Source organism: Streptomyces sp. A18, assembly GCF_059026065.1.
The window spans coordinates 57,020-169,937 of the sequence record NZ_JBWLKL010000012.1 but is presented as its reverse complement, the minus strand read 5'-3'; the positions used below and the strand labels follow the sequence as shown (position 1 = coordinate 169,937).

The 112,918-nt window shown below is 70.0% G+C and carries 103 protein-coding genes and 2 pseudogenes (2 of these 105 cut by a window edge); 57 read left to right on the top strand and 48 right to left on the bottom strand.

From position 1 onward, the window contains the following. Both AC5P1C_RS21155 and AC5P1C_RS21150 read right to left on the bottom strand, forming a co-directional pair. Window positions 1-32: the start of a recombinase zinc beta ribbon domain-containing protein gene (locus tag AC5P1C_RS21155; protein ID WP_493867437.1), read on the bottom strand. 898 nt of this gene lie to the left of the window's left edge; the window shows 32 of its 930 coding nt (coding positions 1-32); the start codon lies at window positions 30-32; its stop codon lies beyond the left edge, outside the window. Between the two features lie 307 nt (window positions 33-339). Further along, window positions 340-534, bottom strand: a complete 195-nt coding sequence (locus AC5P1C_RS21150; protein ID WP_493867436.1) for a DNA-binding protein — start codon at window positions 532-534, stop codon at window positions 340-342. Window positions 535-711: 177 nt separating this feature from the next. Here AC5P1C_RS21150 and AC5P1C_RS21145 point away from each other — a divergent pair, with 177 nt between their 5' ends. From AC5P1C_RS21145 to AC5P1C_RS21105, 9 genes are all read left to right on the top strand, one after another. Continuing rightward, on the top strand, window positions 712-2,403 hold the full coding sequence (locus AC5P1C_RS21145) for a site-specific integrase (protein WP_493867435.1): 1,692 nt from the start codon (window positions 712-714) through the stop codon (window positions 2,401-2,403). 212 nt (window positions 2,404-2,615) lie between these two features. Beyond that, on the top strand, window positions 2,616-3,365 hold the full coding sequence (locus AC5P1C_RS21140; RefSeq protein WP_493867488.1) for a GntR family transcriptional regulator: 750 nt from the start codon (window positions 2,616-2,618) through the stop codon (window positions 3,363-3,365). A gap of 165 nt (window positions 3,366-3,530) precedes the next feature. Continuing rightward, the gene (locus tag AC5P1C_RS21135) at window positions 3,531-4,523 is read left to right on the top strand and encodes a sugar ABC transporter substrate-binding protein (RefSeq protein ID WP_493867434.1); all 993 of its coding nucleotides are present in this window, start codon (window positions 3,531-3,533) and stop codon (window positions 4,521-4,523) included. A gap of 95 nt (window positions 4,524-4,618) precedes the next feature. Continuing rightward, a complete protein-coding gene (locus AC5P1C_RS21130) occupies window positions 4,619-5,632 on the top strand; it encodes a sugar ABC transporter substrate-binding protein (protein ID WP_493867433.1) in 1,014 nt (337 codons plus the stop codon). Next, a complete protein-coding gene (locus AC5P1C_RS21125) occupies window positions 5,629-6,690 on the top strand; it encodes an ABC transporter permease (protein ID WP_493867432.1) in 1,062 nt (353 codons plus the stop codon). The genes AC5P1C_RS21130 and AC5P1C_RS21125 overlap by 4 nt, the downstream gene beginning before the upstream one ends. Beyond that, window positions 6,687-7,496, top strand: a complete 810-nt coding sequence (locus AC5P1C_RS21120) for an ATP-binding cassette domain-containing protein (protein WP_493867431.1) — start codon at window positions 6,687-6,689, stop codon at window positions 7,494-7,496. The genes AC5P1C_RS21125 and AC5P1C_RS21120 overlap by 4 nt, the downstream gene beginning before the upstream one ends. Window positions 7,497-7,690: 194 nt before the next feature. Further along, window positions 7,691-8,848: an ROK family glucokinase gene (locus tag AC5P1C_RS21115; RefSeq protein WP_493867430.1), complete on the top strand. Its 1,158-nt coding sequence runs from the start codon at window positions 7,691-7,693 to the stop codon at window positions 8,846-8,848. A gap of 4 nt (window positions 8,849-8,852) precedes the next feature. After that, on the top strand, window positions 8,853-9,446 hold the full coding sequence (locus tag AC5P1C_RS21110) for a sugar kinase (RefSeq protein ID WP_493867429.1): 594 nt from the start codon (window positions 8,853-8,855) through the stop codon (window positions 9,444-9,446). 53 nt (window positions 9,447-9,499) lie between these two features. Continuing rightward, window positions 9,500-10,792, top strand: coding sequence for a sulfite oxidase (locus AC5P1C_RS21105; protein ID WP_493867428.1), 1,293 nt, complete (start codon window positions 9,500-9,502; stop codon window positions 10,790-10,792). A gap of 598 nt (window positions 10,793-11,390) precedes the next feature. On the opposite strand, the gene AC5P1C_RS21100 is transcribed toward AC5P1C_RS21105, so the two are convergent. The 6 genes from AC5P1C_RS21100 to AC5P1C_RS21075 all read right to left on the bottom strand — a co-directional run bounded on the left by AC5P1C_RS21100 (window position 11,391) and on the right by AC5P1C_RS21075 (window position 19,821). After that, entirely contained in the window at window positions 11,391-13,424 is a 2,034-nt protein-coding gene (locus AC5P1C_RS21100) for a TerD family protein (protein WP_493867427.1), read from the bottom strand. Between the two features lie 164 nt (window positions 13,425-13,588). Beyond that, window positions 13,589-14,638 (bottom strand): beta family protein, encoded by a 1,050-nt coding sequence (locus tag AC5P1C_RS21095; RefSeq protein WP_493867426.1) that lies wholly within the window; start codon window positions 14,636-14,638, stop codon window positions 13,589-13,591. A gap of 236 nt (window positions 14,639-14,874) precedes the next feature. Further along, on the bottom strand, window positions 14,875-15,810 hold the full coding sequence (locus tag AC5P1C_RS21090) for an ornithine cyclodeaminase family protein (RefSeq protein ID WP_493867425.1): 936 nt from the start codon (window positions 15,808-15,810) through the stop codon (window positions 14,875-14,877). Between the two features lie 70 nt (window positions 15,811-15,880). Then, complete coding sequence (locus AC5P1C_RS21085; protein WP_493867424.1) at window positions 15,881-17,458, bottom strand: PucR family transcriptional regulator; 1,578 nt, start codon at window positions 17,456-17,458, stop codon at window positions 15,881-15,883. A gap of 112 nt (window positions 17,459-17,570) precedes the next feature. Then, a complete protein-coding gene (locus AC5P1C_RS21080; RefSeq protein ID WP_493867423.1) occupies window positions 17,571-18,443 on the bottom strand; it encodes a GNAT family N-acetyltransferase in 873 nt (290 codons plus the stop codon). 37 nt (window positions 18,444-18,480) lie between these two features. Then, window positions 18,481-19,821 (bottom strand): serine hydrolase domain-containing protein, encoded by a 1,341-nt coding sequence (locus tag AC5P1C_RS21075; RefSeq protein ID WP_493867422.1) that lies wholly within the window; start codon window positions 19,819-19,821, stop codon window positions 18,481-18,483. A 418-nt stretch (window positions 19,822-20,239) separates the two neighbouring features. Here AC5P1C_RS21075 and AC5P1C_RS21070 point away from each other — a divergent pair, with 418 nt between their 5' ends. The 5 genes from AC5P1C_RS21070 to AC5P1C_RS21050 are packed head-to-tail and all read left to right on the top strand — an operon-like array spanning window position 20,240 to window position 25,391. Next, window positions 20,240-21,808, top strand: coding sequence for an ABC transporter substrate-binding protein (locus AC5P1C_RS21070; RefSeq protein ID WP_493867421.1), 1,569 nt, complete (start codon window positions 20,240-20,242; stop codon window positions 21,806-21,808). A 1-nt stretch (window position 21,809) separates the two neighbouring features. After that, window positions 21,810-22,874 carry an ABC transporter permease gene (locus AC5P1C_RS21065; protein WP_493867420.1) on the top strand — a complete coding sequence of 355 codons (1,065 nt, stop codon included), beginning with the start codon at window positions 21,810-21,812 and terminating at the stop codon, window positions 22,872-22,874. Further along, entirely contained in the window at window positions 22,871-23,734 is an 864-nt protein-coding gene (locus AC5P1C_RS21060) for an ABC transporter permease (RefSeq protein WP_493867419.1), read from the top strand. Before AC5P1C_RS21065 ends, AC5P1C_RS21060 begins: the two co-directional genes overlap by 4 nt. Continuing rightward, window positions 23,731-24,489, top strand: a complete 759-nt coding sequence (locus tag AC5P1C_RS21055; protein ID WP_493867418.1) for an ABC transporter ATP-binding protein — start codon at window positions 23,731-23,733, stop codon at window positions 24,487-24,489. The genes AC5P1C_RS21060 and AC5P1C_RS21055 overlap by 4 nt, the downstream gene beginning before the upstream one ends. Beyond that, window positions 24,486-25,391, top strand: a complete 906-nt coding sequence (locus tag AC5P1C_RS21050) for an ABC transporter ATP-binding protein (RefSeq protein WP_493867417.1) — start codon at window positions 24,486-24,488, stop codon at window positions 25,389-25,391. Before AC5P1C_RS21055 ends, AC5P1C_RS21050 begins: the two co-directional genes overlap by 4 nt. 242 nt (window positions 25,392-25,633) lie before the next feature. Here AC5P1C_RS21050 and AC5P1C_RS21045 read toward each other — a convergent pair whose 3' ends face one another. The 5 genes and pseudogenes from AC5P1C_RS21045 to aztA form a co-directional block, all read right to left on the bottom strand. Next, window positions 25,634-25,879 (bottom strand): hypothetical protein, encoded by a 246-nt coding sequence (locus AC5P1C_RS21045; RefSeq protein WP_493867491.1) that lies wholly within the window; start codon window positions 25,877-25,879, stop codon window positions 25,634-25,636. A gap of 65 nt (window positions 25,880-25,944) precedes the next feature. Next, window positions 25,945-26,094, bottom strand: a pseudogene (locus tag AC5P1C_RS21040) (hypothetical protein); the annotation flags it as partial. Next, window positions 26,057-27,232: a GTP-binding protein gene (locus tag AC5P1C_RS21035; RefSeq protein WP_493867416.1), complete on the bottom strand. Its 1,176-nt coding sequence runs from the start codon at window positions 27,230-27,232 to the stop codon at window positions 26,057-26,059. The gene AC5P1C_RS21035 and the pseudogene AC5P1C_RS21040, both read right to left, overlap by 38 nt. A 4-nt stretch (window positions 27,233-27,236) precedes the next feature. Next, the gene (gene rpmF / locus AC5P1C_RS21030; protein WP_493867415.1) at window positions 27,237-27,407 is read right to left on the bottom strand and encodes a 50S ribosomal protein L32; all 171 of its coding nucleotides are present in this window, start codon (window positions 27,405-27,407) and stop codon (window positions 27,237-27,239) included. 226 nt (window positions 27,408-27,633) lie between these two features. Beyond that, on the bottom strand, window positions 27,634-28,377 hold the full coding sequence (gene aztA, locus AC5P1C_RS21025; RefSeq protein WP_493867414.1) for a zinc ABC transporter ATP-binding protein AztA: 744 nt from the start codon (window positions 28,375-28,377) through the stop codon (window positions 27,634-27,636). 15 nt (window positions 28,378-28,392) lie between these two features. Between aztA and aztB the strand changes: the two genes are divergently transcribed. From aztB to AC5P1C_RS20990, 7 genes are all read left to right on the top strand, one after another. Beyond that, window positions 28,393-29,247 carry a zinc ABC transporter permease AztB gene (aztB, locus tag AC5P1C_RS21020; RefSeq protein WP_493867413.1) on the top strand — a complete coding sequence of 285 codons (855 nt, stop codon included), beginning with the start codon at window positions 28,393-28,395 and terminating at the stop codon, window positions 29,245-29,247. Between the two features lie 21 nt (window positions 29,248-29,268). Then, window positions 29,269-30,504 (top strand): hypothetical protein, encoded by a 1,236-nt coding sequence (locus AC5P1C_RS21015; RefSeq protein WP_493867412.1) that lies wholly within the window; start codon window positions 29,269-29,271, stop codon window positions 30,502-30,504. Next, window positions 30,501-31,490, top strand: coding sequence for a zinc ABC transporter substrate-binding protein AztC (aztC, locus tag AC5P1C_RS21010; protein WP_493867411.1), 990 nt, complete (start codon window positions 30,501-30,503; stop codon window positions 31,488-31,490). Before AC5P1C_RS21015 ends, aztC begins: the two co-directional genes overlap by 4 nt. Window positions 31,491-31,576: 86 nt before the next feature. Further along, window positions 31,577-32,776: a zinc metallochaperone AztD gene (aztD, locus tag AC5P1C_RS21005; RefSeq protein ID WP_493867410.1), complete on the top strand. Its 1,200-nt coding sequence runs from the start codon at window positions 31,577-31,579 to the stop codon at window positions 32,774-32,776. A 594-nt stretch (window positions 32,777-33,370) separates the two neighbouring features. After that, window positions 33,371-34,669 (top strand): bifunctional 3-oxoadipate enol-lactonase/4-carboxymuconolactone decarboxylase PcaDC, encoded by a 1,299-nt coding sequence (gene pcaDC / locus AC5P1C_RS21000; RefSeq protein ID WP_493867409.1) that lies wholly within the window; start codon window positions 33,371-33,373, stop codon window positions 34,667-34,669. A 33-nt stretch (window positions 34,670-34,702) separates the two neighbouring features. Next, a complete protein-coding gene (locus AC5P1C_RS20995) occupies window positions 34,703-35,335 on the top strand; it encodes an MBL fold metallo-hydrolase (protein WP_493867487.1) in 633 nt (210 codons plus the stop codon). Between the two features lie 67 nt (window positions 35,336-35,402). Then, complete coding sequence (locus AC5P1C_RS20990) at window positions 35,403-36,182, top strand: exodeoxyribonuclease III (protein ID WP_493867408.1); 780 nt, start codon at window positions 35,403-35,405, stop codon at window positions 36,180-36,182. A 57-nt stretch (window positions 36,183-36,239) separates the two neighbouring features. Here the strand turns inward: AC5P1C_RS20990 and AC5P1C_RS20985 are convergent, their stop codons facing one another. Beyond that, a complete protein-coding gene (locus tag AC5P1C_RS20985) occupies window positions 36,240-38,033 on the bottom strand; it encodes an SGNH/GDSL hydrolase family protein (protein WP_493867407.1) in 1,794 nt (597 codons plus the stop codon). A 215-nt stretch (window positions 38,034-38,248) separates the two neighbouring features. Here AC5P1C_RS20985 and AC5P1C_RS20980 point away from each other — a divergent pair, with 215 nt between their 5' ends. From AC5P1C_RS20980 to AC5P1C_RS20960, 5 genes are all read left to right on the top strand, one after another. Further along, entirely contained in the window at window positions 38,249-38,689 is a 441-nt protein-coding gene (locus AC5P1C_RS20980) for a DUF6278 family protein (RefSeq protein WP_493867406.1), read from the top strand. 121 nt (window positions 38,690-38,810) lie between these two features. Next, window positions 38,811-39,554: an amino acid ABC transporter ATP-binding protein gene (locus tag AC5P1C_RS20975; protein ID WP_493867405.1), complete on the top strand. Its 744-nt coding sequence runs from the start codon at window positions 38,811-38,813 to the stop codon at window positions 39,552-39,554. Between the two features lie 13 nt (window positions 39,555-39,567). Beyond that, on the top strand, window positions 39,568-40,476 hold the full coding sequence (locus AC5P1C_RS20970; RefSeq protein WP_493867404.1) for a glutamate ABC transporter substrate-binding protein: 909 nt from the start codon (window positions 39,568-39,570) through the stop codon (window positions 40,474-40,476). A gap of 9 nt (window positions 40,477-40,485) precedes the next feature. Beyond that, entirely contained in the window at window positions 40,486-41,130 is a 645-nt protein-coding gene (locus AC5P1C_RS20965; RefSeq protein WP_493867403.1) for an amino acid ABC transporter permease, read from the top strand. Next, on the top strand, window positions 41,127-41,996 hold the full coding sequence (locus tag AC5P1C_RS20960) for an amino acid ABC transporter permease (RefSeq protein WP_493867402.1): 870 nt from the start codon (window positions 41,127-41,129) through the stop codon (window positions 41,994-41,996). The genes AC5P1C_RS20965 and AC5P1C_RS20960 overlap by 4 nt, the downstream gene beginning before the upstream one ends. 37 nt (window positions 41,997-42,033) lie before the next feature. Here AC5P1C_RS20960 and AC5P1C_RS20955 read toward each other — a convergent pair whose 3' ends face one another. From AC5P1C_RS20955 to AC5P1C_RS20945, 3 genes are all read right to left on the bottom strand, one after another. Further along, window positions 42,034-43,635, bottom strand: a complete 1,602-nt coding sequence (locus tag AC5P1C_RS20955) for a CocE/NonD family hydrolase (RefSeq protein ID WP_493867401.1) — start codon at window positions 43,633-43,635, stop codon at window positions 42,034-42,036. A 124-nt stretch (window positions 43,636-43,759) separates the two neighbouring features. Beyond that, window positions 43,760-44,959 carry a L,D-transpeptidase gene (locus AC5P1C_RS20950; RefSeq protein WP_493867400.1) on the bottom strand — a complete coding sequence of 400 codons (1,200 nt, stop codon included), beginning with the start codon at window positions 44,957-44,959 and terminating at the stop codon, window positions 43,760-43,762. A gap of 150 nt (window positions 44,960-45,109) precedes the next feature. Next, entirely contained in the window at window positions 45,110-45,868 is a 759-nt protein-coding gene (locus AC5P1C_RS20945; protein ID WP_493867399.1) for a hypothetical protein, read from the bottom strand. A gap of 104 nt (window positions 45,869-45,972) precedes the next feature. On the opposite strand from AC5P1C_RS20945, the gene ggt reads away from it, so the two are divergent. Further along, on the top strand, window positions 45,973-47,784 hold the full coding sequence (gene ggt / locus AC5P1C_RS20940; protein WP_493867398.1) for a gamma-glutamyltransferase: 1,812 nt from the start codon (window positions 45,973-45,975) through the stop codon (window positions 47,782-47,784). A gap of 132 nt (window positions 47,785-47,916) precedes the next feature. Here the strand turns inward: ggt and map are convergent, their stop codons facing one another. Continuing rightward, window positions 47,917-48,684 carry a type I methionyl aminopeptidase gene (map, locus tag AC5P1C_RS20935; protein WP_493867397.1) on the bottom strand — a complete coding sequence of 256 codons (768 nt, stop codon included), beginning with the start codon at window positions 48,682-48,684 and terminating at the stop codon, window positions 47,917-47,919. Between the two features lie 60 nt (window positions 48,685-48,744). On the opposite strand from map, the gene AC5P1C_RS20930 reads away from it, so the two are divergent. Continuing rightward, window positions 48,745-49,005: a helix-turn-helix domain-containing protein gene (locus tag AC5P1C_RS20930; protein ID WP_493867396.1), complete on the top strand. Its 261-nt coding sequence runs from the start codon at window positions 48,745-48,747 to the stop codon at window positions 49,003-49,005. 22 nt (window positions 49,006-49,027) lie between these two features. On the opposite strand, the gene AC5P1C_RS20925 is transcribed toward AC5P1C_RS20930, so the two are convergent. Together AC5P1C_RS20925 and AC5P1C_RS20920 are read right to left on the bottom strand one after the other, a co-directional pair. Next, window positions 49,028-49,879: an NmrA family NAD(P)-binding protein gene (locus AC5P1C_RS20925; protein ID WP_493867395.1), complete on the bottom strand. Its 852-nt coding sequence runs from the start codon at window positions 49,877-49,879 to the stop codon at window positions 49,028-49,030. After that, window positions 49,876-50,376, bottom strand: coding sequence for a nuclear transport factor 2 family protein (locus tag AC5P1C_RS20920; RefSeq protein WP_493867394.1), 501 nt, complete (start codon window positions 50,374-50,376; stop codon window positions 49,876-49,878). Before AC5P1C_RS20920 ends, AC5P1C_RS20925 begins: the two co-directional genes overlap by 4 nt. A gap of 139 nt (window positions 50,377-50,515) precedes the next feature. Between AC5P1C_RS20920 and AC5P1C_RS20915 the strand changes: the two genes are divergently transcribed. The 6 genes from AC5P1C_RS20915 (at window position 50,516) to AC5P1C_RS20890 (ending at window position 57,638) form a co-directional block, all read left to right on the top strand. Further along, complete coding sequence (locus AC5P1C_RS20915) at window positions 50,516-51,109, top strand: TetR/AcrR family transcriptional regulator (protein ID WP_493867486.1); 594 nt, start codon at window positions 50,516-50,518, stop codon at window positions 51,107-51,109. Window positions 51,110-51,215: 106 nt separating this feature from the next. Then, complete coding sequence (locus AC5P1C_RS20910) at window positions 51,216-52,838, top strand: hypothetical protein (protein WP_493867393.1); 1,623 nt, start codon at window positions 51,216-51,218, stop codon at window positions 52,836-52,838. 171 nt (window positions 52,839-53,009) lie between these two features. Next, window positions 53,010-53,852, top strand: coding sequence for a nitrilase-related carbon-nitrogen hydrolase (locus tag AC5P1C_RS20905; RefSeq protein WP_493867392.1), 843 nt, complete (start codon window positions 53,010-53,012; stop codon window positions 53,850-53,852). Then, the gene (locus tag AC5P1C_RS20900; protein WP_493867391.1) at window positions 53,849-55,132 is read left to right on the top strand and encodes an aspartate aminotransferase family protein; all 1,284 of its coding nucleotides are present in this window, start codon (window positions 53,849-53,851) and stop codon (window positions 55,130-55,132) included. The genes AC5P1C_RS20905 and AC5P1C_RS20900 overlap by 4 nt, the downstream gene beginning before the upstream one ends. Window positions 55,133-55,202: 70 nt before the next feature. Then, complete coding sequence (hydA, locus tag AC5P1C_RS20895) at window positions 55,203-56,606, top strand: dihydropyrimidinase (RefSeq protein ID WP_493867390.1); 1,404 nt, start codon at window positions 55,203-55,205, stop codon at window positions 56,604-56,606. 15 nt (window positions 56,607-56,621) lie between these two features. Then, window positions 56,622-57,638 (top strand): TIGR03842 family LLM class F420-dependent oxidoreductase, encoded by a 1,017-nt coding sequence (locus AC5P1C_RS20890; protein ID WP_493867389.1) that lies wholly within the window; start codon window positions 56,622-56,624, stop codon window positions 57,636-57,638. Here AC5P1C_RS20890 and AC5P1C_RS20885 read toward each other — a convergent pair. The 3 genes from AC5P1C_RS20885 to AC5P1C_RS20875 all read right to left on the bottom strand — a co-directional run bounded on the left by AC5P1C_RS20885 (window position 57,619) and on the right by AC5P1C_RS20875 (window position 59,630). After that, entirely contained in the window at window positions 57,619-58,464 is an 846-nt protein-coding gene (locus tag AC5P1C_RS20885; RefSeq protein WP_493867388.1) for an endonuclease/exonuclease/phosphatase family protein, read from the bottom strand. The two genes, AC5P1C_RS20890 and AC5P1C_RS20885, sit on opposite strands and share 20 nt — an antisense overlap. A gap of 62 nt (window positions 58,465-58,526) precedes the next feature. Further along, entirely contained in the window at window positions 58,527-59,072 is a 546-nt protein-coding gene (locus AC5P1C_RS20880; protein ID WP_493867387.1) for a YceI family protein, read from the bottom strand. An 84-nt stretch (window positions 59,073-59,156) separates the two neighbouring features. Further along, entirely contained in the window at window positions 59,157-59,630 is a 474-nt protein-coding gene (locus tag AC5P1C_RS20875; protein ID WP_493867386.1) for a carboxymuconolactone decarboxylase family protein, read from the bottom strand. Between the two features lie 214 nt (window positions 59,631-59,844). Here AC5P1C_RS20875 and sigJ point away from each other — a divergent pair, with 214 nt between their 5' ends. Continuing rightward, window positions 59,845-60,807 carry an RNA polymerase sigma factor SigJ gene (sigJ, locus tag AC5P1C_RS20870; protein ID WP_493867385.1) on the top strand — a complete coding sequence of 321 codons (963 nt, stop codon included), beginning with the start codon at window positions 59,845-59,847 and terminating at the stop codon, window positions 60,805-60,807. 159 nt (window positions 60,808-60,966) lie between these two features. On the opposite strand, the gene AC5P1C_RS20865 is transcribed toward sigJ, so the two are convergent. From AC5P1C_RS20865 to AC5P1C_RS20855, 3 genes and pseudogenes are all read right to left on the bottom strand, one after another. Next, on the bottom strand, window positions 60,967-62,397 hold the full coding sequence (locus tag AC5P1C_RS20865; RefSeq protein WP_493867384.1) for a flotillin family protein: 1,431 nt from the start codon (window positions 62,395-62,397) through the stop codon (window positions 60,967-60,969). Window positions 62,398-62,502: 105 nt separating this feature from the next. Beyond that, entirely contained in the window at window positions 62,503-63,018 is a 516-nt protein-coding gene (locus tag AC5P1C_RS20860) for an NfeD C-terminal domain-containing protein (protein ID WP_493867383.1), read from the bottom strand. Window positions 63,019-63,142: 124 nt separating this feature from the next. After that, a pseudogene (locus AC5P1C_RS20855) lies at window positions 63,143-65,058 on the bottom strand (NAD-binding protein). A gap of 454 nt (window positions 65,059-65,512) precedes the next feature. On the opposite strand from AC5P1C_RS20855, the gene AC5P1C_RS20850 reads away from it, so the two are divergent. Further along, window positions 65,513-67,066, top strand: a complete 1,554-nt coding sequence (locus AC5P1C_RS20850; RefSeq protein ID WP_493867382.1) for an NCS1 family nucleobase:cation symporter-1 — start codon at window positions 65,513-65,515, stop codon at window positions 67,064-67,066. 81 nt (window positions 67,067-67,147) lie between these two features. Here AC5P1C_RS20850 and AC5P1C_RS20845 read toward each other — a convergent pair whose 3' ends face one another. Then, window positions 67,148-67,945, bottom strand: coding sequence for a class I SAM-dependent methyltransferase (locus AC5P1C_RS20845; RefSeq protein ID WP_493867381.1), 798 nt, complete (start codon window positions 67,943-67,945; stop codon window positions 67,148-67,150). Next, window positions 67,942-68,979 (bottom strand): carboxymuconolactone decarboxylase family protein, encoded by a 1,038-nt coding sequence (locus AC5P1C_RS20840; RefSeq protein WP_493867380.1) that lies wholly within the window; start codon window positions 68,977-68,979, stop codon window positions 67,942-67,944. Before AC5P1C_RS20840 ends, AC5P1C_RS20845 begins: the two co-directional genes overlap by 4 nt. A gap of 260 nt (window positions 68,980-69,239) precedes the next feature. Between AC5P1C_RS20840 and AC5P1C_RS20835 the strand changes: the two genes are divergently transcribed. The 3 genes from AC5P1C_RS20835 (at window position 69,240) to AC5P1C_RS20825 (ending at window position 71,946) form a co-directional block, all read left to right on the top strand. Further along, complete coding sequence (locus tag AC5P1C_RS20835; protein ID WP_493867485.1) at window positions 69,240-70,481, top strand: sensor histidine kinase; 1,242 nt, start codon at window positions 69,240-69,242, stop codon at window positions 70,479-70,481. After that, window positions 70,478-71,146, top strand: a complete 669-nt coding sequence (locus AC5P1C_RS20830) for a response regulator (RefSeq protein WP_493867379.1) — start codon at window positions 70,478-70,480, stop codon at window positions 71,144-71,146. Before AC5P1C_RS20835 ends, AC5P1C_RS20830 begins: the two co-directional genes overlap by 4 nt. Window positions 71,147-71,220: 74 nt before the next feature. Then, window positions 71,221-71,946, top strand: coding sequence for a DUF4232 domain-containing protein (locus AC5P1C_RS20825; protein WP_493867378.1), 726 nt, complete (start codon window positions 71,221-71,223; stop codon window positions 71,944-71,946). Here AC5P1C_RS20825 and lplAB read toward each other — a convergent pair. Continuing rightward, window positions 71,912-72,967 (bottom strand): lipoate-protein ligase LplAB, encoded by a 1,056-nt coding sequence (gene lplAB / locus AC5P1C_RS20820; RefSeq protein ID WP_493867377.1) that lies wholly within the window; start codon window positions 72,965-72,967, stop codon window positions 71,912-71,914. The genes AC5P1C_RS20825 and lplAB overlap by 35 nt on opposite strands. A gap of 107 nt (window positions 72,968-73,074) precedes the next feature. On the opposite strand from lplAB, the gene AC5P1C_RS20815 reads away from it, so the two are divergent. Further along, window positions 73,075-74,538, top strand: a complete 1,464-nt coding sequence (locus AC5P1C_RS20815; RefSeq protein WP_493867376.1) for a basic amino acid/polyamine antiporter — start codon at window positions 73,075-73,077, stop codon at window positions 74,536-74,538. A 39-nt stretch (window positions 74,539-74,577) separates the two neighbouring features. Further along, entirely contained in the window at window positions 74,578-75,840 is a 1,263-nt protein-coding gene (locus tag AC5P1C_RS20810) for an arginine deiminase (RefSeq protein ID WP_493867375.1), read from the top strand. A 24-nt stretch (window positions 75,841-75,864) separates the two neighbouring features. Here AC5P1C_RS20810 and AC5P1C_RS20805 read toward each other — a convergent pair whose 3' ends face one another. Continuing rightward, complete coding sequence (locus AC5P1C_RS20805) at window positions 75,865-76,521, bottom strand: hypothetical protein (protein ID WP_493867374.1); 657 nt, start codon at window positions 76,519-76,521, stop codon at window positions 75,865-75,867. 89 nt (window positions 76,522-76,610) lie between these two features. Continuing rightward, the gene (locus AC5P1C_RS20800; RefSeq protein ID WP_493867373.1) at window positions 76,611-77,705 is read right to left on the bottom strand and encodes a baeRF3 domain-containing protein; all 1,095 of its coding nucleotides are present in this window, start codon (window positions 77,703-77,705) and stop codon (window positions 76,611-76,613) included. A gap of 253 nt (window positions 77,706-77,958) precedes the next feature. On the opposite strand from AC5P1C_RS20800, the gene AC5P1C_RS20795 reads away from it, so the two are divergent. From AC5P1C_RS20795 to AC5P1C_RS20780, 4 genes are all read left to right on the top strand, one after another. Continuing rightward, complete coding sequence (locus AC5P1C_RS20795; protein WP_493867372.1) at window positions 77,959-78,789, top strand: inositol monophosphatase family protein; 831 nt, start codon at window positions 77,959-77,961, stop codon at window positions 78,787-78,789. 288 nt (window positions 78,790-79,077) lie between these two features. Further along, on the top strand, window positions 79,078-80,487 hold the full coding sequence (locus AC5P1C_RS20790; RefSeq protein WP_493867371.1) for a phytoene desaturase family protein: 1,410 nt from the start codon (window positions 79,078-79,080) through the stop codon (window positions 80,485-80,487). Window positions 80,488-80,741: 254 nt separating this feature from the next. Further along, the gene (locus AC5P1C_RS20785) at window positions 80,742-82,229 is read left to right on the top strand and encodes an AlkA N-terminal domain-containing protein (RefSeq protein WP_493867484.1); all 1,488 of its coding nucleotides are present in this window, start codon (window positions 80,742-80,744) and stop codon (window positions 82,227-82,229) included. Window positions 82,230-82,319: 90 nt separating this feature from the next. After that, window positions 82,320-82,820, top strand: a complete 501-nt coding sequence (locus AC5P1C_RS20780; protein WP_493867370.1) for a methylated-DNA--[protein]-cysteine S-methyltransferase — start codon at window positions 82,320-82,322, stop codon at window positions 82,818-82,820. Window positions 82,821-82,846: 26 nt separating this feature from the next. Here AC5P1C_RS20780 and AC5P1C_RS20775 read toward each other — a convergent pair whose 3' ends face one another. Both AC5P1C_RS20775 and AC5P1C_RS20770 read right to left on the bottom strand, forming a co-directional pair. Continuing rightward, window positions 82,847-83,338: an NUDIX domain-containing protein gene (locus tag AC5P1C_RS20775; RefSeq protein ID WP_493867369.1), complete on the bottom strand. Its 492-nt coding sequence runs from the start codon at window positions 83,336-83,338 to the stop codon at window positions 82,847-82,849. A gap of 82 nt (window positions 83,339-83,420) precedes the next feature. Then, on the bottom strand, window positions 83,421-84,485 hold the full coding sequence (locus AC5P1C_RS20770) for an ADP-ribosylglycohydrolase family protein (RefSeq protein WP_493867368.1): 1,065 nt from the start codon (window positions 84,483-84,485) through the stop codon (window positions 83,421-83,423). A gap of 112 nt (window positions 84,486-84,597) precedes the next feature. Between AC5P1C_RS20770 and AC5P1C_RS20765 the strand changes: the two genes are divergently transcribed. Both AC5P1C_RS20765 and AC5P1C_RS20760 read left to right on the top strand, forming a co-directional pair. Beyond that, window positions 84,598-84,831 (top strand): hypothetical protein, encoded by a 234-nt coding sequence (locus tag AC5P1C_RS20765; protein WP_493867367.1) that lies wholly within the window; start codon window positions 84,598-84,600, stop codon window positions 84,829-84,831. Window positions 84,832-85,019: 188 nt separating this feature from the next. Continuing rightward, window positions 85,020-86,171: a glycerate kinase gene (locus AC5P1C_RS20760; protein WP_493867366.1), complete on the top strand. Its 1,152-nt coding sequence runs from the start codon at window positions 85,020-85,022 to the stop codon at window positions 86,169-86,171. Between the two features lie 275 nt (window positions 86,172-86,446). Here the strand turns inward: AC5P1C_RS20760 and AC5P1C_RS20755 are convergent, their stop codons facing one another. Next, a complete protein-coding gene (locus AC5P1C_RS20755; RefSeq protein WP_493867365.1) occupies window positions 86,447-87,646 on the bottom strand; it encodes a PucR family transcriptional regulator in 1,200 nt (399 codons plus the stop codon). Between the two features lie 286 nt (window positions 87,647-87,932). Between AC5P1C_RS20755 and AC5P1C_RS20750 the strand changes: the two genes are divergently transcribed. From AC5P1C_RS20750 to AC5P1C_RS20730, 5 genes are read left to right on the top strand one after another with little or no spacing between them, the layout of a single operon-like run. Further along, a complete protein-coding gene (locus AC5P1C_RS20750; RefSeq protein ID WP_493867364.1) occupies window positions 87,933-88,745 on the top strand; it encodes an ABC transporter ATP-binding protein in 813 nt (270 codons plus the stop codon). Further along, on the top strand, window positions 88,742-89,587 hold the full coding sequence (locus tag AC5P1C_RS20745) for an ABC transporter ATP-binding protein (protein WP_493867363.1): 846 nt from the start codon (window positions 88,742-88,744) through the stop codon (window positions 89,585-89,587). The genes AC5P1C_RS20750 and AC5P1C_RS20745 overlap by 4 nt, the downstream gene beginning before the upstream one ends. Then, window positions 89,584-90,474 carry a branched-chain amino acid ABC transporter permease gene (locus AC5P1C_RS20740; protein WP_493867362.1) on the top strand — a complete coding sequence of 297 codons (891 nt, stop codon included), beginning with the start codon at window positions 89,584-89,586 and terminating at the stop codon, window positions 90,472-90,474. Before AC5P1C_RS20745 ends, AC5P1C_RS20740 begins: the two co-directional genes overlap by 4 nt. 4 nt (window positions 90,475-90,478) lie before the next feature. Further along, window positions 90,479-91,594, top strand: coding sequence for a branched-chain amino acid ABC transporter permease (locus AC5P1C_RS20735; RefSeq protein ID WP_493867483.1), 1,116 nt, complete (start codon window positions 90,479-90,481; stop codon window positions 91,592-91,594). After that, the gene (locus tag AC5P1C_RS20730) at window positions 91,591-92,856 is read left to right on the top strand and encodes an ABC transporter substrate-binding protein (protein ID WP_493867361.1); all 1,266 of its coding nucleotides are present in this window, start codon (window positions 91,591-91,593) and stop codon (window positions 92,854-92,856) included. Before AC5P1C_RS20735 ends, AC5P1C_RS20730 begins: the two co-directional genes overlap by 4 nt. Before the next feature lie 34 nt (window positions 92,857-92,890). Here the strand turns inward: AC5P1C_RS20730 and AC5P1C_RS20725 are convergent, their stop codons facing one another. Continuing rightward, window positions 92,891-93,562: a PaaX family transcriptional regulator C-terminal domain-containing protein gene (locus AC5P1C_RS20725; protein ID WP_493867360.1), complete on the bottom strand. Its 672-nt coding sequence runs from the start codon at window positions 93,560-93,562 to the stop codon at window positions 92,891-92,893. After that, window positions 93,559-93,747: a hypothetical protein gene (locus AC5P1C_RS20720; protein ID WP_493867359.1), complete on the bottom strand. Its 189-nt coding sequence runs from the start codon at window positions 93,745-93,747 to the stop codon at window positions 93,559-93,561. The genes AC5P1C_RS20725 and AC5P1C_RS20720 overlap by 4 nt, the downstream gene beginning before the upstream one ends. A 55-nt stretch (window positions 93,748-93,802) precedes the next feature. Between AC5P1C_RS20720 and AC5P1C_RS20715 the strand changes: the two genes are divergently transcribed. Beyond that, window positions 93,803-94,546 carry an LLM class flavin-dependent oxidoreductase gene (locus AC5P1C_RS20715; protein ID WP_493867358.1) on the top strand — a complete coding sequence of 248 codons (744 nt, stop codon included), beginning with the start codon at window positions 93,803-93,805 and terminating at the stop codon, window positions 94,544-94,546. Further along, the gene (locus AC5P1C_RS20710) at window positions 94,543-95,559 is read left to right on the top strand and encodes a zinc-binding dehydrogenase (RefSeq protein WP_493867357.1); all 1,017 of its coding nucleotides are present in this window, start codon (window positions 94,543-94,545) and stop codon (window positions 95,557-95,559) included. The genes AC5P1C_RS20715 and AC5P1C_RS20710 overlap by 4 nt, the downstream gene beginning before the upstream one ends. 87 nt (window positions 95,560-95,646) lie before the next feature. Here AC5P1C_RS20710 and pssA read toward each other — a convergent pair whose 3' ends face one another. The 9 genes from pssA to AC5P1C_RS20665 form a co-directional block, all read right to left on the bottom strand. After that, a complete protein-coding gene (gene pssA, locus AC5P1C_RS20705) occupies window positions 95,647-96,501 on the bottom strand; it encodes a CDP-diacylglycerol--serine O-phosphatidyltransferase (protein WP_344528700.1) in 855 nt (284 codons plus the stop codon). After that, window positions 96,488-97,153 (bottom strand): phosphatidylserine decarboxylase, encoded by a 666-nt coding sequence (locus AC5P1C_RS20700; protein ID WP_493867356.1) that lies wholly within the window; start codon window positions 97,151-97,153, stop codon window positions 96,488-96,490. Before AC5P1C_RS20700 ends, pssA begins: the two co-directional genes overlap by 14 nt. Before the next feature lie 170 nt (window positions 97,154-97,323). After that, entirely contained in the window at window positions 97,324-98,529 is a 1,206-nt protein-coding gene (locus AC5P1C_RS20695) for an acyl-CoA dehydrogenase family protein (protein WP_493867355.1), read from the bottom strand. A 3-nt stretch (window positions 98,530-98,532) separates the two neighbouring features. Continuing rightward, window positions 98,533-99,045, bottom strand: a complete 513-nt coding sequence (locus AC5P1C_RS20690; RefSeq protein ID WP_493867354.1) for a MaoC family dehydratase — start codon at window positions 99,043-99,045, stop codon at window positions 98,533-98,535. A gap of 1 nt (window position 99,046) precedes the next feature. Further along, on the bottom strand, window positions 99,047-100,012 hold the full coding sequence (locus AC5P1C_RS20685; RefSeq protein ID WP_160508253.1) for an HpcH/HpaI aldolase/citrate lyase family protein: 966 nt from the start codon (window positions 100,010-100,012) through the stop codon (window positions 99,047-99,049). Continuing rightward, window positions 100,009-102,036 carry a protein meaA gene (locus AC5P1C_RS20680; protein ID WP_493867353.1) on the bottom strand — a complete coding sequence of 676 codons (2,028 nt, stop codon included), beginning with the start codon at window positions 102,034-102,036 and terminating at the stop codon, window positions 100,009-100,011. The genes AC5P1C_RS20685 and AC5P1C_RS20680 overlap by 4 nt, the downstream gene beginning before the upstream one ends. 17 nt (window positions 102,037-102,053) lie before the next feature. Next, the gene (ccrA, locus tag AC5P1C_RS20675) at window positions 102,054-103,391 is read right to left on the bottom strand and encodes a crotonyl-CoA carboxylase/reductase (protein ID WP_493867352.1); all 1,338 of its coding nucleotides are present in this window, start codon (window positions 103,389-103,391) and stop codon (window positions 102,054-102,056) included. A gap of 430 nt (window positions 103,392-103,821) precedes the next feature. Then, window positions 103,822-104,625, bottom strand: coding sequence for a TetR family transcriptional regulator (locus AC5P1C_RS20670; protein WP_237330317.1), 804 nt, complete (start codon window positions 104,623-104,625; stop codon window positions 103,822-103,824). Between the two features lie 124 nt (window positions 104,626-104,749). Beyond that, the gene (locus AC5P1C_RS20665; RefSeq protein ID WP_493867351.1) at window positions 104,750-106,531 is read right to left on the bottom strand and encodes a 3-hydroxyacyl-CoA dehydrogenase family protein; all 1,782 of its coding nucleotides are present in this window, start codon (window positions 106,529-106,531) and stop codon (window positions 104,750-104,752) included. Between the two features lie 344 nt (window positions 106,532-106,875). Between AC5P1C_RS20665 and AC5P1C_RS20660 the strand changes: the two genes are divergently transcribed. Then, complete coding sequence (locus tag AC5P1C_RS20660; RefSeq protein ID WP_493867350.1) at window positions 106,876-107,445, top strand: adenylosuccinate lyase; 570 nt, start codon at window positions 106,876-106,878, stop codon at window positions 107,443-107,445. A gap of 19 nt (window positions 107,446-107,464) precedes the next feature. On the opposite strand, the gene AC5P1C_RS20655 is transcribed toward AC5P1C_RS20660, so the two are convergent. From AC5P1C_RS20655 to AC5P1C_RS20645, 3 genes are all read right to left on the bottom strand, one after another. Further along, entirely contained in the window at window positions 107,465-107,857 is a 393-nt protein-coding gene (locus AC5P1C_RS20655) for a RidA family protein (protein WP_493867349.1), read from the bottom strand. A gap of 85 nt (window positions 107,858-107,942) precedes the next feature. Beyond that, window positions 107,943-109,511 (bottom strand): alpha/beta hydrolase, encoded by a 1,569-nt coding sequence (locus tag AC5P1C_RS20650; protein WP_493867348.1) that lies wholly within the window; start codon window positions 109,509-109,511, stop codon window positions 107,943-107,945. A gap of 132 nt (window positions 109,512-109,643) precedes the next feature. Beyond that, the gene (locus AC5P1C_RS20645) at window positions 109,644-110,687 is read right to left on the bottom strand and encodes an Rv2578c family radical SAM protein (RefSeq protein WP_493867347.1); all 1,044 of its coding nucleotides are present in this window, start codon (window positions 110,685-110,687) and stop codon (window positions 109,644-109,646) included. Between the two features lie 200 nt (window positions 110,688-110,887). Here AC5P1C_RS20645 and AC5P1C_RS20640 point away from each other — a divergent pair, with 200 nt between their 5' ends. Both AC5P1C_RS20640 and AC5P1C_RS20635 read left to right on the top strand, forming a co-directional pair. After that, window positions 110,888-111,331: an SRPBCC family protein gene (locus AC5P1C_RS20640; RefSeq protein WP_493867346.1), complete on the top strand. Its 444-nt coding sequence runs from the start codon at window positions 110,888-110,890 to the stop codon at window positions 111,329-111,331. A 217-nt stretch (window positions 111,332-111,548) separates the two neighbouring features. Further along, window positions 111,549-112,918 carry the 5' portion of an MFS transporter gene (locus AC5P1C_RS20635; protein WP_493867345.1) on the top strand. Its footprint extends 1,045 nt past the window's final position, so only the first 1,370 of its 2,415 coding nucleotides appear in the window; the start codon lies at window positions 111,549-111,551; its stop codon lies off the right edge, out of view.

The window sequence follows — 112,918 nt, the reverse complement described above, 5'->3', positions numbered from 1 at the left end:
CCTCGGCTCTGGTAGCCGGACAGCCGTGCCATGAGTCTCCGTCCCATCGGGAGTCTGATCGCCTGCCCATTAGCGATCGCTTAGCTCCGTAATAGGTCACGATATCTGGCATGCAGGCCCGGACGGCTGCGAGACTCTGCACCTGCACACGCGAAGACATGTTTGCCCACGTCAGAAGGCCGACACAGAATTGGAGTGTGGTGCACGTCACTGCAACCCTTGGGGTGTAAACAACGTCCACCAATAATGCCCGCCGACCGCTCCTGGCGGGCACAAAAGGGCCCGGCCGGGCACCCCTGAGGGGCGCCAAGCCGAGCCCATAGGGTGCACCGCATCACCTCACGCAGACACCCCCAACGCCTCCCACAAGCTCAACGTCGCAACCTTCTGCGTCTCGCCCACCGGGATCGTCTTCGCCGGGAATCGCTCCGCCTTGATCAACGCGTACGCCTTGTCGGTCCCGATCCCGAACGCCCGGGCAGCGGTTGCCACGCTCACCGCAGCCGGCAACGACCGCAGCTCCTCAACCGACATGCCGCCCCCTGTACGGGCAGGCGCAGCAGGAGCAGTCACAGATGAGGTCATAGGTGGTCACATCCCTCTTCCCCGCGCCACCTGACCGGAAGCATACGACGGCCAAGGACGCGTCTTCTTCACTACAGCAAGATCAGGACACGTACGGATGATCCAACCCAAACCAGGGGGTCCCACGTGTTCGACGGCAGCATCTACCGCCGATGCAAGTGCACCGAGCCGAAACTCGACGAGCAAGGCCAGGCGATCCTCGCCGCGAACGGCACACCCAAAGTCCGAGAACTCGGCTCAGCGTGCCCGCAATTGAAAAAGAAGCGGGACCACGGCTCCTGGTACTACTACCTCAACCTCCCCGACGGCCCAGGCGGAGAACGCCGCCGACCCCGCAAGGGTGGCTTCCCCACCTCCAAGAAAGCCCAGGAAGCAGCGCAGAAGCTCTGGGACGAAGCCACCGACGGCATCGACATCGACTCCAAGGAGACCGTCGCCGCCTACCTCAACCGCTGGCTCGACAAGCGCGTTGACCTCAAGCGCGGCACCCGCGAGGACTACCGCATCACCATCGACCACGCCTTCATACCCGCACTCGGCCACCTCACCATGCGCGAACTACGCGAGCGCCACATCCAGGAAATGTTCAAGGAAATCTGGGCGACCAACACGGTCAAGAAGGCAAACCGGATCGCAGCCCAGCAGGCCAAAGCCGAATGCGACGACGCCTACCGAGCATGGAAGCAGACCCCCGCGCCCCGCCCCCGACACCTCCGTCAGCGGTGGGACGCAGCCAGAACCGCCCTCAAAGAAGCCCGCACCAAACCCCGCCAGCACACCGGCCCGGCCACACAGCGAAAGTACAAGAACACCCTCGCCTCAGCCCTCGGCGACGCCGTCACCGAAAAACTGATCACCGAGAACTGGGCGAAGAACGTCACCCTCCCCAAGTACCAACGCCCCGAAGCCCTCGTCTGGACCGACGAGCGCGTGGCTCGCTGGAAGCTCACCGGCAAGAAGCCCAGCCCCGTCATGGTGTGGACCCCCGACCAGACCGGCGAGTTCCTCGACGCGGCAGTTGCCCACCCCATGTACATCATGTGGCACCTCATGGTCTTCCGCGCCCCTCGCCGAGGCGAAGCATCAGGCCTGCCCTGGGCCGAAGTCGACATGACCCACGGCATCGCCAGGATCGTCGAGCAACTGTCCACCAACACCGCCTACGAGGTATGGGAGGACACCCCCAAGAGCCGGGCAGGCAAACGCACTCTCACCCTCGACCACGCCACCTTCGCCCTCCTCAAAGCCTGGCGCGACGTACAGAAAGCCCAACAAGCCGAGTGGGAACAAAAACACCGAGACAACCCCGACAAGTACGGCCCCTACAGCAACTCCGGCAAGGTCTTCACCCAAGCCGACGGAAGCCCCTGGCACCCCAACAACGTCTCCCAAGCCTTCGAGCGATTCATCAAACGTCTCGGCCTGCCACCTATCCGACTCCACGACCTACGACACTGCGCCGCATCCCTCAGCCTCGCCGCAGGCCTGTCCATGAAGGCCATCCAAGCCCTACTCGGCCACAGCAGCTACCAGCTCACCGCCGACACCTACACCTCACTGATGCCGCAGTTCGAACAGGCGGCAGCCAACGCACCCGTCGACCTCGTGCCGCGCCGCAACGCATTGGAGCAGCCCACCCCAGGGGAGCCCTTCGCGGCGGCCATAGAGCTGGATGAGGAACCTGCTGCTACCGCAGAGGCAAAGATGGAGGAGACGGCCCCTGAAGCCAGGGAACCTGGTCAGCGCGGTGAAGACAGCCCTCATCTTCGCCTTGTCTTGCCTGCTGTGGCCCCGGCTGACGCACTGGGCGCCGCCTGACGCGCTGTCCCCCGCTTGTCCCCCGAGCCACCACATAGCTCCCTCGGAGATCATTCCGAGGGAGCTATTCGATGCTCCGTTGCTGGTCAGGGAGGTTAGCGCGGACCGTACGTCGGTCCAGAGCTTGTCCGGACAACAGAACTTCAGAACTTCCCGTCATCATTCCCTGCGACTACGCTCGCCACGTGCCCAAATCAGCTGCCACATCAGCCGTGGACCCGACCGTCTCCCTCCAGCTCGGCGTCGACCGCAGCAGCCCGGTCCCGCTGTACTTCCAGCTGTCCCAGCAGTTGGAGGCGGCGATCGAGCGCGGCGCCCTGACCCCGGGCACCCTGCTCGGCAACGAGATCGAGCTGGCGGGCCGCCTCGGCCTGTCCCGGCCGACCGTCCGCCAGGCCATCCAGTCGCTCGTCGACAAGGGGTTGCTCGTACGGCGCAGGGGCGTCGGAACGCAGGTCGTGCACAGTCAGGTCAAGCGCCCCCTGGAGCTCAGCAGCCTCTACGACGACCTGGAGGCGGCGGGCCAGCGCCCCGAGACCCGCGTCCTGCACAACACCGTCGAGCCCGCGTCCGCCGAGGTGGCAGCCAGTCTCGGCGTCGCGGAGGGCGACGAGGTGCACCTGGTCGAGCGGCTCCGCCTGGCCCACGGCGAGCCCATGGCCTACCTGCGCAACCACATGCCGTCCGGTCTGCTCGCCCTCGACACCGCACGCCTGGAGGCCACCGGCCTCTACCGCCTGATGCGCGGCGCGGGTATCACCCTGCACAGCGCGCGCCAGTCCGTGGGCGCCCGCGCCGCCACCGCCGAGGAGGCCGAGCGGCTCGGCGAGATGGCGGGGGCCCCGCTGCTCACGATGCAGCGCACGACCTTCGACGACACGGGCCGCGCGGTCGAGTTCGGCTCGCACATCTACCGCGCCTCGCGCTACTCCTTCGAGTTCCAGCTCCTCGTACGACCGTAGAGCGCGCCGCTCGTACGGCCGTAGGTCCCAAGTCGCTCACAGTCGTCAGAATGTTCTGACAAAGCCATTGACGCTGCCGCGCGCACGCCGCTAGAACTCCCCCAGCCGCACTCGGGCGGCCGGGAGAAGAGGTGGTCCCCCATGCGTACCCCCAGGCGTAGCCGCATGCGTAAAGCCCGCACGGCAGCTGCTCTCACAGCGGTGATCGCGCTCGCGGCCGGGTGCAGCAGCTCCGGCGGCAAGGACGACGAGGACAAGTCGGGCGACGGCGGGGGAGGCGGCAAAGGCGTGACCACGCCCCGCCTCAAGATCGCGATGGTCACGCACTCCGGCGAGGGCGACACCTTCTGGGACATCGTCCAGAGCGGCGCCAAGCAGGCGGCCCGCAAGGACAACGTCGAGTTCCTCTACTCCAACGACAAGGAGGCGAAGGGACAGGCCGAGCTCGTCCAGTCGGCGATCGACAAGAAGGTCGACGGCATCGTCGTGACCCTGGCCAAGCCCGAGGCGATGAAGGCGGTGCTCGGCAAGGCGGAGGCCGCGGGGATACCGGTCGTCACGATCAACTCCGGCGGCGAGTTCTCCGCCGACTTCGGCGCGCTGAGCCACATAGGGCAGGACGAGTCCGTGGCGGGCGAGGCCGTCGGCGACGAGCTGACCAAGGGCGGCAAGAAGAAGGTGCTCTGCGTCATCCACGAACAGGGCAACGTCTCGCTGGAACAGCGCTGCGCGGGCGTCAAGAAGACCTTCAAGGGCTCGGTCGAGAACCTCAACGTCGAAGGCACCAACGCGCCCAACGCCCAGTCCTCCATCAGCGCGAAGCTCCAGGCCACCAAGGACATCGACGCCGTTGTCACCCTCGGCGCGCCCATCGCCGCCCTCTCCGTGAAGGCCAAGGAGGACTCCGGCAGCAAGGCCCAGGTCGCGACCTTCGACCTGAACGCCGAGGTCGTCAAGCGCCTCAAGGCCAAGGAGGTCGGCTTCGCCGTCGACCAGCAGCCCTACCTCCAGGGGTATCTCGCCATCGACGAGCTGTGGCTCTACAAGACCAACGCGAACGTCCTGGGCGGCGGCAAGCCCGTCCTCACCGGACCCGCCATCGTCACCGAGAAGGATGTGCCGAAGCTGGAGAAGTACACCGCCCGCGGTACCCGATGAACACACGCGTGATCCGCGTGGTCGATACTTGGGCGGCTGGGGCCGGGGATCCGGACCGGCCACACCGAGGAGCAGAGCTAGAAGGGCACGGCGTCGTGGCAAGGGTTCAGACAGGGGTACGTGCGGTGGGCGCCGTGCTGGTCGCGGTGCTCGGGGTATCCCTCGTGGGGTGCAGCAGCACCGGCGGCAAGCGCGCCGAGGACGCACGCAAGGCGGCGTCGGCACAGGGCAAGGCCGCGGTGAACACGCCGAAGTGGACGTTCGGGATGGTCACCCACTCGGGCGACGGCGACACGTTCTGGGACATCGTCCAGAACGGCGCCAAGCAGGCCGCGGTCAAGGACAACATCAACTTCCTCTACGCCCACAACGCCGAGGCCCAGCAGCAGGCCCAGCTCGTGGACTCGTACATCGACAAGAAGGTCGACGGCATCATCGTCACCCTCGCCAAGCCCGCCGCGATGAAGGGCGCCCTGGCCCGCGCCAAGAAGGCCGGCATTCCGGTGATCACGGTGAACTCCGGCTCCGCGGAATCCAAGGAGTTCGGCGCGCTCACCCACATCGGGCAGGACGAGACGATCGCGGGCGAGGCCGTCGGCGAGGAGCTCAACAAGCGCGGTAAGAAGAAGGCGCTCTGCATCCTGCACGAGCAGGGCAACGTCGGCCATGAGCAGCGCTGCGAGGGTGCCAAGAAGACCTTCGACGGCACGATGCAGAACCTGTACGTGACCGGCACGAACATGCCCGACGTGCAGTCCTCCATCGAGGCCAGGCTCCAGTCCGACAAGTCCATCGACTCGGTCGTCACGCTCGGCGCGCCCTTCGCGGACACCGCGGTGAAGGCCGCCGACAGCGCGGGCAGCAAGGCGGAGGTCGACACCTTCGACCTGAACGAGAAGGTCGCGGCGGGCCTGAAGGACGGCACGCTCGGCTTCGCCGTCGACCAGCAGCCCTACCTCCAGGGCTACGAGGCCGTGGACCTGCTCTGGCTCTACAAGTACAACGCCGACGTGCTCGGCGGCGGCAAGCCGGTCCTCACCGGACCGCAGATCGTCACCAAGGACCAGGCCGCCGAGCTGGAGGAATACGCGAAGCGAGGGACGCGATGACAGCGACCGCACCCGCACCGGCGCCGTCGCCGGACACCAGGACCGACGAGCGCCTCCTGAAGGCCTCGCCGCTGAAGAAGCTGATGGGCCGCCCCGAGCTGGGCTCCGTCGTCGGCGCCGTGGCCGTCTTCGTCTTCTTCGCGGTCGCCGCCGACAGCTTCCTGCAGACCAACAGCCTCGCCACGGTGCTCTACGCGGCATCGACGCTCGGCATCATGGCGGTGCCGGTGGCCCTGCTGATGATCGGCGGCGAGTTCGACCTGTCCGCGGGCGTCATGGTGACGACCTCCGCGCTGATCTCGTCGATGTTCAGCTACCAGATGACGGCCAACGTCTGGGTCGGCGTCCTCGTCTCGCTCGTCGCCACCCTCGGGGTCGGCGTCTTCAACGGCGTGATGCTGACGCGCACCGACCCGCCGAGCTTCATCATCACGCTCGGTACGTTCCTGATGCTGACCGGCATGAACCTCGGCTTCACCAAGCTGATCAGCGGCACGGTCTCCACGAAGTCGATCGCCGACATGGAGGGCTTCGCCTCCGCCAAGGACGTCTTCGCCTCGACGATCACCATCGGCGGCGTCGACTTCAAGATCACGATCCTCTGGTGGCTCGGCCTGATCGCGGTCGCCACCTGGATCCTGCTCCGCACCCGCGTCGGCAACTGGATCTTCGCGGTCGGCGGTGGCGAGGACGCGGCACGCGCGGTCGGTGTCCCGGTCGCGATGACCAAGATCGGCCTCTACATGGGCGTCGCCTTCGGCGCCTGGGTCTCGGGCCAGCACCTGCTCTTCTCGTACGACGTCGTCCAGTCGGGCGAGGGCGTCGGCAACGAACTGATCTACATCATCGCGGCCGTCATCGGTGGCTGTCTGATCACCGGCGGATACGGCTCGGCGGTCGGCGCGGCCGTGGGCGCCCTCATCTTCGGCATGGTCAGCAAGGGCATCGTGTTCGCCGAGTGGAACCCGGACTGGTTCAAGTTCTTCCTCGGAGTGATGCTGCTCCTGGCGACCCTGCTCAACCACTGGGTCCGCAAGCGCGCGGAGGCGACGAAATGACGGAAGTGACCGACGCGGCGCCCGTGGCGGAGCGCACCCCCCTCGTCGAGCTCGACGACGTCAGCAAGTACTACGGCAACATCCGCGCCCTCGAAGGCGTCTCCCTGGAGGTCCACGCGGGCGAGATCTCCTGCGTCCTCGGCGACAACGGCGCGGGCAAGTCGACCCTCATCAAGATCATCGCGGGCCTGCACCGGCACGACGCGGGAGAGTTCCGCATCGACGGCGAGGACGCGAGGCTCGGCTCGCCGCGCGAGGCCCTGGACCGCGGTATCGCCACCGTCTACCAGGACCTCGCCGTGGTCCCGCTGATGCCGGTCTGGCGGAACTTCTTCCTCGGCTCCGAGCCGACGAAGGGCGTGGGCCCCTTCAAGCGCCTGGACGTCGACCACATGCGCGAGACGACCCGCGCCGAGCTGCTGCGCATGGGCATCGACCTGCGCGACGTCGACCAGCCCATCGGCACCCTCTCGGGCGGCGAGCGCCAGTGCGTGGCGATCGCGCGCGCGGTGTACTTCGGCGCGAAGGTCCTCGTCCTCGACGAGCCGACGGCGGCGCTCGGCGTCAAGCAGTCGGGCGTCGTCCTGAAGTACGTGGCCGCCGCGCGGGACGCGGGCCTCGGAGTGGTCTTGATCACCCACAACCCGCACCACGCGTACCTGGTCGGCAACCGCTTCGTCCTCCTCAAGCGCGGCACGATGTTCGGCAGCTACGCGCGGGACGAGGTCACCCTGGACGAACTCACCCGCCAGATGGCAGGCGGCTCCGAACTGGACGACCTCCGTCACGAACTGGAGAAGGGCTGAGCAGCGCCCCGTCAGGGGCGCGGGGAACCGCGCGAGCAACCACGAAGAAGCCGCAGTCGCGTCTGCCGGGCCGCCCGGCAGACGCGACTGCGGCATCTCTCGGGCCGAGCGCGCGGTTCCCCGCGCCCCTGACGGGGCCGAGCCCCGTATCCCCGTTGTGCGCGCCCACGCGAGTGTGAGGCAGAATCGCCGCAATGAGCACCTACCGCGACCTCGCGCACCGCGGCTCCGCCCGAGCCACCGTTCTGCGGACCGTGGGCACGCGGGAGCGCCGATCCCATCTCACGGCGCCCCGCGTCCCCACCGTCGGCATCGACATCGGGGGCACGAAGGTGATGGCGGGCGTCGTCGACGCCGACGGCAACATCCTGGAGACGCTCCGCACGGAGACCCCGGACAAGTCCAAGAGCCCCAAGGTCGTCGAGGACACCATCGTCGAGCTGGTCCTCGACCTCTCCGACCGGCACGACGTACACGCGGTGGGCATCGGCGCGGCGGGCTGGGTCGACGCGGACCGCAACCGCGTCCTGTTCGCCCCGCACCTCTCGTGGCGCAACGAACCCCTCCGCGACCGCATCTCAGGGCGCCTCGCGGTCCCCGTGCTCGTCGACAACGACGCGAACACCGCCGCGTGGGCCGAGTGGCGCTTCGGCGCGGCCCGCGGCGAGGACCACCTGGTCATGATCACGCTCGGTACCGGCATCGGCGGCGCGATCCTGGAGGACGGCCAGGTCAAGCGCGGCAAGTTCGGGGTGGCCGGCGAATTCGGGCACATGCAGGTCGTCCCCGGCGGCCACCGCTGCCCCTGCGGCAACCGCGGCTGCTGGGAGCAGTACAGCTCCGGCAACGCGCTGGTCAGGGAGGCCCGCGAGCTCGCCGCGGCCGACTCCCCGGTCGCGTACGGGATCATCGAGCGGGTCAAGGGCAACATCCCCGACATCACGGGCCCCCTGATCACGGAATTGGCCCGCGACGGCGACGCGATGTGCGTCGAGCTGCTCCAGGACATCGGCCAGTGGCTGGGCGTCGGCATCGCGAACCTCGCGGCCGCCCTCGACCCGTCCTGCTTCGTGATCGGCGGCGGCGTCTCGGCCGCCGACGACCTCCTGATCGGCCCGGCCCGCGACGCGTTCCGCCGCCAGCTGACCGGCCGCGGCTACCGCCCCGAGGCCCGCATCGCCCGCGCCCAGCTGGGTCCCGAGGCGGGCATGGTGGGCGCCGCCGACCTGGCGCGCCTGGTGGCCCGCCGCTTCCGCCGGGCGAACCGCCGCCGGGTGGAGCGCTACGAACGCTATGAGCGCTACGCGGAAGCGCGCCGCACCACCGACCGCACCTCTCAGGGAACCCAGTAATCAGATGACCGTGCCCCGCCAACCCTCGTCCCCGGACTCCCCGGATCCCGCCGACGGGGCCGGCCGTCCCCGCGAGGGCCGCCGCCACATGATCCGCCGCCGCTGGCTCACGGCCACGACGATCGTGATCCTGATCGGCGTACCGGCCGGCTATCTGGTGATCTCCGCGAACCAGAGCCGCAACAGCGGCCGCGACAAGGAGGCCAAGTACTCCGCGACCGGCCTCACCGCGGGCTGGCCCTCCAAGGTGCAGCGCCGCCTCTACGACGTGCCGATCCCCCCGTACTCCAGGGAGGTCGCGTACTACGAGACGAACAACTGGCGCACCAGCCGCCTGTACGCCCAGTTCCTGACGAGCAACAAGGGCCTCGACAAGTTCCTCAAGCGGATCGGCTCCAGCACGAAGGCGCTGGAGAAGAACGACATGACGATCAGTAAGCGCGACCGCAAGGTCGTCGGCTGGGAGTTCACGGACCCGGGCCCCTGGCTCGGCCTCACCCACGTGAAGAAGGACCCGGCTCCGACCCTGGACGTGGTCGTGAACCGCGCCAATCCAGAGCACCCCATGGTCTATGTAGTGTCTACGACAACCCCGTAACTGGCGTGTTTCATCGGTGAGTTGCCCCAGGGGCGGCTCGTACGATGGCGCGCATGATCTCCAAAGAGACGTCCGAAGCGTCCGAAGGGTCATCCGAAGCGGAGTACGACAGACGCCGACGTGCCCAGTGGCTTGCGGGGGAGGCGCGGGCGGACGGGGCGGCCCGCAGGGACATGCTGCGACTGCTCGCGGCGGCGGGCGGGGCCGGCGCGGTAGCGGCGCTTGGCGCCCCGATGGCGGCGGCGGCCCCGGCGCCGAGCGGGCCCGGCATCGTGAAGCTGCTCCCCGCGGACCGCTTCACGCTCCGCGGCACGAACGCGGAGACGAAGTTCGAAGCCCTCGCCGGGACGGGCCACTTGACCCCCGCATCGCACTTCTTCGTACGCAACCACACGGCGACGCCACGCCTGGACGCGAAGACATGGAGCCTGCGGATCTGGGGCGACGGCCTGAAGGGCGGTGGGGCAAGGGAGTTCACGCTCGCCGACCTCAAACGCCTCCCGTCGACGTCGCGCACCGCCTTCGTCGAATGCGCGGGCAACGGCAGAAGCTTCTTCACCACCCAGCAGCGCGAACCGGCCTCCGGCACGGCCTGGACCCTGGGAGCGATCGGCAACGCCCGCTGGCGCGGCGTGCGCCTCTCCGAAGTCCTGCGCAGGGCAGGCCTATCGCGCCACGCGGTGGACGTGATGCCGAGCGGCCTGGACGCGGAGTACGTCACGGACGACGGCACGAACCTGGGCAGGGTCCGCCGCCCGCTCCCGCTCTCCAAGGCCCTTGACGACGTGCTCCTCGCCTACGAGATGAACGGCGCCCCGCTGCCCGCGGACCACGGCTACCCGGTGAGGGTCCTGGTCCCGGCGTGGGTGGGCATCGCGTCGATCAAATGGGTGGGCGACATCGAGGTCTCGTCACACCCCCTCTTCTCGCCCTGGAACACGCAGTTCTACCGCCTGTTCGGCGACGCGTACCCCCCGGAGGGCAGCGCACCCCTGACCCGCCAAACCCTGAAGTCCGCCTTCGAACTCCCGTGGAACGCAAGCATCGAGGCGGCCACGACCCATCACCTCACCGGCCGCTCATGGTCGGCGACGGGCGCCATCAGCCGAGTGGACATCAGCACGGACGCGGGCACGACCTGGCACCGCGCCCACCTCAAGGACACGCCGCACCGCGCCACTTGGACCCGCTGGACCACGCCATGGCACCCCAACACCCCTGGCCCGACGACACTCCTGGCCCGCGCCACGGACACCACGGGCCGCACCCAGCCGGAGGTGACGGCGCACAACGCGCAGGGGTATTTGTTTGATGCGGTGGTGCGGCATGCGGTGCGGGTGGTGTGAAACAGTTCGAACGACCCGAGGGAGAGATCCTGGTGCGCGTCCTGATATCCGTCCTACGGAAGCGCAGAGACGCGTCGGCACTGGGCTGACACCCTCGCACAGCACGTGGACTTCACAGAGGGGCGTTACGCGGAGGTGCTCACCACGCAACAGGCGGACCTGCTCTCGGATTTGCACCCGGAAGGCACGGCGGGACGTCCTGACTCTCTTCGAACAGTCCCGCCAGAACACCCGCAAGGCAGCGCTTGAGGAGCAGCGCACACGACGGACCTCGTACAAACGAAGCAAGCGCCTCATGGTCGTCAACCGCCACGAGTCCGTCTTCGTCAGCGAGTTCAGGCAGCAACTCCTGGCCGAGGGGCGCACAGCGGATCGCTTTTACTGCCCCGGCGGTATCAGCGATCTCTGCCCTCTTCCCGGATCGCCCGACCACGGAGGACATCGCCCTGCTGCACTGCTATGGAGTCGATTGCGTCCACCGCGTTGCTCAGGGGATCTTCGAGAAGGTCCCGGCACCGCGAGGGTGCCGGGACCGGATGCGTCAGATGTGGTCGGGGTGAGGCCAGTGACTACCAGCCGACACGAATGAGCTGAGCCGCTAGGCGGGGTCGCCCTGCTTCGTGCGCCCGGCCTGGCGCTGCCCCAGAGGGATGACCACGGTCGAGTGGAAGCGGTCGACGGCCGAGTCCACACTACGAATGAAGCCGGATTCAGCGTTCCCCCGTGTGTTTCCCACGCTCTTGGAGAGCGAGAGCCGGAATCCGCTGATGCGCTGGGATCCCGTCGGCAGCAGATCACCGGGTTCGGGACGCAGCCGCTCCAGCGTGCCCCGCGGGCCGGTTCCTTCGTCCTCGAGGAGGGTCTGGACGTGCAGGTCCGCAGGCGCCTCGCTGAGCTGTTTCATCAGCCGCTTCACCCAGGTGAGCGGATACCCCTGGTCCGGTGCCGGGACCTCGATGGACGTCCTCAGCTTGCCGAGGCGCAGATCGGCGCTGATGGACAGAACGCCGGGCGCTCCGTCGACCCGGATCTCGGCGTGAAGTCGCCCGTCCTCACCGAGGCGGTCCGCCAGTTGCGCGCGACGTGACTGGGGATCGGTTCCCCGTTTGGCGCGCTGCACCGGCACGACGTTCGTGCCGAGTTCGCCGCCGAGCCGCAGGCAGACCTGTCGGATCAGGCGTTCCCAGCTCTCGACGACCAGCACGGTGCGGGGATCACCGGGGGAAATGGTCTCGTCGTCGATGCCCTTGCGCACGGGAACCCAGGCCGGCCCCATGTTCTGGAAGCCATGGCAGCCTGAGTTCTCGTGCTGGAGGTAGTGGAGCAGCTCCTGCAACAGCCATGCGTGGGCTTGATGACGTACACCTTCATGGCGGATCAACATCTGGGCCTGGTGTGTCACTTCGGCCCAAGAAAGGTGCCATAGCGCGACCTTGTGCTTGCGGCGGCCGTCGACCTTGACGTCGATGAGCGGGCTTCCTTCCAGGGCCACGTCGTTGGAGACGGTGATGACGGCTTCGTACCCACGCCGGGCGGCGATGTCCATGTAGTCCTGGATCTGCACATCCCTGAGGGAGTTGCCGTTGGTCTTGGTCTCCACCAGCGCCGTCCACAGTCGTCCGGCCCGTTCGACGCGGATGACTCCGTCCGGGCGCTTCGGATTCTCGCCGTGGGGGAGGGTGACTTCGGTGTAGGTCTCCATACGGCCCGCGGGGGCCCCGAAGGCGGCAGTGAGACGACGCCCGAACTCGGGAACCTGAGTCATCACGGACAGCAGGATCGAAGTGGCTTTCGTTTCACGCTCCCGGTCACTCTTCAGCGACGCGGCAGGGAAAAGCCGGGACGCACGCCACGCGTCGTTCTCTGCCAGGGAGGCCTTCGACGCCTTGGGAAGCGTGACCTTCTTCTTGGCCGTACGCAGCCGGCGCGGGGGTCCAGAGACGGGCGATTCCTGGGTTGGCCGAGCAGAGAGGGCTGACGGCGCCTCGGTGTTCGGATCGGCTTCGGCTGTCGCCTGTGGTGCCGCGGGTTCTGCCGCCTCCCCCGCCGCCTCGCCCACTGTCTCGGCTTCGGCCTCCTGATCGTCGTCCTCGTCGATTTCGATGCCGTAGTCGGTGGCCAACCCCGCAAGGCCCGTGTCGTAGCCCTGCCCCACGGCCCGGAATTTCCACTCGTTGTTGCGCCGGTAGATCTCACCGAAGACGAACGCGCTCTCCACGCTCGCGTCCGCGATGGCAAAGCCGAGAACAGCGTCGCCGGATCCGTCAGTCAGGGAGAGGCGGAGGTTCTCCAACTCGCCGAACTGCGCCCGCTGGTGACGGCTCGCGGCAATGACAATGCTGTCGACGTTCGCCGGGATGGCGCTCAGGTCCAGCCGAATTCGGTCCTCGTTCCCGTTCTCCGTCGGAGTGATCCCGAGAAGCTGCACGCTGCCGTCTGCTGCGGCGGGGTTGTTGTAGAAGAAGAAGTCGGAGTTGCTGCGGACTTTCCCCTCCTCGCTCAGAAGCAGTACGGAGACATCGGCGTCGCCTTGACCGCTCGGACTGCTCCAGCTCAGGCTGACGATGACGGAGTCTGCATTGGTGCTGAGAGCAGACAGAGTTGCGTTGGCGCCTTTGACGATTTCATGCAAGGCGAGATCCCCCCACGGGATGGCAAGACTGTAAGGCAACGGCCGAACTGCCTTTGTTGGACGAGAGATGAAGCTCTCCCCAAGAGCTTGCGGTGAAGCCTACCCGTCTTGGGTGTGATGCCCTGCCTGTATGAGAAGAGTCAGGAACTCTCGTTCAGCCGATGTCAGCTGTCACCTGACGAGAGCTGTTGGGTGACCACTGCCAGATGATGGGAGGTGGCCCAGGCTCGCCAAAGAGTGGCATTCCCTGCTGTCGGCCTCATCCGTCGGGCACAGAGTGAGAGTTGCTGATCACCCCAGGAGGTGGCAGCCCCCTGACGGGGCCAGTGAGGAGAGTCTGTCAGGCGCTCGCAGAGCGAGAAGAAGTCATCGTTATTGCCCCGTTGTCGGCGGCGATGTACGTAGACCTGCCAGGTGTCATTGACGGTGTAGCGGATATTCGGGTCAGGATTTCCTCCCCCGGGTTTCGGTACGCTCGGGCATGTGACCCCGTAGTCCGCGAAGTCCGGGAGCATGCGTTGACGTGAGGCAGTGACTTTCTGCCAGAGGGTAGCGTCGCGTCGGGGAACTGGGGTGATGCGGCCACGCGGAAACCGGACCTTGTCCAGTCGCGCCGGAAATGCTCCTGCGCCGACGGTAATGCTTTGCCATGGAAATGTATTCAGCCAATCAAGAGTCTCGGAGATGCGTGATGTCAGCTCGTTGACATCGTCGTCTGAATGGATGGCACCGGCGTCGATGAGCACCTCGAGGTCCTCGCAGTCCAGCCGCATCTCTTTGAGGAGGGAGTTCAATCGTCGCCAGGCAGAGCGCTGGTCAAAGCCCAACTGCGGCGGTGGGAGCCGTAGTACGGCACTGGTCTCGTAGTGCCGGGCCCGCTCTCCTGCGACGCGGAGGGTTTCAGGAGGGGAAGTGAGCCTGACGACCAGACGGAGAGGGATGGAGCGCTCGTCGAAGACGGTGGCGACCCATACAGCAGGCGGTACCCACGCGGTGCCCAGCCTCCGCAGCTCCGTGATGGCTGTGCAGTCAACAGCGACGGTCATCCCCGGAGGCAAGTGCTCCATCGCACTGTCGGCCATGGTCTGCAAGGGATCCATTGCGCCAGGCATGGCCTCCAGCACAGGGCGGATGGCCGATTGCATATTTGGCGACACCTTTCCGAGCGCCTGAATCTCGCCGAGTTTGCCTTTCAGGATCGGTACGTACGCCATCGGCGCTCCCGAAGATGCCCTTGCCCCGCCTAGTCCGAGGGTCCGATCGGACACGGGAGGCAGGAAGAGTAAATTCGGTCAGGAAAGGCTTATTTCCGATCAAACGATGCGGTTGATGGCTTATGAGGCTCCGTCTGCTGTCTGGCAGGGGCGCATGCTTCCTGAGTGCCGGAGCAGAAAGCCCGGCCGGCGTTCGTGTGGTTTTGGATCTGAGACGCGCCTGCCGAGTCGGAACCCTACTCAGCCTTCCACCGCTCGTACGCCGCCGCTCCCACTCCCAAGTCCTCCCAGGCCATCCCCGCCGACTTGAACAAACGGGGCCGGTCCTGCGGGACCGTCACATCGCCGCGTACCAGCGCGTCCAGTGTGTGCAGTCGACCGGCGTCGAAGGCGCCCGCTCCGATGGCGAGGACGATGTCCCCGCACTCCCGCAGCGCCACCTCGCGGGACTCCGCCACGACCAGGCCGCGCTCCAGGAGTCCCTCGCCGACCTCCCGCGCGTCCGGCTCGTGCGAGCCCACAGCCGCCACCGTCGCGTGGGGCGGGAGCAGTGTGCTGTCGAAGAGTGGTTCGCGGGCCGTCGTGCAGCAGCAGACCACGTCGGCCGTCGCGACGTCCGCCGGGGTCGCGGGCGCCGCCGACAGGCCGGCCCCGCGGCACCGGTCGACGAAGTCCGCCACCCGCTCGGGGTTCCGCGCCACCACGTCCACGTGCTCCAGCGTCGGGCGCACCGCGCGGACCGCCTCCACGTGGCCCCAGGCCTGGGGGCCGGTGCCGAAGACCAGGAGGCGGCGCGTGTCCGGGGTGGCGAGGTGCCGGATCGCCGCTCCCGAAACCGCGGGCGTACGCAGTGACGTCAGGGCGATGCCGTCCAGGAGGGCCAGCGGGGTGTGGGTCTCGCCGTCCAGGAGGAGGTACACGCCCTGGACGCGGGGGAGTTCGCGGGCCGCGTTGCCGGGGGTGACCGTGGCGATCTTCACCCCGGTGTACGACGCCGTTGAGGACGGCATCAGCAACAGTTGCCCGCCCGGTACGCCCACCACTCCCCTCGGAGCTTCCGCCTCCGGGTCCAGGCCCGCCTTGAGGACGGCTTCCACCGCCTCGGTCGCGGCGGACATCGGGACGAGCCGGGCGATCGCCTCGGCATCGATGTAGGGCGGGGCGTCACTCATGCCTGGTCCTTTCGGGGGCTGCCTGGTCGGGGCCATTCCACCAGAACGCCGCCACCGGCCGGACCGGCGGCTAGGGGTCGAGCCGCAGGTGGAGCATCGCCTCGAAGCGGGCTTCGGGGGTGGACAGGTCGAGCCCTGACACCTTGGCGAGGCGCTTCAGGCGGTAGCGGAAGGTGTTGGGGTGGACGTGCATGGCGGCCGATGCGGAGATGACGTCGCCGAAGGCGTCGAGCCAGGCGGCGAGGGTCTCGGTCAGCGTCATGTTGTGCTCGGCGTCGTAGGCCCGCAGCCGGACGATCGGGCTGTCGGGATCGCCGCCGTCGGTGGCGATCCGGTCGGCCAGTTCGAGGAGCAGGGCGTCCACGTAGACGGCGCCGAGGCGGGCGGTCCTCAGGCCGGGCCGCCGCTCGCGCAGGACCCGCAGGGCCCGGTCGGCCTCGGCGCGGGAGCGGCGCAGGTCCTCGGGCCTGACCGCGACACCACCGACCCCGATCACGGCGGATGCCCGGTCGCCGATCCGTTCGAGGAAGGACTCGGCGACCCGCCGGGCCGCCTCGTCCGACGCGGCGGGCAGCACCGCGTAGGTGACGCCGCCGAGCGTGGCGGTGGCCGTCCTGGGGTGGATCGCGTTCAGATGGAGGGCGAGCGCGCCCGCGATCCGGTCGGCGGCCACGACCCGGTCGGCGGCAGGCGAGGTGTCGGTCGCCGCGAGGGCAAGGACACAGGCGGGCTGCTGGGAGAGGCCGAGCCGGGCGGCGGCACCGGGAGCGCCCTCGCCGCCTTCGAGGAGGGTGGCGAGCAGGTCGGCGCGGAGCCGGTGCCCCACGTCCTCGCCCGCCCTGCGACGCAGCAGATGCAGTGCGGCGACCTTGGCCGCGTCGCTCAGCGCGCGCTCGCCGTCCCCGGTCAGCGGTTCCTTGACCACGACCCAGATGGAGCCGAGGATCTCCCCGCCCGCGCGGACCGCGATCGCGACCCGCGGCTTCGCCGCGATCCCCTCCAGGTACAGGGGCTCGTCGTTGCGGTACAGCGAGCGGAACGCGCCGCGCTGCTCCAGGGCCCGCAGCTTGTCCGCCGGGACCTGGCGGTCGAGGATCGTCGCGATCCTGGCCTCGTCACCCTCGTCCTGACGGCTGGAGAAGGCCAGCACCCTGCCGTCGCGGTCCTCGACGGTCACCGGACCGTCGAGGAGCGCGGATATCGCGTTGGCCAGCGCGAACAGGTCTCCGGCGAGGGGCTCTTCGGCCGGCTCCCCGACGAGTTCATCGACCGAGAGCATCGACCGCAGGAGCGCGGCGACCTGCGCCCAGGACGCGCCCGCCATCAGGCCGAGCACCGGGATCGCGGCCTTGTCGACGGCCGCCTCCACCAGGGCGTCCACGGCGATCGGGGCCCGCACGATCACGGCCGCCGCGCCGAGCCCGGCCGCTCGCTCGACCAAGGTCGCGACCTCGTCGGCGCCGTAGACCCCGACGCCGAGGACGATCGCCCCCGGCAGCCGTGCCGGGGTGTCCTGCGGGTCGTGGATGAGCACCCCGCCGACCGGCCGCGCCGGATCCGGTTCGCCGACCGTGGACACGATGAAGGTCGACCCCAGGTCGGCGAGGACGCGGCCGAGGGGTGCCGCGCCGCGGCCCCGCCGGTTCATGTCCCCACCCGCCGGGGCGGGTTGGCACTCCGATGACGGCGTCGCGTACGTCCTTCGGAGCCCCGACCGCGAGGCAGCAGGCTACGACGGCGTGGCTGTGCGTCGCCGATGGTCATCGGTTGTCCGCCTTCCGTTCGATGAGGTAGCGGCCGTCGCGGGTGAATCCGGTGATGGCCGCTCCATCGGCGAGCAGGCCGCCGAGGGTCTCGCGCAGCGCTGAGCGCCAGGCGTGGGCGGCCTCCGGTCGCTCGGTGCGCAGTGCCTCGATGTCGGACGGGACGCGGACACTGACGCAGGGACCGTCGAGCGGTCCGCGGACGGGCAGTCCGTCCGCGTCCGCGTCGAGGCCCGCCGCGGCGTCCGGTGGCACGGACGCCTGGTGGTGCCGTCGGACGCAGGCATCGGCGACGGCGGGGTCGGCCAGGTTCCAGCCGACGAGCAGCCGGTCGGACCCCTGGCCCTCGTTGACGCCGTCGTCCATGACACCGTAGAAGTCCGGCAGGTACTCCTTTGCCACCGCGCCCAGCTTGGCGAGGTTGAAGTGGGCGTTGCGGCTGATCAACGGGTCGAAGGTCCAGGTCACCTTGGTGATGCCGCGCTCAAGTGACCAGGAACGCTGGTGGACCTTCAGCGCGAACCCGACGTTCCGGCCGCGGGCCCGCGCGTCGACGCCCGCTATGTGCGAGTGCAGCCCGCTCTCCGCGAGGAAGCCGACGCACACACCGACCAGCAGATCAGCCTCGTACGCACCGGCCTCGTACGCACCGGCCACATAGCTGCCCGAGTGCTGAAAGCCCCTCAGCAGCGCCGTGGTCAGCAGCGGGTTGCCCGCAGAGGGCCGCCACACCCGGTCGAGCAGCTCGCAGGCGGCCAGGAACTCCGCCTCGCGTGACAGCTGCCTGATGGTTACGCCGGACCGCAGCTGAGCCAGGGCGGACGCGGCATCGGCCTCGGTCAGGGCGTGCACAGTGGGGTGCTCGGTCAAGGTCGCCTCGCAGGTGTCCGGTCCGGTGACGTAGTGGTCAGGAGAGCTGCAGGGGGCGGATCGCCGGGCGCGTGGCCGCGGCCTCGCCGCCGGAACTCGCACCGGCCCCCGCGCCCGAGTCGCCGGAACTCGCACCGGCCCCCGCGCCCGAGTCGCCGGAACCCGCATCGGCCCCCGCGGCCTCGCCGCCGCCGGGACAGAAGACCGCCTCCATCACGGCGACGGAGATGCCGCCCTGATCGACCCAGTCGCCGTTGATGTTGACGCTGGCGGACTTCGATCCGTCGCGCAGGCTCATCGACCACGACAGCGAGCCGTGGATCGTGCCGCCGTGCCCCCACACCTTCACACCGCAGGACAGCTTCTGGGCGATCAGGCCCAGCCCGTACTCGGTGTTGGGAATCCAGTTCTCGGTCTGTACGGCCGTGAACATCTCCTTCTGCTCGGCGGGGCGCAGCAACTTGCCGTTGAGCAGGGCGCCGTAGAACCGGTTGATGTCGCCCGCGGTGGAGATCATGTCTCCGGCCGAGCCCGCCCACGTCGCGCTCATCTCGGTCACGTCGTGGACCGGGGCTCCGGGGTCGGGCTCCATGAGCTTGGAGTAAGCCCTTCCGTGCGGCCCGGAGATGCTCGTGCTCCGACCCGGCAGATACGTGCCGGACAGACCGAGCGGCCCGATGATCCGCCGGGTCACCTCGGTGGCGAGGGGATGCCCCGACACCTTCTCGGCGATCATCCCGGCGAGGATGAAGTTGGTGTTGGAGTACGCCCACGACGTGCCGGGTGGGAAGGCCGGCGCATGGCTCATCGCCGTCCTGACGAGTTCCTTGGGCCGGACGCTGTCGAAGCGGTGGTCGAGGAAGCCCTGACCGACCAGCTTGGCCAGGACCTCCGGGTCGTTCGTGTAGTCGAAGATGCCGCTGGTGTGGTTCAGCAACTGCCGCACGGTGATCGCGCCGCCGTCGTGGCCGTTGCCCTGCACCACGCCCGGCAGCCACTTCTCGACGGTGTCGTCGAGGCTGAGCCGCCTCTCGCCCACCAGCTGGAGCAGGACCGTGGCGGTGAACGTCTTGGTCGTGCTGCCGATCCGGTAGCGGTCGTAGGACTTCAGCTTGCGGCCGGTCGCCGTGTCCGCGACGCCGGACGAGCCGAACCACCGGGTGGGGCCGTCCTTGACCTCGGCGAGCATGCCGGGAGCCCCTCCCTCGCTCACCGCTCGGTCGAGCACACGCTGGACGGCGTCGTTCTTCGTCGCGGGTCCGGCGGGTCCGGCGGGTCCGGCGGGCGCGGCGGGCGCGGCCACGGACGCAGCCGGTGACGCGACCATGACCATGGCCGCGATACTCGCGACGAGGACAGCTCTGGGACGACGGAACATGGGGCTTCCTTTCGGAGCGGGCTGGCAGGTACGCACTCCCGGGCAGTGCCTCCGGGAGCGGGCAGTGCCTCCGGGAGCCGACATCGTCCCCAGCTCCGGCGCGCTCTGGCTAAGGACAACACGACGTAATCCCGCCCACCGATTGGTGCCGCGCTACGAACCCGGCCGGCGACGCCCCTGGACCGGGACCGCCAAGTGCCCTTGGGACAGCGGCACATATCGGCGCGCTTCCCTTCGTACGACGGTCCGAAGAGGCGTCCCGGTGGCTGGCCTAGCGTTCGCTGTTACCTCGTCACGGCCCGTACGACGTGCCTGTATGACGCGACTGACGTGCATGTCCTACGTGACCAACGGGTGACTCACGCAATCCGCGCGACGTCAACTGCCTCGCGCTGCCGTCCGACCTGGAGGTCCTCTCATGGCGTCCCGCACGAACCTGACGGCCCTGCTGCTCGCCACCGCTGTGGCGCTGGCCGCCTGCTCCGGTGGCGGTTCGCGCACACCGGCGGCCGGTGACAGGACGCTCGTCATCGACACGTCCTTCGACCTCAAGACGGCCGATCCGGGACGGATGTACGAGGCGACCGGCCTCTTCGTCGGCAAGGCGGTGTACGAGACGCTGCTCACCTTCGACGGCGGTGACGTGACCAAGCCGGTGCCGGCGCTCGCGGAGTCGTTCGAGCTGTCGGACGACGGCAAGGTCCTTACGCTCAAGCTCCGTTCGGGCGCGAAGTTCAGCGACGGCTCCGCGCTCACCGCCGACGACGTGATGTTCTCGCTGACCCGTCTGCGCGACATGAAGGGCAACCCGTCGTTCCTCCTCGACGGCGTGGAGGTGGCGAAGACCGACGACTCCACGATCACGCTGACGTCGAAGAAGCCCAACCCCGCGCTGCCGTACATCCTGCCGAACCCCACCCTCGGGATCCTCAACAGCAAGGTCGCCAAGGCACACGGCGCGACGACCGGGCCCAAGGACAAGGCGGAGCAGTACCTGAACAAGACGTCGGCCGGGTCGGGGCCCTACACGATCGAGTCCTTCAACGTCAGCAACCAGGTGGTGCTGCGGGCGAACAAGAAGTACTACGGCGACAGACCCACGTACGACAAGGTCGTCATACGCAACGTCGAAGCGGCCACCCAGAAGCTCAACGTGCAGCGCGGCGACAGCCAGGTGGCACTGAACCTCTCCGGCGACCAGGTCAAGGGCATGCCCGCCACCGTGCGGGTGAAGCGGACCGCGTCGGCCAACGTGATCTATCTGCACCACAGCAGGAACAAGGCGATCAGCAAGGTGACGTCGAACCCCAAGTTCGTGGAAGCCGTACGCAAAGGCGTCGACTACGCGGGCCTGCTCGAACTGGCGGGACAGGGGTCGGTGCAGGCGCCGGGCATCATCCCCTCCCAACTGCTCGGCGCGCTCCCGCCCGAGAAGGCGCCCGAGCGCGATGTGGCCGGAGCGAAGGCGGCACTTGCGGAGAGCGGGCTGACCCATCCCAAGGTCAAGCTGGAGTACCCGAGCGAGCTCACCGTGAACGGCCTCTCCCTGCAGCCCCTGGCCGAGCGCATCCAGTCCAACCTCAAGGAGGTCGGCATCACCGTCGACCTCGCACCCGCCCCCCTCACCACCGCGGCGGACAACTTCCGCAACGGCAAGGAGGAGATGGGCCTGTGGTACTGGGGCCCGGACCACCCCGACCCCAGCGGCTACCTGGTGTTCCTGCCCGGCAAGATGATGGGCCTGCGCGTCGGCTGGAAGGCGGGCGCGGCGAAGGAGCTCGAGGCCTCCGGCGAGAAGGCCGCAGCCACGATCGGCGAGGACGCGCGCAAGCAGGCCTATGCCGACGTACAGACCCGGCTGAACGCGTCGGGCCCGTTCGTCCCGCTCATCCAGCCCGGCCAGAACATCGTGACGGCCGACTCGGTGACCGGACTCGCCTACCACCCGGTGTGGACCGTCGACGTGGCCGACCTCGGTGCGAAGTGACATGACGACCACCCGGAATCGCGTCCGGCGCCCGCCCCGCCGGAGTAGGCCTCTCCTCCGCTTCCTCGTCCGCAGGGTCCTCGTCGCGATCCTGCTGGCCTGGGGCATCACGCTGGTCACGTTCATGCTGACGAACCTGGTGCCGGGCGACCCGGTGGCGGCGAACCTGGGGCAGCGGGCCGCGGGCGACCCGGCGGCCGTGGCGCAGTGGCGGTCCGAGCACGGGCTCGACAAACCGCTCCCGCAGCAGTACGTGCTGTTCCTTGAAGGCCTGCTCCACGGCGACCTGGGCACGAGCCAGCAGTCCCACCGCCCGGTCAGCGAGGACCTGGCGGAGTTCGTGCCCGCGACGCTCGAACTGGCGGGCGCCGCGATCCTGGTGTCGCTGGTGCTCGGTGTGGCCTTCGGCCTGATCGCGGCCCTGCGCAGGGACCGCCTCGCGGACCACGTGCTGAGGATGCTGAGCCTGATCGGCGTCTCGGTGCCGACGTTCTGGCTGGCGCTCCTGGCGTTCTACGTCTTCTTCTACCGCCTGCGACTCACTCCTGGCAGCGGCCGGGTCGACCCCGGCATCGGAGCGCCGGAACCCGTCACAGGACTGCACACGGTGGACGCGGCGCTGGCCGGCCGGTGGGACATCTTCGGCAGCGCGCTCGGCCATCTGATCGTGCCCGCCCTCGTCCTCTCGCTCTACACGATCGGCCTGCTGACCCGCTTCACCCGCAGCGCGGTCCTGGAGGTGCTCGGCCAGGACCACGTCCGCGCCGGCCGGGCCAAGGGCCTTCCCGGCCGGGTGATCCTCTTCCGCTACGTGCTGCGCTCCGCGCTCGTGCCGATCATCACGGTGGCGGGGCTCGCGTTCGGCAGCCTCCTGTCGGGCACCGTGCTGGTCGAGGCGATCTTCGCCTGGCAGGGCGTCGGCCAGTACGCGTACAAGAGCGCCACCACCCTCGACCTGCCCGCGATCCTGGGGGTCGGCCTGGTGGTGAGCGGCGTCTACTTGGCGATCAACCTGCTCGTGGACGTCCTGTACGGCGTCATCGACCCCCGGGTGAGGCTGCGATGAGACAGCTGCGCAGTGCCATGGAACGACTGCCCGACGCGTGGCGGCGGCCGCAAGCCGTCGCCGGAGCGGTGGTGGCGCTGGCGTGGCTGGTGATCGCCGCCGCCGCGCCCCTGCTCGCTCCGTACGATCCGCTCGCCCAGGAACTGCCCCGCCTCGCCGAACCGGGTCCCGGGCACTGGTTCGGCACCGACCAGCTCGGCCGCGACGTCCTCAGCCGGGTCCTGTACGGCGCGCGTGTGTCGATCCCGCTCACCCTGCTCCTGGTCGCCCTGTCGGTCCTGATCGGCGGATTCCTCGGCGGTGTCGCCGGATACTTCGGACGGTGGGCGGACGAGGTGATCATGCGCCTCACGGACCTCGTCTTCGCGTTCCCGACGATCATCTTGGCCATGGTGGTGGCGGCCGCGCTGGGCGCCAGCCTCACGAACGCGGTGTTCGCCGTGCTCGTCGTCGCCTGGGCGTCCTACGCACGCGTCGGCCGCGGCCTGGTCCTCGCCGTGCGCGAGCGGGAGTTCGTGCTCAGCGGGAGGCTGCTCGGTTTCTCGGTGTGGCGCTCGCTGCGCGTGGACGTGCTGCCCAACGTGGTGGGCCCCGTCCTGGTGCTCGCCACGCTCGACATGGGCACGGCACTGCTGCTCCTGTCCGGCCTGTCGTTCCTGGGCCTGGGCGCCAAGCCGCCGTCCGCCGAGTGGGGGGCGATGGTGGCGTCGGGCATGGAGGTGTTCGACAGCTGGTGGGTGGCCACGTTCCCGGGCCTCGCGATCCTCACCGTGGTGCTGGCGTTCAACTTCCTCGGTGACACGCTGCGCGACGCCCTCGACCCCCGTACGGCCCGCACCGTGAAGGAGCGTGCGCTGTGACCCTGACCATCACCGATCTGCGGGTGTCGATCCGCGGGACACAGATCCTGTCCGGCGTCGACCTCGCCCTCCACAAGGGGCAGGTGCACGGCCTCGCCGGGGAGAGCGGGTCGGGCAAGACCATGACGGGCTTCGCCGTCCTGGGGCTCCTGCCGCACGGCGCGCGGGCGAGCGGGCGCATCGACCTCGCGGGGCGCGACCTGCTGGGGCTCCCGGACAAGGAGCTGGGCCGGGTGCGCGGCAACGACATCGCGATGGTCTTCCAGGACCCGTCCACCAGCCTGCACCCCATGCTGAGCGTGGGCAGGCAGCTGACCGAGCACATGCGGCCGCACCTGGGCATCGGCCGGGCCGAGGCGCGGGAGCGCGCCGTCGAACTCCTCGCCAAGGTCCGCATCCCCGGCCCGGCCGAGGCGTATCGGCGCTACCCGCACCAGTTCTCGGGCGGCATGCGGCAACGTATCGCCGTCGCGGTCGCGCTGGCCTGCGACCCCCAGGTGCTCATCGCCGACGAGCCCACCACCGCGCTCGACGTGACCGTGCAGGCCGGAGTCCTGCGGCTGCTGCGCGGCCTGTGCGACGAACTCGGCCTCGCCGTCCTGCTCATCACGCACGACCTCGGTGTCATGTCGGCGATCGCCGACGAGGTGAGCGTGCTGCGCGACGGCCTGGTCGTGGAGTCGGGCGCACGGGACTCCGTCCTGCGCGCGCCCTCCCACCCCTACACCCGCTCGCTCCTGGAGGCCCTCCCGTGACCCTGCTGAGCATCTCCGATCTCGTCGTCGAGCACCGTTCCCCCGGGCAGTCCGCCGTCAGGGCTGTCGCCGGGGCCGGCCTCACGGTCGCCGCGGGCGAAGTCGTCGGCCTCGTCGGCGAGTCGGGGTGCGGCAAGTCGACGCTGGCCCGTGCCGTCTGCGGGCTGCACGCCGCGGCGGGCGGCTCCATCACGTTCGACGGCCGGCCGGTCACCCCGCTCGGCCTGCGGCGCAGGACGCTGACCGGCATCCAGATGGTCTTCCAGGACCCGTACGCCTCGCTCAACCCGCGGCGCCGTGCCGGGGACCAGATAGCCGACGGCCTGCGCGTCCGCGGCGGCGCGGGCACCCCGGCCGACCTCCTCGAACGCGTCGGCCTTCCGCGCTCCTTCGCCGACCGCCATCCGCACGAACTCTCCGGCGGCCAGCGCCAGCGCGTCGCCATCGCCCGCGCGCTGGCCGCCGGCCCCCGGCTGCTGATCGGCGACGAGCCGATCTCCGCGCTCGACGCCTCCGCGCAGTCCCAGATCGCCACCCTCATGCGCGACCTGGCCGTGGACTCGGGTGCCGGCCTCCTCTTCATCAGCCACGACCTTTCCGTGGTCCGCCTGATCGCCGACCGGATCGCGGTCATGTACCTCGGCAAGATCGTCGAGGTCGGCGAGACCGCCGCCGTCTGGGCCTCGCCCCAACACCCGTACACCCAGGCCCTCTTGCGCGCCATCCCCGCCCCCGACGGCCTGGGCAACCTGCCCGCCGAGCTCCCCGGCGACGTCCCCGACCCCGCCGCCCCGCCGTCGGGCTGCCGCTTCCATCCGCGCTGCCCGCACGCGATGGACGTCTGCCGCGCGGAGGAACCCGACTTCGGCCCGGCCGCCTGCTGGCTCCACACCCCCTCGTGAGCCTCCTGGCCGTCCGCGGCTCACGTCAGGCGCCTCCTCTGCCGTAGACAGGCGAGGCCGATGACGGTGAACGCGGCGGGTGCCGACGACTCCGGGGCCGGCCGTGTCCGAGGCCAGCAGCGCACCGGGGAAGTTCTCGACGAGCAGGTCGAGGTTGTCATGACGCCTGCCGCCGCGGCGCCGCATCGGCATGGGCGTGAACGCAGTCGCCTGGGTTTGTGCCCAGGCGCGATGCGTACGTATCACGTGCCCGTCCGACCGTCGTTGTGTCCGGCGTGACAGCTGTTGCACACGCCGGTCAGTGCGAGCGTGTGGTCCACGTCGTGGAAACCGGTGATACGCGCGACCTCGACCGCCCACCGCTCGACCTCGTCGGAGTCGACGGCGAGACTGAGATCGCAGTGTCGGCACAGGAGGTAGTGCCGGTGTCCGTCGGCGGGACGCGGCCGGTAGAGGCGTTCACCGTCGCCGTCGCGCACCATGTCCACCTGGCCGCTGTCTCCAGCAGGTGCAGGGTGCGGTAGACGGTGGTCAGGCCGGCCTCGACCCCGTCCGCCGTAAGTGCCACGTGCGGGGGCTGGACCGAGGTGAAGCCCCCGCAGGCGGTCAATGCCGCCAGGACGGCGGCCCGTTGTCGGGTGTAGCGCCACTCGCCCCGCGTTGGATCAGACGGGCGTTGCGAGGCTCTGGGTCTCGTGTTCATGTTCGTGCTCGCACACCTCTCCGGTGTCCCAGCCGGGGAAGGGGTCGGTCGCGGGCGCCGGCTCCCCCTCGGCCATGAGGCAGCCGACCAGTGTGGCGCGGAGTGCGTCCGCCGACAGACCGACACCGATGAACACCACCTCCTGGGCGTGCGGCACGTCCTCGTTCCGTGTGCCGGAGGGTTCGAAGCGGGCGACGGAGCCGGCCTGGGACCACAGACCGGTCACACCGCCGCGCCCGGCCAGGGTGAAGAAGCCCTTGGAGCGCAGGACGCGGCCGTACGCACCGCTGTCCAGGTCCTGGGTGACGAGCTTCCAGAGCCGGCCGGGGTGGAAAGGGGCGGGCGAGCGGAAGACCATGGAGGAGATGCCGTACTCCTCGGTCTCCGGGACGTGGTCGCCGTTCAACTCCCTTACCCAGCCGGGCGCTTGCTGGGCGCGTTCGAGGTCGAAGCGTCCGGTCTCCAGGACGTCACGGGCGTCGACCCGGCCCTGGACCGAGGAGATCAGCCGGGCCTGGGGATTGAGCCGGGTCAGCACCCCGCGCAGCCGGTCTGCCTCGGCGTCGTCGACCAGGTCCAGCTTGTTGAGCACGAGCACGTCGGCGAACTCGACCTGGTCGATCAACAGATCGCTCACGGTGCGCTCGTCGTCCTCGTACGGAGCGAGTCCGCGCTCGGTGAGGTCGTCGCCGTCCGACAGCTCGGCCAGGAAGTTGGCCGCGTCGACCACGGTGACCATGGTGTCGAGGCGAGCCACCTCGTCCAGCACGGCGCCGTCGTCGCGGGCGAAGGCGAAGGTGGCTGCTACGGGCATCGGTTCGGAGATGCCGCTGGACTCGATGAGCAGGTAGTCGAAGCGGCCTTCCCGGGCGAGCCGGTCGACTTCCTCCAGCAGATCGTCCCGGAGGGTGCAGCAGATGCAGCCGTTGGTCATCTCCACCAGCCGCTCCTCGGTCCGGGAGAGCGCGGCCTCACCTCCGCGGACCAGCGCGGCGTCGATGTTGATCTCGCTCATGTCGTTGACGATCACCGCGACGCGCAGGCCCTCGCGGTTGGTGAGGACATGGTTGAGCAGGGTCGTCTTACCGGCGCCGAGGAACCCCGACAGCACGGTGACCGGAAGGCGTCGAGACAGCATGCCGTCAGCCCTCCGGGCGCAGCAGGCCGCGCCGGTAGGCGGGGGCGAGGTGCTGCGGGACCCGGTAGGTCACGCCGTCCACGGTCACGTCCACCAGCCGCGGCGTACTCGCCTTCCACTGGGCCCGGCGGTGGCGGGTGTTGCTGCGGGACATCTTGCGTTTGGGAACAGCCATGACAGGTGTCCTCTCAACAAAAAAAGGGGGGCGGGTCGATCGGGTGTTACGGAAGCCTCAGGAGGTTGAACCGGTGCTCCTCGGCCTGCGGCAGGTGCTGAGCGGCCAGGCCGGGCAGCATCTCCCGGTAAGTGTCGGGAGGAGGGGCGCAGTTCGGTCCGGCGGGGCCTCGACGCTACATGAAAACAATGTTCATTGTTAACGGGGGGCGCGGTGAACCCGTGATTCAGAATGGTTGCCACATTCGGGCCAGTGCCGTCGTGGTGAGGACCTGGTCGGGGTGCCCTTGTCCGGCGAGACGGCCGTCCTGGAGCAAGAGGCACATGTCCGCCGCGCGCGCGACCTCCAGGTCGTGTGTCGCCTGAACTGCCGTCACGCCGTCCGCGGTGAGTGCCGTCAGCAGGGCCCCGATCCGTTCCCTCGCCTCCGGATCCAGGCCCGTGGTCGGTTCGTCGAGAAGCAGCAGGTCCGACTCCTGCGCCAACCCCTGTGCGATGAGCGCGCGTTGACGCTGTCCGCCCGACAGTTCTCCCAGTTGGCGTGAGGCGAGGTCGCCGATGCCGAGCCGGTCGAGAGCGGCGTCCACGGTTGCGTGGTCCCGGCGGCTCAGTCGACGCCACGGCCCTCGCTCGGCCCAGCGCCCCATCTCCACGGTCTGCCGGACGGTGAGCGGCAGGCTGTCGCCCACGGCTCCGCGCTGCGGTACGAACGCGGGCGGACGTGCTCCGTGGTGATGCAGTTCGCCGGATGTCGCATGGATCACACCGGCGAGAACGCCGAGCAAGGTCGACTTGCCGCTGCCGTTCGGGCCGACAAGTGCCGTCATCGCCAACTTCGGTATTTCCGCAGTGAGTTGGTGGAGGACGGTTCGCCCTGGGTAGCCGGCGTACAAGTCGATGAAACGGACGTGAGGGGTCCGTGATCGGCGTGCGATGGGCGAGGGGTCGGGCGTTATGAACATGGTTTTCATTGTACTGTCCTCGTCATGGAATGGTTGACGGCCCCGTTCGAGGTGACCTTTGTGCAGCGGGCTCTGTGGGGCGGGGTGCTCGTGTCCGCGATCTGTGCGCTGGCGGGGACCTGGGTGGTTCTGCGGGGCATGGCCTTCCTCGGCGACGCCATGTCCCACGGTCTGCTGCCGGGGGTCGCGCTGGCCGCGCTGTTCGGCGGCAACCTGCTGGTGGGCGCGGTGGCCAGCGCCGCCGTGATGACGGCGGGTGTCACCGTGCTCGGACGTACACCGAGGCTGTCCCAGGACACCGGCATCGGGCTGCTCTTCGTCGGCATGCTCTCGCTCGGCGTGATCATCGTGTCGCGCTCGCAGTCCTTCGCCGTGGACCTGACCGGCTTCCTGTTCGGCGACGTCCTCGCCGTCCGGCAACAGGACCTCTACCTGCTCGCGGCGGCGTTGTTCGCGGCTCTGGTGGTCTCGGTCCTCGGCCACCGCGCCTTCCTGGCCCTGGCGTTCGACTCGCGCAAGGCTCAGACTCTGGGGCTGCGTCCGCGCCTGGCCCATGCCGTGCTGCTCGGCCTGCTCGGGCTGGCCATCGTGGCCTCGTTCCACATCGTCGGAACGCTCCTCGTCCTCGGCCTGCTCATCGCTCCGCCGGCGGCGGCCCTGCCGTGGGCGCGCAGCGTACCCGGGGTCATGGTGCTCGCCGCGCTCCTCGGCACAGCCGCCACGTTCGGCGGACTGCTGCTGTCCTGGCACCTCGGCACCGCTGCCGGCGCGACCGTCTCGGCCCTCGCGGTGAGCCTGTTCTTCATCTCCCACGTGGTGTCCGGCCTGCGTCACCGCCGCGCGCGCCTCACTCCCGCCCGCACCCCCCAAGTCAACTGAAAGAAGCCTGAGGCGAACGTCATGACCGTCCGCAGAAACGTCATTTCATGGGCTCCGGCCGCCCTGGTACTCACCGCGCTGCTCACCACGAGTTGTGCGGGAGAGAAGGGTCCTGACTCCCGGTCCGAGGCGAGCTCCTCGTCCGACACACCACACGGGTACGTAGAGGGAGCGAGGGAAGCCGCCGAGCAGCAGTCACGTCTGCTCCTCAACGACCCCGACAGCGGAAACAGCCGGATTCTCGACCTCATCACCGGCAAGGTTCATGAGACGGCCAAGGTGGACGGTGCCGCCAGGCTGGACACGGACGGACGGTTCGGCTACCTCCACACCGCCGGCGGCACACAGGTGCTGGACAGCGGCGCCTGGATGGTCGACCACGGTGACCACGTCCACTACTACAGCGCGGCGATACGCGATGTGGGTGAGTTTTCCGTGGGCCGCGAGGCGCAGGTGCGCAGCGACATGGTCGTGACCGCCGTGACCGACGAGGACGGGCAGACCGTCCTCTACGACCGCAAAAAGCTGGAGAAGGGCAAGATCGCGTCCTCCCGGACGCTGACGGGCAGCTACGCCGAAGCCGTCGTTCCGTACGAAGAGCACCTGCTCGCCCTCGCGGCGGAGGGCGACACCACGAAGCTCGTCGTACTCAACCGGAAAGGTGAGCGCGTCGCCTCCCCTGACGTGGAGTGCGAGGAACCGCGAGGTGACGCCGTCACCCGGCGCGGCGTGATCCTGAACTGCGCCGACGGTGCCCTGATCGTCCGCGAGGAGGACGGCGCGTTCACCGCCGAGAGGATTCCCTACGACGAGGACGTGCCGGCGAAGGAGCGGGCCACCGACTTCTGGCAGCGGCCCGGCAGTGACACTCTCACCGCACCGGCCGGGGACGACGCCGTGTGGGTCCTGGACGTCACCAAGCGAAAGTGGACCCGAGTCGAGACCGGGCCCGTCGTCGCCACCAACTCCGCTGGAGAGGGCTCCCCGCTGCTCGTCCTCGAGACCGACGGCGCGCTGCACGGATACGACATCGAAACCGGCAAGCAGACCGCACGGACCAAGGCGCTCCTGACCGGAAAAGAGCGGGCCGGTATCGACGGCAAGGCCCCCGTCATCGAGGTCGACCGCAGCCGCGCCTACGTCAACGACCCCGATGGCAAGAGAGTGCACGAGATCGACTACAACGATGACCTGCGCGTCGCGCGCTCCTTCGACCTGGACATTGAGCCGGTCCTCATGGCGGAGACGGGCCGATGAGCCGAAGCGCGGCGAAGCAGCGGGTACGGGTGGGCGCGGCACGGCTGCGCAGTCTCGTCGTGGGCCTGCTCGCCCTCGTCACGGCGGCTGCCGCCACCGCCTGCACGACCGGTGAGAACCAGCCCCGCATCGTCGTCACGACCAACATCCTCGGTGACATCACCCGGGAAATCGTCGGTGGCGAAGCCGACATCACCGTCCTGATGAAGCCCAATGCCGATCCGCACTCCTTTGGTCTTTCAGCGGTGCAGGCCGCCGAACTGGAGCGCGCCGACCTCGTGGTCTACAACGGCCTGGGGCTGGAGGAGAACGTCCTGCGGCACGTGGACGCGGCCCGCGAGTCCGGCGTCGCCACCTTCGCAGTCGGCGAGGCGGTCGACCCGCTCACCTTCCGAACGGCCGACGACGGCGGCCCCACGGAAGAGGAAGGACAATCCGACCCGCACTTCTGGACCGATCCCGACCGGGTGCACAAGGCCACCGGCCTGATAGCCGACCAGGTGACCGAACATGTCGACGGCGTGGACGACAGCGCGATCCACGCCAACGCCGATCGCTACGGGCATGAGCTCACCGGCCTTGCCGCTTGGATGGAGAAGTCCTTCGACCGCATCCCGGAGGACCATCGCGCCCTGGTGACCAACCACCATGTCTTCGGCTACCTCGCCGACCGCTTCAGCTTCCGAGTGATCGGCGCGGTCATCCCCAGCGGCACCACTCTGGCCTCACCCAGCTCCTCCGACCTGAGCTCGCTCACCAAGGCCATGGAGAAAGCCGGCGTACGCACCGTGTTTGCCGACTCATCCCAGCCGACACGGCTCGCCAAGGTCCTGCGCACGGAACTGGGCGGCGGGGTGCAGGTAGTGGAGCTCTTCTCGGAGTCGCTGACCGCCGAGGGCGGGGGCGCCGACACCTACCTGCGCATGATGCGCGCCAACACCACCGCCATGACCGACGGCCTGACCTCCGGCACGACTGGCGATTGACCCCCGCGCCTTCGACGGACACCGGCCGGGCCGAAACCATCACGTATCCGTTGCCGCCACCGAGCGGCTTGGAAAGGAACACACCGATGAACAAGTCGATACGTAGCAGGGCTCTCACGGGGACGGCACTGGCCCTGGCGGTATCCACCGTGCTGACCGCCTGCGGAGGGGAGGACTCCTCTTCCGACGCCAAGGCCGGGGGCGCCGCCGACGCCACGCCCGCAGCCGCGGTCAAGGACCCGCTGGTCGCCAGTTTCGACGGCGGGCTGTACATCCTGGACGGCGAGAGCCTGAAGCTGACCAAGACCATCAAGCTGTCCGGCTTCAACCGGGTCAACCCCGCCGGTGACAAGGACCACGTCGTCGTCTCCACGGACGCCGGCTTCCGAGTCCTGGACGCCACCGGACAGGCCCTCACCGATATCGAGTACAAGGGCTCCAAGCCCGGTCACGTCGTGCGTCACGCCGGCAAGACGGTGCTCTTCACCGACGGCACCGGAGAGGTCAACGTCTTCGACCCCGCCGACCTGCGCAGCGGCGAGAAGCCGGAAGGACGCACCTACTCCTCCGCCGAGGCACACCACGGCGTCGCCATCGAACTGGCCAACGGCGAACTCCTCAGCACCCTGGGCACCGAGGAGAAGCGGACCGGCGCGCTGGTGTTGGACAAGCACAACAAGGAGATCAAGCGCGACGAGAAGTGCCCCGGCGTGCACGGCGAGGCGGCCGCCCAGGACGAGGCCGTCGCCGTCGGCTGTGAGGACGGCGTACTGATCTACCAGGACGGCAAGTTCACCAAGGTCGACGCCCCTGACGACTACGGCCGCATCGGCAACCAGGCCGGCAGTGACGCCTCCCCGATCCTCCTGGGCGACTACAAGACCGACCCGGAGGCCGAGTTGGAGCGGCCCACGCACGTCTCCCTGATCGACACCGAGAAGAAGAAGCTGCGCCTGGTCGACCTGGGCGTCAGCTATTCCTTCCGCTCACTGGCGCGTGGCCCGGAGGGCGAGGCCCTCGTCCTTGGCACCGACGGCGCCATACACGTCATCGACCAGAACAGCGGCGAGATCGAGAAGAAGATCCCGGCCGTGGGCAAGTGGCAGGAGCCGCTGGACTGGCAGGAGGCCCGGCCCACCCTGTTCGTCCGCGACGACACCGCGTACGTCTCCGACCCCGGCAAGAAGGCTCTGCACGCCATCGATCTGGAGACCGGCAAGAAGATCACCTCGGTGACCCTGCCGCAGGGCACCAACGAGCTGTCGGGCGTCGTAGCGGGACACTGACCGTGCGTCCACTGTCCCCGCGGCAGGGAAGGCCGCGGGGCAGTGCGTACACCGGGCACCTCCGCGGCCGGAGCCTCTCGGCCGGCCCCTCATGATTCGCACCAGGGACCTTCAGCCCGCTTGCTTCATCAGAGTTCAGGTGACGTCAGGGCTGGCGCGATTCGACTGCGAACGGAGGCGCGGCTGCTGCAGCCCCGACGGTGAGTTGCCACCTGAGGGGTGGGCGACAGAAGAGGGAGAGCGTCAGGGGCGCGTGGCCGCGAAGAAGGGCATGCTGTCGAGGGGAGTGATCTCGATGTTCTTGCCGGTGCGCGGGGCGTGGATCGCTGGCACAGCTCGACGATCTCGGCCTTGAACTCGGGCGTGAACGAGCGGCGATGGCGAGGCTTCTTCTGCCCCATGCTCTCCATGATGGACATCCTCCCGGGGCAGAACCCCTGATCTCAGATGCCCGTCAAAGCGGATCAAGCCCAGGAGTCCGCTGAACCCGATGCCTCAAGCGATACGTTGCCCGCGAGGTGTTCCACCTGGTCAGCGACATACACTCGTGACCTCCCTATAGGGGCCGTTGTGAGATATGAGAGCGTGAGGCGGATGAGCGAGACGACGCAGCAGACCCTCCAATACCGCTTTGACGGGCCAGAAGACGCCCCAGTCCTGATCCTGGGTCCGTCACTGGGTACCACCTGGCACATGTGGGACCGGCAGGTCCCCGAGCTGGTCAAGCAGTGGCGAGTGTTCCGCTTCGACATGCCCGGACACGGGGGCGCCCCCGCACACCCCTGTGGCTCCGTCGGCGAGCTCGCCCAGCGGCTCCTCGCCACGCTCGACGAGGTCGGCGTGCAGCGCTTCGGCTACGCGGGCTGCGCGTTCGGTGGCGCGATCGGCGCCGAGCTCGCCCTGCGGCACCCGCAGCGCGTCGCCTCCCTGGCGCTGATATCCGCCTCGCCCCGCTTCGGCAGCGCCGACGAGTTCCGCCAGCGGGGTGTCATCGTGCGGAGCAATGGGCTCGACCCCATCGCGCGTACGTCGCCCGAGCGCTGGTTCACGCCCGGCTTCGCCGCCGCGCAGCCCGCGATCACCGACTGGGCCGTACAGATGGTGCGGACCACGGACCCCGGCTGCTACATCGCCGCCTGCGAGGCCCTCGCCGCCTTCGACGTGCGTGCCGAACTGGGGCGCATCGGAGTGCCCACGCTGGTGCTCGTCGGGTCGGAGGACCAGGTCACCGGGCAGGGCGAGGCCCGTACCCTCGTCGCCGGCATACCGGACGCCCGCCTCGCCGTGGTGCCGGGAGCCTCCCACCTCGCTCCCGTCGAGCAGCCCGCCGCCGTCACCGACCTTCTCGTACGTCACTTCTCCACCGCCTGGCCGCTCGCGACCGACGCCACCGGATCGCACGCGGCGATCAGCGCCCCGCCCGTCAAGCCGATCCTCGCCCCGCCGCCGCCCGTCTTCCCCGTCGCGGAGATCGGGCCCATGGAGCAGCCCGAGGCCGTGGGCGGCGGGCGCCCCGACCCGTACGAAGCGGGGATCAAGGTCCGCCGTGAGGTGCTCGGCGACGCGCACGTGGACCGCGCGCTCGCCGCGGCCGACGACTTCTCCACGGACTTCCAGGAGCTCATCACGCGCTACGCGTGGGGCGAGGTCTGGAACCGGCCCGGCCTGGACCGGCGCTCCCGCAGCTGCGTCACCCTCACGGCGCTCGTCGCGGGCGGCCACCTGGACGAGCTCGCCTTCCACACCCGCGCCGCCCTGCGCAACGGCCTCACCCCTCAGGAGATCAAGGAAGTGCTGCTCCAGGCGGCCGTCTACTGCGGCATCCCCGCGGCGAACTCCGCCTTCAAGATCGCCCAGGCCGTGATCCGTGAGGAAACCACGCCCCAGGAGTAGCAGGATGGGGGCATGACGACTGCCGCGAAGCGCATCAAGCTCACGAAGAAGACACACGCCTGTGTCCGCCTGGAGCGGGACGGCCGGAGCCTCGTCATCGACCCCGGCTCCTTCAGCGAACAGGACGCGGCGCTCGGCGCCGACGCCATCCTCGTCACGCACGAGCACCCGGACCACTTCAACGAGGACCGGCTGCGCGCCGGCCTGGAGTCCAACCCGGCGGCCGAGATCTGGACCCTGCGCTCCGTCGCGGAGAAGATCTCGGCGGCCTTCCCGGGGCGGGTGCACACCGTCGGGCACGGCGACACCTTCACGGCCGCCGGGTTCGACGTGCAGGTGCACGGCGAGCTGCACGCCGTGATCCACCCGGACATCCCGCGGATCACCAACGTCGGCTATCTGGTGGACGGTTCGGTCTTCCACCCGGGCGACGCGCTGACCGTGCCCGAGCAGCCGGTGGACACGCTGATGCTGCCCGTCATGGCGCCCTGGAACAAGATCTCCGAGGTCATCGACTACGTACGCGAGATCAAGCCCCAGCGTGCCTACGACATCCACGACGCGCTGCTCACGGACCTGGCCCGGCCGATCTACGACTCGCAGATCGGGTCACTCGGCGGCGCCGAACACCTGCGGCTCACGCCGGGGGAGTCCGCCGACCTGTGACCGGCCGCCCACCTGGTGGCGACCGGCCGAACGGAGAGTGTCAGTGGCGCCCGGTAGGTTGGGAAGCATGCGCATTGCCACCTGGAACGTGAACTCGATCACCGCTCGGCTGCCGAGGCTGCTCGCCTGGCTGGAGAGCAGCGGTACGGATGTGCTGTGCATCCAGGAGACCAAGACCACCGCGGAGCAGTTCCCCGCCGCCGAGCTGCGCGAGCTCGGCTACGAGTCGGTGGTGAACGCCACGGGCCGGTGGAACGGAGTCGCGCTGGTCTCCCGCGTGGGCATCGACGACGTGACGACCGGGCTGCCCGGCGGCCCCGACTACGACGGGATCCAGGAGCCGCGCGCCATCTCCGCCACCTGCGGCCCCGCCCGGGTCTGGTCGGTGTACGTGCCCAACGGCCGCGAGGTGGACCACGCGCACTACGCGTACAAGCTCCAGTGGTTCGAGGCGCTGAAAGCCGCGGTCGCCGCCGATTCGGCGGGCGACCGGCCGTTCGCGGTCCTGGGGGACTTCAACGTGGCGCCGACCGACGCGGACGTGTGGGACCCCGCCCTGTTCGAGGGCGCCACGCACGTGACCCCCGCCGAGCGTGCGGCGCTCGCCGCGCTGCGGGAGGCGGGCCTCTCGGACGTCGTGCCGCGGCCCTTGAAGTACGACCACCCGTTCACGTACTGGGACTACCGCCAGCTCGGCTTCCCCAAGAACAAGGGGATGCGGATCGACCTGGTGTACGGGAACGAGGCGTTCACGAAGGCCGTGACGGACTCGTACGTGGACCGTGAGGAGCGCAAGGGCAAGGGCGCGTCCGATCACGCGCCGGTCGTGGTGGACCTCGACGTGTGACACAACGGGTGCCGGCCGGGGGAGGAGGATCCCCGGCCGGCACCCGCTGCCCGTCGGCTACGGCTCCAGCATCCGCAGATCCACCGAATCCGCGATCGCCGCGAGCCCCGCGTCGCCCGGATGCAGATGGTCCCCGCTGTCGTACGCGGCCAGCATCCGCGCCGGATTCGCCGGATCCCGCAGCACCGCGTCGAAGTCCAGGACGCCGTCGAAGTCCTCGCCGCCCCGCAGATAGTCGTTGATCTTCATCCGCTCCGCATCGACCGCCGCCGTGCAGCGGGATTCGCCCTGGCACGGCGCGATCGTCGCCGCCACCACCCGCAGACCGCGCGCGTGCGCCCGATCGGCGATCTCCCGCATCCCGCCGATCACTTGATCCGCCGACGCACCCCACCGCACGTCATTGACGCCCTCGAAGAGGACGACCGTGCGGGCGGACGTCTGCGCGAACACATCGCGGTCCAGGCGGTGCAGCGCGCTCACGCCGCCCGTGTCGGTGGAGACGCCGTCGCCGGGGTAGCGGTCCGCGATCACGCGGTTCGCCGAGATCCCCTGGTTGAGCACACCGAAGCGCGGGACCTCGTCCTGCTGGAGCAGCCGCGTCGCAAGGACGTCGGGCCAGCGGTGGTTCGCGTCCTGCGTCGACTGCACCCCGTCCGTGATGGAGTCGCCGAGCAGCACCACCGACCCAGGACCGCCCGACACGTCGATGCCCGTGAGCAGCGGCCAGGTCGTGATCGTCGAGGTGTACGCCGCCGGTGAGCCGTCCGCCGCGTGGTCGCCGGGACCGCTCACGTACGAGCGCTGGATGGCCTGGCTGTGGATCGGCGCGGTGGCCACCGTCTCCGGGAGATGGAAGCTCACCAGGAGATTCGTGTTCTCGGGCACGTCGAAGTCCAGCGGGTCGCTGAACGCCTGTGCTCCCGCCGGGACTTCGGTACCTGTCTTGCCCCTGAACGAAAGACGCCGCGGCTCGCCCCGCGCCCCCGCCCCGGATTCCTGCACGGCCACCGTCGCACTCCCGATCCGCACCGGAGCCGAGGCGAAGGTGTTGTCGAGCCGGATCCGTACCCGCGGGCCGCCCGTGCTCGTGTGGACGACGAGCCGCACGGTCCGGTCGGCCCACGGGCCCACCGACGTGTACCCGGACGTGGAGGCCGACCAGCTGCCGGTCCACCCCTTCGTCGCCTGCCGCACGGAGAGCGCGAAGACGTGCAGATCCGGGGCGCCGGGGTCCTTCGGCGGGGTCACCGACGCGACCTCGCGCCCGCGCGCCACCGGCACGGTCACTACGTACAGCCGTGTCTTCTCGGCGAGTTGGCCGCCGGGGGTGTTCAGATGCGGCAGGGCCACCGCCTTCGTGGCGAGCGGGCCCGAGCGCCAGTCCGGCGCCGTCAGGCGGTACGCCCCCTTCGAGCCGTCCCGGTAGCGCACCGTCCCCGAGCCGCCGGCCTCGCCGCCCGTGCCCGCGACGAGAAACGCCAGCGCGTCGCCGCGTCCGCGCACCCGCACGGACTGCCCGTCGGCCCGGACGTTGTCCGCCTCGCCCGCCCGCGTCCGGGGCAGGGTGAGCCGCGCCCCGTCCACGCCGAGCGTGCGGCCGGGAGTCCAGCCGGCCGCGGTCAGGTCCTGCGCCGAGAGCGAGCCGCCCGAGCCGTCGAAGTCCGCGTCGCCGGGCCGCGCGTCGTCACTGACCGCCCTGTTGTCGAAGAGCCGCTCCAGAGGGAGCGGCTCGGGTCTGTGCGGGGCGGCTTGCGCGGTTGCCACGGGGACGGCACTGGTGAGTACCGCCAGTACGGCTGCCGCTCCCCATGAACGTCGGCCTGGACGTTGGAGCATGTAGACCCCCATGGCTGTAGCTGACGTGACGACAGGTGCGCCATGAAGCTAAGGAGGTCGGGGAGAAGCGTCAATGAGGTGCGCGTGAACACGACCCGAACTCGCCGGGATGCCACGCACCGGCAGTTCGCCGACGCGTCGGGGCGCTCGCATGATTCCGTGATCAACTGACGCAAGTTACATTCGTTGGACCGGGGAGCAGAGGCACCCTCACGGAGAGGCCGATCATGAACATCTCCTTCTTCGGCAAGTGGCGCAAGCAGCAGGCCGCCGACCGAAGCCCAGGACTCGCCTCGGTGTTCGACGAGGATCCAGCCGGTGCGGCCGAACTCCTCGCCGAATGCGAGCTGCTGCGCTCCCAGGCAGCCGCCGCCGGTCTCGAACTCGACGACTCCCCGGCCTCGTTGAGCGCGCTCGACCAGCTCCTGCCGCGCTGGCGCGACGACCCCGAGCTGCTGCCGTGGCTCGGCAACGACGCGGGCCTGTACCTGGGTTCGATCATCGTCCGTACGGTGCCCGGCACCACCTGGCACGTCTGGCCCGGCGGCAGCCCCGTCGTGCGGCTCGCGTCGGGGCGGGAGATCCAGGTGGTGGATGCGGGGCTCGACTGGGCGGTGACGGGAGCTCCCGAGCTGTCCCAGGTCTACGCGGAGGCGTCGGAGACGTAGCCGTGGGATGACGTAACTGGAAATACGGTTAATGCCCATAAGTGCGTGTCGTCCATTAAGTCCCCTTTTCACGTGGATAGTTTGCGCGGACCGACACCGCTGAGAGTGGGCAGGGCAGGGCATGGCCGTCGATCCGCTGATCGAGCTGCGTGATGTGAACAAGTACTACGGAGAGCTGCATGTCCTTCAGGACATCAACCTCACCGTCGGCAAGGGGGAGGTGGTCGTGGTCATCGGCCCGTCAGGGTCGGGGAAATCAACGCTCTGCAGGACGATCAACCGGCTGGAGACGATCCAGTCGGGAGCCATCGCACTGGACGGGCAGCCGCTTCCGGAAGAGGGCAGGACGCTGGCCATGCTCCGCGCGGACGTGGGCATGGTGTTCCAGTCCTTCAACCTCTTCGCACACAAGACCGTGCTGCAGAACGTCTCCCTCGCGCCGGTCAAGGTGCGGGGCCGCAAGAAGGACGACGCCACCCGGCGTGCCCGTGAGCTCCTTGACCGGGTGGGCCTGGCGACCCAGGCCGACAAGTACCCGGCACAGCTCTCGGGCGGCCAGCAGCAGCGCGTGGCCATCGCCCGCGCACTCGCCATGGAGCCCAAGGTGATGCTCTTCGACGAGCCGACCTCGGCCCTCGACCCCGAGATGATCAATGAAGTGCTCGAGGTCATGCAGGCTCTCGCCCGCGAGGGCATGACCATGGTCGTCGTCACTCACGAGATGGGCTTCGCCCGTTCGGCCGCCAACCGTGTCGTCTTCATGGACAACGGCCGCATCGTCGAGGACCGGCCCCCCGAGGACTTCTTCAGCAACCCGGAGAGCGACCGCGCCAAGGACTTCCTCTCCAAGATCCTCAAGCACTGACGGGGGGACAGGCATGATGCGTACGACACGTCTGCTCGCGGCGCTCGTCCTCGCCGCCTGCGCCGCGACCGCCTGCGGCAAGGAGGGCAGCCCCCCGGTGAAGGGGCCGCCCCCGGGTGAACTGCCCAAGTACCAGGTGAGAGAGGGATTCACGCTGCCGGCCTCCGGCACCTGGAAGAAGGCCGAGAGGCGCGGCCACCTCGTCGTAGGGGCCAAGGAGGACCAGCCCTTCCTCGGCGAGAAGAACCCCGCCACCGGGGAGTACACCGGCTTCGACATCGAGATCGCCAAGATGATCTCGGCCTCGCTCGGCTTCGACCCGAAGTCGATCCGCTTCAGGACGATCGCGTCGGCGAACCGCGAGACGGCCCTGCAGAACGGGCAGATCGACTACTACGTCGGCACCTACACCATCAACGACCTGCGCAAGAAGCTCGTCGGCTTCGCCGGCCCCTACTACATGGCAGGACAGGGGCTCCTCGTGCGCACCGACGAGGACGACATCAACGGGCCGCAGGACCTGGCGGGCAAGCGGGTCTGCTCGGCCGCAGGGTCGACCCCCTTCCAGCGCATCCAGAAGGACTACCCGAAGGCGACGCTCGTCGCGTACGACACGTACTCGGTCTGCGTCGACAACCTGCTGACCTATCAGGTCGACGCCGTCACCACGGACGACGCCATCCTGATCGGATACGCGGCCAAGGTGCCCGACGAGCTCAAAGTGGTCGGCAAGCCGTTCTCCGAGGAGCCCTACGGCATCGGCGTCCCCAAGGGCGACAACGCCCTGCGGTTCGCCGTCGACGACGCCCTCGCCGCCCGGGAGAAGAACGGCGACTGGAAGAAGGCCTACGACGCCACGCTCGGCCTCTCCGGAGTCCCGGCGCCCAAGCCGCCCGCCATCGACCGCTATCCGGCGAGCTGAGGAGGCGTCGTGGACGTACTGACAGACAACTTCTCCACCTTCGGCGAGGGATTCCTCGGGACCGTCGAACTCACCGTGTACGCCTCCATCCTGGCCCTCGTGCTCGGCTTCATCATGGCGTCGTTCCGGGTGGCACCAGTCGGATCCTTCCGGGCGTTCGGCACCGCCTGGGTCACGGTCCTGCGCAACACCCCGCTCACGCTGCTCTTCTTCGCGGTGCTGCTCGGGCTGCCGCGCTTCGGACTCGTCCTGCCCTTCAAGGTGTTCGCGGTGCTCGCACTGGGCTGCTACACCTCGGCCTTCATCTGTGAGGCACTGCGTTCGGGCATCAACACCGTCCCCAAGGGCCAGGGCGAGGCGGCCCGCAGCCTGGGGATGACCTTCGGACAGACACTGTCCAAGGTCGTGCTCCCGCAGGCCTTCCGGTCCGTCATCTCACCGGTCGGCTCCAACCTCATCGCACTGGCCAAGAACTCGGCGATCGCGGGCGCCTTCAGCGTCACCGAGCTGCTGGGTACGTACAAGACGCTCAACGAGCTCGGCTACAACATCATCTGGACGTTCGTCTGGATCGCCGTCGGCTACCTGATCATCACCCTCGCCATCAGCGCCATCTTCAATGTCCTCGAAAAGCGCTGGGGAGTCGCCCGATGAAAGCCCTCTCCCACGATTCCACCGCCCTCTACGACGTGCCAGGACCCAAGACCGAGCGCAGACACAAGCTCTACGGACTGCTCTCCACCGTGGTGCTGCTCGCCCTGCTCGGCTGGATCATCTACCTCCTCTTCGACACCGGCCAGTTCACCGAGACGAAGTGGATGCCCTTCGAGTACAAGGGCATTCAGGAACTCCTGCTGAGGGGCCTGGGCAACACGCTCAAGGCCTTCGCCATCTCCGCGGTGCTCGCACTCGCGCTCGGCGGACTGCTCGCCATGGGGCGGCTCTCCGAGCACCGGCCGGTGCGCTGGATCGCCACGCTCCTCGTGGAGTTCTTCCGCGCGATGCCGGTCCTGGTGATGATCTTCTTCGTCTTCGTGGCGCTGAAGGTCCAGCCGCTGCCGGCCCTGGTCACCGGGCTCACGCTCTACAACGGCTCGGTGCTCGCCGAGGTCTTCCGTTCGGGCGTGAACTCCGTCGACCGCGGGCAGCGGGAGTCGGCGTACGCGCTCGGCATGCGCAAGACGCAGGTCATGAGTTACGTCCTGGTGCCGCAGGCTCTGCGCGCCATGCTGCCCGCCATCATCAGCCAGTTGGTGGTGGCCCTGAAGGACACCTCGCTCGGCTTCTTGATCACCTATGAGGAGTTCCTCCACGCCGGGAAGCTGATCGCGTCGAACCTCGACTACGATCTACCTTTCATCCCCGTGGTTCTGGTGATCTCGCCGATCTACATCGGGATGTGCATGCTGCTTTCGTGGTTCGCCCAATGGGTGTCCAGACGACAGCGGCGCAATCCCAAGACCGAGGCCGCGGAAGTGGCACCGGCCGAACCAGGGACGCTGCTGCCGGGTCCGCAGTAGCTAAAGGGGCCAGGGCCCACCCGGCAGCAGCCGGTGATCACTGTTCGCGCAGCGGGATCGACACGTACGACGGGTCGGCCGCGGGCGAGGAGAAGGTCAGCTGCGCGCCGGACGGGTTGTGCTCGATGTAGAGCGGGTCGACCGTGTCGACCACCAGGGCGAGCTTGTGTCCTGCCGGGACGTCGTAGGCCGTGGAGAACAACTCCAGGTCCACGCCGAACGGCCGGCCGGGGGTCTTGCCGTGGAAGGTGTACGGCGCGTTGCTGACCAGCTTGCCGAGGCCGAGCGGGCCCACGTCGTAGAGGTACGCGACGAGGGTGCCGCTCTCCTTGGTGCTGGTGAGCGTGGTGTGCAACTTCGCCGTCCCGCGCACCCGCTGGGCCGTGTCGTACTTCTCGGACTGCCAGACGCCCGCGTAGCGCCGCGGCAGCAGCGGCATCGAGGCGACCGGCGGGATCTTGAGGAACTGGTCTAGGGCGTTCGAGAGCAGCACGATGCCGCCGTTGGCGCCGGAGTCGACGTTCGTGCGGAGCGTGGTGGAGCCCGCCAGGTCGATCTTCTTCCTCGTCGCGCCGACCGACTTCCAGTCGGGGTAGCCCTCGTAGCCGCCTGTGGAGCGGGACTTGAGCTGGACGGGCTGCTCGCCGTCGATGCCGTTCTTCTCGCCCTTGAGGTAGCGGTCGAACCAGCGCTGGGTCGAGGTCCAGGTGTCATTGGGCAGCCCGAACAGGCCGGTCAGCTCGGCGGTCGCGTGGTCGCCCGGACGGAATTCGAGTCGCTTGGGCCCGGTCAACTGCTCGTAGAACTCGGCGTATTGGTTGGGCGGGAAGATCGTGTCGCCCCAGGCGTTGCCCAGCATGACGGCCGCGCCGTTCTTGTTGATCCGGTCGACGTAGGTCGCGGGGGAGCGCTTCTTGCCCCACGCGATCATCTCGTCCTCCTTGCCCAGGTTGGACCCGAGGAAGTCCTTGAGGGTCTGCTGGAGTTCGGGGCTCGGGCGGCCCGTGAGGACACCGGCGCCGCCGAGCAGGCCGGCGGCCTGGGCGTGCTGGGTGCGGCCGCTGTAGATCGACTCGATCAGGTCGCCCCAGCCGCTGAGCGCGGCGACGGCCTTGATCCGCTTGTCGTGGCCTGCGGCGAGCAGGCTGATGCCCGCGCCGTACGAGACGCCGCCCATGCCGATCTTCCCGGGGTCGGCCGGGGTGTTCTCCAGGGTCCAGTCGATGACCTTGGAGGCGTCCGCGATGTCCTCGGGGCCGCCGGTCTCGATCTCGCCGCCGGACTGCCAGAAGCCGCGCGAGTTGTAACTGACCACGACGTAGCCGGAGTTCGCGAGCTTCTGGGCCTGTGCGACGTACTCGATCTGCGGCATGGCCCAGCTGGTGGGGAGCACGATCGCCGGGTACGTCGTGTCACTGCCCGCCTTCGCGCCCTTGGGGGTGAAGACGTTGGCCTTGAGGATCGTGCCGCCGTCGCCGGGGATGTCGACGAAGCGCACGTCGGCGGCGCTCGCCGCCTGTGGAGCGGCCGCCGGAGCCGCTTGGGCGGCCGGGGTGATGCCGAAGGCGGCGCCGGCGACGAGAGTCGCCGACGCGGCGCCCACGGTGGTCGTACGCAGAGCCTTGCGCGGTTGTCCCACGGGTCACTCCTTACTCGTGCAAGCAAAGTGACCCGACGGTAACCTCGGGTTCTTACCGGGGGTAACCCATCGGTAAGTTACGCGGGGGTAACGATTGTTGAGTGATCTACATTCAGTGCGGGCTTCAGCTCAGCGCGCTCTTCGCCTGCCAGTCGACCCAGGAGAGGTTCCACTCGCCGTAGCCGTTGCCCGGGGCGGGCACGCCCTTCGAGCCGCTGCCGGAGACCTCGAACGGGTCGCCGACCTGGACCTGGCCGTACAGCCAGGAGGCGTCGCCGTCGCTCATGCCGATGCAGCCCGAGCTGTGGTTGGTGTTGCCGAAGTACGAGGCGTTCCAGGGTGCCGCGTGCGCGTACATGCCCGACCAGGTCAGACGCATCGAGTTGTCGACCATCTTGTCGTAGGCGTCGCCCAGGCCGACCGTCTCGGAACGCATGTTGATCGTGCCCTCCTTGGCCATCAGGACGGACGTACCGCCCCAGGACGCCTTGTCGCCGCCGGGGGTGCCCGCCGACATCGGGACCGTCTTGACGCTCTGCCCGTCACGCATGAGCGTCGCCTGCTTGCTGTCGAGGTCGACCTTGACCTTCTGGCTCTTGCCGACGGTGAACCCGGTCGCGTAGTCGCGGACGAACCAGCCGCCGTCCGTGCCCGAGTCGATGCCGCTGAGCCGCGCGTCGAGCTTCACCTTGGTGCCGGACTTCCAGTACTCCTTGGGGCGCCAGTCGATGCGGTCCTTGCCGTCGTAGTTCTCGATCCAGCCCCAGGATCCGGTGGTGTTGTTCGAGGTCGTCACCTTCAGGTGCTTCTCGACCTCGGCCTTGTTCTTCACCGGGTGGTCGAAGACGACCGACAGGGGCTGCGCGACGCCGACCGTGGTGTCCTTGCCGGGCGTCAGGGACAGCTTGTTCACCTGCTCCGGGGCGGCCGTCTTGAAGGAGGTCCGCGTGCTGCCGCCCTCGTCGGTCGTCGCCTCGACCTTGTACGAGGTGCCGGGCACCGCCTTGCGGTCCGATGTCCAGGTGGTGCCGTTTGCGGCGACCTTGCCGGTGAGCTTCGTGCCCTTGGGGTCGGCGACCGTGACCCGTTTCAGCTTGCCGTCGGCCAGCTTCACCTCGACCGGGGAGCCCGCCTTGGCCTGCTGGCCCCGCAAGTTGACGGATATGTCCGGCTTGTCCGCGGCAGTGTCGGCGGACGCGGGCGTGCTGCCCGAGCAGGCGGTCAGCACGGTGGCCAGCGCCACCAGGCCGACGGCCGTGACCGCGGCCCCGGTGCGGCGGGAACGTATGGAGCGGCGGCGACTCGGCGAGCTCAGGGGCCTCAAGGGAACGTACCTCCGTGCGTGTGCATGTGGAACTGCACGGAGAGAGGGACAAAGGTCCCGGTGGGTTGCCTCTTGCCCCGAATTTGCCGACTAGGTCACAGAAGCGGGTTATGGGCCACGCGCGGCCGTCGGCGCTCGGTCGTCGACCGCCTACTTCGCGCGATGCGAGGTGCGCGGCGGCGTGATCGCGGGGGCCGGGGCCTGGGCGGCGCGGGTGACGTCCCCGACGAGCTCGACGACGTCGGGGCCGTACGCCTGGGAGTTGACGACCTTCAGGAGCAGGGCGAACGGGTTGGCGCCGTGCTTGCGGGCGAGGCGCTCGTGGTGCCGGGCGAGATAGCGGGTCGCCGCCTGGTTGGTGATCGCGCGCTGACCGCAGAAGACGAACACGGGTCTCGCCTCCTGGTCCTGCCCCGCGGTGAGCCGCGCGAGGATCACGTACTCCGCGATGCCGCCCTCCATGCGGTACCGCTCGCTGCCGATCTGGAAGGCCCCGCGGTCGGGCCCCGGCTCCGGGTCGGTGTTGATGCGCACCCCGGGCAGCAGGGAGTGCATGTGCGCGGCCATGCGGCGGTTGGCCGCGGGGGAGCCGACGCAGAACTCGGTGCGTTCGCCGAAGCTCTGCTGGGCGGCGTCGTGCGCGACGAGCTGGGCGTGCGCCCCGCAGTCCTTGATCACCGCGGCGAGTTCGAGCAGCGCGAACACGTCGTGGCGTACGACGGTCAGCTCGGGGCCACCCGCCTCGCGGTTCACCACGAGCAGCGACTCGGAGTTGTCGGGCAGTCCGAAGAAGGCCTGCTTGCGGCGGAGCTTGCGCCGCCAGAGGTAGGTACGGACGAGCCAGCCCAGCACGGCACCGAGGCCGGCCGCGATCAGGCCGAGGACGATATTGCGCACGTCTTCAGTCATGGGGGCGCATGCTAGCGGGCTCTAGGACCGGTGTTCGAGGGGGTCCTGACGTGGTGGGTGGACCGAAGTTACGCTGCGCAGACGGTTGTTGACTGGAGGTACGAATGCGTCGTGCTGTCGTACGGAATCTGACGCTATTGGCGGTCGGAGGGGTGTTGGTGTCGGTCGGAGCGGCCGTGCCCCCTTCGTCTTCGCGCTCGGCTGAACCGGCCTCGCGGTCACCGGAGAAGGTGCCGGTGGCCGTCGGCTACGGCGGCGCGGTCTCCAGCGTCGACGCGGACGCGTCGGCCGCCGGGATCGAGGTCCTGAAGAAGGGCGGCAACGCGGTGGACGCGGCGGTCGCCACGGCCGCGGCCCTCGGCGTGACCGAGCCCTACTCCGCGGGCGTCGGGGGCGGCGGCTACTTCGTCCACTACGACGCGAAGTCCCGCAAGGTGAGCACGATCGACGGCCGCGAGACGGCCCCGCGGACCGCCGACTCCGGCCTCTTCCTGGAGAACGGCAAGCCGATCCCCTTCGCGGACGCCGTCACCAGCGGCCTGGGCGTGGGCACGCCCGGCACCCCCGCGACCTGGCAGTCCGCGCTCGACCGGTGGGGCAGCAAGCGGCTCGGCACGCTCCTGGAGCCCGCCGAGCGGCTCGCGCGCGACGGGTTCACGGTCGACGGGACCTTCCGCTCGCAGACCGAGTCGAATCAGGCGCGGTTCGCCGACTTCCCGGACACGGCGAAGCTGTTCCTGCCCGGCGGCGAGCTGCCCGTGGTCGGCTCGACGTTCAAGAACCCCGATCTCGCCCGTACGTACGAGGAGTTGGGGAGCAAGGGTGTCGGGGCGATGTACCGGGGCGGCATCGGCAAGGACGTCGTACGGACCGTGAACAAGCCGCCCGTGGACCCGGCGGCGGGGCGCGTCGCCCGGCCGGGCGACCTGTCGGCGAAGGACCTGAAGGCCTACGCGGTGAAGCGGCAGGCGCCGACGAAGGCCTCGTACCGCGGGCTCGACGTCTACTCGATGGCTCCCTCGTCCTCCGGCGGCACGACCGTCGGCGAGGCCCTCAACATCCTCGAGCGGACCGACCTCTCGAAGGCGTCGAAGAAGAAGTACCTGCACCGGTTCATCGAGGCCAGCCGCGTCGCCTTCGCCGACCGCGGGCGCTGGGTCGGGGACCCCGCCTTCGAGGACGTACCGACGAAGGAGCTGCTCTCGCAGGAGTTCGCCGACTCGCGGGAGTGCCTGATCCGCGACGACGCGGTCCTGGGGAGTCCGCTCGCGCCGGGCGACCCGCGTGATCCGGCGGCCTGCAAGACCGGCGACAAGGCCGCCCCGACCACGTACGAAGGGGAGAACACGACGCACCTCACGGCCGCCGACAAGTGGGGCAACGTCGTCGCCTACACCCTGACCATCGAGTCGACCGGCGGCAGCGGGATCACCGTGCCGGGGCGGGGCTTCCTGCTCAACAACGAACTGACCGACTTCTCCTTCGCGCCCGCCGACCCGGCCGTGCACGATCCGAACCTTCCGGGTCCGGGCAAGCGGCCCCGCTCCTCCATCTCGCCGACGATCGTCCTGGAGAAGGGCAAGCCTGTGGTCGCGCTCGGTTCGCCGGGCGGTGCCACGATCATCACGACGGTGCTGCAGACCCTGACGGGATTCGTCGACCGGGGGCTGCCGCTCGTCGACGCGATCGCCGCGCCGCGCGCGAGCCAACGCAACGCCGCACAGACCGAGTTGGAGCCCGGCCTGTGGGGGAGCCCGCTGCGGGCCGACCTGGAGGCGATCGGGCACTCCTTCAAGCAGAACCCGGAGATCGGGGCGGCGACCGGAGTCCAGCGCCTGCCGGGCGGCAAGTGGCTGGCCGCGGCGGAGAAGGAGCGGCGCGGGGGTGGGTCGGCGATGGTGGTGCATCCGCGGTAGCGGCACGGGCCGGCTGCGTGGCCCGTGCCGCGCGGCCGGTGGGTGATAGGGGCGCGGGGGACTGCGCGAGCAGCCCCCACCGGTCCGCGGACGGGGATGAAGCCGAGGCGGGGGACACGCGCCCCCGGCAGGTCACAGTGCCGTCAGGATGCGAGGCCCCTCCTCAGTGACAGCCACCGTGTGCTCCGCGTGAGCGGCGCGGCTGCCGTCGTTCGTGCGCAGCGTCCAGCCGTCCGGAGCCGGGTGGTAGTGGTCGCTGCCGCCGGCGATCACCATGGGCTCGATGGCCAGGACCATGCCGTGCTTCAGGGGCATGCCGCGGCCCGGACGGCCTTCGTTCGGGACGCCCGGGTCCTCGTGCATGCGGCGGCCGATGCCGTGGCCGCCGAAGCCCTCCGGAATGCCGTAACCCGCGTCCCTGCACACCACGCCGACCGCGTGGGCGATGTCGCCGATGCGGTTGCCCACGACGGCCGCGGCGATGCCCGCCGCCAGGGCGCGCTCGGCGGTCTCGATGAGGCGTACGTCCTCGGGGCGGGGCGTGCCGACGATGAAGCTGATCGCCGAGTCGCCCGCCCAGCCGCCGAACTCGGCGCCGAAGTCCGCGGAGAGCAGGTCGCCGTCGCGCAGGCGGTAGTCGGTCGGGATGCCGTGCACGATCGCGTCGTTCACGGACGCGCAGAGGACGGCGGGGAAGGGTGTGGGGGCGAAGGAGGGGCGGTACCCGAGGAAGGGTGAGGTCGCGCCCGCGTCCTTCAGCACGGCGTGCGCCACCTCGTCGAGCTCCAGGAGTGAGACGCCGATGCGCGCCGCTTCCCGCACCGCGGTGAGGGCTTGGGCGACGATGCGGCCCGTCTCGCGCATGGCTTCGATGGATGTGTCCGTCTTGAGTTCAACCATGCCAATAACTATACCGGTATGAGAATGGGATTCTGACCGGGTCCGGACTAGACTGGCCGCATGGTGCGAACCCCCCTGACCCCTGAAGAGCGCGAACGCGGCGAGCGGCTCGGCCGGCTCCTGCGCTCGGCGCGCGGCGAGCGGAGCATGGTGGAGGTGGCCGCGAGCGCCGGGCTCTCCGCCGAGACGCTCCGCAAGATCGAGACCGGACGCGCCCCCACTCCCGCGTTCTTCACCGTGTCGGCGCTGGCGGTGACGCTCGGTCTCTCGCTCGACGAGGTGGCCCGGACGTGCGAGCTGCTGCCGCTCGCTCCCGTGTGAGGCGTGGCGCGGACCGGAGCGGTCACTGCGTCGGGGCCCACTCGGCGGCGTTCTCGGCGGCGAAGTCCGCGAAGCCGCGGGCCGGTCGGCCGGTGATCCGCTCGACGGCGGGGTCCACGCGGTCCTCGGCTCCCCGCGCGATGCCGCCGTCCATGGCCGCGAGCAGGCCGGCGAACGCCTCGGGCACCCCGGCGGCGGCCAGCCGCTCCTGGAGGTCCGCCACCGGGATGGAGCGATGGCGGACCTCGCGCCCGGAGACCTTGGACACCGCTTCCGCGACATCGGCGTAGCCGAGCGCTTCCGGCCCCGTGATCAGGTGCGCCGCGTTGTGCGGTCGCTCGTCGGTCAGGGCCCGTACGGCGACGGCCGCGATGTCACCCGCGTCGACGAACGCCACCCGGCCTCGCCCGGTGGCCGTCACGATCTCGTCCGCGGTGCGGATGCTCTCGATGTGCGGATGGCCCGGGGTGACGAAGTTCTGCATGAACCATGAGGGGCGCAACACCGCCCACTCCGGGGCGAGTTGGCGAAGGGCCCGGTGGACCTGACCCGCCCCGGGGTCGCCCTCGGCGATGGCGGAGGAGCTGAGGAGAACGAAGCGGCGCACACCCTCGTCCAGTGCGCGCTTCAGGAACGGCACCATCAGGCGGGCCGGTTCGGCGTCCCCGATGGGCGGCACCAGATAGACGCCGTCCGTGTCGGCGAGGGCCGGGCCGTGGGTGGCGGGGTCGGTCCAGTCGAAGCGGACCTGACGGGTGCCCGGCGCCGGGGTGCGGCTCGCGACGCGTACGGACATGCCCTGGTCGTCCAGTGCGTCCGCCACGCGGCGGCCGGTCGTGCCGGTGCCGCCGGTGATCAAAAATCGCCTCGTCATCGGGTCTCTCCGGAGCGGTTGGCGTCGACGGAGTGGGTGGCGCCGTCGGAGTGGGTGGCGCCGTCGAAGTGGTTGGCGCCCAAGGGGATCGCGCCGCCGAAGGCGTCGGCGGCCAGCGCGCCGTTCCAGTAGTCGCGGAAGCGCGTGATCCGCCCGTCGTGGACGGTGACGACCTGGATGTACGGCATGTCGAAGGGGCGCCCGGTGGCGACCGCCCGCCCGGTGCCGCGCAGCTCGGCGACGATGGTCTCGGGGTCCTCGGTGCGATGGACGGTCAGGTCCTCGATGCTCCGCAGGTCGATGTGGTCGGGGTAGTCGGCCATGTATCCGCGTACGGCCTCACGCCCGACGAGTCGGTGCGGGGCGCCCGGGAGCGCGAAGGGGAACTCGAAGACTCCGTCCGGGGCCCAGAGGTCGACCCAGCCGTCGATGTCCTTGGCGAGGATGAGGTCGAGGGAGCGGGTGAACACGTCGGTCGCTGAAGGGTGTGTCGTCATGGGGACGACGTTAACCTGACCCCGGGTCCGTTTACAAGTACCGGACCCCGGGTCGACTTATGATGGAGCCTGCCCTTATCCGCCTGCCCCCTGCTCACCCCACCCCCCCCGCTCACCCCAAGCTCACCGAGGAGGAACCATCACCGCCCGCAAGGAGAGAGCCGACTCCGTCCGCAACAGGGCCGCGCTGCTGGCCGCCGCCGCCCGGCTGTTCCAGGACGCCGCCGACCCCGACAGCGTTAAGATGGCCGACATCGCCCAGGCCGCCGGGGCCGGAAAAGGCACGGTCTTCCGGCACTTCTCCGACCGCATCGGCCTGGTCAGGGCGCTGGTCGTCGAGGAGACGCGGCAGCTGCGCGAGCAAGTCGTCGACGGCCCGCCCCCGTTGGGACCCGGCGCGCCCGTGGCCGAGCGCGTGCCCGCGCTCATGGCCGCACTCCTCGACCTCAAGCTGAACCAGCGTGCCCTGATGCTCGCCCTGGAGAGGGCGGGAGCCGGCAGCCCCTATCTCAACCCGGCCTACGACCTGTGGCACTCCGAAGTCGCCGGGATGCTGTCCGGCGTACACGGACGCGAGGACGCCGACTACCTCGCGCACGCCCTGCTCGCCGCCGTCCGCAGCGACCTGGTCGAGCATCTGACCAGCCAGGGCTCCAGCCCGGAGCAGCTGCACGCGGGGCTGCGGCGGCTGTGTTCCTCCGTCCTGGCTCACGGCGCGGACGACGGCGTGTGAGGTGCCGTCGGGCGGCCGGAAAACCGCGTGTAGTCGTCCTGTAACACGACTGGTGTTATCTTCCGGACCGGAACACTCCAGGCTCCATGGGGCGGTGCTGGCTCGGATGGCAGTAGGACAACTCCCTGATCAGGTCAGGGAGTTCGCGAGGTACCTCAGAGACCTCCTGGCGCGGCTCGACCCGGGCGCCGGGTGGTGCGGCGTGTTCTGGTCCCGTGACCCCGAGGGGATGCAGGCCTGCCTGGATGGCTCGGAAGTGCCCCCCTGGGACGTGGTGGAGGCGCTGCTGCACGATCTGGCCGCCGGGTACGGGGCGCAGGCCGCCGAGCGGGAGACGGAGCGGGCGCGGGCGCTGCACGGCGCCTCGCTGGCCGCGTACGACGCGCGGCCCGGCGGTCGCGTACTGCTCGGCGAGCGCCTCGACATGATGCTCACCGAGCAGCGGTTCGCCGTGGAGCGGCAGGCGGAACTGGGCGGCTCGCTCACGACCGCCGCCACGCGGGACGAGGTGGAGCGGCTCAACCACGATCTGGCCTGGGTGCGCGACGACCACGAGCGAGCGACCGCGCGGTGCGCGGAACTCCGGGAGCGCATCGAGCGGTTGGACCGGGCGGACCAGCCGCAGTGGGTCGACTTCGGGACGCCGATGTCGGACGACTTCGCCGCTGAGGGCGTGGACGACTTCGCGGCCGAGGAGACGTCCACCGCCTTCGGGGCCCGAGCCGTGGACGGCTTCGGCGCCTCCATGGCGGGTGACCTCGACGTCGGGTCGGGAGCCTTCGGGGAGCGGGGGCCGGAGTTCGGCAACTCCCCGGCCGGCAGGCAGAGTGAACCTGCCCCCGACGCCCGCACCCTGTCGGTCGACCCCCCATCGTCCGACCTCGGCTCACACTTCGACCCAGACTTCGACTCCGGCCCGGACCCCGAAGACCCGCCGCCGCGCGACGCCGCCCGCGTCCCCAAGCAGGGCCGCAAGTCCCGAGACGCTTCCCGTCGCCCGCGCCGCCCCCGAGGCGCCCGTTTCGCGGGGTTCGCCGGGCCGGACGAGGAGGGCGTGGACGCGCCCGATGCCGTCGCCGTACCCGCGGCGGCCGCGCAGCCGCCCGCGGCGTACAGCCCGCGAGGCGCGCGCTTCGCGCACACCGGTCACACGGCGGGCGGCGCCGATGGAACCGGACATGCCGCAGTCGGACCGGACCGCGACGCCGAGCGGGCCACCGCCGAGGCCGTCGCCGCTCTCGTACGGCTCCGTGGCGAGGGCCGCAGCGGCGAGGCGCACGGCGTACTCGTCGAGGCGGCGGGCTGGCCCGCGGCGCGCCTCCCGGTGTTCGCCGGTGAGCTGCACCGCGCGGGCCTCGGCGCCGACTGGTCGACGCTGCTCTGGGAGGCCGCTTCGCTGCCGCCCGACCGGCTCGTCGCGCTCGCCGACGCCCTCGCCGGCGCCGGTCGCGCCGACGACTGCCGCAAACTGCTGCGGCAGGGCGTCTCACGGCCCGCCCCGGAGATCGCCGAGGCGGTGCTCGCGCTGATCGACGCGGGCCGTGAGCGCGAGGCCCGCGCGCTGCTCGACGCCTACATCCGCGTCCGTACCCCCGAGGACGCGGCCGGCTGCGCGCACACCGATCCGTACCGCCTGATCCCGCTGCTCCTCGAAGCGGCCCGAGGGGTCTCGGACGAGCGCCACTGGGATCTCGTGCACGCGTTGCGCGTTGCCGGATTCAGTGCCTGACGCGCCCGTTTCATTTGTGCGTTCTCGTCCGCTTGGGTGCGAAACATGATCGACTCCGCCGGTTAACGGCGATGGTCTTGCCCAGCCCGTCGGGGAGGCTTACGTTTTCCTGTCTACGCATCAAGTCTACGGGCGTAGAAGCTCTCTGACGTCCCGTCGAAGGAGCAGCTCATGGCCAACGTCGTACGCGCCGCACTCGTCCAGGCGACCTGGACGGGCGACACCGAATCCATGATTGCCAAGCACGAGGAGCACGCCCGCGAGGCGGCCCGCCAGGGTGCGAAGATCATCGGTTTCCAGGAAGTGTTCAACGCCCCCTACTTCTGCCAGGTGCAGGAGCCCGAGCACTATCGGTGGGCCGAGCAGGTGCCGGAAGGACCCACCGTCACGCGGATGCGGGAACTCGCCCGCGAGACCGGCATGGTCGTCGTCGTCCCGGTCTTCGAGGTCGAGCAGTCCGGGTTCTACTTCAACACCGCCGCCGTCATCGACTCCGACGGCACGTACCTCGGCAAGTACCGCAAGCACCACATCCCCCAGGTCAAGGGCTTCTGGGAGAAGTACTACTTCAAGCCGGGGAACGCGGGCTGGCCCGTCTTCGACACCTCGGTCGGCAAGGTCGGCGTCTACATCTGCTACGACCGCCACTTCCCCGAGGGCTGGCGCCAGCTCGGCCTGAACGGCGCCCAGATCGTCTACAACCCCTCGGCCACCTCACGCGGGCTTTCCGCCTACCTCTGGCAGCTGGAACAGCCCGCGGCGGCCGTCGCCAACGAGTACTTCATCGCCGCGATCAACCGCGTGGGCGTCGAGGAGTACGGAGACAACGACTTCTACGGCACGTCGTACTTCGTCGACCCGCGCGGACAGTTCGTCGGCGAGACCGCGAGCGACAAGGCCGAGGAACTCGTCGTCAGGGACCTGGACTTGGGCCTGATCGAAGAAGTGCGCCAGCAGTGGGCGTTCTACCGTGACCGCCGCCCCGACGCGTACGAAGGGCTGGTACAGCCGTGAAGGACCTCCACACCCGCCACAAGGCCGTCCTGCCCGAGTGGCTCGCCCTCTACTACGCCGACCCGCTGGAGATCACCCACGGCGAGGGCCGGCACGTCTGGGACGCGGACGGCAAGCAGTACCTCGACTTCTTCGGCGGCATCCTCACCACGATGACCGCCCACGCGCTGCCCGAGGTCACCAAGGCGGTCAGCGAGCAGGCCGGGCGGATCATCCACTCGTCCACGCTCTACCTCAACCGACCGATGATCGACCTCGCCGAGCGGGTCGCGGGCCTCTCCGGCATCCCGGACGCCCGGGTCTTCTTCACCACGTCCGGGACCGAGGCCAACGACACGGCCCTGCTCCTGGCCACCGCGCACCGTCGCTCGAACCAGATCCTGGCGATGCGCAACAGCTACCACGGCCGCTCCTTCACGGCCGTCGGCATCACCGGCAACAACTCCTGGTCGCCGACCAGCCTCTCGCCGCTCCAGACGCTGTACGTCCACGGGGGCGTCCGCAGCCGCGGACCGTACGCCGCGCTGAGCGACGCCGAGTTCATCGAGGCCTGCGTCGCCGACCTGAAGGACATGCTCGGGCAGGCGCGCGGGGGAGTGGCGGCGCTGATCGCCGAGCCCATCCAGGGGGTCGGCGGCTTCACCTCGCCGCCGGACGGGCTCTACGCCGCCTTCCGCGAAGTCCTGTGGGAGCACGGCGTCCTGTGGATCTCGGACGAGGTGCAGACCGGCTGGGGGCGCACCGGCGACCACTTCTGGGGCTGGCAGGCGCATGCTGCCAGTGGCCCGCCGGACATCCTCACCTTCGCCAAGGGGATCGGCAACGGCATGTCCGTCGGCGGCGTCGTCGCGAGCGCCGAGGTGATGAACTCCCTTGACTCCAACTCCATTTCGACCTTCGGCGGATCACCGGTCACGATGGCAGCGGGCCTCGCCAACCTCACGTACCTTCTGGAGCACGACCTCCAGGGCAACGCGCGGCGCGTCGGCGGTCTGCTCATCGAACGGGTGCGCGCCATCTGTGCCCAGCTGCCCGTCGTACGCGAAGTGCGCGGCCGTGGCCTGATGATCGGCATCGAGCTGGTCAACCCCGGTACGGGCGAGGCCAATCCGCAGGCGGCGGCCGCCGTGCTCGAAGCGGCCCGCGAGGGCGGACTCCTCATCGGCAAGGGCGGCGGCCACGACACCAGCGTCCTGCGCATCGCCCCGCCGCTCTCACTGACCGTCGCGGAGGCGGAAGAAGGGGCGGCGATCCTCGAACAGGCCCTGCGGAGCGCCTAGTTCACGTGCCTCGCGGTAGTTCACGTGCCTTCCGGTATGAACGTACGAGCATGAAAGGGAGCGCCCCATCATGAGTACCCGCACCCTGATCCGCGGCGGACTCGTCATCACCGCCGCCGAAGAGACCCACGCCGACGTGCTGATCGAGGACGGCCGGATCGCCGCGCTCGCCGCGCACGGCTCGGGCGCCGCCGAAGCGTGGACCGCGGACCGCGTCTTCGACGCCACCCACAAGTACGTGATTCCAGGGGGAGTCGACGCGCACACGCACATGGACTTCCCCTTCGGCGGCACCTTCTCGTCCGACGACTTCGAGACGGGGACCCGGGCAGCGGCCTGGGGCGGCACCACCACCATCGTGGACTTCGCGGTGCAGAGCCGGGGGCACGCGCTGCGGGCGGGGCTCGACGCCTGGTACGCGAAGGCGGACGGCAAGTGCGCGATCGACTACGGCTTCCACATGATCCTCTCGGACGTCAACGAGAAGTCCCTGCGGGAGATGGACCTGCTGATCGAGGAAGGAGTCAGCTCGTTCAAGCTCTTCACCGCCTACCCCGGCGTCTTCTTCAGCGACGACGGCCAGATCCTGCGGGCGATGCAGAAGGCGGCCTCCAACGGCGGGCTGATCATGACGCACGCGGAGAACGGCCTGGCCATCGACGTCCTGGTCGAACAGGCACTCGCACGCGGCGAGACGGATCCGCGCTACCACGGTGAGGTGCGCAAGGCGCTCCTGGAGGCGGAGGCCACGCACCGTGTGATCAAGCTCGCCCAGGTGGCGGGCGCGCCCGTGTACGTGGTGCACGTGTCGGCGCAGGACGCGGTGGCCGAGCTGGCCAAGGCGCGCGACGAGGGCCTGCCGGTGTTCGGGGAGACGTGCCCGCAGTATCTGTTCCTGTCCACGGACAACCTCGCGGAGCCCGACTTCCAGGGCGCCAAGTACGTCTGCTCGACCCCGCTGAGGCCGCGCGAGCACCAGGCGGCGCTGTGGCGCGGTCTCCGTACGAACGACCTCCAGGTGGTGTCGACCGACCACTGTCCGTTCTGCTTCGTCGGCCAGAAGGAGCTGGGCCGCGGCGACTTCTCCAAGATCCCCAACGGGTTGCCGGGGGTGGAGAACCGCATGGACCTCCTCCACCAGGCCGTCGTGGACGGGCACATCGGCCGCCGCCGCTGGATCGAGATCGCCTGCGCGAGCCCGGCCCGGATGTTCGGCCTGTACGGCAAGAAGGGCACGATCGCGCCGGGCGCGGACGCGGACGTCGTCATCTACGACCCGGCCGCCGAGCAGGTCATGTCGGCGGACACGCACCACATGAACGTGGACTACTCCGCGTACGAGGGAAAACACGTCACCGGACAGGTGGAGACGGTCCTGTCCCGCGGTGAAGTGGTCATCGACCAGCGGAAGTTCACCGGCCGTGCCGGGCACGGCTCGTACGTTCCGCGCGGCACCACCCAGTACCTCGGCTAGGAGAGGCGACGCACCATGGATTTCGGACTCGTCCTGCAGACCGATCCGCCGGCCGCCCAGGTCATCAGCCTCATGAAGCGCGCCGAGCGCAGCGGCTTCGGTTACGGCTGGACCTTCGACTCGGCCGTGCTGTGGCAGGAGCCCTTCGTCATCTACAGCCAGATCCTGGCGAACACGGACCGGCTGATCGTCGGCCCGATGGTCACCAACCCGGGCACACGCACCTGGGAGGTGACGGCCTCCACGTTCGCGACCCTGAACGACATGTACGGCAACCGCACGGTGTGCGGCATTGGGCGCGGGGACTCCGCGATGCGCGTCGCGGGGCGGGCCCCGAACACCCTCGCCCGGATCAGCGAGGCGATGAAGGTCATCAGGTCCCTCGCGTCGGGCGGGGAGGCGGACCTCGGCGGCACCACGATCCGCTTCCCCTGGATCACGTCGGACGCCCGGCTCCCGGTGTGGATGGCGGCGTACGGCCCCAAGGCGCTGAAGATGGCCGGCGAGGAGGCCGACGGCTTCATCCTCCAACTCGCCGACCCGTACCTGACGGAGACGATGGTGAAGGCGGTCCGGGACGCGGCTACGGCGGCGGGCCGCGACCCGGCGGCGGTGACGGTCTGCGTCGCCGCCCCCGCGTACCTGACGCAGGACGACTCACCGGCCGCCCTGGCGCACGCGCGTGAACAGTGCCGTTGGTTCGGCGGGATGGTCGGCAACCACGTCGCCGACCTGGTGTCGAAGTACGGCGAACACTCGGACCTGGTCCCCGACGCCCTCACCGAGTACATCAAGGCCCGCGAGGGCTACGACTACTCGCACCACGGGCGCGCCGACAACCCCGACACCGCCTTCGTTCCTGACGACATCGTGGACCGCTTCTGCCTGATCGGCACGGCGGACCAACACATCGCCAAGCTGCGGGAGTTGAAGCGACTGGGGGTGGATCAGTTCGCGCTGTACGCCATGCATGACGCCCGCGAGGACGTCATCGACGGGTACGGCTCCACGGTCATCCCCGCCCTGACGTGAGCAGCCCCACCTCCAGGTCGGCGACGACCCCGTAATGATCACTGGGCCAGAGGCCGTCGGTCGGCTTGTCGAAGGCCAGGTCGGCACTCCGCACGCGGGCGAAGGCGTTCGGGTGCGCGTGCGGTGAGCCGACGAAGATGTAGTCGATCCGGCGGTGGTGGCCCGGCTGACGCACCAAGAGCTCGATGTCCTCGGCCGCGTGAGGGTTGTCGGCGGTCCAGGTGTGTCCGGGCCCGGAGCCCGCGACGTCCCACACGTCGTGAAAGTGGGTGCTTCGCCCCGAGAGTGATTGCCGGCCGGTCAGATAGCGGATGCAGGCGGAGTCGGGGTCCGCGTTGAAGTCACCGGCCATGATCGTCGGCAGGGCCGTGCGGTGCCGGGCGTCCAGGTCGCTCAAGGCCAGTACCTGACGCTCGCGTTGCGCTTCGGCGTCGAGTCGGAAGGACGTGGTGGGCGCGATGAACAGCACGTCGTCAAGGCCGGGCAGCGGCACGTGGGCGGCCGGGGTGAGCCAGGGGACGTCGGGCGCGTCCGCTCCGCGCTGGTCCAGGACTTCGACGATGCGGTGCGGCCACCGCGTCGCGATGGCCGTCCCGCCGTACCGATCCGCGTAGGGCGGGACCGTCGCGGTGGTCTGCGACTGGTGGGTGCCGTGCAGCCCCGTCCCCTCGATCAGAGGGGACAGCTGGTCCGGCAGGACCTCCTGAAGGGCGACGAGATCCGGCGCGAGCCGACGCAGCTCGGCGTTGATCAGCGCCGCACGCGCGACGGGGTCGCTGCGGCTGTTCCAGACGTTCAACGTCACGACGCGCAGTCTTGCCGCCATCGACTTCCTCTCCCTGGTCCTTCTCGGTGGTGTTGCCTCGCGGGTGCCCTGCCGTCGGGCACTCACGGCTGCCGGACGGCGATGACGTCGAACTCCAGCGTCACCTTCGGGCTCACGAGAACGGAGGTCGCGGCGTTCCAGTTCAGACCCCAGTCCTTGCGGTTGACCGTGACGCTGCCCAGGAAGTTGACCCGCAGGACGCCCTGCGCATCCCTCTCGGCGGCGGTCAACTCGACCCGGATGGTGACCGGTTTGGTCACGCCGCGCATCGTCAGGTCACCGGTGACCTTGTAGGTCGTCTCGTCGACCGGCTCCACCTTCGTCGAACCGAAGGTGATGACGGGGTGGTTGTCCGTGTCCAGGAACGTGCCGCGCAGATGGTCGTCGCGCTGCCGCTGGTGGGTCTGGAGGCTCGTCGCCCGGATCGAGAGGCTTGCGCTGGACTTCGACGGGTGGTCGCCGAACAGATACGCGCTCCCCTCGTACTCCTCGAACTCCCCGCGGACTTTGGTGGACAGAGTGTGCCGACCGACGAAACCGATCCGGGAGTGGGCGGTGTCGAGGACATAGGCGCCGGTCAGCTCGCCGAGGTTGATCGTGGTTGGCATGGTGTTTCCTGCCTTTCTGGTCAGTGCGCGTGGGCGGCTGGGCCCGGCCCTCGCGGCCGGGGCACCAGCCGTCGTGGATCTCGGCTAGCCGAACTGGCCGACCTGGTAGTCGCCCGCGGGCCGCTGGGCGAGGACGTTCAGGCGGTTGAAGGCGTTGAGGAGAGCGATGGTCGACACCAGGGCGGCGAGCTGGTCCTCGTCGTAGTGCTTGGCGGCGTTCGCCCACACCTCGTCCGGGACGCCACCGGCCGCGTCCGCGATCCTGGTGCCCTCCTCCGCCAGCTCCAGGGCGGCCCGTTCCGCGTCGGTGAAAACCGTGGCCTCGCGCCAGGCGGCGACCAGGTGGAGGCGCAGGTGGGTCTCCCCGGCGTGCGCGGCCTCCTTGGTGTGTATGTCGATGCAGAATCCGCATCCGTTGATCTGGCTGATGCGGAGTTCGACCAGCTCCCGCGTCGCGGCCGGCAGCGTCGACTCCAGGAGTGACCTGCCCGCGGTGGCGATGTGCTTGACGACACCGGCCGAGACCGGATTGGCGAGGAAGTCGATACGGGCTTGCATGGTGATCTCCCTTTTCTTGCCTCTTGTCCGGTCCACCGGACGGGCGGAACGGCTGTTCGCGGGATCGTCTCGGTCCCAGCAGTACCGACGAGGCAGCCCCCCGAAATGTGAGGCGCGGGGGCGACGTCACAAATCGAGGGGCTGTCTCGTCGGAAGACGGAGAGGCTGTCTCGTCGGATGAGGGCGGCTGACGCGGCAAGGGAGTGGCGACACCATGAGGACCCAGTTCGAGCCCGGAGACGGAGGGATCGACCCGAGCCTGAGCGCGATCATGGGCGAGCGACGACAGCTGATCAATCTCGCCTACCGGCTCCTCGGCTCCCTGGCCGACGCGGAGGACGTCGTGCAAGAGGCCTACGCGCGCTGGTACGCGATGTCCCCGCGGCAGCAGGAGGCCATCGAATCCCCCGGCGGTTGGCTGACGAGGGTCGCCGGTCGCATCTGCCTCGACCAGCTCCGCTCGGCGCGGGCCAGGCGCGAGAGTTACGTGGGGGAATGGATCCCGGAGCCGCTGCCCGATCGCACGGAGTGGGCCGGCGGGCGGCAGGGCGGCGCGACCGCCGATCCGGCCGACCGGGTCACTCTCGACGAGTCGGTCAGCATGGCCTTCCTCGTCGTACTCGAATCGATGACCCCGGCCGAGCGCGTCGCCTTCATCCTGCACGACGTCTTCCGCTACTCCTTCGCGGAAGTGGCCGAGGTCGTCGGGCGCAGCCCGGCGGCATGCCGCAAGCTGGCCTCATCGGCGCGCCGCCGCACGCGTGCCTCGCAGGAACCCGCGACTCCGGCGGCCCGGCGCGCCACCGTCGTCAGGGACTTCAGGCACGCCTGGGAAACCAAGGACATCGCCGCGCTGATCGCTCTCCTCGACCCCGATGCCACGGCACTTGCCGACGGCGGAGGACTGGTCAACACCGCGCCCCGGCCCCTCGTGGGAAGCGAGGAGATCGCGCGCTACCTGGTCGCAGTCTCCGTCGTCATCGACGGTCAGGCGTTCGACCAGACGATCCTTGAGCGCACGGTCAACGGCCAGCCCGGCCTGGTGGTCCAGCACGACGCCGTCACCACGTCGGTGCTGGCCTTCGACATCGTGGGCGACCGGATCACACGCTTGTGGGCGATACGGAACCCCGAGAAACTCCGGCCCTGGACGTCGTACGGCAAGGCGCCGAATTGAGCGGAGGTGTTCTGCCGAGCGACTGGTTGCTCCCTCACCGACCAGCGCGACGCGGGCGGCTCACCACCAAGGACGGGCGTCTCGTGTGTATCCCCTCCGCCCAGCCGGTCGAGGCCCTTCGCCAACGGCGGGCCCCGTGACCGGCAGGCCATCGTGGGGTCAGTCCGTGACGTCGATCCTGCCGTTGAGCTTGGCGGGGGCCGAATCCGCGGGGGCGGAGGACATGCCGCCGGTGATGCCCTTGAGGAGTTCGGCGACGTCGACTCCCGTGGTGGAGCTGAGGAGTTCGACACCCTGGGCGACGTTGTCGGCGACCGTGCGGGAGAGCGAGCTCGCGCCGTCCGTGGAGATCACGGTCATCTTGTCGATGGCGCCGAGCGGCTCGGACGCCTTGGCCACGACACTGGGCAGCACCTCGACGAGCATCTGCAGCACCGCCGCGTCCCCGTACTGGGCGAACGCGTCGGCCTTCTTGTGCATCGCCTCCGCCTCGGCGGCTCCCTTGGCGCCGATCGCGGCGGCATCGGCCTCGCCCTCCAGGCGTACGGCGTCGGCGAGCGCGGCACGCTGCGCCTTCTCGCCCTCACCGGTCAGGCGGGCCCGGTCGGCGTCCGCCTCGGCCTGCTTGACCAGCGAGACGCGGCGGGCCTCGGCCTCCTGCTCGGCCTGGTAGCGGGCGGCGTCGGCGGGCTTGCGGATCTTGGTGTCGAGCTCGCGGTCGGTCAGGGCGGCCTGCCGCTGGGCGACCTTCTCCTGCTCGGTGAGGACCTCCTGCTGGCGGGCGGCCTCGGCGAGCGGTCCCGCGGCTCCGGCGCGGGCGGACGCCTCGTCCGTCTCGGCCTTGATCTCGGCCTGCTTGAGGGAGAAGGTCCGCTGGGCGACCGCGATCTCCTCCTCGGCCTTCAGCCGGGCCTGCTCGGCGGCACGGCGGGCCACGGCCTCCGCGATGTCCGCCTCCTGCTTGGCGCGGGCGGCCTCGGGGCGGCCGAGGTCCTCCAGGTAGGAGCCCTCGGTGGTGATGTCCTGGATCTGGAAGGCGTCGAGCACCAGCCCCTGCCCGGACAGGCTTGCCTCGGCCTCCTCCGCGACCTGCCCGGCGAAGGCGGCACGGTCACGGATGATGTCCTCCACCGACATCCGGCCCACGATGGAGCGCAGCGCGCCGGAGAGCACTTCCTGGGTGAAGCCGACGATGCCGCCCTGCTGGGCGAGGAACCGTTGCGCCGCGGCGCGTATGGAGTCCTCGGTGCCGCCGACCTTGACGATCGCGACGCCCTCCAGGTTCGCCTTCACGCCGCGCAGCGTGACCGCGCCGCGCACCGCGATCGGGATGTGCCGTGAGGAGAGGTCGAGTGTGAACTTCTGCTGGACGAACGGCACGACGAAGACGCCGCCGCCCACGACGACCTTCTGGCCGCTGTTGTCGGTGAAGATCCTTCCGGTGTCGGGGTCGGTGGACTTCTTGCCGCGCCGCCCGGTCACGATGAAGGCCTCACTGGGCCCGGCGACCTTGTAGCGGGTCACGACGACGAGCGCGAGCAGCACGAGGAGTACGACAACTCCGATGACGGCGGTCAGGACTGGACTCATGGTGAATTCCCCCGGTGGTACGTGGGTGTTGTGTACCTGCGCCCCTAGGTGCGGGCGCGGGTCAGGGCATGGGTGTGGCGTGGGCGCGGTCCAGGTGGTCGCGGGTCAGCGCTGCACGGGACGGACCGCGACCGAGGTCGGCGAAAGGGCCGCCTCGACCCAGATCTCGGAACCGCGGGTGACGGCCACGGCGCTCTTGGCCGCGAACTTCACGGGTTGACCGGCCAGTTGGAGCAGCACTTCGCCGTAGCCGTCGGCCGGTATGGCGGTGACGACGGCCCCCGCGGTGCCCACGAGGTCGGTTCCCCGTGGGGTTGCCGCGGTCTGATCCCGCATCAGGGCGCGGCTGAACTTCCATGTCAGCCAGCCCGCTCCCACGCCGACGGCTCCGCCGACAGCGGTGGCGGCGCCGGCGCCGAGCCCGGTCGTGCCGAGCACGATCGCACCGCCGAAGCCGAGCATGGACACGAAGCCGGCGACGACGGGCAGGGAAAGCAGCCCGTCGAAGAGTCCGTCAAGGACCCCCACGCCGTCGAAGAGTCCTTCAAGAACCCCGTCAAAGACGAGGGCGAGGACGAGCAGCGCGATTCCCGCGATGCCGAGACCCAGAAAGACGGTCACCGGAGCACCTCCCCACTTGCCGGATGTCTCGGTGAGGTGGGGATCGTCGCACGCGGGACGCAGGGCGCACATTGCCGTGATCCGGCAATCTTTACGGTCCTTTGATGCCGGTCTGCGTTTCGGCCTAACCGGTCCTGCTCTGCGTACGTCGACCGAGCAGTTCGGCCAGACCCTGCCGGGTGGCGGCCAGGACGACGCGGTCCTGGGAGCGCAGTACGTAACCGGGGTGGAGGTCCCAGACGAGGCCTGCCGGGTGGTCGGCGCCGTCGTCCGGGCGGGGTGCCGTCAGGTCCGGGAGCCGTTCGTCCGGTGCGGTGGAGTCCAGGGCGATGACCCGCAGGACCCCGGGACGGAACGACTCGGCGATGGTCCGCCCCTCCAACTGGCGGTGTCCGGCGACGTCGAGGGCGGCGAACAGCAGCACCCGCCGCTCCACAGGAATCGCGCCCAGGATCTGGCGCCCCATCATGGCTCCGGCGAACGCGGGGGCGGCGAGGGTGGTGACGCTGCGGCTGCGCGTGAGGGCCTGCGGGTGGGCGGCGCGCAGGGTGCGGTAGACGGCGGTGGCGAACGTGTCGTCGTACAGCCGGAGGGCCACGCGCACGTTCGGCTTGACCGAGCGGGCGTACAGGGCGGCTTCGAGGTTGGTGGTGTCGACGCTGGTGAGGGCGAGCAGCGCGTGCGCGCGATGGATCTTGGCGGCTTCCAGGACGCCTTCGTCCGTGACGTCGCCGACGACCGTCGGGACGCGCAGGCGCCGGGCGAGGGGGATGCCGCGCGCTTCGGGGTCTTCCTCCACGCACACGACGGGGATGCCGAGTTCGCGCAGGCGGGCCAGGACGCGGGTGCCGATCTTGCCGAGGCCGAGCAGGACCACGTGCCCGGAGAGGCCACGGGGCGGGCGGCGCAGGGAGGAGGCGGTGCGGAACGTGCCCAACGCCTCCAGTACGGCAGCGAGAAGTACCGGAAGGAGCAGCAACCCGGCCAGACCGGCCAGGAGTTGCAGGATCTGACGGGAGGTGGATTCGCCGAGCGCGGGGTCGTCGATGGCGAACAGGTCGAGCAGGGTCAGGTAGGCGGCGTGCAGGGGGTGGGCATCGCTCGTCCGCCAGTTCGCCACCGCGAGGCCGAGGACACAGGCCATGAGCCCGGCCACCGTCCAGCGCAGGCGGGGCGAGAAGAGCGAGCCGAGTGGAAGTCCGCGCCCGGCCAGGGGTCCGGGCGGCCGGTCGGGCCCGGCGTGCGAGACGGCTTCCAGCACCACGGTGCCCGGCCGGTGGCCGTGGTGACCGTGCTGTCGTCGGGCAGCAGCAGGGGGCCGTCCTGCCCGCCGTCGTCCGAACCCTCCGCTCCCGCAGGGTCGTTGGTGGTCGACGAGAGCAGGGCGAGCGTGCACAGACCGGGGTCGGTGACCCGCCCGCGGCCCGGCGGGTCGCGTTCCACCGCGCGCAGGAGCAGTCCGTCGGCCTGGACGACCTTGCTGGTGCCGGCGATGGCGGTGGCCGCCAGGGCGGGAGCCGCGGTGTCGGCGTCGGAGAGGACGGTGGTGGAGGCGTTCACCTCCGTCGGGTCCAGGCCGGGGGAAGCGACCGCGGCGGCCTGGTCGAGGAGTTCTTCCAGGTGCTGGCCCAGCTTGCGGTTGTAGAGCCGGATCACGATCCGCAGGCGGGGGTTGAGACGGCGGGCGACGAGCGCGGCATGAATGTTCGTCTCGTCGTCGTCATACACCAGCGCGAGCGCGGCGGCGTCGCGCACGCCCGCTTCGACGAGCGCCGCCTCGTCGGGCTCCGGTGCCTCGAGGACGCGGGGCACTTCGGGGGGCACCCCGTCACCGCCGCCGTTGGCCGTACCGGCAGCGCGCGCCACGACGGCCTGCATCCGGCCCAGGAGAGCGGTGGCCCGCGCCCGGCCGGCCGACCCGGCCCGCGCGCCGTCGACCGACGCCGCGGAAGGGACGACTACCGTCACACGCTCGCGGTACACCGAGCGCAGCTCGGCGGCGAGCCGTTCGGCGAGCGCGTCGTCACCGCACACGATCATGTGGCTGCTCTGCGGCGGCTGTTGGGCCTGACGGGGGAGCGAGGCACCGCCACGAGAGGCGTCGGACTCGTGGTCCGGATGGCGGGGAACAGGCGATGGGTTCCCGTGGCTCACGACGCTCCTCCTCCGATGCCGATGATGCCGATTCCTTTGTCGATGCGTGTGTCGATGCCTGTGTCGGTGCCGCCGGCATTCGGTGACAGCGGCGAACCGCGATTGATCACGGGGACCAAGGTAGTTGGGACACGCCGCTGGCGCGATCAGGCCTACCGGGAGCAGGATTGTCGGCGCCGCCAGTCGGGGAAACTGGCGAGGAGGCCGGATCTGAAGGCTCTCCAGCACCTACCGGTATCAGTACCAACACCAGTACCTGACCTGTGTTGACCGTGTTGACCCGAGTAAGGAGCCTGGGCATGGATTTCGGACGTGTGCCGCAGACCGATCCGGCCGCCTGGTGACCGGCAGCGTCCCCACGGGGCCTGCCGACGCGGAGCCGGGCGGGACATCACAGACCGTTGCCGACGACGGCCGGGTCGAACTACTCCCCGGCGCCTTCCCGGAGAACAGCCGCTTCGCCAACGACGACCTCAAACCCATCCCCGTCGCCGAACGCCACTGGGGCACCTACAACTTCGCCGCCCTGTGGATCGGCATGGCCCACAACATCCCGTCCTGGACGCTTGCTTCGGGCCTGGTCGCGCTCGGCATGGACTGGCGCCAAGCCGTCTTCACCATCGCGGCCGCCAACGTGATCGTGCTCCTTCCGATGCTTCTGACGGGACACGCGGGTCCCAAATACGGCATCCCCTTCCCCGTCCTGGCCCGCGCCTCCTTCGGCCTGCGCGGCGCGAACCTGCCCGCGCTGATCCGCGCCGCCGTGGCCTGCGGCTGGTTCGGCATCCAGACCTGGATCGGCGGCCAGGGGATCTACGTCCTGCTCAACAAGGCCTTCGACGGGGCGTGGAGCGACGAGTCGCAGATCGGCGGCTACCCGTGGCCGCTGTGGCTCTGCTTCGTACTCTTCTGGGCCCTCCAACTGGCCATCATCTACCGGGGGATGGAGGCGCTGCGGCGCTTCGAGAACTGGGCGGCGCCCTTCGTGCTCGTCGGCGCCGTCGTGCTCCTCGTATGGATCGCGGACAAGGCGGGAGGCTTCGGCCCGCTGCTCGACCAGCCGTCCACGCTGGGCTGGGGCAGCGACTTCTGGCCGGTGTTCTTCCCCGCACTGATGGGCATGATCGGCTTCTGGTCCACGCTGTCCCTGAACATCCCCGACTTCACCCGGTTCGGGAAGGGCCAGCGGGCGCAGGTGTGGGGCCAGACCCTCGGCCTGCCGACCACCATGACCGCGTTCGCCCTCCTCTCCGTCCTTGTCACTTCCGGCTCGCAGGCGGTGTACGGGGAGCCGATCTGGGAGCCCGTCGACCTGGCCGCCAAAGCCGACAACGTATTCGGGCTCCTCTACGCACTGGTGACGGTCCTGGTCGCCACGGTCTCCGTGAACATCGCTGCGAACGTGGTCTCACCCGCGTACGACCTCGCGAACCTCGCCCCGAAATTCATCAACTTCCGTACGGGCGCGCTGATCACCGGCGTCGTGGGCGTGATCATCTTCCCGTGGAAGCTGATCGAGACGCCCGAGCTCTACATCTTCGTCTGGCTGGGCGTCGTGGGCGGACTGCTCGGAACGGTCGCGGGCATCCTGATCGCCGATTACTGGGTGATCCGCCGCACGGCCCTCGACCTTGCCGACCTGTACCGCCCCGAGGGGCGCTACTGGTACACCGCCGGGTGGAATCTGCGGGCCGTCGCCGCCTTTGTGGTCGGAGGTGTACTCGCCGTGGGCGGCTCGCACTCGGCGCCGGGGAAGGGACCGTTCCCCGAAGACGGACTGATCCCGTTCCTGAAGCCGCTCGCGGACTACGGGTGGGCGATCGGCCTTGCTTCCGCGCTGGTCGTGTACGTGGGGCTGATGGCGGGTCGGGGGCGGGGAGGCCGGCGGGCTTAGGCAGGGCGGGAGGCTTCGGCCTCGGCGGCGATGGTCGGGCGTTCGTGGCTTCGGCGGGGGACGGGGGCAGGGTGCGACGGCTCAGGCCGGGCGCGCTGCCGTCACCAGCCACACCCCCGCCCGCATCCGCACGCCGTACTCGGTGGCGTGCGGCTGGAACACTGCCTCCAGGGAGGCCCGCGTCGCCGCGGATATCGCGCGGCCCGGCGCGCGCGACAGGATGAAGTCGACTGCGTCCGCCGGGGTTTGGCCCCACACAGCCTCGACCGTCACGGGGGTCACCGTCACATCCTCGTAGGCGGTCAGTGCCTCGTGGATACGGGCCGGATCCGAGAGCGAGGCCATCGCCGTGCGGGCGGCGGTGGCGTCGGCCGCAGCCTCGCTCGATAGGTCCTCCGGGCCGTCCTCATCTGGCCGGTCGTCCTCGGGCCCGTCCTCCTTCGCGAGAAGCTTGGCGAAGAGGCCGAGCGTCCGGGACTCCTCCGTTTCCTGGTCCACGGGCTGCGGGCAGACGAACACCAGCCGCCCGCCGGGACGCAGCGCGCGGGCGATGGCCTGCTCGTACGCGGCATTCGTGATGCCGTCGGCCTCCGTGCTCGCACGGGCGCGGTCGAGGAGCGGGGCCGAGATGTCGACGCCCACCGCATGGCCGTGCGCGGCTCGGCGGGCCGCGATGCGCGTGGTGACGCCCGCACCGCAGCCGATGTCCAGGACCCGGTCGCCCGAGCCGATGGCGGCGGCTTCGAAGAGAGCGTCGCTCACTCCGGACAGCATCGTGTCGTAGCGGTCGTGGTGCGTGGCCCAATGGGCGCCCACCGGGCCGTTCCAGACCATGGACTGGCGGGAGTTGGGGGTCTGCGTGTCAGCCGATGTGGTCATGACGTCTCCTTTGCGTAGTACGCGGAGTGGTGCGCCGCGAGGGTGCTCTCGATGCGGTCGACCGCCGTGAACGCGCCGTACGCGATCAGGTGCACGAAGCAGTGGTCGCTGAAGGGCGGCTTCTTCCAGGCCGCCACGTCCTCGTCGGTGATGCGGTAGGGCGCGAGCGCTGCCAGCAGCGCGAGGCGTGCCCCCGGGCGGGACGCGCGGTCGGGCAGGGCGTCCCAGGTGATCGGCGGATGCGTCCCGTCCCACGCGGCGACCGTCGCCCGCACGAGGGCCTGGTCGGTCTCGTCGAGCAGGCCCTTGCCCATCTCCGCCGCGGTACGCAGTGCGGCGTACGCGGAACCGATGGGCGTGCTGGCGGCCCAGGCGGGGCCGGGCTGCGGGTCGTCGAGCAGGGCCAGCGAGTCGCCGGAGGTGAAGGAACGGCGGACGGCCTTCTGCAGGGTGCGGCCGCCGATCGAGCGCACCGCCCGGAAGCGCTGTGCGTTGCAGGGCAGCATGCCCTCGGTGATCAGCGACGACGCGACGCGGTTGATGAAGTGGAAGGTGAGCGCGGTGCCGATGTGGGCCGGGGCATGGGCGCGCGGGAACGGCGGCGCGACGAGCTCCGGTGCCTGCGGAGTCCGGGTGGCCTTGCTCCAGGCGAGCAGCCGCGCCTGGGCCGGGTCCTCGGGCTGCTCGCCGCGCAGTACACGCTCGGCGACGCGGTGGTCGCCGGTGGCGTGCAGCATCACCGAGTGCGCGCTCACGCAGAACGGGCAGCGGTTGGCGAGCGAGACGCCCAAGGCGACCAGCTCCCGGGCGGTGCGGGTGGTACCCCCGCTGCCGAAGGCGTCGTCACCGCCGACGAGCAGGGACTCGCGGAGCAAGGCCCAGGTCGCGGTGAACAGTTCGGGCGCCGGTGAGAGCGCGACGAGCGGCGCGGGCTCGGCGATGCCGAAGTCGCCGGCCATCTGCGCGTAGGCCTCGGCGGTCCTGCCGCTCGCGGATTTCGGAAGTACGGAGTCGGTGTATCGAAAGGTTGCCATGGCTCCGATGGTCGGGGCGCCGGGTGCCTCGGGTCGTCGTCCGGCGGAAGGCAGTTGGGGCTACGTCGCCGGGGCCGTGCTCGTCCGCGACTACTACGCGGGGAGTAGCGCGAGAACGGTCTGCTGGGGTGACGCGGTTTGTCAGTGGCGAGATCTATGGTTCTGAACACGGCGGGGGATGCGCCGATGCGGGGGATGCAAGTGATGCGGGGGCGGCGATGGTGGTGGACCGGACGGGGAGCGCGGCGGGGCAGGTGAACGTGCGCGATCGGGTGCGCAGTCAGGTGCGGAGCCGGGTGCGGCAGGCGTGGGTCGGTGACGCGGTGCTCGCGGTCGTGGTGGGCGTGATCGTCGCGGTCGCTGCGGGTCTGCGGGGCGGCAGTGCGGGGTTCGTCGACTACGCCCTGATAGGGGCAGGTTCGCTTGCCCTCGCCGCACACCGGGCGGCGCCGCGCGCCGTGCTCGCGTTCACCACGGCGTGCCTGCTCGGCGAGGTGTTGTACGCGGGCGCGAGCAGCGTAGCGGCGATCCCCGTGGTGGCGGCCGTGCATACGGCTGCGCGCGCGGGCCACCGGGGTGTCGCCGCCGCTGCCGCCGGGGTGTTCCTCATCGGTTTCGCGGTGGCGGGGGAGGCGGCGGGCGACGTCGTGCAGTGGACATCGCTGCTGGCGGGCTGGTTCCTGTGCGCCCTCGTCACCGGCCTCGCCGACAAGAACTGGCAGGCGTATCTCCGTCAGACCGAGCAGCGGGCCCTGGAGGCCGAGCGGACCCGTGAGGAAGCGGCACTGCGCAGGGCGGGCGAGGAGCGGCTGCGGATCGCGCGTGAACTGCACGACTCGCTGACGCACAGCATCTCGATCGTCAAGCTCCAGGCAGGGGTCGCCGTCCACCTCGCCCGCAAGCGGGGCGAGGAGATACCGCCCGCGCTGCTCGCCATCCAGGAGGCGAGCGGCGAGGCGATGCGCGAACTGCGGTCCACGCTCACCGTGTTGCGCACGGACGAGCCTGCGGGGAGCCCGGCCCTGCTCGTCGAGCGCGCGCGGGCCGCGGGGCTCGCCGTGGAGCTGGCGGTGGAGGGCCACGAGCGTGCCTTGTCGGGTGACTTGGAGCGTGCCGCGTACCGCATCGTGCAGGAAGGCCTCACCAACGCGGCACGCCATGCGGGAGCCTCCGCCAAGGTGACGGTCGGACTCGACTACGGGGAGCGGGTGTTGGGGGTGCGGGTGGAGGACGACGGGGTCGCCGACGCGGCACGGCCTCCGGCGGAGGGGACGGGTATCACGGGGATGCGGGAGCGGGTCGCATCCCTGGGCGGGACGATGCGGGCGGGGCCGAGGGGCGAGGGGGGATTCCTTGTGCGGGCTGAACTACCGCTGGGCGATGGGGCGTGGGCGTCCGGTGTGCACTCGGGCGCGTCCTCGGGGGTGCTGCCCGCGGAGGCTGGGGCGCCCGTCGAGTGGGGGGTGGCCGCTGATGTCGGGCGCCCGGGGGAGGGCGTGTGATTCGGGTGGTGCTCGTCGACGATCAGGCCTTGATGCGGGCGGGGTTCCGTGCGCTGTTGGAGGCCGAAGACGGGATTGAGGTGGTGGGGGAGGCCGCCGACGGTGAGCGCGGGGTCGCCCTCGTGCGGGAGTGCGTGCCGGACGTGGCGCTCATAGACGTACAGATGCCGGTGATGACCGGGATCGAGGCGACACGGCGGATCGCCGCCGACCCCCGCCTCGGCGGCGTACGCGTCGTGATCCTCACCAACTACGGACTCGACGAGTACGTCTTCGACGCGCTGCGCGCCGGGGCGAGCGGGTTTCTGCTCAAGGACACGGAGCCCGCCGACCTGCTGCACGGCATCGAGATCGTCGCGCGCGGGGACTCTCTGCTCTCACCCTCCGTGACCAGCAGGCTGATCGGCGAGTTCGTCGCCCGGCCGCCGGACCGGGCCACCGCGCCGGGTCTGGAGACCCTCACCCGCCGCGAGCGAGAGGTCACCGCGCTGGCCGCGCGCGGACTGACGAACGAGGAGATCGCCACGCACATGGTGATCAGCCCGTTCACGGCGAAGACGCATGTGAGCCGGGCGATGACGAAGCTCGGTGCGCGTGACAGGGCTCAACTGGTCGTCTTCGCCTACGAGTCGGGCCTTGTGGCGGCACGCAACGCGACTCCGTAGGTGCCAGGAGGGCATGAGTATGAGAACTCAAAGAGGCAGATAAGGGGAAACTGTGGCCATGGCATGATCTCCGCGTGACCGTCATACCGTTCAGACATGTCGCCGTCCTCTCGGCCGTGGTCCTGCTCGCCTCCGGGTGCGGGCTCTCGGAGGAACTGGAGCGGGAGGCGGATCCCGGGCGTACGGCGTCGACGCCTACGCAGGGTGGGGCGCCCAGTGCGGCGGACGACGGGATGTCCGCCTCGCTCGGTCCTGACTCGCCGTCGGGGTCCGTCGGGACGGGATCGCCGGAAGTGCCCGACGCGCCCTCGTCCTCCTGCCCCGCGTCCGGAGCCCGTATCGAGGCGGGCATGGTCAACCCTGCCATGGGGCTGCGCGCGATGAGCGTGACCGTGACCAACTGCGGCAAGGACACCTACCGCCTGAACGGCTACCCGAAGCTGCGGGTCCTCGACGAGCACCGCGAACCCCTCGACGTACAGATCCTCGAAGGGCCCGAGCCCGTCACACGGATGGACGACCCGGGTCCGCACCCCGTCTCGCTCAAGCGGGGCGAGGAGGCCTACACCGTCCTCGTCTGGCGCAACACCGTCACCGACACGACCACGACCGCCGTCAGCGGCACCTATCTGTCGGTCACCCCGGCGCCGGGCACCCGGCCCGGCACCGTGACCCCGGAGGGCCGGATCGACCTCGGCAACACCGGCCGCATCGGCACCACCGCCTGGCAGCGGAGCGCGGCGGACGACACGAGCCCGGCCAGGCCTACGGCACCCGCGCCGTCCACTCCGGCGAGCTGAACTTCGTCCGGGCGAGCTCCCGGGCCCTGGCCATCTCCTCGTCCGTGGCCTTGCCCGTCGTCAGGCCGTACCGCGCGCGGAAGGAGTCGAGCATCCGCTCGATCACCGCCTCGCGCGGCAGGCCCGTCTGGCGGCGCAGTGGATCCACGCGCTTCTTCGCGCTCTTCGTGCCCTTGTCCGAGAGCTTCTCGCGGCCGATGCGGAGCACCTCGACCATCTTCTCCGCGTCGATGTCGTACGACATCGTCACGTGGTGCAGCACGGCGCCGTGCCCGCCGACGACCCGCTTCTGGGCGGCGCCCGCGACCTTTCCGGCGTCGGTGGCGATGTCGTTGAGCGGTTGGTACCACGCCTTGATGCCCATGTCGCCGAGGGCGTCCAGCACCCAGTCGTCCAGATAGGCGTAGCTGTCGGCGAAGGACAGGCCCTGCACGAGGGAGTCCGGGACCGAGAGCGAGTACGTGATGGCGTTGCCCGGCTCGCAGAACATGGCGCCGCCGCCACTGATCCGGCGCACCACCTCGATGCCGTGCCGCGCGGTGCCCTCCTGGTCCACTTCGTTGCGCAGGGACTGGAAGCTGCCGATGACGACCGCCGGGGACTCCCACTCCCAGACGCGCAGCGTCGGCGGGCGGCGCCCGGCGGCGACCTCCTCGGTGAGCACCTCGTCCAGGGCCATGAGCAGGGCGGGGGACTGCGGGGCCTCGTGGATCAGCTGCCAGTCGTAGTCGGTCCAGTCCGTGGCGTGCGCGAGAGCGCGGCGCACCGCGACGCCCACGCCCTCCGAGGTCAGCCCGTACATCACCGTGCCCTCGGGGAGCGCCGCGTCGATGCGGGTGGCCAGGCCCGCAGCGTCGGTGTCGGCGGGGGCGCCCTCCAGAGCACGGCTCAGGGCGTCGAACGCCTCGTCAGGTTCGAGGAAGAAGTCCCCCGCCACCCGCACGTGCCGCAGCACGCCGCCCTCGACCTCCAGATCCACGACGACGAGCTTGCCGCCGGGGACCTTGTACTCACCGTGCACTGTGCATCCTCCGGGCCTTGCCGAATCGCGAACACCGTCGGCCTGCGATTTCATATCAGGACAACTCGACCCACCAGGGATAGATTCCCGCACAGGACGAGGAGTTCATGAGCCACGCTGAGACGAGTGACCAGGCCACCGCCGGCGCATCACCGGCCGTCAAACTGACACTCATGACGCTGACGATGATGGTCGTCGGCTCGATGGTCGGCGCGGGGGTGTTCTCGCTGCCCCGGCGGTTCGCCCAGGAGACCGGTGTCGCGGGTGCGTTGATCGCCTGGGCCATCGCAGGTACGGGCATGCTGATGCTCGCGTACGTCTTCCAGACCCTCGCCGTGCGCAGGCCGGATCTGGACGCCGGTGTCTACGCCTACGCGAAGGCAGGGTTCGGCGAGTACCTCGGCTTCTTCTCCGCCTTCGGCTACTGGGCCAGCGCCTGCGTCGGCAACGTCACCTACTGGGTGCTCATCATGTCGACCGTCGGCGCCATCTGGCCGAGCCTCGGTGAGGGAGACACCGTGCTCGCCGTCGTCCTCTCCTCGCTCGGCCTGTGGGCGTTCTTCCTGCTGATCCGGCGCGGGGTCAAGGAAGCGGCGGCGATCAACAGGATCGTCACCGTCGCCAAGATCGTGCCCATCCTCGTCTTCGTCATCCTGGCGCTCTTCTTCTTCAAGCCGTCCGTCTTCGCCGACAACTTCGGCGGCGCCGACTACGCGGGATCGCTGTTCAACCAGGTGCGCGGCACGATGCTCGCCACGGTCTTCGTCTTCCTCGGGGTCGAGGGCGCGAGCGTCTACTCCCGGCACGCCAAGCGCCGCGAGGACGTCGGACGGGCCACCGTCCTTGGCTTCCTCAGCGTTTTCGCCGTCTTCGCCTCCGTCACCATGGTGTCGTACGGCATCATGCCGATGGCCGAGATCGCCGAGCTGCGCCAGCCCTCCATGGCGGGGGTCCTGGAGGAGGCCGTCGGGACCTGGGGCAAGGTCTTCGTCAGCGTCGGGCTCATCGTCTCCGTGCTCGGCGCCTACCTCGCCTGGACGCTGATGGCCGCGGAAGTGCTCTTCGTCGCCGCGAAGGACGACGACATGCCCCGCTTCCTGCGGAAGGCCACATCCGAGGACGTGCCGGTCCCCGCGCTCCTGATGACCACCGCCCTGAGCCAGGTCGTTCTGGTCGTCACGATGTTCTCCGACGACGCGTTCAACTTCGCGCTCGACCTCACCAGCGCGCTGAGCCTCATCCCGTTCCTGCTCGCGGCCGGTTTCGCCGTCAAGATCGCCCTCGGAGCCGGGAACGAGGACGGGAAGGTCGCCGGGCGGAGCACCCGCAAGGAACTCGTGATCGCGCTGATCGCCACGCTCTACACGGCGTTCCTGCTGTTCGCCGCCGGGCTCAAGTTCGTCCTGGTCTCCTTCATCCTCTACGCCCCCGCGACCCTGCTGTTCATCAAGGCCAGGCGGGAACAGCACCGGCGCCTGTTCTCCCCGCGCGAGGCCGTCATCTGCGCCGTCTCGATCGCGGGCGCCGTCGTGGGCGTGATCGCTCTCGCGGCGGGCTGGATCCAGCTCTGACCGGCCCCGAACCCCACTGTCCCGACCGAAAGGCGCACCGTGACCAGCCACGACACTCCCGCCGTACCGACGTTCGGTGTCCACTCCGAGGTCGGCAGGCTGCGCAAGGTACTGGTCTGCGCGCCGGGGCTCGCCCACCGCAGGCTGACCCCCACCAACGCCGACGACCTGCTCTTCGACGACGTCATGTGGGTGGAGAACGCCCAGCGCGACCACGCCGACTTCGTCATCAAGCTGCAGCAGCGCGGCGTCGAGGTCGTGGAACTGCACGACCTGCTCGCCCAGACCATGGCGATCCCCGAGGCAAGGACCTGGCTCCTGGACCGGAAGATCACCGCGAACGAGGTCGGCCCCGGACTCATCGACGACACCCGCGCCTTCCTGGAGACGCTGGAGCCCCGACAGCTCGCCGAGTACCTCATCGGAGGCCTGGCCACAGCGGACCTGCCGGACGAGTTCCGCTCCGGGTACGTCGCCCTCGTGCGCGAATCCACCGGCGTACGCGAATACCTGATGCCGCCGCTGCCGAACACCCTCTACACCCGCGACACCACGTGCTGGCTGTACGGAGGCGTCACGCTCAACCCGCTGTACTGGCCCGCCCGCCACGACGAGACGCTTCTGATGAAGGCCGTCTACCAGTTCCACCCCGACTTCACCGGCGCCACGGTGTGGTGGGGAGATCCGGAACTCGACTGGGGCCAGGCGACGTTCGAGGGCGGCGACATCATGCCGGTCGGCAATGGCGTCGTCCTGATGGGCATGAGCGAACGCACCTCGCGGCAGGCCATCACACAGGTCGCCGCGGCGCTGTTCAAGAACGGCGCCGCCGAGCAGGTCATCGTGGCCGGCATGCCCAAGCTGCGGTCCGCGATGCACCTCGACACCGTCTTCACCTTCGCCGACCGCGACATCGTCACGCTCTACCCGAAGATCATGGACGGCGTGCACTCCTTCACGCTGCGCCCCAGCGACAAGCCGGCGGGCGTGGAGATCACGGACGAGGGCTCGCGTACGTTCGTCGACGTGGTCGCCAAGTCGCTGGGCCTGCCCCAACTGCGCGTGATCGAGACGGGCGGGGACGTCTACGCCTCCGAGCGGCAGCAGTGGGACAGCGGCAACAACGCCGTCGCCCTGGAGCCGGGCGTCGTCTTCACCTACGACCGCAACACCCAGACCAACACACTGCTGCGCAAGGCGGGCGTCGAGGTCATCACCATCGTCGGCGCCGAACTCGGCCGCGGTCGCGGCGGCGGGCACTGCATGACGTGCCCGCTCGTCCGCGACGCCGTGGACTTCTGAGAGCGCCTGCCGGCCGGTCGGGGCTCAGTACCGCTGGGCCTTGACCAGCTTCGCGGAGAGCTTCGGCTCCGGGGGCTCGTGGCTGATGGCGTACCGCTGGGCCCGCTTGCCCGGTTCGAGATTCTCCGTGCCGACGTAGCGGGTCTCCACGATCTTGCCCGAGGAGTCCAGGAAATCGACCTGCACGGCGAAGTCCGCCGTCTCGTCGGTCCTGTTGGTGAAGGTCACCACGGAGGCGAGCACACCGCCGGTCTCGGAGCGCGGCTTGCCCGTCATCGAGACGTCGGACATCGCGTTGCCCCGCCCGTCCACGCCCTTCAGCGCCTTCTCGGCTGCCTGGTTGGCCCGCTCCGTGTCGGCGGACACGGACGCCTCGAACTCGTCCGCGCGCTTCGATGCGGAGGCTTCCGCCTCGGATGCCGACGCACGGGCCGACTCGGCGGCCTCCGAGGCCTTCGACTTCAGCGGGGACGCGGTCTTCTCCGAGAACGACGACGCGTCGGGGGCCGTGGGCCTCTCGCTGACCGTCCGGCTCTCCTCGGCCGACGGGCCGTCGCTGTCGGTGCTGCACGAGACGAGGGCGGCGGCGGCCGTCACCGTGGCGGCGAGCGCGACGGCGGTGGACACCGCGGGCCCGCGGCGTGCGGGGCGCCGCTTTCCGCGGGGCGGCATGGGGTTCATTCGGTGCGGTCCTTCCCTGCTGCTTGCGGTTGTCTGCGCGGGTGCTTGCGGTTGTCTGTGCTGGGCGACGGAGGTGGGTGGCGGAGGCTTCAGTACCGCAGGGCACAGGCGATCCGGCCCCGGTCGGCGAGCGTGCCTTCGGGTACGAAACGGACCTGCGCGCCGGTGTCGAGGGCCCGCTCGACGATGTCGTCGACGACGTCGTCCACCGCGTCGAGATCGTCGGACTCGGCGGGCACCAGATGTCCGCCGTCGTCGCGCACGGTCGCCTGGTAGGTGTCCTCGACCGCGACGAGGCGGACCCGGTCGGTGGTCACGTTCTGCCAGACCTCGTCGAGCCCGGCGGCGTAGTGGCGTCGCCCCTGAGCGGTGTCCAACTCGCGGACCACGGAGTCGATCTCGGTCTTCTCCTGGGTGGCGAGGAAGGGGCGTACCGCCTGCCACACCGCCTCCGCCGGGCCGTGCGCGAGGCCGCCGTGCGGCACCCGAGTGGCCTCCTTGATGACCGTGCCCGCGCCCTCGAGCAGGGACAGCGCCGCGGCCTCCCCCGCCACCAACAGGGGGCGCGGATGGGCGCGGAGCACACTGGCCGTGGCCAGGTCCGCCTCGCGCAGGAACTTGCGGGTCTGCTCGTCGCTGAAGGTGCTCGGCAGGTCGCCGATCCGCTCCTGGCGCTCGGCGTCCGGGTCGTCGAGGCTCCTGGTCAGCGGGAATCCGTTCGCCTTGTGCTCGGTGACCCGCTCCGGGGTGCCGCTCCACAGCGTGACGCGGTCGGCGGAGACGGCGAGGACCCAGTACAGGCGCTCGGCTGCCTGGGCCGCGACGACGTTGCGCGTCAGGAAGGTGTCGGAGAGCACCACTCGCGACGGCACGGTCCTGGCCAGCGACCACACCTGGTGTTCCCCGGGGGCCGCGAAGAGGGCGAGCCCGTCCTCGGCGTGCACGAGGTCGATCTCCGCCACGGCCCGGTCCAGCTGCGCGGCCACGTCGATCCGGTGCTCCCTGGCCACGGCGGGGTCGGACTTCAGGCGGTCCTTGGCCTCGGCGACGAGGTTGCGCAGTCGCACGGGGTCCTGGGCGTTGTCCGGCTCCCTGCGGTGGGTCGGCAGCAGGACCGAGACGGCGGGATACGGACGCGGCCGACGCAGCCCGGCCAGTGTGGCCGGGTTGAGGGAGGGGTGCATGGGTGACCCTTTCGGGGCGGGGCGGCGGGTGAGGGGCCTCCAGGGAGGGCGTTACGCCATGTAATGCACCATATGTCGGTTCCGTGGTGGTGGCATTTCACTCGGTCAGGGAGGGCCTGTTCGTGCAGGTGAGGCTGTGGGGGATGAGGTGCGCGCGGGGGTCCGGGGCCAGGTCACGTGGGATTCATCTCGAATCCATGCCCCGTACCGCCGAGCCGTACGGATTGTCAGTCCGGCGTGCTCTCATGGATGCATGATCGAAGAGATCGAAGACTTTCTTGTACGTGGCGTATCCGACGTCGAAGAGGCCCTCCGCAAGGCCGCCGCAGCCGAGGTCATGCCGCGGTTCCGGCAGCTCGCCGAGGCGGACGTCGTCCAGAAGACCGGGCCGCACGACCTCGTGACGGTGGCCGACCGCCTCGCCGAGGAGCAGCTGACAGCAGCGCTCACCGTGCTGCTCCCGGGCTCCGTCGTCGTGGGGGAAGAAGCGGTGCACGCGGACCCCTCGACGTACGAGGCGATACGCGGCGAGGCACCGGTGTGGATCGTCGACCCGGTCGACGGCACGCGGCAGTTCGTGCACGGCGACCCCGGCTTCTGCATGCTGATCGCGCTGGCGTGGCGCGGCGAGGTGCTCGCTTCCTGGACGTACGCTCCGGCGCTCGACGAGATGGCCGTAGCGGTGCGCGGCAAGGGCGCCTGGCTGGACGGAGAGCGGCTGGTGGCCGGTTCGCCGGGGGAGGTCATCGAGGTGGCGACCTCGCACCCGGACTTCACCACCCCCGAGCAGAAGCACGCCCTCCTCGGACTGCGGGTCCCAGGCGTCGCGCCGCGGCCCTGCGGCTCGGCGGGCCTCGAGTATCTGGCCATCGCCCGGGGGGAGTTGGACGCGGTCGCCTTCTCCTGGGAGCTCGCCTGGGACCACGCGGCGGGACTGCTGCTGGTCGCCGAGGCCGGAGGCGCCGATCTGACCGTCGCCGGTGAGCCCTTCCGCATCGAGGGTGGCAACGCCCTGCCGTTCACGGCCGGCCGGGACACCGCGACGGTCGACCGAGTGGTGGAGCTGCTGTCGACCGCAGTCTGAACCGCCCCGCACCAGGCTCGTAGAGAGCTGCGCACCAGGCTCGTAGAGAGCTGCGCCCCAGGCTCGTAGAGCTGCGCCCCAGCGCCCGAACTTGTCGAGGACCCGGGCCAGTTCGTCGCGCGAGGCCCTCGCACCCCGTCTCGAACCACTCGGCGGAAGCCGCGTCAGCGCGGCGGAACCAGCACGTCACCCGTCAGAGGACACCCGCGCCCACGGCGCTGTCGGTGGCCCGGCCTATCCTGGGCGACAGAGGCCATCGGCTGACAAAGGAGTCCGAAGGTGCCGTCGATGCTTGATGCCGTCATCGTGGGGGCGGGACCGAACGGTCTGACCGCTGCCGTCGAGCTGGCCCGCCGCGGCTTCTCGGTGGCCGTGTTCGAGGCCAGGGACACCGTCGGTGGCGGGGCGAGGACCGAGGAGCTGACGCTTCCCGGGTTCCGGCACGACCCCTGTTCCGCCGCACACCCGCTGGGCATCAATTCGCCCGTGTTCCGGACCATGCCCCTCGATCGGTACGGCCTCGAGTGGCTTCAGCCGCAGCTGCCCATGGCGCACCCCTTCCCGGACGGGAGCGCCGCCGTGCTGTCCCGCTCCGTCGCCGAGACGGCCGCCTCGTTCGGGCCGCGGGACGCGGGGGCGTATCGGCGGCTCATCGAGCCCTTCATCAGCAAGTGGGACACCGTCCTGCAGGACTTCATGGCGCTGCCGTCGACCGCCCTGCCGCAGGATCCCGTGACCCTCGCCCGCTTCGGCCTCGCCGGGCTTCCACCGTCCACCTGGCTGATGCGGCGCTTCCGTGACGACCGGGCCCGCGCGCTGTTCTCCGGGCTCGTCGCCCATGTCATCGCGCCGCTCGGCGGGATCGCCACGGGCGGTGTCGGCATGGTCTTCGCGCTGGCCGCGCACGCCCGCGGCTGGCCGGTCGCGCGGGGCGGCTCACAGTCGATCTCGGACGCGCTCACGGCATATCTGAAGGACCTCGGCGGCGAGGTCCACACGGACTACGAGGTCAAGCGGCTCGACGATCTGCCGCCCGCGCGGGCGTACATCTTCGATACGTCGCCCACCGCGCTGGCCCGGATCGCGGGTCTGGGGCGGAGCTACGAGCGCTATCGCTACGGGGCGAGCGTCTTCAAGATCGACTACGCCCTTGACGGGCCCGTCCCGTGGACGGCCAAGGAGGCGCGCGAGGCGGGCACCGTGCAGGTCGGGGGGAGCAGTGCGGAGATCGGGGCTGCGCTGAACGCCGCGTCGCGCGAGAACCGCGCGCCCGACGCGCCGTTCCTGATCACCGTGCAGCCCAGCCTCGTCGACCCGTCCCGCGCGCCCGCGGGCAAGCAGGTCTTCTGGGCGTACGGCCACGTGCCGAACAGCTGGGAGGGCGATCTCACCGACGCGATCGAGCGCCAGCTCGAGCGGTTCGCCCCCGGTTTCCGCGACCGCGTCCTCGCCCGCGCCACCGCGGGCCCGCCCGCGATGGCCGCGCGCAACGCGAACTATGTGGGCGGTGACATCGCCTGCGGCGCGGCGAGCGGCCTCCAGCTCCTGCTCCGGCCCAAGCCCTCCCTCTTCCCGTACAACACCGCGCACCCGGCGGTCTTCATCTGCTCCTCGGCGACACCGCCGGGCCCCGGCGTCCACGGCATGTCGGGCCACAACGCAGCGAAGGCGGTCTGGCGCAAGCTGCGGGCGGCCTAACGGCCGGGGGCGGCAGTGTTCCGGCCCCCGGCGGACTTCCCCGGGGCGGGCCTGCCCCCGCCCGCCCGTAACCGTGCATCCGCCCGAACAACCCCGCGGCCCGCCCGCCCGCCCGCACAGACAGACCAGCACCGCACCCCACCCCACCACTCAGGTCCATGTCGGATTCTCGCCAGCCACCTCCACCCGCCATGCACGATCCTTGAGGCATGCCCACCGCCCAGCACGGCACCACCGCCCCGCCGCCCCCCTCCATGCACTCCGACGCCGAGCGCTGTGTACGTGCCGTGCAGTCGAAGGACGCCCGGTTCGACGGGTGGTTCTACACCGCAGTTCTGACCACCCGTATCTACTGCCGCCCCAGCTGCCCCGTCGTCCCCCCGAAGCCCGAGAACATGAGCTTCTATCCGAGCGCGGCAGCCTGCCAGCAGGCGGGGTTCCGGGCCTGCAAGCGGTGCCGGCCGGACAGCAGCCCCGGCTCGCCCGAGTGGAATCAGCGCGCCGACCTCGTGGCCCGCGCCATGCGCCTCATCGCCGACGGAGTCGTCGACCGCGACGGCGTTCCCGGCCTCGCCACCCGCCTCGGCTACAGCACCCGCCAAGTAGAACGCCAGCTCCTCGCGGAACTCGGCGCAGGCCCCCTCGCCCTGGCCAGGGCCCAGCGCGCCCAGACCGCCCGCCTCCTCATCGAGACGACCCCGATGCCCATGGCGGAGGTCGCCTTCGCCGCCGGCTTCGCCTCGATCCGCACTTTCAACGACACCGTCCGCGAAGTCTTCGCCCTGGCCCCCAGTGAACTGCGGGACCGCGTTCCGAAGGCCGCGCCCAGGAAGGCCGTACCCCAAGCAGCCGCCCCCGGCGCCCTCTCGCTCCGCCTCCCCTTCCGCGCCCCGCTCAACCCCGACAACCTCTTCGGCCACCTCATCGCCACCGCCGTACCCGGCGTCGAGGAGTGGCGCGACGGTGCCTACCGCCGCACGCTCCGTCTTCCCTACGGCCACGGAGTCGTCGCCCTCACCCCCGCCCCGGACCACATCGCCTGCCGCCTCAGCCTCACCGACATGCGCGACCTCACGATCGCCATCAGCCGCTGCCGCCGCATGCTCGACCTGGACGCGGACCCGGTCGCCGTCGACGCACAGCTGAGCGCCGACCCGCTGCTCGCGCCCCTCGTGGCCAAGGCCCCGGGGCGTCGCGTGCCGCGCACGGTCGACGAGGCGGAGTTCGCCGTACGCGCGGTGCTTGGCCAGCAGGTCTCCACGGCCGCCGCCCGCACCCACGCCGCACGCCTGGTCACCGCGCACGGTGAGCCCATCGACGACCCCGAGGGCGGCCTCACCCACCTCTTCCCCGCACCGGAAGCCCTCGCCGCGCTCGACCCGGAGGCGCTCGCGCTGCCCCGCAGCCGCCGCTCCACCCTGACCACGCTCGTACGTCACCTCGCCGACGGATCACTCCGGCTCGGCGTGGAGAGCGGCTGGGAGGAGGCCCGCGCCCGGCTCACCGAACTGCCCGGCTTCGGTCCCTGGACGGTCGAGGTCATCGCGATGCGGGCCCTTGGCGACCCCGACGCCTTCCTCCCCACCGACCTCGGGATCCGCAGAGCCGCACAGGAGCTCGGCCTCCCGCACACCCCGGCGGCGCTGACCGCTCGGGCCGCGGCCTGGCGCCCCTGGCGGGCGTACGCGGTCCAGTATTTGTGGGCGATCGACGACCACCCCATCAACAGGATCCCGGCGTGACAGCGCTCACCAGAGTCCCGGCGTGACAGCGCTCACCGCGCAGGACCGCCACCACCGCGAAGCACCGCCACCACCGCGAAGGACAGCCCCATGCACCGCCAACACACCCTCATCGACAGCCCCTACGGCCCCCTGACCCTCGTCGCCACCGACGGCACCCTCAGCGGCCTCTACATGACCGAGCAGCGCCACCGCCCACCCGAGGAGACCTTCGGCGACCGCGACGCGGGGCCGTTCGGAGAGACGATCAGTCAGCTGGAGGCGTACTTCGCGGGCGAGTTGAGGGAGTTCGACCTGCCGATGCGCCTCGACGGCACGCCGTTCCAGCGCACCGTCTGGCAGCAGCTCCAGCTGATCCCTTACGGCGAGACCCGTACGTACGGACAGCTCGCGGAAGCGCTCGGCAAGCCCAACGCCTCGCGTGCCGTCGGGCTGGCCAACGGCAAGAACCCGATCGGGGTCATCGTGCCCTGCCACCGGGTGATCGGCGCGGGCGGCTCCCTGACCGGCTACGGCGGCGGACTCGACCGCAAGCAGCGGCTGTTGGCCTTCGAGGGCGCGACACCAGGCAAGGAGGACGCCCTCTTCTGAACGCCGGGCCAGTCGAGGCGCACAGTTCAGCCGACCCGTACCCCGTTCTCCAACTCCACCGTCCCCGTCCCCGCGTCGAGCGCATCGAGCCCGGCCCGTACCCGCAGCCCCAGCTCGCCCGGCAGGTACTCCTGAAGGTCTTCGCGGGCCACCAGGTGCCAGGAGAGCAGCTCGTCCTCCTGGAGCCTGATCGACTTCAGCTGGTCTTCACCGAGCACCCCACCGTCGTACAGATAGGCGACCAGCGGCGGACGCGTCACACCCGGCACCCAGTCCACCGCGAGCAGCGCCCCCAGCCGGACGTCCAGGCCGATCTCCTCGGCGGTCTCGCGGCGCGCGCCCTGGCGCGGGGTCTCGCCCTCGTCCGACTCGATGGTGCCGCCGGGCAGGGCCCACCCGTCACGGTAGTTGGGCTCGACGAGCAGCACGCGCCCCTCGGAGTCCCGGAAGAGGGCGGCGGCTCCGGCGATGATGCGGGGGAGGCCCGCGATGTACGTGGCGTAATCCTGAATCGTCATTGTGGAAAGGGTAGACGCGCCACCGGGCGGACCGACCAGGTCGGTCCACCATCACGCCCCCGAGTCAGCTTGGTCGACTGAGTCAAGTCAGCTTGGTCAACTCCACCGTCCTGGCCGCGAGTTCAGTGATCCTGGCTCCGTCGAAGCCGAACACGGCACTACGCACCCGGTCTTCCAGCGGGTCCCGCCACTGCGCGGGGATCGCCTTGGCCCCGCACAGCACCCCGGCGACCGACCCCGCGGTCGCGCCGTTCGAGTCGGTGTCGAGGCCGCCGCGCACCGTCAGGGCGATGGTGCGGGTGAAGTCGCCTTCGCCGTACAGGAGCCCGGCGGTCAGGACCGCCGAGTTCGGCACCGTATGGATCCAGCCGAGCCCGGCGGTCTCCGTCTCGGCGGTGGCCAGCGTCTCCTCCCAGCTGAGCCCGGCCTCGTGGAGCGTGACGACCCGGCGCACCGTACGGGCGAGCCGGCAGCTCGACGGGATCACGCCGAACGCCGAGTCCAGCGCGGCACGCGCCGTGGCCGCGGTGAACGCCGCCGAGACGAGGGCCGCCGCCCACATCGCTCCGTAGACGCCGTTGCCGGTGTGCGAGAGCACCGCGTCCCGGCGGGCGAGTGCGGCGGCGCGGCGCGGGGCGCCGGGGTTCGTCCAGCCGAAGATGTCGGCGCGGATGAGGGCGCCGATCCACTCCTGGTGGGGGTTCTCGTACGTCGCGGTGAGCGGCGGCTTGAGTCCGTTCGCGAGATTCCGGTACGCGGCGCGCTCCGCGGTGAACGTCTGCCCGTAGGGAAGGCGCAGCAGCCACAGCTCGCCGACCTGTTCGGTGGTGAACGCGAACCCGTGCGTCTCCAGCAGATGCAGCCCGAGGATCGCGTAGTCCACGTCGTCGTCGCGGCAGCTGCCGTGCACCCCGCCCCGCACACACTGCTGCCACTCGGGCCGCAGCTGGAACTCCTCCACCCAGGATGGAGGTTCGGGCAGGTAATCGGTGAGCGGCAGCGCGTCGGCCTGCCCCAGATAGCGCTCGATGCGCTCGCGCGTCCAGTAGTCGCCCCGCTCGATGGGTTTGCCGAGCATGTTGCCCGCGATCCGCCCGATCCAGCCGCCGAGGGCTCGGTCGGCGAGTTCCATGTGCACTGGGGTCATGCGTCCGGTTTACCGAATTCGCGGCTCTTATGCGCGGTCAACGCGACCGGTTCGGCGCGGAGCGTGAGACGTTTGTCTGGTTTTCGATCAGATGCACATCTTGGGAGTGTCCATGAAGCGTCGTACGACCGTGATGGCCGCCGCGGTCCTGGGTGTACTGGCCAGTGCGGGTGCCGGCGCGGGTGCCGGTGCGGGTGCTGCCCAGGCGGCGTCCGAGCCGCTGATCCGCACCGGGGACATCGACATGTTCGAGGACGTCCTGGAGCACATCAGCGTGACCATGGGGGACGGCGGCGGCACGGTGCATCAGCTGTACGACTCGCGTGGGGCGGGCGGCACGGACTGAAGCCGTCGCTGATCGATCATTTCCGTGATCGAGCTGCGCCCCTATCTGTAGCTTTAGGCCGATTTAAGGGCAGGGATCGCGGCTCCGAAATGCGGGCGGCCATGGGCAGGCGGCCCCTCCTCCGGTTATGGTCGCAGCGGCGCGACTGCCTTGACGCGAGCAAGGCCCGGAAAGCAAGGGGATGCAAGGTGGCGGACGCTGCTGGGACGGCGGGGCATGTGCTCATCGCCGCGGACAAGTTCAAGGGCTCACTCACGGCCGTGCAGGTCGCGGAGCGGGTGACGGCCGGGCTTCGCCGTGTCGCCCCGCAGGTGGAGGTCGAGGCCCTGCCGGTGGCCGACGGCGGTGACGGCACGGTGGCCGCGGCGGTCGCGGCCGGTTTCGAGCGCCGTGAGGTGCGGGTGACGGGGCCGCTCGGCGACGAGGTCACCGCGGCGTACGCGCTGCGGGACGGGACCGCGGTGGTGGAGATGGCGGAGGCGTCCGGCCTCCAGCTGCTGCCCGAGGGTGTCTTCGCGCCGCTCACGTCCACGACGTACGGATCCGGCGAACTGCTGCGCGCGGCGCTCGACGCGGGTGCGCGGACGATCGTCTTCGGTGTGGGCGGCAGTGCGACGACGGACGGCGGCGCCGGGATGCTGGCCGCGCTGGGCGCGGTGTTCCTGGACGCGGAAGGGGCGCCGGTGGCGCCGGGAGGCGGTCCGCTCGCCTCGCTGGTCACGGCGGACCTGTCCGGGCTCGACGAGCGGTTCGCCTCGGTGGACCTGGTCCTGGCCAGTGACGTGGACAACCCGCTGACAGGGCCGAAGGGCGCTCCGGCGGTGTACGGGCCGCAGAAGGGGGCGACCCCTCAGGACGTGGCCGAGCTGGACGCGGCCCTCGCGCACTTCGCGCGGGTGCTGTCCGAGTCGGTGGGCTCCTCCGCCCTGGAGTACGCCGAGTCCCCCGGAGCCGGAGCGGCCGGTGGCATCGGCTACGGCGCCCTCGTCGGGCTCGGCGCGAGCTTCCGCCCCGGGATCGAGGTCATGCTGGACGTCCTCGGCTTCGCGCCCGCGCTGGCGCGGGCGTCGCTGGTGATCACGGGGGAGGGCTCGCTGGACGAGCAGACCCTCCATGGCAAGGCTCCGGCGGGCGTCGCGGCGGCGGCCCGCGCGGCGGGCGTCGAAGTGGTTGCGGTCTGCGGACGCCTGGCTCTTCCGGCCGAGGCCCTGGGAAAGGCGGGGATCCGGCGTGCGTACGCGCTCACTGACGTGGAGCCGGATGTCGCGCGGTGCATTGCTGAGGCGGGGCCGATTCTGGAGACGGTGGCGGAGGGTATCGCGAGGGACTTCCTCAGCTAGACGCTTGGCTTCGCTGGGGTGCGGGTGCGGGTGCGGGTGCGGGTGCCGGGTTCGGGGTGCGGGTGTACTTCACACCTGCGGCCGGTGAGGGCTGAGCGCGCAGTTCCCCGCGTCCCTCGCGGGGCCCGATGTCGGCTGGTCGCACAGTTCCCCGCGCCCCTTGCGGGGCCCGGACGGGCTGGGGATTCAGCCCGTCCGGCGTTTGAGGACGAACTCGGCGGAGCCGGTGACCGGCGGCGTGCGGCGCCGCCACCGGGGGGCGAAGTAACCCCGCTCTAGCCCGGCGCCAGCCGATACGCGTCCAGTGCCAGCGTCATCTCCATCAAGTCCCGCGGTCGCGCCAGCGACCGCGAAGTCAGTTGTTCCAGCCGCCGCAAGCGGTTGAACACCGTGTTCCGGTGGCAGTACAGCCGCCCCGCCGCCCGTCCCGCCGAGCCCTCGCACAGCAGCCACGCGTCCAGGGTTTCCAGGAGCACCGCCCTGTCCGCCGGTTCCAGGGCCAGCACCTCCCCGAACACGTCCGACACCAGGCGCCCCGCCAGCTCCGGCTGGCTCACCACCAGGGCCGTCGGCATCCGCTGGTCGAGCCGTACGATCCCGGTCGCGTCCGGTGGACACGTACGCAGGGCCAGTTCGGCGAGGCGTCGCGCGTGGCCCAGTTCGGAGAGGCCCGCCACCACCGGGCTGATGCCGCCGGGCCCGGGGCACCGCCCGTCCAGCGCGGCGGTCAGCTCGTCCAGGCCCTCCTCCGCGCCCAGCGCCACCACCCCCACCTCCCGGTCCGTCCGCATCCGCCAGACGAAGCGGAACCCGGCCCGCTGGATCTGCCGGTGGAAGGCCGCACGTCCGTCGCGCCGCTCTGCGCGCAGGACCACCACCGCGTACGGCCCGCGCTCCGGCAGATCGAGCCCCGCGGCCACCTGCGAGGCGAGCCCCGGGGCCGACTGGCCCTCCAAGAGCGCGTCGAGCAGTGCCTGGAGCTGCTCGTCGGTGCGGCGCCGCAGCTCCATCTCCGTCGCCCGGTACGCGTCGGACGCGGCCGCCGCCTGCGCGTCGACCGCAGACCACACCATCGTCGCCGACCGCATCAGGACCGCCAGCTTCTCCGGATCCTGCCCCACGGTGCCTTCGAGCAGCGAGTCCCAGACCAGATAGCCCGCGTTGCGGTACGAGTGCACCACCAGGTCCAGCGGAAGCCCCTGCTGGGCCCGGCGCCGGCCGGCCTCCTCCGCGTACTCCAGATCGCGGCGCGGTGACGCGCGGGGCGCCGAGATGGTCTCGATGCCGATGCGCATGGCGTCCTCCGCCTCCTGCCACTGCTGGTCGTACGGCAGCACCCGCGCGTACACCGGCGAGTGCTCGAAGAGCTGCCGCAGGTGTTCGTCCACCAGCTCGGGGATGCGGGGAAGGAGCGCAGCGCACGCCTCTTCGAGCACCTTCCAGTCGTGGCCCGTCCGAGGCCTGCGTCCGCTCATGGATGTACCCCCGTCGCCGCCGCCCGACGTGCCTGTGCTGCGGAGGATGCCACCGCTCGGCCACCCCTGGCAGGCCCCTGACACGGGGTGTTGTGCCCGTGCACAACCGGCGGCCGGTCCCGCTGGTCACCCGCAGCGATTCGGACACAGGCCGTGGACGGGCGGGCGCCGCGGTGCTGGGCTGAGCGCCACGCGGGGTCGCCGTGCAAAGTCGCCGTGCAAACGGGCCGTGCGGCACATGCGGCTGAGTGCCACGCGCAGGGCAGGTGAGGACAGGGGGTCCCAGGTGGGTGGTTCCGGACTGGTCGTGCAGGACGCGTCGGTCGGATACGGGCCGGTGCGCGCGCTGCGCCAGGTGTCGCTCGAAGTACCGGACGGCGCCGTGGTCGCCGTGCTCGGCGGCAACGGCGCGGGCAAGTCGACGCTCCTGCGCGCCATTTCACGCACCCTCGCCTTTCACCGGGGGGCGCTCACCACCGGCTCCATCCACTTCGGCGGGCGGCGCATCGACGGACTGCACGCGGACCGGGTGGTCGCCGCCGGAGTCTCTCAAGTACCGGAAGGCAGAAGGGTGTTCGCCCGTATGACCGTCGCCGACAACCTGCGGGCGGGCGCGCTCGGCTCCGCGGGAAGCCGGACCGCGAAGGCCAGGGCGCTGGAGCGCGTCCATGAACTCTTCCCGGTCCTCGCCGAACGCGCGGGCCAGCGCGCCGGTCTCCTCTCGGGCGGCGAGCAGCAGATGCTGGCCGTCGCCAGGGCGCTGATGGCCTCGCCGAAGCTGCTGCTCCTGGACGAACCCTCCCTGGGACTCGCCCCGTTGATGGCGGCACGCATCGCCGACACCATCCAGGAGATCAACACCCAGGGCACCGCGGTCCTCCTCGTCGAACAGAACGCCGCCCTCGCCCTGCGCCTCGCCTCACGTGCGTACGTCCTGGACGTGGGCGAAGTGGCACTCGCGGGACCGGCGGACGAGCTTTCCGCATCCGACGAGGTACGCCGCCGCTACCTCGGCGTGGTCGACGAGACCGCGGCGGCCGATGCCTCACGCGGCGTCAGTGCGCTGCCGGTGCTTCGGCGATGGGCGGGCCGACGATGACCGACGACCACTCGGCGGCCGACGCGACACCACCGCCGGAACAAGTCGAAGCGACACCGCCAGAATCAGACGTACCCGCCCTGGACGTAAGGGAGTTGACCGTCCGGTTCGCCGGCCTCACCGCCCTCGACGCCGTCAGTTTCACCGTCAGGCCCGGAACCGTGCACGCCATCATCGGGCCCAACGGCGCGGGCAAGTCCACCTGCTTCAACGTCCTGTCCGGCGTATACCGCGCCACCGGCGGCAGCGTCCGCTTCGGCGAGCACGAGCTGACGACGATGCATCCGCACCGCATCGCCGACCTCGGCGTCGCCCGGATCTTCCAGAACCTCGCCCTGCCGCCGCGCGCGACGGTCGCCGACAGCCTGATGCTCGGCCGCCACCGGCTGACCCGCACGGGATTCGTCGCCGCGGGGCTCCGCCTCCCGTCGGCCGCGCGCGAGGAGCGCCGACACCGCGAACGCGTGCGTGAGATAGCGGCGTTCGTGGGCATCGAGCACCAACTCCACGCCCCTGCGGGCTCCTTGCCGTACGGGCAGCAGAAACTCGCGGAACTGGCCCGCGCCCTGTGCATGGAGCCCCGGCTGCTCCTGCTCGACGAGCCCGTCGCCGGCATGACCGCGGACGAACGCCGCCGCACGGCGGCCGTCATCGCGGGCGTCCGCGACAGTCTCGGAATCTCGGTCGTCCTGGTGGAACACGACATGGGGGTGGTGATGCGGCTCGCGGACGCGGTGACCGTACTGGACTTCGGCAGGCGCATAGCGGACGGCGCACCGGCGGCCGTGCAGAACGACCCGGCGGTCGTGCGCGCCTACCTGGGAGAGGGGGCCACCTCGTGAACACCTTCGTCGAGCTGTTGCTCAACGGTCTCTCGATGGGCTCCGTCTACGCCCTCATCGCCCTCGGCTTCGTCGTCATCTTCCGGGCCACCGAGGTCGTGAACTTCGCGCATGCCTCGCTGCTCCTGGCCGGCGGCTACGTCACGGCGTCCCTCCACGACGACATCGGCTTCTGGGCCGCGCTGCTGGTCGGCATCGCGGGAGCCGCCGTCGTCGGTGCCGCCATCGAGTTCCTGGTCATGCGGCGCTACCGCGGCTCCGACCACAGCGTCCTCGCCATCGTCACCATCGGCGTCGACATCCTGCTCATCACCGAACTCACCCGTCGCCTCGGCACCAACGTGCTCTCCCTCGGCGATCCCTGGGGCGACTCGGTACTCACCATCGGGTCGGTCTCCATCGCGCACACGCGGATCGCCGCGTTCGTCGCCGCCGCGCTCCTCATCACCGTCTTCCTGCTCGCCTTCCGCTACACCTCCTGGGGCGTGGCGATGCGCGCCGCGGCGGAGAGCCCGGAGACCGCCGCCCTGATGGGCGTGCGCCTGGGCCGGGTCTCGCTCGGCGCCTGGGCGGTGGCGGGCGGCCTCGCCGCCGTGGCCGCGCTCTTCCTGACCGTCTTCCCGACGCCCGGCCTCGAACGGGCCACGTCCCTCGCCGCGTTGAAGGCGTTCCCCGCCGCGATCCTCGGCGGTCTCGACTCCACCACGGGTGCGCTCGTGGGCGGGATCGTGGTCGGGGTGACCGAGTCGCTCGCCACCGGGTATCAGAGTGAACTCACCTTCCTGGGGCGGGGGTTGGGTGACCTCGCGCCCTACCTCGTGATGACCGTCATCCTCCTCATCCGGCCCGCCGGTCTCTTCGGCACGAAGGAGCTCGCCCGTGTCTGAAGTCATGGTCCGTGGACGGGAGTTGCGCTCCCGGGGTCGTAAGGGGCTGACCCGCCCCCGGACGTACGTATGGATCGCGGGAGCCGTGCTGCTGCTCGCCCTGCCCTTCTACCTCGACCGGTTCTGGCTCCAGGCGGGCCTCTTCGCCATGGCGGCGGCCATCGGCGCGATCGGCATCAACCTCCTCACCGGCGCGACCGGCCAGCTCTCCATGGGGCACGCCTTCTTCCTCGCGATCGGCGCGTACGGATACTGCGTCTTCGCGGGGGAGGGGGGAGACGAGGGTCTGACCGGGCTCGGCCTTCCCACCTGGATCGCGGCCGCCCTCGCGGTGATCGTCGCGGGGATCGCGGGCGGGCTCTTCAGCCCCATCGCGGGCCGCCTGCGCGGCGCGTACCTCGGCATCGCGACCCTCGCCCTCATCTTCATCGGGCAGCACGTGCTCTTCAACGCCCATGATCTGACCGGCGGTTCGAACGGCCGTGACGTGCCGCCCCTGAGCGTCTTCGGCATCACCTTCGACGACAGCGAACTCGTCGTCGCCGCAGTGCCGTTCGGGGCGTCGGAGAAGCTCTGGTACGCGGGGCTCGTCCTCCTCATCGGCTGCGGGCTCTTCGCCCGCGGTGTGCTGCGCGGGCGGCCGGGGCGCGCCATGAACGCGATCCGGGACCACCGCATCGCCGCGGGCGTCATCGGGGTGCCCGTCGCCCGCTACCGGGCAGGCGTCTTCGTCCTGTCGTCGATGTACGCGGGCCTCGCCGGCGTCCTGCTCGCCCTCGTGTTCCAGCGCACCGTGCCGGACTACTTCGGCATGACGCTGTCCCTCGAATACCTCGCCATGATCGTCATCGGCGGGCTCGGCTCGGTGGCGGGCGCGGTGGCCGGTGCCGCCGTGGTGTCCCTGCTGCCGCAGCTCCTGACCCGGTACAGCGACGCGCTGCCCCTGGTCTCGGCCCCCGGCACCGGCGGGATCACACCGGGCGAGGCGTCCCGGTATCTGTACGGCGCCGCCGTGGTGGCGGTGGTGCTGTTCCTGCCCGGCGGCCTGGCCAGCATCGCCGCCCGGCGCTCCAGGCCGACGTCCGGCCCAACTCCAGGGGAATCAGGGGAAGAACGATGAGTTCACGCACATTGAAGAGGGCCGCCGCGACGGTGACGGCACTGGCCGCGCTGCTCGCGGTGGCGGGATGCAGCTCCAAGGCGGAGGACGACAAGGGCGACAAGGAGGGCAAGGGCGGGGTCAAGACCGGCGTCGGCGTCTCCGCGGACGAGATCACGCTCGGTGTGCTCACCGACATGACCGGCGTCTACGCGACCCTCGGCAAGAGCGTCACCCAGGCCCAGCAGCTCTACGTCAAGCAGACCAACGCCGACGGCGGCATCTGCGGCCGCAAGCTGAAGCTGACCGTCCGCGACCACGGCTACGACCCCCAGAAGGCGGTCGCCGGATATACCGAGCTGGAGCCGGACGTCCTGGGCTTCGCCCAGTTCATCGGCTCCCCGTTCGTCGCCGCGGTCAAGCAGCGGGTCGACGGCAACAAGGGGCTGGTACTGCCGCAGGCCTGGTCGGCGAACCTCCTGGGCAGCCCGTACGTCCGGGTGGTCGGCTCGACGTACGACCTGGAGACGATCAACGCGATCGACTTCCTGATGAAGGAGAAGGGCCTCGAGAAGGGCGACAAGCTCGGCCACGTCTACTTCGAGGGCGACTACGGCGAGAACGCGCTGAAGGGCTCGCAGCACATGGCGAAGGAGTCGGGCCTCACCGTCGTGGAGCAGAAGATCAAGGCGACGGACAACGACATGACCGCGCAGGTGGCCGCCCTGAAGAAGGCCGGAGTGAAGGCCGTGGTGATCAGTGCGGGCCCGCGGCAGGCGGCCTCACTGGTGGGTGTCGCGGCGGCGGGCAAGTTCGACGTGCCGGTCATCGGCAACAACTCGGCGTTCGCGCCCCAGCTCCTGGCCACGCAGGCGGGCGCGGCCCTCGCGAAGAACTACTACGTGGCCTCACCGACCCTCCCGATCGGCGCCGACACCCCCGCCGCGAAGAAGCTGGTCGCCGACTACAAGAAGGCGTACCCGAAGGACGCCCTGGACAACGGCGTCACGGCGGGCTGGACCGCGGCGTCCGTCTTCGGCGAGGCACTGAAGAAGGCCTGCGAGAGCAAGGACCTCACCCGTGAGGGCGTCGACAAGGCCCTCCTGACGATCGACTCGTACGACACGGGCTTCGGCGTTTCCCAGGACTTCACCGACCCCAAGGCGCCCTCCTCGAAGGAGAGCGTGATCCTGCAGCCCGACAAGAGCGTCACGGGCGGCATGAAGGTGGCCAGGGAGCCGGGCGCCTCGGAGGTGGCCGAAGGGTACACGCCGGCGACGTGAGCACCGCGCGGCCCGCCTCCCCGCGGGCCGCGCCTCACCCCGGCGGATCTTCCGCGAGCCACCCCCAATGCCGGTCCGCGGGCTCCCGTACCGCGCGCCAGGTGTCGACGAACAGGCGTGTCGCCGTGAAGCCGGGCCAGTCGGGCGGGAGCAGCGTTCCCGGCAGGCGGGGGTCGCGCTCGAACGTGGCGCGCCAGGCGTGGACGAGGCGCGTCCGCAGGACGAAGGCCTCCTTTGCGCCGAGCGGCGAGGAGGCAGCTTTCTCGAAGCGGCCGAGGAAGTCCTCGTGCGCGGCCCGCACCGCGTCCAAGTCCCAGGCCCTGCCCACCAGTTCCTCCTGCTCGGCGCCCGAATCCGCGCGGGAGCGCAGCCAGATCGCGTACCGGTCGAGCCCCTGCTCCCGCAGCAGCTCCCGCAGCGCCGCCACGCCCCCGGCGTCCGCCGCGATCCACACCCCGTGCCCGAGCGGGCCGAACCCCTCGAAGGCCAACTGCTCCTCCACCAAAGGGCGGTCACGCCACGCCTGTGCCGGGACGCGCAGCAGCAGTTGCCGCCACTCGCCGTGCCACGGCGTCTCCTCGACCGCCCGTTCAAGGCGGTGCGTCCACGCCGTGAGCAGGGTGACAAGGCGCGGCTCAAGGGTCAGTCGCGTCCGGCGGCCCACCGCCTCGGTCCGCAGCCAGCCCTCCTGGACGAGCCGCGTCACCGCCCGCCGCGTCGCCGCGTCGCCGCCTCGCCGACCCCGCAGGCGTCGAGCGCCCCGATGACGGCCCGCGACCAGACACGCTCGTCCCCGGCATAGCGGACGTACTCACCGAGCACGGTGAGCAGCAGCGTCCGCGCGCTGGGGGAACCGTCCGCGCGGCGGCGCGTGCGTGGAGCCTCCAACATCTCGCTCCTTCCTGGCTGTTGACCTCTTCGGTGCCCAGTTGTAGGACGTAAGGAGTTGGCAGCCGTCCGTCTGCTGCGCGGTGAGACCGTCACCGCCTTCTGCGAACTCGTCGACGCACGGCTGCAACTGCGTCCCTTCCGGCCCGAAGGCGTGGAGCTCGCCGTCGCCTCCACCGTGTCGCCCTCCGGCTCGGTCCAGGCGGGACGGCACGGCATCGGGCTGCTCTCGCTCGCCGCCGCCGACCCACGGGGCCTGGACGCGCTGGGCGGCAACTGGGCCGCGTACGAGAAGTCCTGCGCCGAGCATGGCCACACGGCGGACCGCGACGCATGGCGGCTTGTCGTGCCCATGCATCTCGCGGAGAGCGAGGCGCAGGCGCGCGCCCAGGCCGAGTACGGGGTGCCGCATCTGGTCCGCTACATCGAGGGCCTGTCGGGCGCGACCATGCCGTGGGGGCGCACCGCGTCGGACGCCGTCGCCCGGTGGACCGGCGAGGGCTTCCCGGTGTTCGGCGTCGCGACCATCGGCACCCCCGCCGACGCCATCGCCCGCATCGAGGCGCTGGCCGAAGCCTCGGGCGGCTTCGGCACCCTGCTGCTCCTGGACCTGCCCACGGGCACGCCGGAGGCCAAGCGGCGCAGCTACGAGCTGTTCGCCGAGTACGTGGTCCCGCATTTCACCGGAGCCAACCGCGGGCGCGCGGCGTCCATGCAGTGGGCCCACGCCAACAGCGAGCGCTTCGTCGGCGCCATGCGCGGCGCGGTCGAGGCAGCCGTGGCGGCCGGGGGCCGGGCGTGAGGGCGGCGGTGCTGCGGGAGGGCCACTTCGTCGAGGCCGAGGTCCCGGAGCCTCCGCAGCCGCGCCCCGGGCAGGTCCTCGCCCAGACCCTCGCCACCGGGATCTGCGGCTCCGACCTCTCGGCGGCACGGCACACGGAGGACTTCCTGGCCGCCTCGCGCGACTCCGGCACCGAGTCCGTCCTCTTCGACCCCGACCGGGATCTGGTGATGGGGCACGAGCTGTGTGCGCGGGTCCTGAGCCCGGGGGAGTGGCAGGGCAAGGTGGTCGTGGGTCTCCCGTGGGCCCTGGACGCCGCGGGGACACTGCGCACGATCGGCTACTCGAACACGTTCCCCGGCGGCTTCGGAGAGCGCATGGCGCTCCAGGAAGCGGCGCTCGTGGCGGTGCCGGACCACGTCCCGCCGGCCGTCGCCGCCCTCACCGAGCCACTCGCCGTCGGCTTCGGCAACGTCGCGAGGGCGGCGCCGGCCGCGGGCACCGGCGCCGTCGTCATCGGCGCGGGGCCCATCGGCCTCGGCGCGATCGCGGCGCTCGTGGAGCGGGGCGTCGCGCCCGTCGTGGTGTCGGAACCCTCGCCCCGGAGGCGGTTGCTCGCGGCGCGGTTCGGGGCGCACGTGGTGGTGGACCCCGGGGCGCGGGACCCCTTCGACGCCTGGCGCGAGGCGTCGTCCGCGGGGCAGGGACTCACGGTCCTGGAGTGCTCGGGCCGTCCCGGCATGCTGAACACGGTGCTGCACCGCGCGCCGCGGTCGACCACGGTGCTGCTGATCGGCGCGTGCATGACCGAGGACGTGTTCCGGCCCGTGGTCGGCATCTACAAGGACATCACGGTGACGATGTGCATGGCGTACCCGCCGGAGGAGTTCGCCGGGACGCTGCGGAGGATCGCCGGCGGCACGGTGGACGCGGCCTCGCTGATCACCGCGGAGGTGGGGTTCGGCGATGTCGATGCGGCGTTCGCGATGCTGGCCTCGCCGGACGAGCACGTGAAGGTGCTGGTGAGGCCGTAAGCGGTCTCTCCCCCGGCGGATCCGGACAGACCAGAAGGGGCCCGAACCATAGTGGTTCGGGCCCCTTCGGACTACGTACGGAAGCCGCTACGGCAGCTGCGCCGCCCGCGCCTCACGCCGGTTGTCCCGGAAGTTGTTCACCCTCCGTGCCGTGGCGAAGAGGGGGATCACCGCGCCGAGGACGACTTGGAGCGCGCAGCCGGTCTGCAGGAGCAGCAGGCCGCCGGGCGCGTCGAACGCCCAGGCCGCGAGCAGCCCCATGGCCGCGACGATCCACGCGAGCATCGCCACCGCGAGGGGACCCCGCGGCTTGGGGTACTCGACCCGGCTGACCATGAGCCACGCCGTGCCGATGATCGCCATGAGCGTCGCCCAGAAGGGCAGCTCCAGGAGCACGATCGAGACGACCGTGAGCGCACCGAAGGGCGATGGCATGCCCTGGAAGGTGCCGTCCTTCACGGTCACGCAACTGAACCGCGCAAGCCGCAGCACCACCGCCAGGAGCACCACGATCGCTCCGACCGCGGCCACTCTCTGGTGCGCGTCGTCGGCGACCATGCCGTAGACGAGCACGAAGTACGCGGGGGCCAGACCGAAGCTGATCAGGTCCGACAGGTTGTCGAGCTCCGCACCCATCGGCGAGGACCGCAGCTTGCGCGCCACGAGCCCGTCGAAGAGGTCGAAGACGGCCGCGCAGAGCATCAGGATCACGGCAGTCGCGGCGGAGTGCCGCGCCATGCCGCTTTCGTTGCTGCCCTGCAGGTGCGGGATGAGGATGCCCGTGGTGGTGAAGTACACCGCCATGAACCCGCACGTGGCGTTACCGAGCGTGAGGGTGTCCGCTATTGAGAGGCGGAGTGAGAGAGGCATCTCCTCGTCGGCCTCGTCCTCCGCCGCCTCGGGCACCCAGCCCGCTTGAGTCTCAGGATCAACCACGGTCAATGCGAGTCACCCCAGCCACGGTCTTCTGACCGACCTCGACGTCCACTTCGACACCCTCGGGGAGGTAGATGTCGACGCGGGAGCCGAAGCGGATCAGGCCGATCCGTTCGCCTTGCTCCACCTTCGTGCCCTGCGGCACGTAGGGAACGATGCGTCGTGCGACGGCGCCCGCGATCTGGATCATCTCGATGTCACCGAGCTCGGTGTCGAAGTGCCAGACAACGCGCTCGTTGTTCTCGCTCTCCTTGTTGAACGCCGGGACGAACCCGCCGGGGATGTGCTCCACGGACGTCACCGTGCCCGCGAGGGGCGCGCGGTTGACGTGGACGTTCAGCGGGCTCATGAAGATCGCGACGCGGGTACGCCCGTCCTTCCACGGCATGATGCTCTGCACCACGCCGTCGGCCGGGGAGATGACCCGGCCCTGGGCGATGTCGCGCTCGGGGTCGCGGAAGAACCACAGCATGCCCGCCGCCAAGGCGGTGGCGGGCACGGCGATGGCCGCGGCAACCCCCGGCTTGGGAGCGCGACGCGCACGCACGAGGCTGAGCGCCGCGGTGGCGACAGTCGGCAGGAGCCACGGCGATGCTCCGCGCGCAAGGCGTACGCCAGCGAGGCTGTCGCGTGGTGCAGAGGTTTGGCTGTGGGGCATGGATGACCTTCGTAGCGGATGATGCCGCGCAGTGAACGGGGGACGGCGGCTTTTTCCGGATGGTATCGGTTGCGAGCCACAACTGGGCAAGCCAGGAAGCGGAGTCGACGGCCGAAGAGTGTTGACAGGGTGTGACCTTCTTCTCGATGAAAACACCCCATATCGGGCATCTAGCCCTGGAATCGATACTCTTCGAGCAGTCGCCGCCCAATGATCATTTTCTGGATCTCGGCGGTACCTTCGCCGATCAGCAGCATCGGAGCCTCACGGTACAAGCGCTCGATCTCGTACTCCTTCGAGAAGCCGTAACCGCCATGAATCCGGAACGCGTCCTCTACGACTTCTTTGCAGTATTCGGATGCGAGGTACTTCGCCATCCCTGCTTCGAGGTCGTTTCGTTCCCCGGAGTCCTTTTTGCGTGCTGCATTCACCATCATCGCATGAGCGGCCTCGACCTTGGTAGCCATCTCGGCCAGCTTGAACTGAATCGCCTGGTGCTGGGCGATCGCCTTGCCGAAAGTGTGGCGTTGCTGGGCATATGAGACACCGAGCTCAAATGCACGCTGAGCGACCCCGCAGCCACGCGCCGCGACATTCACGCGGCCGACCTCGACGCCGTCCATCATTTGGTAAAAACCGCGTCCGGTGGTCCCGCCGAGCACGCGATTGGCCGGAATTCGCAGTCCGTCCATGATGAGTTCGGTCGTGTCGACGCCCTTGTAACCCATCTTGTCGATCTTGCCGGGGATGGTGAGGCCGGGGCGGACCTCTCCGAAGCCGGGCTCCTTCTCGACGAGGAAGGTCGTCATCGACTTGTGGGGGGCCGTGCCCTCCGGGTGTCCTTCGTCACTCCGGCACAGAACGGCCACCAGAGTCGACGTTCCGCCGTTGGTCAGCCACATCTTCTGACCGTTGAGGACGTACTCGTCGCCGTCCTTGACGCCCTTGGACGTGATCGCCGACACGTCGGAGCCGAGTCCGGGCTCCGACATGGAGAACGCGCCGCGCACCTCGCCGGCCGCCATGCGCGGCAGGAAGGTGTCCTTCTGCTCCTGCGTCCCGTGCTGCTTGAGCATGTAGGCGACGATGAAGTGGGTGTTGATGATGCCGGAGACCGACATCCAGCCACGCGCTATCTCCTCGACGCACAGTGCGTACGTGAGCAGCGACTCGCCCAGACCGCCGTACTCCTCCGGGATCATGAGCCCGAAGAGGCCCAACTCCTTGAGGCCGTCCACGATCTGCTGCGGGTACTCGTCACGGTGCTCCAGCTCCGTGGCGACCGGGATGATCTCCTTGTCGACGAAGTCCCGGACCGTGGACAGGATCTCCTGCTGGATGTCGGTGAGACCTGCGGTCTGCGCGAGTCGGCTCATCGCTTACTTCTCCTGGCTCTTCAGCTCCGGGCGGCCGGGCTGCTCGCCGCCGCGCTCCTTGATGTACGTCTCGGTGGGGACCATCACCTTGCGGCGGAACACGCAGACGAGCGTGCCGTCCTGCTTGTAGCCCTTGGTCTCGACGTAGACGATCCCGCGGTCGTTCTTGGACTTCGACGGAGTCTTGTCGAGGACCGTGGTCTCGCCGTAGATCGTGTCGCCGTGGAAGGTCGGCGCCACGTGCTTGAGCGACTCGACCTCCAGGTTGGCGATCGCCTTGCCCGAGACGTCCGGCACGGACATGCCGAGAAGCAGCGAGTAGATGTAGTTGCCCACGACGACGTTCTTCCCGAAGTCCGTCGTCTGCTCCGCATAGTTGCTGTCCATGTGGAGGGGGTGGTGGTTCATCGTCAGGAGGCAGAAGAGGTGGTCGTCGTACTCGGTGACCGTCTTTCCCGGCCAGTGCTTGTAGACGTCCCCGACGGTGAACTCTTCGTAGGTGCGGCCGAACTGCATGTCAGGCCTCCGGGGCTTCGAACTTGGAGGTACGGGTCATGCCGGCGGCGCGCCCCTTGCCGGAGATGACGAGCGCCATCTTGCGGCTGGCCTCGTCGATCATCTCGTCGCCGAGCATCGCGGAGCCCTTCTTGCCACCCGCCTCGGAGGTGTAGAAGTCGTAGGCGTCCAGGATCAGCTCGGCGTGGTCGTAGTCCTCCTGGGAGGGCGAGAAGACCTCGTTGGCGGCGTCGACCTGGCCGGGGTGCAGGACCCACTTGCCGTCGAAGCCGAGCGCGGCGGCGCGGTTCGCCACCTCGCGGTAGCCGTCGACGTTCTTGATCTGGAGGTACGGGCCGTCGATCGCCTGGAGGTTGTTGGCGCGGGCGGCCATCAGGATCTTCATCAGGATGAAGTGGTAGGCGTCCGCCGGGTAGCCGGGCGGCTGCTCGCCGACGACCAGGGACTTCATGTTGATCGACGCCATGAAGTCGGCCGGGCCGAAGATGATCGTCTCGACGCGTGGCGACGCCTGCGCGATCGCGTTGACGTTGTTCAGGCCCTGCGCGTTCTCGATCTGTGCCTCGATGCCGATCTTGCCGACCTCGAAGCCCATCGTCTTCTCGATCTGCGTGAGCAGGAAGTCCAGCGCGACGACCTGGTCGGCGGTCTGCACCTTCGGCAGCATGATGCAGTCGAGGTTCTGGCCCGCGCCCTCGACGACCGTGACGACGTCGCGGTACGTCCACTCGGTCGTCCAGTCGTTGACGCGCACGACCCGCGTCTTGCCCGTCCAGTCGCCCTCGTTGAGGAACTTCACGATCGTGTGCCGGGCCTCCGGCTTGGCGAGCGGCGCGCAGGCGTCCTCAAGGTCGAGGAAGACCTGGTCGGCGGGGAGGCCCTGGGCCTTCTCCAGGAAGCGCGGGTTCGAACCCGGTACCGCCAGACAGGAGCGGCGCGGACGAAGGCGGTTGATGGGCGCGGTCATGCGGGGACCTCCAGAGGGTCGAGCTTGTTCGCTTTCCGGATCTCGTCGACGATACGGCCGATGATCTCGGTGATGCCGAAGTCCTTGGGGGTGAAGACGGCGGCCACACCGGCCGCCTTCAGGTCCTCGGCGTCGCTGTTGGGGATGATGCCGCCCGCGATGACGGGGATGTCGGGCGCGCCCGCCTCACGCAGGCGCACCAGGACGTCCGGCACGAGCTGCGCGTGCGAGCCGGAGAGGATGGACAGACCCACGGCGTGTACGTCCTCGGCGAGCGCGGCGTCGACGATCTGCTCGGGCGTCAGCCTGATGCCCTGGTAGACCACCTCGAAACCGGCGTCACGGGCGCGCACCGCGATCTGCTCGGCTCCGTTCGAGTGCCCGTCAAGGCCCGGCTTGCCGACCAGGAAGCGCAGCTTGCCGGTGCCGAGGTCGGCGGCGGTCTTGGCGACCTTGTCGCGGACGAGGGCGAGCGGCGTGCCCGCCTCCGCGGCGGCGGTCACCGGAGCGCTGGAGACACCCGTGGGCGCCCGGAACTCCCCGAAGACCTCCCGCAGGGCGCCGGACCACTCCCCGGTCGTCACACCGGCGCGTGCGCACTCCAGGGTGGCCTCCATGAGGTTGCCCGTGCCCGCGGCGACCTCCTTGAGGCGTTCCAGGGCCTTGCAGGGGCGCGGGTGGTTGAACGGCGGCTGGTAGCGGGTGTCGCGCCAGTGCTTGAGGGCGTTCACGACGCGGTTCTCGACCGCCGGGTCGACCGTCATGATCGCGGTGTCCAGGTCCGCGGTGAGCGGGTTCGGCTCGGTCGACTCGTAGGCGTTGACGCCGACGATCTTCTCCTCGCCCGACTCGATGCGCGCCCTGCGCTCGGCGTGCGAGGAGACCAGCTGAGACTTCAGATAGCCGGACTCGACGGCGGCCATCGCGCCGCCCATCTGCTCGATGCGGTCCATCTCGGCGAGCGACTCCTCGACGAGGGACTCCACCTTGGCCTCGATGACGTGGCTGCCCTCGAAGATGTCCTCGTACTCCAGGAGATCGCTCTCCAGGGCGAGGACCTGCTGTATGCGCAGCGACCACTGCTGGTCCCACGGCCTGGGCAGACCGAGGGCCTCGTTCCAGGCGGGAAGCTGCACGGCACGCGCGCGTGCGTCCTTGGAGAGCGTGACGGCCAGCATCTCCAGGACGATGCGCTGGACGTTGTTCTCGGGCTGCGCCTCGGTCAGGCCGAGGGAGTTGACCTGCACGCCGTAGCGGAAACGGCGCTGCTTGGGGTCGGTGATGCCGTACCGCTCGCGCGTGATCCGGTCCCAGATGCGGCCGAACGCCCGCATCTTGCACATCTCCTCGACGAAGCGGACGCCCGCGTTCACGAAGAAGGAGATACGGGCGACGACGTCACCGAACTTCTCCTGGGGCACCTGCCCGGAGTCGCGCACGGCGTCGAGGACGGCGACGGCGGTGGACATCGCGTACGCGATCTCCTGCACCGGAGTGGCCCCGGCCTCCTGCAGGTGGTAGCTGCAGATGTTGATCGGGTTCCACTTGGGGATGTGCGCCACCGTGTACGTGATCATGTCGGTGGTGAGGCGGAGGGAGGGCACCGGCGGGAAGACGTGCGTCCCGCGCGAGAGGTACTCCTTGACGATGTCGTTCTGCGTCGTCCCCTGGAGCTGCGTGATGTCCACGCCCTGCTCCTCCGCCACCACCTGATAGAGCGCCAGGAGCCACATGGCCGTGGCATTGATCGTCATCGAGGTGTTCATCTGCTCCAGGGGGATGTCCTGGAAAAGACGGCGCATGTCGCCCACGTGCGAGACGGGGACGCCGACCCGGCCGACCTCACCGCGGGCGAGGATGTGGTCCGGGTCGTAGCCGGTCTGCGTGGGCAGGTCGAACGCGACCGAGAGGCCCGTCTGACCCTTGGCGAGATTGCGCCGGTACAGCTCGTTGGACGCCTCGGCCGTGGAGTGACCGGCATAGGTCCGCATGAGCCACGGCCGGTCCTTCTGACGCTCTGTCATGTGCGAACCCTCAGCCCTCAGACGTTCCGGAAGCGGTTGATCGCGTCGATGTGCTCGGCCCGCATCTCCGGGTCGCGCACGCCGAGGCCTTCCTGGGGCGCGAGGGCGAGGACGCCGACCTTGCCCTGGTGGAGGTTGCGGTGCACGTCGTAGGCGGCCTGCCCGGTCTCCTCCAGGGAGTAGACGCGGGAGAGGGTGGGGTGGATCTTGCCCTTGGCGATGAGGCGGTTGGCCTCCCAGGCCTCGCGGTAGTTCGCGAAGTGCGAGCCGATGATCCGCTTCAGGGACATCCACAGGTAGCGGTTGTCGTACTCGTGGTTGTAGCCCGAGGTCGAGGCGCAGGTGACGATCGTGCCGCCCTTGCGGGTGACGTAGACCGAGGCACCGAAGGTCTCGCGGCCGGGGTGCTCGAAGACGATGTCCACGTCCTCGCCGCCGGTCAGCTCGCGGATGCGCTTGCCGAAGCGCTTCCACTCCTTGGGGTCCTGGTTGTGCTCGTCCTTCCAGAACTTGTAGCCCTCGGCGTTGCGGTCGATGATCGCGTCGGCGCCCATCGCGCGGCAGATGTCCGCCTTCTGCTCGCTGGAGACGACACAGATGGGGTTGGCGCCGCCGGCCAGGGCGAACTGGGTGGCGTACGAGCCGAGACCGCCGCTCGCGCCCCAGATCAGGACGTTGTCGCCCTGCTTCATCCCGGCGCCGTTGCGCGACACGAGCTGGCGGTAGGCGGTGGAGTTCACCAGGCCGGGGGAAGCGGCCTCCTCCCAGCTCAGGTGGTCCGGCTTGGGCATGAGCTGGTTGGACTTGACCAGGGCGATCTCGGCGAGCCCGCCGAAGTTGGTCTCGAAGCCCCAGATGCGCTGCTCGGGGTCGAGCATCGTGTCGTTGTGGCCGTCGGAGGACTCCAGCTCGACGCTCAGGCAGTGCGCGACGACCTCGTCGCCCGGGTTCCAGGCGTTCACGCCGGGCCCGGTGCGCAGGACGACGCCCGCGAGGTCGGAGCCAATGACGTGGTACGGCAGGTCGTGGCGCTTGGTGAGCTCGCTCAGGCGGCCGTAGCGCTCCAGGAAGCTGAAGGTGGACACCGGCTCGAAGATCGAGGTCCACACGGAGTTGTAGTTGACCGAGGAGGCCATGACGGCCACCAGGGCCTCGCCCGGCCCGAGTTCGGGCACCGGCACGTCGTCCAGGTGCAGCGACTTGCGGGGGTCCTTGTCGCGGGTCTCGAGCCCGGCGAACATCTCCGCCTCGTCCTTGTGCACGGTGATCGCGCGGTACGAGTCGGGGAGCGGAAGAGCGGCGAAGTCGGCGGGAGTGGAGTCCGGCGACTGGATCGCGTCCAGGATTTCCTTCACGGTGTTGCCTCCGGCGAAGTGCGGCCCCCCTCTGAGGGGAGCACGCTCTTGAGGGTTACGTCGGGTGCTGCTGGTGCAGGTGGTGGAGGGTGTGCCGTCGGTTCGGCGAAGGTGATGCTCGGCAGCGCTTGGTGTGGCGCGGGAGGTTGCCTGTGACGCAGGCGTCCGGGCGCACGAGCCGTGGCTTGTGGGGACAGCCGGCGTACGGAAGTTCTCTGCACGCCGGCCGCCCGGACAACATCAACGTATGACACCGCGTGCCAGTCGGCAAGACACTGAGTGCCAGTAATTTTTGATGGATGATCGATCACTGCAGGTCAGAGGGTGTGACCGCATGACGGAGGGGGCGCTACCGGTGGGTAGCGCCCCCTCAAAAGCCGAGGACAAAAAGGCCTGAAACGAGATCTACGCATCCCGCAACGGACGGGATCTACGACTCCCGCAGCGCCTTCTCGATCGTCCGCATGATCTCGTCCAGCGGTGCGTCCGTCCGGGCCACGGTGACCAGGACATCGCCGCCGGTGCTCACCGAGGCCGCCGGAGCGGTGGTCGTGTCCCGCCCGGCCCCGATGCCCGAACCGAACGTCCTGCGGACGATGGCGAAGGCATGGTCCAGCTGGGTCTCCACGTCGCCCTGGCCGCCCGCACGCAGCCACCGGCGCAGGACGTGGTTGTGCGCGGTCACCACCGCCGACGCCGCGACCTCCGCGAGCAGCGGATCGTCGTTGCCGTCGTGGTGGGCCTGCTCGTCGAAGTGGCCCAGGAGGTAGCGCGTGAAGAGCCGTTCGTAGCGGGCCACCGAGGCGATCTCCCGCTCGCGCAACGTGGGCACCTCGCGCGTCAGACGGTAGCGCTCGACGGAGACGGCGGGCGACGCCGCGTACATCTTCATGACTTCCTTGATGCCGCGGCACACCGTGTCCAGCGGGTGCTCGTGCGGCGGCGCCGCGTTGAGGACCGCCTCCGCCCGGATCAAGGTGTCGTCGTGGTCCGGGAAGATCGCCTCTTCCTTGGAGCGGAAGTGCCGGAAGAAGGTCCGCCGCGCGACCCCGGCCTGCGCGGCGATCTCGTCGACCGTCGTCGCCTCATACCCCTTGGACGCGAAGAGTTCCATCGCCGCCGCGGCCAGCTCCCGGCGCATCTTGAGACGTTGGGCGGCGGCGCGGCTGCCGGCCGCGCTCTCCGGAGCGTCGGGCGTAGCGGGCGTACGTGAGGACTTGGCGGCCTTGGGCATGACCCGAACGTACTGCATATGCGCAGCCGAGTGCTCCTGCGGGACGGGGCTGCCCGAGGGTTCGAGCAGCCCGCCCCAGTACGCGCGCGGTCTTGTCTCAGGCGCGCCCCCGTCCGGTCCCGGCCTACCGTCGGGCATATTCGCGGAAGCCGCGGCCGGTCTTGCGGCCGAGGCAGCCCGCGGCCACCAGGTGTTCGAGCAGGGGTGCGGGGGCCAGGCCCGGGTCGCGGAACTCGCGGTGCAGGACCTTCTCGATGGCCAGCGAGACGTCCAGGCCGACGACGTCCAGGAGCTCGAAGGGGCCCATGGGGTAGCCGCCGCCGAGCTTCATGGCGGCGTCGATGTCGTCGAGCGTCGCGTAGTGCTCCTGGACCATCTTGATCGCGTTGTTGAGGTAGGGGAACAGGAGCGCGTTCACGATGAAGCCCGCGCGGTCGCCGCAGTCCACGGGGTGTTTCTTGATGGTCGCGCAGACCTGGCGGACCGTCGCGTGCACGTCGTCGTCCGTGAGGACCGTGCGGACCACCTCGACCAGCTTCATCGCCGGTGCCGGGTTGAAGAAGTGCATGCCGATCACGTCACCGGGACGCGAGGTGGCGCGGGCGCAGGCGACGACCGGCAGGGACGAGGTCGTGGTGGCCAGGATCGCGCCCGGCTTGCAGACCTTGTCGAGCGCCGCGAACAGCTGCTGCTTGATCTCCAGGTCCTCGGCGACCGCCTCCAGGGCCAGATCGACATCGGAGAACGCCTCGTACGTACCGGCAGGAGTGATCCGGTCCAGGGTCTTGGCCGCGGTCTCCGCCGTCATCCGCCCCTTGTCGACAGAGCGCGAAAGAGACTTGCCGATACGGGACTTGGCCTTCTCCGCCTTCTCCTCGCTGCGCGCGGCGAGCACCACGTCGTAGCCCGCCTTGGCGAAGACCTCGGCGATGCCGGATGCCATGGTCCCGGAGCCCGCGACGCCGACCGACCGGATGGTGCGCCCGCCGCTCTGCCGCCCGTCTTCCGGCGGGGTCAGTGCGTCACGCACGGCGACCGAACTGCCCGGCTCCTCGTACGAATAGAAACCGCGCCCCGACTTGCGCCCGGTCAGGCCTGCCTCGCTGAGCTGCTTGAGGATCGGGGAGGGGGCGTGCAGCCGGTCGTGGGACTCGGAGTACATCGCGTCCAGGACCGTGCGCGCGGTGTCGACGCCGATCAGGTCGAGCAGCGCGAGGGGGCCCATCGGAAGGCCGCAGCCGAGGCGCATCGCGGCGTCGATGTCCTCGCGGGACGCGTACTTCGCCTCGTACATCGCCGCTGCCTGGTTGAGGTAGCCGAAGAGCAGGCCGTCGGCGACGAAGCCAGGACGGTCGCCGACCGCGACGGGCTCCTTGCCCAGGGCGTACGCGAGGTCGGTGACGGAGGCGACAGCCGCGGGCGCGGTCAGCACGGAGGAGACCACCTCGACCAGCTTCATCGCCGGGGCCGGGTTGAAGAAGTGCAGGCCGAGCACCCGCTCGGGGCGCTGCGACTCGGCGGCCAGACGCGTCACGGACAGGGCGTTCGTGCCGGTCGCGATGATCGTCTCGGGGCGCACGATGCCGTCGAGTTCACGGATGAGCTGCTGCTTGATCTCGTACGACTCCGGGGCGACCTCGATCACCAGGTCGGCTTCGGCCGCTGCCTGCAGGTCGGTGAAGACGCGGACGCGGGCGAGGGCGTCACGCCGTTCGTCCTCGGTGAGGTGCTCGCGGCGCACGGCACGCGCGGTCGACGACTCGATGGCGGCGACGGCCTGGGCGCCCGCGGCCTCGCTGATGTCGATGCCGATGACCTCGCGTCCGGCGCGGGCCAGGACCTCGGCGATGCCGGTGCCCATGGTGCCGAGACCGATCACGGCGACGGTGTTCAAGGGAGTGTCCATGTGTGGACTCCAGGAAGTGAGTGACGACTGAGGGGCGCACGGTGCGCGGCAACGGCGGCGCGGCGTACGGGGGGTGAGCTGCTGTGTGTCGTGACCGGACGGCGAGAACGCGCACGCCCGTGAGGAGCCGACCGGCTCTGTCCCGGAGCCGCGTCGTACTGGGTGGAGCTGAGGTGCTCGAAGCACCGAACCGACAGACACTCACGACGGCTGCGTCACCAGGCCGCCATGAGGAGGGGTACTGCTCACGGGGAGTGTGCCCCGCTCACATGAGATTAACCGGCGAGTAACGAGCGCGCCAGTCCCCGGGGTTTGTGATCTGCATCGCGGATAGGCTCCCCGTCATGGACGTGGAGTTGCGCACGGTGACGGAACGCTTACGGCGCGAGGCGGGAGTCTCGGAGAGTTACGAGAGGCTGGTCGCGACCGGCGATGTGGAGGAACTCGCGGAGGTGCTCGCCGCGGCGGGGCAGCCACTGTGGGCGCGGGAGCTCGCGGCAGTCCGGCTCGGCACCGCCGGGGACAGCAGGGCCTTCGAGTCCCTGGTGCTGCTCCTGAACCACCGGGACCCCTCGCGGTGCGCGGCCGCCGCGTATGCCCTGGCCAGGCTGGGCGATCCGCGTACGGCCAGGGCGGCAGCCGCCCTGGCCACCAATGAGCTGCGCGTGGCCTACGCCCTGCACCCGGTGCGTCTGCTCACCGAGCTGCGCGCGCCCGAGTCGGCGCCCGCCCTGATCACCACCCTGGGCCGCAGGCTCGCCCCGCACGATCCGTACGGGAAGATCGCGCTGGCGTGCGTGGAGGGCCTGGGCGCGCTGGGGGACCCGCGGGCCCGGCCCGTCCTGACGCGGGCGTGCAGCTTTCCGCGGCTCGCGGCGGCGGCGTCAGCGGCCCTCGCCCGCCTGCCGGCCTAGCTCCGGCGCCTGGCCGGCGTCACAGGACGGCGTACGCCTCTATCTCCATCAGGAACTGCGGCGCGACAAGGCCTGCGACCTGCACGGCCGAGGAGGCCGGGAGTCGCTCCGGGTCCATGTGGACGTCCCGCGCGGCGCGGATCGCGGGCATGTACGCCATGTCCGTGACGAAGTACGTCAGTTTCACCACGTCGTCGAAACCGCCGCCCGCGGCCAGCAGGCAGCGCCGCAGATTGTCGAAGACCTGCCGCGCCTGGGCGGCCGGATCGCCCTCGCCGACCAACTCCCCGTCCTGGTCCAGGGGAAGCTGCCCGGATATCGCGACGAAGCGGCCGGTGCCCATGACGACGTGCGTGTACGCCGTGGCGGGGAAGACGCCGTCGGGGGCGCTGATGCGGGTCAGTCGGCTCATGGGTCCATCCTGACCCATGGGTCTGACAACGCCCCCGACGGTCTTGGCTGTTGCCCGCTCCCGGACGGGCGGGCCCAAAGGCTCGTCAGCCGCGGAAGCGGAGCAGGCCGTGCAGCGCGGCCCCGCGTCCCGAGCCGCTCTTGGTGCTCATGGGCTTCGGGTCGGGCAGCGCCTCGCACACCGCGTCGACCTCGCCGCCGCTCCGCGGCACCTTGCCGTTCTTCAGGTACGTAGCCAAGTGCCGGTCCAGGCAGGTGCTTCCGGAGAGGGTGATGCCGTGGTTGCCGCCCCCCTGCTCGACCACCAGGCTCGAACCGTGCAGCTTGCGGTGCAGGGTGATCCCGCCCTCGTAGGGCGTCGCCGCGTCGTCCGTCGCCTGGAACAGGAGTGTCGGCGGCAGCCGGGTGTTGGAGACGTCGGTCGGCCGGAGCGAGTCCGTCGGCCAGAAGGCGCAAGGCGCGTTGTACCAGGCGTTGTTCCAGGTGGAGAACCGCGCCTTCTCGTGCACCTGCCAGTTGTGGTCGCGCCAGGTGCCCCAGTCGCGCGGCCAGGGCGCGTCACGGCACTGGACCGCGGCGTAGACGCTGTAGCCGTTGTCGCCGGCGGCGTCGACGGCCCCGAAGTTCTCGTACGCCTCGACGAGCGGGTCCGCGTCCTTGTCGTTCACGTACGAGCTGAACGCCTCGGCCAGGAAAGGCCAGTAGCCGTTGAAGTACCCGCCCGGCAGATAGGTGTCCTCCAGCTCACCGGCGCCGACCTTCTTGCCCGCGGGCTTCTTCGCGACGGCCCCCCGCATCGCGTACCACTTGGCCTCGACCTTCGCCGGGTCCGTGCCCAGCGCGTAGGCCTTGTGGTGTTTGGCGACCCAGGCCATGAACGCCTTGTGGCGGGTGTCGAAGGCGTAGTCCTGCTGGATGTTGCTGTCGTACCAGACATCCGTCGGGTCGACCATGGAGTCGAGGACCATGCGGCGCACGCGCTCCGGATAGAGCTTCCCGTAGACGGCGCCGAGGTAGGTGCCGTACGAGTAGCCGAAGTAGTTGATCTTCTTGGCGCCGAGCGCGCCGCGGATCGCGTCCATGTCCCTGACCGCGCTCACCGTGTCGATGAACGGCAGGACGTCGGCGTACTTCGTGGCGCAGGCCTTCGCGAAGGCCCGCGCGCGGTCGAGGTTCGCCTTCTCGATGGCGTGCGTGCTGGGCACGGTGTCGGGCCGCACCGGGTCGAAGTGGCCGGGCCGGCAGTCGAGGGCGGGTTTGCTCTTGCCGACGCCGCGGGGGTCGAAGCCGATGACGTCGTACTGCGCCGCCACCTCCTTCGGCAGTGTCTTCGCGACGAACCCGGCCATGGACAGACCGCTGCCGCCGGGACCACCCGGGTTCACCAGGAGCGGGCCCTGGGACTTCTTCGCGGTGTGCGGGACGCGGGAGAGCGCGAGGGTGATCTGCCGGTCGTGCGGACGGTCGTGGTCGAGCGGGACCTTCAGCGAGGAGCACTGGAGCGTGGGGTAGTCCTTGGTCGCGCACTTCTTCCAGGTGGGCGGGGACGTGCGCGGTGCGCTCGCGGTGTCGGCGCTCGCGGCGGGCACCGCGGCCGTGACCATTGAGGCCACCACCGCGGCGACGCCGCACAGGGCGACGGCGCGTTTCTTCACAGGGCCTCCCAGGACGGGGGGTTCGGAGCCGCGGGCGCACGGCCCCCGCGGCATCGTCCCGGAAACCCCGCCCGGAGTTCGGCGTTCTGCCGATGAATGACCTGAAAGGCGCAGCGAAGTGGGCCGATGGGCTCAGAGCAGGGTGAGCTGTGTGCCGCCGGGCGAGGCGGCAGCGGGCTCCGCCTGTTCCGGTACGCGGATGCGGCGGGCTGCGCCCCCGCGCGCGGGCCCGATGCCGAACTCCTCGGCCAGCTCGTGCACTTGCCGGGTGATCCGGCGCTGGTACCACTTGGGCGCGTAGGCACCCTCCGCGTACAGCCGCTCGTAGCGCCGCACGAGATACGGATGGTGCCGCTCGAGCCAGGCCATGAACCACTCGCGCGCCCCGGACCGCAGATGCAGCACGAGCGGTGTCACGGAGGTCGCCCCCGAGGCGGCGATGGCCCGCACGGTCGCCCGCAGCTGCTCGGGCCGGTCCCCGATGAACGGGATCACGGGCGCCATCAGGACTCCGCAGCCGATGCCGTGGTCGGTCAGCGTCCGTACGACGTCCAGACGTCGCTCCGGGGCGGGCGTGCCGGGCTCGACGGTGCGCCACAGCTCCCGGTCGATGAAGCCGACCGACACGGAGATCCCGACGTCGGTGACGGCTGCCGCCTGCCGCAGCAGATCGAGGTCGCGCAGGATCAGCGTGCCCTTCGTGAGGATGGAGAAGGGGTTCGCGTGATCGCTCAGGGCGGCGATGATTCCGGGCATGAGGCCGTACCGCCCCTCGGCCCGCTGGTAGCAGTCGACGTTCGTGCCCATCGCGATGTGCTCGCCGTGCCAGCGGGGCGACGCGAGCTGGCGGCGCAGCAGATCGGGGGCGTTGACCTTGACGACGATCTGGCTGTCGAAGCCGAGGCCCGTGTCCAGGTCCAGGTAGCTGTGGGTCTTGCGGGCGAAGCAGTAGACGCACGCGTGCGTGCAGCCCCGGTACGGATTGACCGTCCACTCGAAGGGCATGCGGGACGCCCCGGGCACTCGGTTCACGATCGTTCTGGCCCGGATCTCGTGGAAGGTGATTCCTGAGAACTCAGGTGTGTCGAAGGTCCTCGTGGTGACCGCGTCCGCGCCGAACAGCGCGGCATCCGCGACACCCCGTGACGACCCGTCGGCGAGGTTCTCCCAGCGCATGACGCCTCCTCGGTAGCACTGACCACAGAATAGAACACATGTTCCCTTGATCGTGCGACCTCATGCCCTCGGCGATCCCGGGGCGATCCGGGACGATCCCGAGGTGATCCCGGGGCGACCCCGATTTGAGGGCCCGGTGTGCAGGGTGGTTGGCTCTCCGTGAACACCCCGAGTGACAACCGAGTGCTGGAGGAAGTGCCATGGCGCAGGTCGAGGCGACCACGGAGCGGATCATCACGGCGCAGCCGGAGGACGTCTTCGACGCGCTTGCCGACTACGAAGGCACGCGCCCGAAGATCCTTTCGGAGCACTTCAGCGAGTTCGAGGTGCGTGAGGGCGGCGACGGCGAGGGGACGCTCGTCCACTGGAAGCTGCAGGCCACCAGCAAGCGGATCCGGGACTGCCTGCTCGAGGTCAGCGAGCCGACCGACGGGGAACTCGTCGAGAAGGACCGCAACTCCTCGATGGTCACCACCTGGAGGGTGACTCCGGCGGGCGAGGGCAAGGCGCGCGTGGTCGTCTCCACCGTGTGGAACGGCGCGGGCGGCATCGGCGGTTTCTTCGAGAAGACCTTCGCCCCCAAGGGACTTGGGCGGATCTACGACGAGGTGCTCGGCAAGCTCGCCGCCGAGGTCGAGAAGTAGGCCGAAGCCCGGCGGGTCCTCAACTCCCGTAGCCCATCAGGGTCGTTGTCACGCTCACCGTTTCGAGTGGTTTTCTGTTCGGGGCAGTTGTACGGCGTAGGGCTCCCACCGGCGCATTCGTGTGCCGGACCCCATTTAGGGGCGACTCGTCGCGCTTGCTCGCAGTTGTCGCGTAATGCGAGAAATGTGCGGCGCAGGCGTGACGAGGGGAGCAGACGTGGGCGGCACAACGCTGGTGAAGGGCGCCGAGCAGGGGCCCGTCGAGGGGGCCGTGGCCTCGGCGCCACCGGAAACGCGGGAGGTGCCACCCCAGGAGCACGTGTCGGCGACAGCAGGGCTCAGCCCCGCACGCGTCCGGATGGTCTTCGTCGGGCTCATGCTCGCCCTGCTGCTCGCCGCGCTCGAGCAGATGATCGTCGCCACCGCGCTCCCGAAGATCGTCGGTGAGCTGCACGGCCTGGACAAGATGTCCTGGGCGATCACCGCCTACCTGCTCACGTCCACGATCGGGCTGCCCATCTACGGCAAGCTCGGGGATCTCTTCGGGCGCAAGGGCGTCTTCCAGTTCGCGATCCTCATCTTCATCGTCGGCTCCGCGCTTGCCGGTTGGTCACGGACGATGGACCAGCTCATCGCCTTCCGCGCCCTCCAGGGCGTCGGCGCGGGCGGCCTCATGATCGGCGTACAGGCGATCATCGCGGACATCGTGCCGCCCCGGGAACGCGGCCGCTACATGGGACTCATCGGCGCCGCGTTCGGCCTCGCGTCGGTCGCGGGACCGCTGCTCGGTGGCTTCTTCACCGACCACGTCACCTGGCGCTGGTGCTTCTACTTCAACGTGCCCTTCGGCCTCGTCACCTTCGCCGTCGTCAGCTTCGGGCTCAAGCTGCCCAAGCCCACCGCGAAGGCCCGACTCGACGTGCTGGGCGCGCTGCTACTCGCCTCCGCCTCCACCTGCCTTGTACTCCTGACCAGTTGGGGCGGCACCGAGCACGCGTGGGGTTCGCGCGTGATCCTGGGGCTCGCGGCCGGGGCCGTCGCCTCGGTCGTGCTCTTCGTCGTCGCCGAACACTTCGCCGCAGAACCGATCATCCCGCTGCGCCTGTTCCGCGATTCCGTCTTCAACGTCACCGGTCTGGTGGGCGTGGTCGTGGGCATCGCCCTCTTCGGAGCGGCCAGTTACCTGCCGACCTTCCTCCAGATGGTCGACGGCGCGAGCGCCACCGAGTCCGGACTGCTCATGCTGCCGATGATGGGCGGCGTCGTCGGCGCCTCCATCCTCTCGGGCCAACTCATCAGCCACACAGGGCGCTACAAGATCTACCCGGTCATTGGCGGCATCCTGTCCGTCATCGGCATGTGGCTGCTCTCCCGGCTCGAGGTCGACACGCCCCGGCTGCACTACAGCATCTGGATGGCCGTACTCGGCGCGGGCGTCGGCCTCGTCATGCCCGTGCTCATCCTCGCCGTGCAGAACGCGGTGCGCCCCGCCGACCTCGGCACGGCCACCAGCGCCAACAACTACTTCCGGCAGATCGGCGGCAGCGTCGGCGCCGCGATCTTCGGCACGCTCTTCGCCGACCGGCT

Excerpts from the sequence above, each read along its gene's own strand:
- AC5P1C_RS21150 (WP_493867436.1), bottom strand. The coding sequence starts at position 534 with ATGTCGGTTGAGGAGCTGCGGTCGTTGCCGGCTGCGGTGAGCGTGGCA.
- AC5P1C_RS21135 (WP_493867434.1), top strand. The coding sequence starts at position 3,531 with ATGCGTAAAGCCCGCACGGCAGCTGCTCTCACAGCGGTGATCGCGCTC.
- AC5P1C_RS21125 (WP_493867432.1), top strand. The coding sequence starts at position 5,629 with ATGACAGCGACCGCACCCGCACCGGCGCCGTCGCCGGACACCAGGACC.
- AC5P1C_RS21120 (WP_493867431.1), top strand. The coding sequence starts at position 6,687 with ATGACGGAAGTGACCGACGCGGCGCCCGTGGCGGAGCGCACCCCCCTC.
- AC5P1C_RS21115 (WP_493867430.1), top strand. The coding sequence starts at position 7,691 with ATGAGCACCTACCGCGACCTCGCGCACCGCGGCTCCGCCCGAGCCACC.
- AC5P1C_RS21110 (WP_493867429.1), top strand. The coding sequence starts at position 8,853 with ATGACCGTGCCCCGCCAACCCTCGTCCCCGGACTCCCCGGATCCCGCC.
- AC5P1C_RS21105 (WP_493867428.1), top strand. The coding sequence starts at position 9,500 with ATGATCTCCAAAGAGACGTCCGAAGCGTCCGAAGGGTCATCCGAAGCG.
- AC5P1C_RS21095 (WP_493867426.1), bottom strand. The coding sequence starts at position 14,638 with ATGGCGTACGTACCGATCCTGAAAGGCAAACTCGGCGAGATTCAGGCG.
- AC5P1C_RS21090 (WP_493867425.1), bottom strand. The coding sequence starts at position 15,810 with ATGAGTGACGCCCCGCCCTACATCGATGCCGAGGCGATCGCCCGGCTC.
- AC5P1C_RS21085 (WP_493867424.1), bottom strand. The coding sequence starts at position 17,458 with ATGAACCGGCGGGGCCGCGGCGCGGCACCCCTCGGCCGCGTCCTCGCC.
- AC5P1C_RS21075 (WP_493867422.1), bottom strand. The coding sequence starts at position 19,821 with ATGTTCCGTCGTCCCAGAGCTGTCCTCGTCGCGAGTATCGCGGCCATG.
- AC5P1C_RS21070 (WP_493867421.1), top strand. The coding sequence starts at position 20,240 with ATGGCGTCCCGCACGAACCTGACGGCCCTGCTGCTCGCCACCGCTGTG.
- AC5P1C_RS21065 (WP_493867420.1), top strand. The coding sequence starts at position 21,810 with ATGACGACCACCCGGAATCGCGTCCGGCGCCCGCCCCGCCGGAGTAGG.
- AC5P1C_RS21060 (WP_493867419.1), top strand. The coding sequence starts at position 22,871 with ATGAGACAGCTGCGCAGTGCCATGGAACGACTGCCCGACGCGTGGCGG.
- AC5P1C_RS21035 (WP_493867416.1), bottom strand. The coding sequence starts at position 27,232 with ATGCTGTCTCGACGCCTTCCGGTCACCGTGCTGTCGGGGTTCCTCGGC.
- rpmF (WP_493867415.1), bottom strand. The coding sequence starts at position 27,407 with ATGGCTGTTCCCAAACGCAAGATGTCCCGCAGCAACACCCGCCACCGC.
- aztA (WP_493867414.1), bottom strand. The coding sequence starts at position 28,377 with ATGAAAACCATGTTCATAACGCCCGACCCCTCGCCCATCGCACGCCGA.
- aztB (WP_493867413.1), top strand. The coding sequence starts at position 28,393 with ATGGAATGGTTGACGGCCCCGTTCGAGGTGACCTTTGTGCAGCGGGCT.
- AC5P1C_RS21015 (WP_493867412.1), top strand. The coding sequence starts at position 29,269 with ATGACCGTCCGCAGAAACGTCATTTCATGGGCTCCGGCCGCCCTGGTA.
- aztC (WP_493867411.1), top strand. The coding sequence starts at position 30,501 with ATGAGCCGAAGCGCGGCGAAGCAGCGGGTACGGGTGGGCGCGGCACGG.
- aztD (WP_493867410.1), top strand. The coding sequence starts at position 31,577 with ATGAACAAGTCGATACGTAGCAGGGCTCTCACGGGGACGGCACTGGCC.
- pcaDC (WP_493867409.1), top strand. The coding sequence starts at position 33,371 with ATGAGCGAGACGACGCAGCAGACCCTCCAATACCGCTTTGACGGGCCA.
- AC5P1C_RS20990 (WP_493867408.1), top strand. The coding sequence starts at position 35,403 with ATGCGCATTGCCACCTGGAACGTGAACTCGATCACCGCTCGGCTGCCG.
- AC5P1C_RS20985 (WP_493867407.1), bottom strand. The coding sequence starts at position 38,033 with ATGGGGGTCTACATGCTCCAACGTCCAGGCCGACGTTCATGGGGAGCG.
- AC5P1C_RS20980 (WP_493867406.1), top strand. The coding sequence starts at position 38,249 with ATGAACATCTCCTTCTTCGGCAAGTGGCGCAAGCAGCAGGCCGCCGAC.
- AC5P1C_RS20975 (WP_493867405.1), top strand. The coding sequence starts at position 38,811 with ATGGCCGTCGATCCGCTGATCGAGCTGCGTGATGTGAACAAGTACTAC.
- AC5P1C_RS20970 (WP_493867404.1), top strand. The coding sequence starts at position 39,568 with ATGATGCGTACGACACGTCTGCTCGCGGCGCTCGTCCTCGCCGCCTGC.
- AC5P1C_RS20960 (WP_493867402.1), top strand. The coding sequence starts at position 41,127 with ATGAAAGCCCTCTCCCACGATTCCACCGCCCTCTACGACGTGCCAGGA.
- AC5P1C_RS20945 (WP_493867399.1), bottom strand. The coding sequence starts at position 45,868 with ATGACTGAAGACGTGCGCAATATCGTCCTCGGCCTGATCGCGGCCGGC.
- ggt (WP_493867398.1), top strand. The coding sequence starts at position 45,973 with ATGCGTCGTGCTGTCGTACGGAATCTGACGCTATTGGCGGTCGGAGGG.
- map (WP_493867397.1), bottom strand. The coding sequence starts at position 48,684 with ATGGTTGAACTCAAGACGGACACATCCATCGAAGCCATGCGCGAGACG.
- AC5P1C_RS20930 (WP_493867396.1), top strand. The coding sequence starts at position 48,745 with ATGGTGCGAACCCCCCTGACCCCTGAAGAGCGCGAACGCGGCGAGCGG.
- AC5P1C_RS20925 (WP_493867395.1), bottom strand. The coding sequence starts at position 49,879 with ATGACGAGGCGATTTTTGATCACCGGCGGCACCGGCACGACCGGCCGC.
- AC5P1C_RS20920 (WP_493867394.1), bottom strand. The coding sequence starts at position 50,376 with ATGACGACACACCCTTCAGCGACCGACGTGTTCACCCGCTCCCTCGAC.
- AC5P1C_RS20910 (WP_493867393.1), top strand. The coding sequence starts at position 51,216 with ATGGCAGTAGGACAACTCCCTGATCAGGTCAGGGAGTTCGCGAGGTAC.
- AC5P1C_RS20905 (WP_493867392.1), top strand. The coding sequence starts at position 53,010 with ATGGCCAACGTCGTACGCGCCGCACTCGTCCAGGCGACCTGGACGGGC.
- hydA (WP_493867390.1), top strand. The coding sequence starts at position 55,203 with ATGAGTACCCGCACCCTGATCCGCGGCGGACTCGTCATCACCGCCGCC.
- AC5P1C_RS20890 (WP_493867389.1), top strand. The coding sequence starts at position 56,622 with ATGGATTTCGGACTCGTCCTGCAGACCGATCCGCCGGCCGCCCAGGTC.
- AC5P1C_RS20885 (WP_493867388.1), bottom strand. The coding sequence starts at position 58,464 with ATGGCGGCAAGACTGCGCGTCGTGACGTTGAACGTCTGGAACAGCCGC.
- AC5P1C_RS20880 (WP_493867387.1), bottom strand. The coding sequence starts at position 59,072 with ATGCCAACCACGATCAACCTCGGCGAGCTGACCGGCGCCTATGTCCTC.
- AC5P1C_RS20875 (WP_493867386.1), bottom strand. The coding sequence starts at position 59,630 with ATGCAAGCCCGTATCGACTTCCTCGCCAATCCGGTCTCGGCCGGTGTC.
- sigJ (WP_493867385.1), top strand. The coding sequence starts at position 59,845 with ATGAGGACCCAGTTCGAGCCCGGAGACGGAGGGATCGACCCGAGCCTG.
- AC5P1C_RS20865 (WP_493867384.1), bottom strand. The coding sequence starts at position 62,397 with ATGAGTCCAGTCCTGACCGCCGTCATCGGAGTTGTCGTACTCCTCGTG.
- AC5P1C_RS20845 (WP_493867381.1), bottom strand. The coding sequence starts at position 67,945 with ATGACCACATCGGCTGACACGCAGACCCCCAACTCCCGCCAGTCCATG.
- AC5P1C_RS20840 (WP_493867380.1), bottom strand. The coding sequence starts at position 68,979 with ATGGCAACCTTTCGATACACCGACTCCGTACTTCCGAAATCCGCGAGC.
- AC5P1C_RS20815 (WP_493867376.1), top strand. The coding sequence starts at position 73,075 with ATGAGCCACGCTGAGACGAGTGACCAGGCCACCGCCGGCGCATCACCG.
- AC5P1C_RS20805 (WP_493867374.1), bottom strand. The coding sequence starts at position 76,521 with ATGAACCCCATGCCGCCCCGCGGAAAGCGGCGCCCCGCACGCCGCGGG.
- AC5P1C_RS20800 (WP_493867373.1), bottom strand. The coding sequence starts at position 77,705 with ATGCACCCCTCCCTCAACCCGGCCACACTGGCCGGGCTGCGTCGGCCG.
- AC5P1C_RS20795 (WP_493867372.1), top strand. The coding sequence starts at position 77,959 with ATGATCGAAGAGATCGAAGACTTTCTTGTACGTGGCGTATCCGACGTC.
- AC5P1C_RS20790 (WP_493867371.1), top strand. The coding sequence starts at position 79,078 with ATGCTTGATGCCGTCATCGTGGGGGCGGGACCGAACGGTCTGACCGCT.
- AC5P1C_RS20785 (WP_493867484.1), top strand. The coding sequence starts at position 80,742 with ATGCACTCCGACGCCGAGCGCTGTGTACGTGCCGTGCAGTCGAAGGAC.
- AC5P1C_RS20780 (WP_493867370.1), top strand. The coding sequence starts at position 82,320 with ATGCACCGCCAACACACCCTCATCGACAGCCCCTACGGCCCCCTGACC.
- AC5P1C_RS20775 (WP_493867369.1), bottom strand. The coding sequence starts at position 83,338 with ATGACGATTCAGGATTACGCCACGTACATCGCGGGCCTCCCCCGCATC.
- AC5P1C_RS20770 (WP_493867368.1), bottom strand. The coding sequence starts at position 84,485 with ATGACCCCAGTGCACATGGAACTCGCCGACCGAGCCCTCGGCGGCTGG.
- AC5P1C_RS20765 (WP_493867367.1), top strand. The coding sequence starts at position 84,598 with ATGAAGCGTCGTACGACCGTGATGGCCGCCGCGGTCCTGGGTGTACTG.
- AC5P1C_RS20755 (WP_493867365.1), bottom strand. The coding sequence starts at position 87,646 with ATGAGCGGACGCAGGCCTCGGACGGGCCACGACTGGAAGGTGCTCGAA.
- AC5P1C_RS20745 (WP_493867363.1), top strand. The coding sequence starts at position 88,742 with ATGACCGACGACCACTCGGCGGCCGACGCGACACCACCGCCGGAACAA.
- AC5P1C_RS20735 (WP_493867483.1), top strand. The coding sequence starts at position 90,479 with ATGGTCCGTGGACGGGAGTTGCGCTCCCGGGGTCGTAAGGGGCTGACC.
- AC5P1C_RS20730 (WP_493867361.1), top strand. The coding sequence starts at position 91,591 with ATGAGTTCACGCACATTGAAGAGGGCCGCCGCGACGGTGACGGCACTG.
- AC5P1C_RS20720 (WP_493867359.1), bottom strand. The coding sequence starts at position 93,747 with ATGTTGGAGGCTCCACGCACGCGCCGCCGCGCGGACGGTTCCCCCAGC.
- AC5P1C_RS20700 (WP_493867356.1), bottom strand. The coding sequence starts at position 97,153 with ATGCCCCACAGCCAAACCTCTGCACCACGCGACAGCCTCGCTGGCGTA.
- AC5P1C_RS20695 (WP_493867355.1), bottom strand. The coding sequence starts at position 98,529 with ATGAGCCGACTCGCGCAGACCGCAGGTCTCACCGACATCCAGCAGGAG.
- AC5P1C_RS20690 (WP_493867354.1), bottom strand. The coding sequence starts at position 99,045 with ATGCAGTTCGGCCGCACCTACGAAGAGTTCACCGTCGGGGACGTCTAC.
- AC5P1C_RS20685 (WP_160508253.1), bottom strand. The coding sequence starts at position 100,012 with ATGACCGCGCCCATCAACCGCCTTCGTCCGCGCCGCTCCTGTCTGGCG.
- AC5P1C_RS20680 (WP_493867353.1), bottom strand. The coding sequence starts at position 102,036 with ATGACAGAGCGTCAGAAGGACCGGCCGTGGCTCATGCGGACCTATGCC.
- AC5P1C_RS20670 (WP_237330317.1), bottom strand. The coding sequence starts at position 104,625 with ATGCCCAAGGCCGCCAAGTCCTCACGTACGCCCGCTACGCCCGACGCT.
- AC5P1C_RS20665 (WP_493867351.1), bottom strand. The coding sequence starts at position 106,531 with ATGGACACTCCCTTGAACACCGTCGCCGTGATCGGTCTCGGCACCATG.
- AC5P1C_RS20660 (WP_493867350.1), top strand. The coding sequence starts at position 106,876 with ATGGACGTGGAGTTGCGCACGGTGACGGAACGCTTACGGCGCGAGGCG.
- AC5P1C_RS20655 (WP_493867349.1), bottom strand. The coding sequence starts at position 107,857 with ATGAGCCGACTGACCCGCATCAGCGCCCCCGACGGCGTCTTCCCCGCC.
- AC5P1C_RS20645 (WP_493867347.1), bottom strand. The coding sequence starts at position 110,687 with ATGCGCTGGGAGAACCTCGCCGACGGGTCGTCACGGGGTGTCGCGGAT.
- AC5P1C_RS20640 (WP_493867346.1), top strand. The coding sequence starts at position 110,888 with ATGGCGCAGGTCGAGGCGACCACGGAGCGGATCATCACGGCGCAGCCG.